The organism is Pseudomonas sp. UYIF39, assembly GCF_029963765.1.
Taxonomy (GTDB): Bacteria; Pseudomonadota; Gammaproteobacteria; order Pseudomonadales; family Pseudomonadaceae; genus Aquipseudomonas.
In genome coordinates this window covers 57,672-173,014 of record NZ_JALBYU010000006.1, presented here as the reverse complement: position 1 = coordinate 173,014, position 115,343 = coordinate 57,672, and the positions used below count along the sequence as shown (strand labels likewise).

The 115,343-nt window shown below is 59.6% G+C and carries 91 protein-coding genes, 1 tRNA gene, 8 pseudogenes and 2 riboswitches (2 of these 102 cut by a window edge); of the genes and pseudogenes, 52 read left to right on the top strand and 48 right to left on the bottom strand.

Features of this window, described 5'->3' with window-relative positions:
- The 5 genes in view from MO767_RS10545 to glcD are tightly spaced (at most 41 nt apart) and all read right to left on the bottom strand, a layout consistent with a single transcriptional unit that may run on beyond the window.
- Positions 1-1,273, bottom strand: the 5' portion of a protein-coding gene (locus tag MO767_RS10545) for a malate synthase G (RefSeq protein ID WP_282480419.1). Its footprint begins 908 nt before the window's first position; only the first 1,273 of its 2,181 coding nucleotides appear in the window; the start codon lies at positions 1,271-1,273; its stop codon lies beyond the left edge, outside the window.
- Positions 1,274-1,314: 41 nt separating this feature from the next.
- Entirely contained in the window at positions 1,315-1,716 is a 402-nt protein-coding gene (locus MO767_RS10540) for a heme-binding protein (protein ID WP_282480418.1), read from the bottom strand.
- Positions 1,713-2,954 carry a glycolate oxidase subunit GlcF gene (glcF, locus tag MO767_RS10535; RefSeq protein ID WP_282480417.1) on the bottom strand — a complete coding sequence of 414 codons (1,242 nt, stop codon included), beginning with the start codon at positions 2,952-2,954 and terminating at the stop codon, positions 1,713-1,715. The genes MO767_RS10540 and glcF overlap by 4 nt, the downstream gene beginning before the upstream one ends.
- Before the next feature lie 3 nt (positions 2,955-2,957).
- A complete protein-coding gene (gene glcE, locus MO767_RS10530; protein WP_282480416.1) occupies positions 2,958-4,022 on the bottom strand; it encodes a glycolate oxidase subunit GlcE in 1,065 nt (354 codons plus the stop codon).
- Positions 4,022-5,521 carry a glycolate oxidase subunit GlcD gene (glcD, locus tag MO767_RS10525; RefSeq protein WP_282480415.1) on the bottom strand — a complete coding sequence of 500 codons (1,500 nt, stop codon included), beginning with the start codon at positions 5,519-5,521 and terminating at the stop codon, positions 4,022-4,024. The genes glcE and glcD overlap by 1 nt, the downstream gene beginning before the upstream one ends.
- A 234-nt stretch (positions 5,522-5,755) precedes the next feature.
- On the opposite strand from glcD, the gene glcC reads away from it, so the two are divergent.
- The gene (glcC, locus tag MO767_RS10520; protein WP_282480414.1) at positions 5,756-6,523 is read left to right on the top strand and encodes a transcriptional regulator GlcC; all 768 of its coding nucleotides are present in this window, start codon (positions 5,756-5,758) and stop codon (positions 6,521-6,523) included.
- Positions 6,524-6,553: 30 nt separating this feature from the next.
- Here glcC and MO767_RS10515 read toward each other — a convergent pair whose 3' ends face one another.
- The gene (locus tag MO767_RS10515; protein ID WP_282480413.1) at positions 6,554-8,317 is read right to left on the bottom strand and encodes an L-lactate permease; all 1,764 of its coding nucleotides are present in this window, start codon (positions 8,315-8,317) and stop codon (positions 6,554-6,556) included.
- A 172-nt stretch (positions 8,318-8,489) separates the two neighbouring features.
- On the opposite strand from MO767_RS10515, the gene MO767_RS10510 reads away from it, so the two are divergent.
- Complete coding sequence (locus tag MO767_RS10510; protein WP_282480412.1) at positions 8,490-8,726, top strand: hypothetical protein; 237 nt, start codon at positions 8,490-8,492, stop codon at positions 8,724-8,726.
- On the opposite strand, the gene MO767_RS10505 is transcribed toward MO767_RS10510, so the two are convergent.
- The gene (locus tag MO767_RS10505; RefSeq protein WP_282480411.1) at positions 8,711-8,947 is read right to left on the bottom strand and encodes a hypothetical protein; all 237 of its coding nucleotides are present in this window, start codon (positions 8,945-8,947) and stop codon (positions 8,711-8,713) included. The genes MO767_RS10510 and MO767_RS10505 overlap by 16 nt on opposite strands.
- A gap of 464 nt (positions 8,948-9,411) precedes the next feature.
- Here MO767_RS10505 and MO767_RS10500 point away from each other — a divergent pair, with 464 nt between their 5' ends.
- Positions 9,412-10,815, top strand: coding sequence for an MFS transporter (locus tag MO767_RS10500; protein ID WP_282480410.1), 1,404 nt, complete (start codon positions 9,412-9,414; stop codon positions 10,813-10,815).
- Between the two features lie 571 nt (positions 10,816-11,386).
- The gene (locus MO767_RS10495) at positions 11,387-11,827 is read left to right on the top strand and encodes a cupin domain-containing protein (RefSeq protein WP_282480409.1); all 441 of its coding nucleotides are present in this window, start codon (positions 11,387-11,389) and stop codon (positions 11,825-11,827) included.
- 9 nt (positions 11,828-11,836) lie between these two features.
- Here MO767_RS10495 and MO767_RS10490 read toward each other — a convergent pair whose 3' ends face one another.
- On the bottom strand, positions 11,837-13,267 hold the full coding sequence (locus MO767_RS10490) for an MFS transporter (protein ID WP_282480408.1): 1,431 nt from the start codon (positions 13,265-13,267) through the stop codon (positions 11,837-11,839).
- 134 nt (positions 13,268-13,401) lie between these two features.
- Here MO767_RS10490 and MO767_RS10485 point away from each other — a divergent pair, with 134 nt between their 5' ends.
- The 6 genes from MO767_RS10485 to MO767_RS10460 all read left to right on the top strand — a co-directional run bounded on the left by MO767_RS10485 (position 13,402) and on the right by MO767_RS10460 (position 20,422).
- Positions 13,402-14,292, top strand: coding sequence for a LysR family transcriptional regulator (locus MO767_RS10485; protein ID WP_282480407.1), 891 nt, complete (start codon positions 13,402-13,404; stop codon positions 14,290-14,292).
- Between the two features lie 484 nt (positions 14,293-14,776).
- Positions 14,777-16,165: a diguanylate cyclase gene (locus tag MO767_RS10480; RefSeq protein WP_282480406.1), complete on the top strand. Its 1,389-nt coding sequence runs from the start codon at positions 14,777-14,779 to the stop codon at positions 16,163-16,165.
- 5 nt (positions 16,166-16,170) lie between these two features.
- On the top strand, positions 16,171-17,499 hold the full coding sequence (locus MO767_RS10475) for a glycosyltransferase (RefSeq protein ID WP_282480405.1): 1,329 nt from the start codon (positions 16,171-16,173) through the stop codon (positions 17,497-17,499).
- Between the two features lies 1 nt (position 17,500).
- A complete protein-coding gene (locus MO767_RS10470; protein WP_282480404.1) occupies positions 17,501-18,349 on the top strand; it encodes a hypothetical protein in 849 nt (282 codons plus the stop codon).
- Positions 18,350-18,355: 6 nt separating this feature from the next.
- Positions 18,356-19,471, top strand: a complete 1,116-nt coding sequence (locus MO767_RS10465) for an efflux RND transporter periplasmic adaptor subunit (RefSeq protein WP_282480403.1) — start codon at positions 18,356-18,358, stop codon at positions 19,469-19,471.
- A gap of 3 nt (positions 19,472-19,474) precedes the next feature.
- On the top strand, positions 19,475-20,422 hold the full coding sequence (locus MO767_RS10460) for an NAD-dependent epimerase/dehydratase family protein (RefSeq protein WP_129444970.1): 948 nt from the start codon (positions 19,475-19,477) through the stop codon (positions 20,420-20,422).
- On the opposite strand, the gene MO767_RS10455 is transcribed toward MO767_RS10460, so the two are convergent.
- The gene (locus tag MO767_RS10455; RefSeq protein ID WP_046049286.1) at positions 20,394-20,654 is read right to left on the bottom strand and encodes a hypothetical protein; all 261 of its coding nucleotides are present in this window, start codon (positions 20,652-20,654) and stop codon (positions 20,394-20,396) included. The two genes, MO767_RS10460 and MO767_RS10455, sit on opposite strands and share 29 nt — an antisense overlap.
- Positions 20,655-20,949: 295 nt before the next feature.
- Here MO767_RS10455 and MO767_RS10450 point away from each other — a divergent pair, with 295 nt between their 5' ends.
- The gene (locus MO767_RS10450) at positions 20,950-22,017 is read left to right on the top strand and encodes a hypothetical protein (protein ID WP_282480402.1); all 1,068 of its coding nucleotides are present in this window, start codon (positions 20,950-20,952) and stop codon (positions 22,015-22,017) included.
- Positions 22,018-22,032: 15 nt separating this feature from the next.
- Complete coding sequence (locus tag MO767_RS10445; RefSeq protein WP_282480401.1) at positions 22,033-22,386, top strand: DUF1428 domain-containing protein; 354 nt, start codon at positions 22,033-22,035, stop codon at positions 22,384-22,386.
- Positions 22,387-22,400: 14 nt separating this feature from the next.
- On the opposite strand, the gene MO767_RS10440 is transcribed toward MO767_RS10445, so the two are convergent.
- Positions 22,401-22,595 carry a hypothetical protein gene (locus tag MO767_RS10440; protein WP_033056474.1) on the bottom strand — a complete coding sequence of 65 codons (195 nt, stop codon included), beginning with the start codon at positions 22,593-22,595 and terminating at the stop codon, positions 22,401-22,403.
- A gap of 60 nt (positions 22,596-22,655) precedes the next feature.
- Between MO767_RS10440 and thpR the strand changes: the two genes are divergently transcribed.
- Entirely contained in the window at positions 22,656-23,195 is a 540-nt protein-coding gene (gene thpR / locus MO767_RS10435; RefSeq protein ID WP_282480400.1) for an RNA 2',3'-cyclic phosphodiesterase, read from the top strand.
- Positions 23,196-23,311: 116 nt separating this feature from the next.
- On the opposite strand, the gene MO767_RS10430 is transcribed toward thpR, so the two are convergent.
- From MO767_RS10430 to MO767_RS10410, 5 genes are all read right to left on the bottom strand, one after another.
- On the bottom strand, positions 23,312-24,409 hold the full coding sequence (locus MO767_RS10430) for a polyamine ABC transporter substrate-binding protein (RefSeq protein ID WP_282480399.1): 1,098 nt from the start codon (positions 24,407-24,409) through the stop codon (positions 23,312-23,314).
- Between the two features lie 269 nt (positions 24,410-24,678).
- Positions 24,679-25,563, bottom strand: coding sequence for an ABC transporter permease subunit (locus tag MO767_RS10425; RefSeq protein ID WP_282480398.1), 885 nt, complete (start codon positions 25,561-25,563; stop codon positions 24,679-24,681).
- Entirely contained in the window at positions 25,560-26,441 is an 882-nt protein-coding gene (locus MO767_RS10420; RefSeq protein WP_282480528.1) for an ABC transporter permease subunit, read from the bottom strand. Before MO767_RS10420 ends, MO767_RS10425 begins: the two co-directional genes overlap by 4 nt.
- Before the next feature lie 29 nt (positions 26,442-26,470).
- Positions 26,471-27,613, bottom strand: a complete 1,143-nt coding sequence (potA, locus tag MO767_RS10415) for a polyamine ABC transporter ATP-binding protein (RefSeq protein WP_056745152.1) — start codon at positions 27,611-27,613, stop codon at positions 26,471-26,473.
- A gap of 213 nt (positions 27,614-27,826) precedes the next feature.
- Positions 27,827-28,588 (bottom strand): gamma-glutamyl-gamma-aminobutyrate hydrolase family protein, encoded by a 762-nt coding sequence (locus MO767_RS10410; RefSeq protein ID WP_282480397.1) that lies wholly within the window; start codon positions 28,586-28,588, stop codon positions 27,827-27,829.
- A gap of 280 nt (positions 28,589-28,868) precedes the next feature.
- Here MO767_RS10410 and MO767_RS10405 point away from each other — a divergent pair, with 280 nt between their 5' ends.
- The 4 genes from MO767_RS10405 to MO767_RS10390 all read left to right on the top strand — a co-directional run bounded on the left by MO767_RS10405 (position 28,869) and on the right by MO767_RS10390 (position 34,243).
- A complete protein-coding gene (locus MO767_RS10405) occupies positions 28,869-30,245 on the top strand; it encodes a glutamine synthetase family protein (protein WP_282480396.1) in 1,377 nt (458 codons plus the stop codon).
- 173 nt (positions 30,246-30,418) lie between these two features.
- Positions 30,419-31,909 (top strand): aldehyde dehydrogenase, encoded by a 1,491-nt coding sequence (locus MO767_RS10400; protein WP_282480395.1) that lies wholly within the window; start codon positions 30,419-30,421, stop codon positions 31,907-31,909.
- Positions 31,910-31,965: 56 nt separating this feature from the next.
- Complete coding sequence (locus tag MO767_RS10395) at positions 31,966-33,264, top strand: FAD-binding oxidoreductase (protein ID WP_282480394.1); 1,299 nt, start codon at positions 31,966-31,968, stop codon at positions 33,262-33,264.
- Positions 33,265-33,694: 430 nt separating this feature from the next.
- Positions 33,695-34,243 (top strand): cupin domain-containing protein, encoded by a 549-nt coding sequence (locus MO767_RS10390; protein ID WP_007895886.1) that lies wholly within the window; start codon positions 33,695-33,697, stop codon positions 34,241-34,243.
- Positions 34,244-34,367: 124 nt separating this feature from the next.
- Here the strand turns inward: MO767_RS10390 and MO767_RS10385 are convergent.
- A pseudogene (locus MO767_RS10385) lies at positions 34,368-34,561 on the bottom strand (hypothetical protein); the annotation flags it as partial.
- A 221-nt stretch (positions 34,562-34,782) separates the two neighbouring features.
- On the opposite strand from MO767_RS10385, the gene MO767_RS10380 reads away from it, so the two are divergent.
- Positions 34,783-35,097, top strand: coding sequence for a hypothetical protein (locus MO767_RS10380; protein WP_282480393.1), 315 nt, complete (start codon positions 34,783-34,785; stop codon positions 35,095-35,097).
- A 143-nt stretch (positions 35,098-35,240) separates the two neighbouring features.
- Here the strand turns inward: MO767_RS10380 and MO767_RS10375 are convergent, their stop codons facing one another.
- The 3 genes and pseudogenes from MO767_RS10375 to MO767_RS10365 form a co-directional block, all read right to left on the bottom strand.
- On the bottom strand, positions 35,241-35,414 hold the full coding sequence (locus MO767_RS10375; RefSeq protein ID WP_349016917.1) for a hypothetical protein: 174 nt from the start codon (positions 35,412-35,414) through the stop codon (positions 35,241-35,243).
- A gap of 221 nt (positions 35,415-35,635) precedes the next feature.
- Positions 35,636-37,007, bottom strand: a pseudogene (locus tag MO767_RS10370) (IS1182 family transposase).
- A 316-nt stretch (positions 37,008-37,323) separates the two neighbouring features.
- Positions 37,324-37,411, bottom strand: a tRNA-Ser gene (locus MO767_RS10365).
- A 123-nt stretch (positions 37,412-37,534) separates the two neighbouring features.
- Between MO767_RS10365 and MO767_RS10360 the strand changes: the two genes are divergently transcribed.
- Positions 37,535-38,206 (top strand): Bax inhibitor-1/YccA family protein, encoded by a 672-nt coding sequence (locus MO767_RS10360; RefSeq protein ID WP_008155030.1) that lies wholly within the window; start codon positions 37,535-37,537, stop codon positions 38,204-38,206.
- 65 nt (positions 38,207-38,271) lie between these two features.
- Here the strand turns inward: MO767_RS10360 and MO767_RS10355 are convergent.
- Positions 38,272-38,704: pseudogene (locus MO767_RS10355) on the bottom strand (Lrp/AsnC family transcriptional regulator).
- A 135-nt stretch (positions 38,705-38,839) separates the two neighbouring features.
- Here MO767_RS10355 and MO767_RS10350 point away from each other — a divergent pair.
- Positions 38,840-39,736, top strand: coding sequence for a DMT family transporter (locus MO767_RS10350; protein WP_282480392.1), 897 nt, complete (start codon positions 38,840-38,842; stop codon positions 39,734-39,736).
- 14 nt (positions 39,737-39,750) lie between these two features.
- On the opposite strand, the gene MO767_RS10345 is transcribed toward MO767_RS10350, so the two are convergent.
- Positions 39,751-40,791 (bottom strand): FUSC family protein, encoded by a 1,041-nt coding sequence (locus MO767_RS10345; RefSeq protein WP_282480391.1) that lies wholly within the window; start codon positions 40,789-40,791, stop codon positions 39,751-39,753.
- A gap of 47 nt (positions 40,792-40,838) precedes the next feature.
- Entirely contained in the window at positions 40,839-42,464 is a 1,626-nt protein-coding gene (locus tag MO767_RS10340; protein ID WP_282480390.1) for an NADP-dependent glyceraldehyde-3-phosphate dehydrogenase, read from the bottom strand.
- Between the two features lie 185 nt (positions 42,465-42,649).
- Between MO767_RS10340 and MO767_RS10335 the strand changes: the two genes are divergently transcribed.
- The 14 genes and pseudogenes from MO767_RS10335 to MO767_RS10270 all read left to right on the top strand — a co-directional run bounded on the left by MO767_RS10335 (position 42,650) and on the right by MO767_RS10270 (position 57,830).
- Complete coding sequence (locus MO767_RS10335) at positions 42,650-43,537, top strand: Dyp-type peroxidase (protein WP_282480389.1); 888 nt, start codon at positions 42,650-42,652, stop codon at positions 43,535-43,537.
- Between the two features lie 16 nt (positions 43,538-43,553).
- The gene (locus MO767_RS10330) at positions 43,554-44,519 is read left to right on the top strand and encodes a Gfo/Idh/MocA family oxidoreductase (protein ID WP_282480388.1); all 966 of its coding nucleotides are present in this window, start codon (positions 43,554-43,556) and stop codon (positions 44,517-44,519) included.
- 94 nt (positions 44,520-44,613) lie between these two features.
- Entirely contained in the window at positions 44,614-45,366 is a 753-nt protein-coding gene (locus MO767_RS10325) for a GntR family transcriptional regulator (protein WP_282480387.1), read from the top strand.
- 11 nt (positions 45,367-45,377) lie between these two features.
- Positions 45,378-47,108 carry a fumarate reductase/succinate dehydrogenase flavoprotein subunit gene (locus tag MO767_RS10320; RefSeq protein ID WP_282480386.1) on the top strand — a complete coding sequence of 577 codons (1,731 nt, stop codon included), beginning with the start codon at positions 45,378-45,380 and terminating at the stop codon, positions 47,106-47,108.
- 25 nt (positions 47,109-47,133) lie between these two features.
- On the top strand, positions 47,134-47,379 hold the full coding sequence (locus MO767_RS10315; RefSeq protein ID WP_007946457.1) for a ferredoxin family protein: 246 nt from the start codon (positions 47,134-47,136) through the stop codon (positions 47,377-47,379).
- A gap of 263 nt (positions 47,380-47,642) precedes the next feature.
- Positions 47,643-49,049: pseudogene (locus MO767_RS10310) on the top strand (ABC transporter substrate-binding protein).
- Between the two features lie 159 nt (positions 49,050-49,208).
- Entirely contained in the window at positions 49,209-49,991 is a 783-nt protein-coding gene (locus MO767_RS10305; RefSeq protein WP_282480385.1) for an ABC transporter permease, read from the top strand.
- Complete coding sequence (locus MO767_RS10300) at positions 49,991-50,797, top strand: ABC transporter ATP-binding protein (protein WP_282480384.1); 807 nt, start codon at positions 49,991-49,993, stop codon at positions 50,795-50,797. The genes MO767_RS10305 and MO767_RS10300 overlap by 1 nt, the downstream gene beginning before the upstream one ends.
- Complete coding sequence (locus MO767_RS10295) at positions 50,794-51,756, top strand: HEAT repeat domain-containing protein (RefSeq protein WP_282480383.1); 963 nt, start codon at positions 50,794-50,796, stop codon at positions 51,754-51,756. The genes MO767_RS10300 and MO767_RS10295 overlap by 4 nt, the downstream gene beginning before the upstream one ends.
- Positions 51,753-52,055, top strand: a complete 303-nt coding sequence (locus MO767_RS10290; protein WP_282480382.1) for a DUF971 domain-containing protein — start codon at positions 51,753-51,755, stop codon at positions 52,053-52,055. The genes MO767_RS10295 and MO767_RS10290 overlap by 4 nt, the downstream gene beginning before the upstream one ends.
- A 43-nt stretch (positions 52,056-52,098) precedes the next feature.
- Positions 52,099-52,716, top strand: coding sequence for a transcriptional repressor LexA (gene lexA, locus MO767_RS10285; RefSeq protein ID WP_282480381.1), 618 nt, complete (start codon positions 52,099-52,101; stop codon positions 52,714-52,716).
- Positions 52,716-53,333, top strand: coding sequence for a translesion DNA synthesis-associated protein ImuA (gene imuA / locus MO767_RS10280; RefSeq protein WP_282480380.1), 618 nt, complete (start codon positions 52,716-52,718; stop codon positions 53,331-53,333). The genes lexA and imuA overlap by 1 nt, the downstream gene beginning before the upstream one ends.
- A gap of 7 nt (positions 53,334-53,340) precedes the next feature.
- On the top strand, positions 53,341-54,756 hold the full coding sequence (locus MO767_RS10275; RefSeq protein WP_282480379.1) for a DNA polymerase Y family protein: 1,416 nt from the start codon (positions 53,341-53,343) through the stop codon (positions 54,754-54,756).
- On the top strand, positions 54,732-57,830 hold the full coding sequence (locus tag MO767_RS10270; RefSeq protein ID WP_282480378.1) for an error-prone DNA polymerase: 3,099 nt from the start codon (positions 54,732-54,734) through the stop codon (positions 57,828-57,830). Before MO767_RS10275 ends, MO767_RS10270 begins: the two co-directional genes overlap by 25 nt.
- A gap of 22 nt (positions 57,831-57,852) precedes the next feature.
- Here the strand turns inward: MO767_RS10270 and MO767_RS10265 are convergent, their stop codons facing one another.
- The 7 genes from MO767_RS10265 to MO767_RS10235 all read right to left on the bottom strand — a co-directional run bounded on the left by MO767_RS10265 (position 57,853) and on the right by MO767_RS10235 (position 65,273).
- On the bottom strand, positions 57,853-58,515 hold the full coding sequence (locus MO767_RS10265) for a flavin reductase family protein (RefSeq protein WP_282480377.1): 663 nt from the start codon (positions 58,513-58,515) through the stop codon (positions 57,853-57,855).
- A 12-nt stretch (positions 58,516-58,527) separates the two neighbouring features.
- On the bottom strand, positions 58,528-60,015 hold the full coding sequence (locus MO767_RS10260; protein WP_282480376.1) for an amidohydrolase family protein: 1,488 nt from the start codon (positions 60,013-60,015) through the stop codon (positions 58,528-58,530).
- The gene (locus MO767_RS10255) at positions 60,012-61,208 is read right to left on the bottom strand and encodes an amidohydrolase family protein (RefSeq protein ID WP_282480375.1); all 1,197 of its coding nucleotides are present in this window, start codon (positions 61,206-61,208) and stop codon (positions 60,012-60,014) included. The genes MO767_RS10260 and MO767_RS10255 overlap by 4 nt, the downstream gene beginning before the upstream one ends.
- A 171-nt stretch (positions 61,209-61,379) precedes the next feature.
- Entirely contained in the window at positions 61,380-62,447 is a 1,068-nt protein-coding gene (locus MO767_RS10250) for an extracellular solute-binding protein (RefSeq protein WP_282480374.1), read from the bottom strand.
- A gap of 36 nt (positions 62,448-62,483) precedes the next feature.
- Positions 62,484-63,272 carry an ABC transporter permease gene (locus tag MO767_RS10245; RefSeq protein WP_046052934.1) on the bottom strand — a complete coding sequence of 263 codons (789 nt, stop codon included), beginning with the start codon at positions 63,270-63,272 and terminating at the stop codon, positions 62,484-62,486.
- Positions 63,269-64,186 carry an ABC transporter permease gene (locus MO767_RS10240; protein ID WP_282480373.1) on the bottom strand — a complete coding sequence of 306 codons (918 nt, stop codon included), beginning with the start codon at positions 64,184-64,186 and terminating at the stop codon, positions 63,269-63,271. The genes MO767_RS10245 and MO767_RS10240 overlap by 4 nt, the downstream gene beginning before the upstream one ends.
- Before the next feature lies 1 nt (position 64,187).
- Positions 64,188-65,273: an ABC transporter ATP-binding protein gene (locus MO767_RS10235; RefSeq protein ID WP_282480372.1), complete on the bottom strand. Its 1,086-nt coding sequence runs from the start codon at positions 65,271-65,273 to the stop codon at positions 64,188-64,190.
- Positions 65,274-65,413: 140 nt separating this feature from the next.
- On the opposite strand from MO767_RS10235, the gene MO767_RS10230 reads away from it, so the two are divergent.
- From MO767_RS10230 to MO767_RS10220, 3 genes are all read left to right on the top strand, one after another.
- On the top strand, positions 65,414-66,103 hold the full coding sequence (locus tag MO767_RS10230; protein WP_008154995.1) for a GntR family transcriptional regulator: 690 nt from the start codon (positions 65,414-65,416) through the stop codon (positions 66,101-66,103).
- Positions 66,104-66,428: 325 nt separating this feature from the next.
- Entirely contained in the window at positions 66,429-68,540 is a 2,112-nt protein-coding gene (locus MO767_RS10225) for an ATP-binding protein (RefSeq protein ID WP_282480371.1), read from the top strand.
- 48 nt (positions 68,541-68,588) lie between these two features.
- On the top strand, positions 68,589-71,213 hold the full coding sequence (locus MO767_RS10220; protein ID WP_282480370.1) for an excinuclease ABC subunit UvrA: 2,625 nt from the start codon (positions 68,589-68,591) through the stop codon (positions 71,211-71,213).
- A gap of 127 nt (positions 71,214-71,340) precedes the next feature.
- On the opposite strand, the pseudogene MO767_RS10215 reads toward MO767_RS10220, so the two are convergent.
- Positions 71,341-72,444: pseudogene (locus MO767_RS10215) on the bottom strand (response regulator); the annotation flags it as partial.
- 1 nt (position 72,445) lies between these two features.
- Positions 72,446-72,583: pseudogene (locus MO767_RS10210) on the bottom strand (RsbRD N-terminal domain-containing protein); the annotation flags it as partial.
- Between the two features lie 353 nt (positions 72,584-72,936).
- Between MO767_RS10210 and MO767_RS10205 the strand changes: the two are divergent.
- Positions 72,937-73,125, top strand: a complete 189-nt coding sequence (locus MO767_RS10205; RefSeq protein ID WP_282480369.1) for a hypothetical protein — start codon at positions 72,937-72,939, stop codon at positions 73,123-73,125.
- Positions 73,126-73,176: 51 nt separating this feature from the next.
- Here the strand turns inward: MO767_RS10205 and MO767_RS10200 are convergent, their stop codons facing one another.
- The gene (locus MO767_RS10200) at positions 73,177-73,698 is read right to left on the bottom strand and encodes a DUF4142 domain-containing protein (RefSeq protein ID WP_282480368.1); all 522 of its coding nucleotides are present in this window, start codon (positions 73,696-73,698) and stop codon (positions 73,177-73,179) included.
- A 217-nt stretch (positions 73,699-73,915) separates the two neighbouring features.
- Between MO767_RS10200 and MO767_RS10195 the strand changes: the two genes are divergently transcribed.
- Both MO767_RS10195 and MO767_RS10190 read left to right on the top strand, forming a co-directional pair.
- A complete protein-coding gene (locus MO767_RS10195; RefSeq protein WP_282480367.1) occupies positions 73,916-74,158 on the top strand; it encodes a DUF465 domain-containing protein in 243 nt (80 codons plus the stop codon).
- A 110-nt stretch (positions 74,159-74,268) separates the two neighbouring features.
- On the top strand, positions 74,269-74,508 hold the full coding sequence (locus MO767_RS10190) for a hypothetical protein (RefSeq protein ID WP_282480366.1): 240 nt from the start codon (positions 74,269-74,271) through the stop codon (positions 74,506-74,508).
- Positions 74,509-74,519: 11 nt separating this feature from the next.
- Here MO767_RS10190 and MO767_RS10185 read toward each other — a convergent pair whose 3' ends face one another.
- The 3 genes and pseudogenes from MO767_RS10185 to MO767_RS10175 all read right to left on the bottom strand — a co-directional run bounded on the left by MO767_RS10185 (position 74,520) and on the right by MO767_RS10175 (position 77,724).
- Positions 74,520-75,611 carry an SMP-30/gluconolactonase/LRE family protein gene (locus MO767_RS10185; protein ID WP_282480365.1) on the bottom strand — a complete coding sequence of 364 codons (1,092 nt, stop codon included), beginning with the start codon at positions 75,609-75,611 and terminating at the stop codon, positions 74,520-74,522.
- Positions 75,608-76,753, bottom strand: a complete 1,146-nt coding sequence (locus MO767_RS10180) for an SRPBCC family protein (protein ID WP_282480364.1) — start codon at positions 76,751-76,753, stop codon at positions 75,608-75,610. The genes MO767_RS10185 and MO767_RS10180 overlap by 4 nt, the downstream gene beginning before the upstream one ends.
- Positions 76,754-76,859: 106 nt before the next feature.
- Positions 76,860-77,724, bottom strand: a pseudogene (locus MO767_RS10175) (LysR family transcriptional regulator).
- A gap of 424 nt (positions 77,725-78,148) precedes the next feature.
- Here MO767_RS10175 and MO767_RS10170 point away from each other — a divergent pair.
- Positions 78,149-79,120: a zeta toxin family protein gene (locus tag MO767_RS10170; protein ID WP_282480362.1), complete on the top strand. Its 972-nt coding sequence runs from the start codon at positions 78,149-78,151 to the stop codon at positions 79,118-79,120.
- Positions 79,121-79,245: 125 nt separating this feature from the next.
- Here MO767_RS10170 and MO767_RS10165 read toward each other — a convergent pair whose 3' ends face one another.
- The 3 genes from MO767_RS10165 to MO767_RS10155 form a co-directional block, all read right to left on the bottom strand.
- The gene (locus tag MO767_RS10165; RefSeq protein ID WP_282480527.1) at positions 79,246-81,093 is read right to left on the bottom strand and encodes an amidohydrolase; all 1,848 of its coding nucleotides are present in this window, start codon (positions 81,091-81,093) and stop codon (positions 79,246-79,248) included.
- Positions 81,094-81,399: 306 nt separating this feature from the next.
- Positions 81,400-81,714, bottom strand: a complete 315-nt coding sequence (locus MO767_RS10160; protein WP_008015934.1) for an SCP2 sterol-binding domain-containing protein — start codon at positions 81,712-81,714, stop codon at positions 81,400-81,402.
- Positions 81,715-81,778: 64 nt separating this feature from the next.
- Entirely contained in the window at positions 81,779-82,489 is a 711-nt protein-coding gene (locus MO767_RS10155) for a histidine phosphatase family protein (protein WP_282480361.1), read from the bottom strand.
- A 203-nt stretch (positions 82,490-82,692) separates the two neighbouring features.
- Here MO767_RS10155 and sohB point away from each other — a divergent pair, with 203 nt between their 5' ends.
- Entirely contained in the window at positions 82,693-83,715 is a 1,023-nt protein-coding gene (gene sohB / locus MO767_RS10150) for a protease SohB (RefSeq protein ID WP_282480360.1), read from the top strand.
- Positions 83,716-83,798: 83 nt separating this feature from the next.
- Here sohB and MO767_RS10145 read toward each other — a convergent pair whose 3' ends face one another.
- Together MO767_RS10145 and MO767_RS10140 are read right to left on the bottom strand one after the other, a co-directional pair.
- On the bottom strand, positions 83,799-84,293 hold the full coding sequence (locus MO767_RS10145) for a DUF934 domain-containing protein (protein WP_038982933.1): 495 nt from the start codon (positions 84,291-84,293) through the stop codon (positions 83,799-83,801).
- Entirely contained in the window at positions 84,277-85,935 is a 1,659-nt protein-coding gene (locus MO767_RS10140; protein ID WP_282480359.1) for a nitrite/sulfite reductase, read from the bottom strand. Before MO767_RS10140 ends, MO767_RS10145 begins: the two co-directional genes overlap by 17 nt.
- 523 nt (positions 85,936-86,458) lie before the next feature.
- On the opposite strand from MO767_RS10140, the gene MO767_RS10135 reads away from it, so the two are divergent.
- Positions 86,459-87,532, top strand: a complete 1,074-nt coding sequence (locus tag MO767_RS10135; protein ID WP_282480358.1) for an ABC transporter substrate-binding protein — start codon at positions 86,459-86,461, stop codon at positions 87,530-87,532.
- Here MO767_RS10135 and MO767_RS10130 read toward each other — a convergent pair.
- A complete protein-coding gene (locus tag MO767_RS10130) occupies positions 87,529-87,747 on the bottom strand; it encodes a DUF2970 domain-containing protein (protein WP_282480357.1) in 219 nt (72 codons plus the stop codon). The two genes, MO767_RS10135 and MO767_RS10130, sit on opposite strands and share 4 nt — an antisense overlap.
- Before the next feature lie 151 nt (positions 87,748-87,898).
- On the opposite strand from MO767_RS10130, the gene MO767_RS10125 reads away from it, so the two are divergent.
- Positions 87,899-94,972 carry an NEL-type E3 ubiquitin ligase domain-containing protein gene (locus MO767_RS10125; RefSeq protein WP_282480356.1) on the top strand — a complete coding sequence of 2,358 codons (7,074 nt, stop codon included), beginning with the start codon at positions 87,899-87,901 and terminating at the stop codon, positions 94,970-94,972.
- A gap of 62 nt (positions 94,973-95,034) precedes the next feature.
- On the opposite strand, the gene metH is transcribed toward MO767_RS10125, so the two are convergent.
- Positions 95,035-98,745 carry a methionine synthase gene (gene metH, locus MO767_RS10120; RefSeq protein ID WP_282480355.1) on the bottom strand — a complete coding sequence of 1,237 codons (3,711 nt, stop codon included), beginning with the start codon at positions 98,743-98,745 and terminating at the stop codon, positions 95,035-95,037.
- Between the two features lie 155 nt (positions 98,746-98,900).
- Between metH and MO767_RS10115 the strand changes: the two genes are divergently transcribed.
- The 3 genes from MO767_RS10115 (at position 98,901) to nfuA (ending at position 103,055) form a co-directional block, all read left to right on the top strand.
- On the top strand, positions 98,901-101,195 hold the full coding sequence (locus tag MO767_RS10115) for a fatty acid cis/trans isomerase (protein WP_282480354.1): 2,295 nt from the start codon (positions 98,901-98,903) through the stop codon (positions 101,193-101,195).
- Positions 101,196-101,378: 183 nt separating this feature from the next.
- Positions 101,379-102,413, top strand: coding sequence for an acyltransferase (locus tag MO767_RS10110; protein ID WP_282480353.1), 1,035 nt, complete (start codon positions 101,379-101,381; stop codon positions 102,411-102,413).
- Positions 102,414-102,470: 57 nt separating this feature from the next.
- Positions 102,471-103,055, top strand: coding sequence for a Fe-S biogenesis protein NfuA (gene nfuA, locus MO767_RS10105; RefSeq protein WP_046048486.1), 585 nt, complete (start codon positions 102,471-102,473; stop codon positions 103,053-103,055).
- Positions 103,056-103,284: 229 nt separating this feature from the next.
- On the opposite strand, the gene cobM is transcribed toward nfuA, so the two are convergent.
- From cobM to MO767_RS10085, 4 genes are all read right to left on the bottom strand, one after another.
- Positions 103,285-104,031 carry a precorrin-4 C(11)-methyltransferase gene (gene cobM / locus MO767_RS10100; RefSeq protein ID WP_282480352.1) on the bottom strand — a complete coding sequence of 249 codons (747 nt, stop codon included), beginning with the start codon at positions 104,029-104,031 and terminating at the stop codon, positions 103,285-103,287.
- A gap of 83 nt (positions 104,032-104,114) precedes the next feature.
- A complete protein-coding gene (locus tag MO767_RS10095; RefSeq protein ID WP_282480351.1) occupies positions 104,115-104,528 on the bottom strand; it encodes a cobalamin biosynthesis protein in 414 nt (137 codons plus the stop codon).
- Positions 104,525-105,232 carry a CbtA family protein gene (locus tag MO767_RS10090; protein WP_282480350.1) on the bottom strand — a complete coding sequence of 236 codons (708 nt, stop codon included), beginning with the start codon at positions 105,230-105,232 and terminating at the stop codon, positions 104,525-104,527. The genes MO767_RS10095 and MO767_RS10090 overlap by 4 nt, the downstream gene beginning before the upstream one ends.
- 11 nt (positions 105,233-105,243) lie before the next feature.
- The gene (locus MO767_RS10085; protein ID WP_282480349.1) at positions 105,244-105,447 is read right to left on the bottom strand and encodes a CbtB domain-containing protein; all 204 of its coding nucleotides are present in this window, start codon (positions 105,445-105,447) and stop codon (positions 105,244-105,246) included.
- Positions 105,448-105,566: 119 nt separating this feature from the next.
- A riboswitch (cobalamin riboswitch) is annotated at positions 105,567-105,796 on the bottom strand.
- 251 nt (positions 105,797-106,047) lie between these two features.
- Positions 106,048-106,263: riboswitch (cobalamin riboswitch) on the top strand.
- Positions 106,264-106,360: 97 nt separating this feature from the next.
- On the opposite strand from MO767_RS10085, the gene cobW reads away from it, so the two are divergent.
- The 5 genes from cobW (at position 106,361) to MO767_RS10060 (ending at position 114,593) form a co-directional block, all read left to right on the top strand.
- The gene (gene cobW, locus MO767_RS10080) at positions 106,361-107,422 is read left to right on the top strand and encodes a cobalamin biosynthesis protein CobW (protein WP_149630175.1); all 1,062 of its coding nucleotides are present in this window, start codon (positions 106,361-106,363) and stop codon (positions 107,420-107,422) included.
- A gap of 3 nt (positions 107,423-107,425) precedes the next feature.
- Positions 107,426-111,199 (top strand): cobaltochelatase subunit CobN, encoded by a 3,774-nt coding sequence (gene cobN, locus MO767_RS10075; protein WP_282480348.1) that lies wholly within the window; start codon positions 107,426-107,428, stop codon positions 111,197-111,199.
- Between the two features lie 64 nt (positions 111,200-111,263).
- The gene (locus MO767_RS10070; protein ID WP_282480347.1) at positions 111,264-112,262 is read left to right on the top strand and encodes an AAA family ATPase; all 999 of its coding nucleotides are present in this window, start codon (positions 111,264-111,266) and stop codon (positions 112,260-112,262) included.
- A gap of 119 nt (positions 112,263-112,381) precedes the next feature.
- Positions 112,382-112,921 carry a VWA domain-containing protein gene (locus MO767_RS10065; protein ID WP_349016916.1) on the top strand — a complete coding sequence of 180 codons (540 nt, stop codon included), beginning with the start codon at positions 112,382-112,384 and terminating at the stop codon, positions 112,919-112,921.
- A 25-nt stretch (positions 112,922-112,946) separates the two neighbouring features.
- Positions 112,947-114,593, top strand: coding sequence for a phospholipase D-like domain-containing protein (locus tag MO767_RS10060; protein WP_282480346.1), 1,647 nt, complete (start codon positions 112,947-112,949; stop codon positions 114,591-114,593).
- Positions 114,594-114,731: 138 nt separating this feature from the next.
- Here the strand turns inward: MO767_RS10060 and MO767_RS10055 are convergent.
- Positions 114,732-114,950: pseudogene (locus MO767_RS10055) on the bottom strand (2,4-dienoyl-CoA reductase); the annotation flags it as partial.
- Between the two features lie 57 nt (positions 114,951-115,007).
- Positions 115,008-115,343, bottom strand: the end of a protein-coding gene (locus MO767_RS10050; RefSeq protein ID WP_282480345.1) for an MFS transporter. The gene runs 1,215 nt beyond the window's last position; 336 of the gene's 1,551 nt are visible here — the last part of the coding sequence; its start codon lies beyond the right edge, outside the window; it ends in the stop codon at positions 115,008-115,010.

Genomic DNA, 115,343 nt, shown 5'->3' with positions numbered 1-115,343 from the left:
CCATTTTCAGGGTATGACGTTCGAGCTGGAGCAGGTCTTCGATGCAGCTGAACAATTGCTCGGTGAAGGCCACTTCGGCGGGGCCATGCATTTTCGGTTTGACGATGTAGACGCTACCGGTGCGGGAATTGCCGCGGCGTTGCAGGTCATGCAGGGCAATCAGGCTGGTGATGACGCCGTCGAGAATGCCCTCCGGGATTTCCACCCCGCCATTGTCGAGAATCGCCGGGCAGGTCATCAGGTGCCCGACGTTACGAATGAACAGCAGCGAACGCCCGTGCAGCGACAGTGAGTTGCCATCGGCTGCGGTGTACTCGCGGTCCGGGTTCAGCCGTCGAGTGATGGTTTTACCGTTTTTCTCCAGGTCCTCTTTCAGGTCGCCCTTCATCAAACCCAGCCAGTTGCGGTACACCTGCACCTTGTCATCGGCGTCGACTGCCGCCACCGAATCTTCACAATCAATGATGGTTGAGAGTGCCGCCTCAATCAGCAGGTCCTTTACCCCAGCGGCGTCGGCCTGACCGATGACACTCTGGCGATCGATCTGAATCTCGACGTGCAGATCGTTGTTTTTCAGCAGGATGGCTGTGGGGTCAGCGAGGGAACCCTGGTAGCCGATGTACTGCGCGGCGTTCGATAAACTGGCTTGGCTGCCGTCTTTTAAGGTGTTTTTCAGTGTGCCGTTTTCGATCCGGTAACGCGCCACCGCGGCATGTGAGCCGCTGCTCAAGGGGAATGCCTGATCCAGGAAGCCACGGGCAAACGCGATGACCTTCGCCCCACGCACCGGATTGTATGTCCGGCCCGGTTCGGCGCTGCCGTCATTGGAAATCACATCGGTGCCGTACAACGCGTCGTACAGCGAGCCCCAGCGCGCATTCGCGGCATTCAACGCATAACGCGCGTTGACGGCGGGAACGACCAGTTGCGGTCCTGCCTGCACACTGATTTCCGTATCGACGTTGGTGGTGCTGACCTTGACGTCTGGGGGTTGCGGTTGCAGGTAACCGATACCGCTCAGGAAGCTGCGATAAGCCGCCATGTCCGTCACCGGTCCCGGGTGAGCGCGGTGCCAGGTGTCCAGTTCGGTTTGCAGCCGATCACGTTCAGTCAGCAGTGCGCGGTTGATCGGCGCCAGTTCGTGCACCAGCGCGGCGAAACCGCCCCAGAATGTTTGCGAATCCAGGCCGGTTCCCGGCAACACGTCCGAATCAACGAAACGTTGCAGGACTGGCGCCACCTTGAGGCCTTGGCAATTAACGAAATCGGTCACTTTTTTGCATCTCCATCACACAGTTTTATCGGGCGTATGGCTCAGTTCAGGCATTGCGCCCCGGCCTTGGCCACCTGCGCATCCTGCTCGGCTTTGACGCCGGACACCCCGACCGCGCCGATCACCTGGCCGTCGACGATGATCGGCACGCCGCCCTCAAGAGACGTCAGCAATGGCGCGGACAAAAAGGCGTGGCGCCCGCCATTGACCATCTCTTCATAACCTTTGGATTCGCGCCGACCGAGGGCCGAGGTGCGGGCCTTTTCGGTGGCGATGTAGGCGCCAATCGGAGCACAACCATCTAGGCGCTCGAGGGCCAGAGGATGGCCGCCGTCATCGACAATCACGATGGTCACGGCCCATTGGTTGTTCTGCGCTTCGGCGCGTGCCGCCGCGAGGATTTGGCTGACTTCGGTCTGGCTCAGTACGGCTTTGCTTTTCATGGGGATTCTCCAGTACTCGGTTGGGGCAAGGCGGCTTCGACCAGTTCGATCCAGTGCCTGACAGGGGTTCGGCCCGCACCGTCGAGGTGGGACTGACAGCCGATATTGGCCGTGACAATGACTTCGGGATGTCCGCTTTCCAGCGCATTGAGCTTGTTGTCGCGCAGTTGCCGGGACAGTTCGGGTTGGGTCAGCGAATAGGTGCCCGCCGAGCCGCAGCACAGGTGGCTGTCGGCGACAGGCGTGAGGTTAAAGCCCAGACAGGTCAGAATTGCTTCAACCGCACCGCCCAGTTTCTGCGCGTGCTGCAAGGTGCAGGGGCAATGGAACGCCAGGCGCTGGTCGCTGTGGATACCGAGCTTTTCCAGCGGCTCGTCGCGCAGCACTTCGACCAGATCCTTGGCGAGCGCACTGACCTTTTTCGCCTTCTCGGCATAGGCCGGATCGGTGCTGAGCAGGTGACCATAATCTTTGATGAAAGCACCGCAACCGCTGGCGGTTTGCACGATGGCTTCGGCGCCGTTTTCAATGCTCGGCCACCACGCATCGATATTGCGGCGGGCGCGATCCAGGCCAGCCGCCTGAGCGTCGAGGTGATAATCCACGGCGCCGCAGCAACCGGCTTCGCGAGCTGCCGTCACGCTGATCCCCAGTCGATCCAGTACCCGCGCGGCTGCTGCGTTGGTATTGGGCGACAGGCTCTGTTGCACGCAGCCTTCGAGCATCAGCACCTGCCGGGCGTGGCGAGTGACCGGGCGCGGCTTGGCCGGATAAACGCGGCGAGGCAACTTGATCTGCAAGGTGTTGGGCAACAGCGCCCGGAACACTTGGCCGCTGCTGACCAGCCCTTTGAACAGCGCCGGATTGGGTACGACGCTGCGCAATCCCTCGCGCAACAAGCGCTGACCGAGCGGGCGCGGCACTGCCGCATCGACCACCGCCCGGCCAATGTCCAGCAGGTTGTGGTAGTCGACGCCGGAAGGGCAGGTGGTTTCGCAGTTACGGCACGACAGGCAGCGATCCAGGTGTTGTTGGGTCTTTTGCGTGACTTCGTTGCCCTCCAGAACCTGCTTGATCAGGTAGATGCGGCCCCGTGGTCCATCCAGTTCATCGCCCAGCAATTGATAGGTCGGGCAGGTGGCATTGCAGAAACCGCAGTGCACGCACGTACGCAGGATGCTTTCGGCTTCTTCGGCGCGGGGCAGTTGGCGGGCCTGTTCGCTCAAGGTGGTCTGCATGGGTCAAAGCTCCGCGTACAGGCGCCCGGGGTTGAAGATGCCCCGGGGATCGAGTTGTTGCTTCAAGTTCCGGTGGTAGCGCATCAATGCGTCAGGCAACGGTTGGAACGGGCTGTCGATCAGGCCATGGCTGTAGCAGGTCACATGCCCGCCGACTTCTTCCACGATAGAGCGAATGAACGCTGCCTCTGCGTCAGATTTGAGCCAGCGCTGCGCACCACCCCAATCGAGCAGCTGACGGCCAGGCAGGGAAAGCCGAGGCGTGTTGTGAGGGACGGACAGGCGCCAGAGTGCCTGGTCCTCATCGAAGAAACTCAATCGATGTTCGTTGAGATCATCCCAGTACGAGGCGTCGAGCAACTCGCCGCCCAGTCGGTCATGAGCCGCCGCCACCGAGCCTTCGCCCCCCTCAAGCCGCAGGTGCAGGCGCTGCCCGTCGTGGCACGCGGCGCTGATCGGCAGCGGCTGTTGCCCCCATTCGGCGAGGCGCAGCAAGGCGCGATCGCTGTCCATGTCCAGGCTGATGCTTAACGATTGACGCGGCTTGGGCAGGACCTTGAGCGAGACTTCGGTGACCACACCCAACGAGCCATAACTGCCGGCCATCAAGCGCGACAGGTCGTAGCCGGCGACGTTTTTCATGACTTCGCCACCGAAGCGTAAATGCTTGCCATGACCGGTGATGACCCGTGTCCCGAGGACGAAGTCCCTGACGGATCCTGACCAGGGGCGCCGTGGTCCCGACAACCCGCTGGCGATCATGCCGCCGACGGTGGCGCCATCGCCGAAGGAGGGCGGTTCGCAGGGCAACATCTGCTGCGCTGCATCCAGCACTTCAGCCAGTTCTGCCAACGGGGTGCCGCAGCGGGCGGTGATCACCAGTTCAGTCGGGTCGTAGCTGACGATGCCTCGGTGGGTGCGCGTGTCGAGTACTTCGCCCGCCACGATGCGCCCCAGAAACGCCTTGCTGTTGGAGCCTTGAATGCGCAACGGCGTGGCGTTTTGCAGCGCCTGGTTGACCTGTTCCAGCAGCGAGGCGCTGTCGTCGAAATCGTGTTCGCTGCGCATCAGAAACGCTCCAGTTCAGGGAAGGGCAGCTGACCCATGTGAACGTGCATGGCACCGAACTCGGCGCAGCGGCGCAGCGTCGGAATGTTCTTGCCGGGGTTGAGCAAACCACTCGGATCGAAGGCGGCTTTGACGGCATGGAACACGGTCAGCTCATCGCTATTGAACTGCGCACACATCTGATTGATTTTCTCCCGGCCCACGCCGTGTTCACCGGTAATGCTGCCGCCGACCTTCACGCACAATTCGAGGATCTTGCCGCCCAGGGCTTCAGCGCGATCGAGTTCGCCCGGTTGGTTGGCATCGAACAGAATCAGTGGGTGCATGTTGCCGTCACCGGCGTGAAAAACGTTGGCCACCCGCAGGTCGTATTCGGCCGATAACGCGGCAATCGCGTGCAGCACGCCGGGCAACTCGCGGCGAGGGATCGTCCCGTCCATGCAGTAATAATCCGGTGAGAGACGGCCCACCGCCGGAAAGGCATTCTTGCGCCCGGCCCAAAAACGTACGCGTTCGGCTTCATCGCGGGCCTGGCGCACTTCGGTGGCGCCGGCCTGTTCCAGCACCTGGCGCACGCGGTCGCAGTCATCGTGAACGTCGGCTTCAACGCCATCGAGCTCGCACAGCAGAATGGCTTCGGCGTCGACCGGATAACCAGCGTGGATGAAGTCTTCGGCGGCGCGAATGGCCAGGTTGTCCATCATCTCCAGACCGCCCGGGATGATGCCGGCGGCAATAATGTCACCCACCGCGCGGCCCGCCTTTTCGACGGAATCGAACGCCGCCAGCAGCACTTTGGCGGTCTGGGGTTTGGGCAACAGTTTGACCGTGACCTCGGTGATGACACCGAGCATGCCTTCGGAACCGGTGAACAACGCCAACAGGTCGAAGCCCGGAGAGTCGAGCGCCTGCGAACCCAGGCTCAGATGTTCGCCGTCGACGGTGAGGATGTCGACCTTGAGCAGGTTGTGCACGGTCAGCCCGTACTTCAGGCAATGCACGCCACCGGCGTTTTCCGCCACATTGCCGCCGATTGAACAAGCGATCTGCGAGGAAGGATCCGGCGCGTAGTACAAACCAAACGGCGCGGCTGCCTGGGAAATTGCCAGATTGCGCACCCCCGGCTGAACCCGAGCCGTGCGGGCGGCGGGGTCGATGTGCAGAATAGAGTTGAAGCGCGCCATTACCAGCAGCACACCTTTTTCCAACGGTAAGGCACCGCCGGACAAACCCGTGCCGGCACCGCGAGCAACCACCGCGACCTGCCGCTCATGGCAGAGCCGAAGCACGCCTTGTACCTCGTCGATGTGGCGCGGCAGCACCACCAGCATGGGCGTGGTGCGGTAAGCAGACAGTCCGTCGCATTCGTACGGTTTGAGCTCTTCCTGTTGATGCAGGACTTCCAGATCCGGCCACTGCGTGTGCAGGGCCTGCAGCAAGGCAGCCCTGTCGACATCAGGCAGGACGCCGTCGACGCGTTCATCGTAAAGAATGTTCATAGTCGGTTGACGACCCTCAGTTGTTTTTATAGGAGGTCTGTGTCCGTTTACCACTGACTTGCATCATTGGCCTGAGGCGTTCTACTGTCCATGTGTTGTTTGGCTGGTCGAACCAGTTCTGTATTCGACGGTTTTTTATTTACGTAAAAAAATGTTTATAAAACATTGGCTTATGTGTGTGTTTGAACATTTGTGGTTTTGTTAGTGAGACTGGTCATACCAGTCGGAGAGTCAATGGAAAGGGCAGAAACGAGCCGTAATCCACAAGTCGCAGATGTGGTCTGTGAACGCATAGAACGGCTGATCGTGGACGGGGTGCTCAAGACCGGTCAGCTGTTGCCGTCGGAGCGTCGTCTGACCGAAAAGCTGGGTGTTTCCCGTACGGCACTTCGCGAAGGCCTGAAGCTGTTGCGCGCTCGCGGGATTATCAAGACAGAGCAGGGCAAAGGTTCATTTGTAGCCGATCTTTCGGGGAACGGTGCCGCGTCACCGCTGATGCACTTATTCAGCTCTCAGCCACGCACGCTCTACGATCTGTTCGAAGTCCGTAGCCTGCTTGAGGGCGAGTCGGCACGTCTGGCGGCGCTGCGCGGAACCGACGCCGACTTCGTTCTCATCACCCGCAGCTACGAGGCGTTGCTCAATGCCCGTAGCCGTTCGCTGGAGGCGTCCGAACACGCTCGGCTCGATCATGCGTTTCACCTGGCGATTTGCGAGGCCTCGCACAACCCGGTGCTGGTGCAGACCTTGCGCTCGCTGACGGACTTACTGCTGAACACGGTGTTTGCCTCGGTCAACAACCTTTATCACCGCGAACCGCAAAAGCGTCAGATCGACCGTCAACATGCGCGGCTCTACAACGCCGTCACTGGCCGTATGCCGGAACAGGCGCGCAAGGCGGCCATCGCGCACATCCAGAGCATCTGCGAGAACCTCAAGGAAATCGAAAGCGAGGAACAACGTCTGGTTCGGGCCACGCTGCGACTTGAGGGGTGGGCGTAATGCCCGGGCGGTGAGCCCGGGCTATGTCAATCAATGCCCACCAACCACCATATGACTGAACGGCGCCACATACGCCTGCAACGTCACCAAACCACCGACCAGAATCGCCAGGATGATCGAGTGGAAAAATACATAACGCAGGATTTCCCCTTCATGCCCGTACCAGCGGGTGGCGGTGGAGGCCACCACGATCGACTGCGCGTCGACCATCTTGCCCATGACCCCGCCGGAACTGTTGGCGGCCGCCATCAACACCGGGCTGAGGCCTAATTGCTCGGCGGTCACTCGTTGCAAGCCGCCGAACAGCACGTTTGACGCCGTATCCGAGCCGGTCAACGCCACGCCGAGCCAGCCGAGCAGGGTGCCGAACATGGGGTAGAAGATGCCCGTCGCGGCGAAGGCCAGGCCCATGGTCGCGTCCAGGCCCGAGTAGCGGGTGAGGAAACCGAGGGCAAGCATGGCGGTAATGGTGATCAGTGAATAGCGCACCACCCACAGCGTTCGTAGGTATTGGTGGATCAGTTGTGGGATGGAATAACCCATCAGCAACCCGCCGAGGATCGCCGACAGCAGGATGCCGCTACCGGTGCTGGTGAACCAGGTGAACTTGTAGACCGCGTCCTCGGTTTTAGGCGCGGGCACCACGGGCGGGACCTTCTCGATCTGCTGGTGGATCGTGGTGAACGTCACGATTGGAGCGAAGATCGGGTTCGCTTCGCGCATCGGTTTGCCTTGAGGGTCGAGCTTGGCCGAATGGGTGGCCGGATCAATTGCCGGACGGGTATCGAACATGTTTTTGAAGCCTTGGGTGCCCCAGGCGAACACGAATACGGTAAGGATGATCCACGGCATCCACGCGCGCATCACCGCAGGCTTGGCATCGCTGGCAAAGGCCGCGCTGGCGACGGGTTTTTCGTCATGCTCTTCGGCTATTTTGGAGTTGTCGACGCGCCCGGACAGCGCGGCGGAGGTATGCACCGTGGCCGGTTTCCAGACCCTGAGGAAACCGGTCAGGCAGGCCATGGAAATCAGTGCGGCAATAACGTCCACCAGCATCGGCCCGTGGTAGTTGGAAACGATGAACTGCGGCACGGCGAAAGTGACGCCGGCCACCAGAATCGGCGGCCAGATTTCCAGCATTTTGCGCCAGCCGGCGAAGGCCCAGATCAACCAGAACGGCACGATCACCGAGAAGAACGGCAATTGCCGGCCGACCATCATCGACAGCTCCATTTCATCCAGCCCGGTCACCTTGGCCAGGGTGATGATCGGCGTGCCCAGCGCACCGAACGCCACGGGCGCGGTGTTGGCGATCAACGCCAGGCCAGAAGCGGCCAGTGGTGAGAAGCCCAACCCGATCAGAATCGCCCCGGTCACAGCCACCGGCGTGCCGAAACCGGCGGCCCCTTCGAAGAACGCACCGAAGCAGAAGGCAATCAGCAGCAGTTGCAGGCGTCGATCATCAGTGATGCGCGCCAGGGAATCCTGCAGCACTTTGAACGAGCCGTTCTCGGTGGTCAGCCGATGCAGGAAGATGATGTTGAGCACAATCCAGCCAATGGGCAGCAAGCCGTTGGCGGCGCCGTACAGTGCGGCCGAGCCGGCCATGTTCGCCGGCATGCCGAAGGCGAAAATCGCGATCACCAACGCCGAGGCCAGGGCCATCAATGCGGCCAGATGCGCCTTGATATGGAAAAAAGCCAGGGCTGCCAGCATCACCACGACCGGCACTGCGGCCATGATGGTTGAAAGTATCGGGTTGCCGAACGGATCGTAGATTTGCTGCCAGACCATGTTCCACCTCTGCTTTTTATTGTTGGGCGTGCAGACCCCGTGGGGGCGGTGGCTTCTAGTATAGGTGGCATTACGCCGCTGTCCTGGCAGGCCTTTTGGTGGGCCGCACTGAGCTAACATGGCCAATGGGTAAACGCGCTACTCGGCCTTCAACGACGAGAGGAATGCAGCCATGACTGAACGCCATATGCACCACAAGGAAACGCTGTCGAACGGATGCAAGATCGAGGTCAAAGCCGAGATATTGAGGGACGGCTCGCTGAAGATGTTCATCGGTGTTTACCGGCCGGACGGCACGGTCATCGAGGAAGACAACAAACCATCCCCGCATCTGCTGGACATGGAAGACGCTTTTGACTGGGGAATCAAAATCGCAAGGGACGTCGGGAACGGTCAAAGAACCCTGTAAGGCCAGGCTTTGGAGACCGTCATGAAGAAGGCGACAACCACGATGAAGATGCGCTTGATGATAATGCCTTGAAGGCGATCATTCTCGCCGCAGTGGCGCTCAACACATCGGCACGCGCGACCGCTCGCACCAAACCGGCGGCGAAATCCTGATTCGTCTTCGCCGATCTGCCAGCCGAAAAGCACGCTGACGAGATGACCGCAATTGATGTCTCTCGTCATGGCGTGTGAATCGCGTTGTCGTACAACAATGCTCAATCATCAAATCACCCATACCCTGCGTTCAACACCCGAAACGTCAAAAGGCTAACGGCCCCACAACCAGCAGTTAGCGTACGAAATCACACTGTTAACGGGCGGTCCTTGTCGAGACGAACGGCTGTTTTTTCAGATTGACAGCCAGGTAGTGAACTCGATATAAAAGACACGGTTGTACGACGACAGACGATCATCGACTGTTAAACCCTAAAAATAAAAAAGAGTGTCGGCCCCATCATGAATTCAACCCCCCCGCGCGCCTCTCTGAATGCCGCTTCTTATGATTCCAGTGTCCGAGCAGTGCCCACGCTAATGAGCTGAACCGGGCTGTGGCGCGGATTCATCGCGTTTTGCCGATGCTCTACGACACAATTGATCTCGCTTGAAACCGAGAGATCATCACCATAATCCAACAATAAAGTGATGCCATGAATCTGAACGAGCCCATTAATCCGCAACGAATCGGCCAGGCCGTCGGCAAGTACCGCTGGACGATTTGCGCGCTGTTGTTTTTTGCCACCACCGTCAATTACCTGGACCGCCAGGTACTGAGTCTGTTGGCGCCGGATCTGTCGACGCAATTTGGCTGGAGTAACACCGATTACGCGAACATCGCCTCTGTCTTTCAGTTTGTGTACGCGATTTCCATGCTGTTCGCCGGCCGCTTCGTTGACAAGATCGGCACCAAGACCGCCTATGTGGTAGCGATCGGCATCTGGTCGACCGGCGCAATCATGCACGCCTTTGCGGAGCCGATGGGCGAGGGTATTGCCGGCATCAGCAGCGCCTTGGGCATTGCCGTCATCCCGGTTTCGATCGCCGGCTTCATGCTGGCGCGCGCCGTGCTGGCGATCGGCGAAGCGGGTAACTTCCCGATTGCGATCAAGGCCACCGCCGAATATTTCCCGAAGAAGGAGCGTTCCTTCGCTACCGGTATCTTCAACTCCGGCGCCAATGTGGGCGCGGTTCTGGCACCGATCAGCGTGCCGCTGATTGCCGGCCTTTGGGGCTGGGAAGCGGCGTTCATCGTGATCGGTGCGTTGGGCTTCGTTTGGGTGGCGGTATGGATTGCGCTGTACGAAAAACCGGAGCAGCAAAAACGTCTGTCGGTGCAGGAACTGGCCTACATCCGCAGCGATCAGGGCGCGCAAGCACTCACCGGCACAGACTCGGGTGCTGCTGCCAAAAAAGTATCGTGGTTCAAGTTGCTGACCTACCGCCAGACCTGGGCCTTTGCCTTTGGCAAATTCATGACCGACGGCGTGTGGTGGTTCTTCCTGTTCTGGCTTCCGACCTATCTGTCGGCGCAATACGGCATGAAGGGCCAGGCCATCGTGTTGCCGCTGGCCGTGCTGTACAGCATGACCATGGTGGGCAGCATCGGCGGTGGCTGGTTCCCGAGCTATTTCATGTCGCGCGGCGATGCGCCGTATGACGGTCGTATGAAAGCCATGCTGGTGATCGCTTTCTTCCCGCTGCTGGTACTGCTGGCGCAGCCATTCGGCTACATCAGCTTCTGGGTGCCGGTGCTGCTGATCGGCGTGGGCGCATCGGCGCATCAGGCGTGGTCGTGCAACATCTTCACCACCGTGTCCGACATGTTTCCGCAAAAATCCATCGCGTCGGTGGTCGGCATTGGTGGTTTGGCCGGCGGTTTGGGCGGGGTAGTGATGACCAAGACTGGCGGTTGGGTGATCGACCATTACAAACTGATCGGCGATATCCATACCGGCTACATGATCATGTTTGCCATCTGTGCGGTGGCCTACCTGGTGGCGTGGAGCGTGATGAAGGCGCTGGTTCCACGTCATAAGGAAATCACCGATCTGTAAACGGCTGGCACGACCCAGTGAGCCGAAAAGCGGGGTACACGACGACTATTTTTGTCGGCGTGTACCCCAGGTGACTGGCGATAGCATTTTTCCATCCTGCCACGCCTGCGACAGGACAAAATCGTTCTAAAAAGCCCGCCTTGCGCTTTGGAGTTTGTACTATTCTTGAAGTTGTAGGTGAAGACGCAGACTGATGCGCAAGCGGATGGCGAGGAAACGTGGGGCGCGTTCCGAAGGGTACACGGTTAGAAAGATCTCCGCGCTGAGATCCAGCCCTTATGCCGTGTGAAGCAGGACAGCACAAAACTGTTCTGTGGGAGGCCTGATAAACCTTGTAAGCCGGAGACCAGCGCCGGCCACCTACTCGATTTACAAAGCCCGCCTTGTGCGGGCTTTTTCGTGTCCGCGGGATTCGTTTGTATCGGAACGTATCCCGCGCGCCTGCAGCTACCTTCGCATACAAAACCAGGGCCTTGGCGACACTTGCGCGATACACGGCGGCCTCTGAATAGAGCCACCGCATTCGCGGCAACCTCCGCGCTACTTTCCGCGCATCCATTGGAGAAATGCCATGTCCCGTTTCAACCACCGTATTTCCGCTGGAGTGCTCGGCGTCGCCGTGGCTGCGGCACTTACCGCCTTCGCGGGCCTCTCTCAAGCTGAAGAGGCGCCTGCGGTAAAAAGCTGGCAGGCGGGCCTTCACCGCACCGATCTGCTGCGCAAGGACCTCGACGTCTCCGGGCGTGAGGTGATCCAGGTCCTCGTAGATTTCGAGCCAGGTGTGGTGTCCCCCAAGCATTCCCATCCCGGGGTGGAAGTGGCCCACGTCATTGAAGGCACGTTTGAATATCAACTCGAGGGTCAGCCTCCTGTAACGCTCAAGGCTGGCGATTCCTTGTACATCCCCGCAGGCACCGCGCACGTCGCGAAGAACGTCGGCGCGAACAAAGCGTCTGAACTGGCGACGTACATTGTGAAGAAAGACACGCCACTGGTCGTGCTGGAAAAGTAAACGACCGGCTTACCGGCGGTTACGACGCACTGCCAGCGCGCGGCTTCCCAGCGCGATGGCCAGTGCGACAGCAATCAACACCAGCGCCACGGCGAAGGTGATCCGCAGACCGCTGGCAACCGCTTCGGGTCGCGCCGTTGCAATGTCGACCGAGGCCGATGCGAGCGCGAACACCGCGCCCAGGGCGGACGCCCCCGTGATGAGCCCCAGATTGCGCGACAGGTTGAGCATGCCGGAGATGACCCCCCGTTGGTCCGGCTGAACATCCGCCATGACCGCCGTGTTGTTGGCTGTCTGGAACAGGGCATAGCCGAGGGTTATCACGACCATGGGCAAGAGGTAGCCGCCGATGCCGAACGTCTCAGGCAGTACCGACAGCGTGAGGCATCCAGTCGCCATTGCCGCGAGCCCGGCGAGAGTCATGCGTTGGGCGCCAAAGCGGTCGGCAATACGGCCAGCGGGCACACCCGTCAGTGCCGCGACAAACGGCCCGACCGACAAAACCAGTCCAACCAGAACGGCATCAAGCCCCAGCCCATGCGCGAGGTAGAAGGGCCCGACCACGAGCGTCGCCATGATCACTGTCGCGACGAGCAGGCTCATGGCGAGGCTGCCACTGAGCACGGGATCACGGAACATCGCCAATCGAATCAGCGGTGAGGTGACTCGAGCCTCGGTGAATACAAAGAGGCCGCCGCCGACGCCCGCCGCCAACAGCAAGGCGATATTGAACGGGCCGAAACTGCCTCGCCCAAGGGTCATGGCCAGCGCATAAGCGGCGAGCGTCAACGCCAGCAGCAGTGTGCCCAGCGGGTCGAAGCCGGCGCGATCGGTCTTGGGCTTCTGGCGATCGGCGGGCAAGTAACGATGCGCGAGCACCAGCGTCAGCAAGCCCAGCGGTACGGTGATGAGGAAGATCGCTTGCCAGCCAAACGCGTCAATCAGCAGGCCACCGAGCGACGGCCCCATCGCGGTGCCAATCGCCGACATTGTCCCGAGCAAGCCCATGGCGCTGCCGGTTTTCGCCTTCGTCACCGTTTCGCCAACAAAGGCCATGGTCAGCGCCATCATGATTGCCGCACCGATTCCCTGCAGCGCCCGGGCGCCAATCAGCATCCAGAGCGTGGGCGCAAAGCCGCAAAGGGCCGACGCCAGCGTGAACAAGCCGATTCCGGCCAAGAGCAGCCGACGTCTGCCTGTGATGTCACCGAGCCGACCGACGCTGACAATCAGGGTGGTGATCGCCAGAAGGTAGGCGAGGACGATCCACTGCACGTGCTGGAAGGAAGCGTTGAACACCTGCGCCAGGGTCGGCAAACCCACATTGGCGATGCTGGTGCCGAGCGAGGACAGCAGCATCGACAGTGAAAGACTGGCCAGCGCCCACCGAACCGACGGTGCCTGTTGCGCACGCTCTACGATTGCACTGATTGACTTCATTGTGTCCCTCTTTTCTGGCCACTCCCGAAGTGGAGCTACCAGAAAGCTACGCCCCGGCCTAACATGGCGGAAGGCGCACCGTTTGCACTTGATACATGCGTTCAACGCCATACCACTCTGCCGCGGGGCGCTACATGTCCACTCCCGATTTCAACTTGCTGATCACCCTTGATGTGCTGCTCGCCGAAGGCAGCGTGGCGCGTGCCGCCAAACGCTTGCGGCTGAGCCCGTCGGCCATGAGTCGGGCGCTGGCGCGATTGCGTGAAACCACTGGCGATCCGCTGTTGGTCAGGGCCGGGCGGGGTCTGGTGCCCACCCCGCGAGCGCTCGAATTGCGCGAGCGGGTCAGTCAACTGGTGCAGGACACAGAAGCGGTCCTTCGGCCGGCCGAGCAACCCGACCTCAGCCAGCTGAACCGCACGTTCACGCTGCGCACCAGTGAAGGCTTTGCCGAGAATTTTGGCGCGGACCTGATTGCCCGCATCGCCGAGCAAGCCCCTGGCGTGCGGCTGCGCTTCATGCACAAACCCGACAAAGACAGCACGTCACTGCGCGACGGCACGGTCGATCTGGAAACGGGTGTGGTTGGGACAGCCGCTGGCCCGGAGTTGCGTACTCAGGGCTTGTTTCGGGATCGTTTTATTGGCGTCGTGCGAATGGGGCATCCGCTGAGCGAAGGCGAGATAACCCCCGCGCGTTATGCGGCAGGCAGCCACATCAGCGTCTCTCGGCGTGGGCTCGACAAGGGACCTATTGATGAGGCGCTTGAGCCCCTGAAACTGGAGCGACAGATTGCAACCATCGTCGCAGGCTTCTCCACAGCGCTGGCACTCGCCCGGGCCACCGACCTGATCGCCAGCGTTCCCGAACGGCACACCGCCAACCTGCGCGCCGGCATGCACAGCTTTGCACTGCCGTTGTCTGTTCCGGCGTTCACCGTCGCTATGCTCTGGCATCCGCGGATGGATGCCGATCCTGTACATCGCTGGTTGCGGGGTTGTCTTCGAGAGGTTTGTTCTGAGTAAAAAGTTGTCAGATTTGATCTATGGTTCATTATTGAAACTATGATGTTTCACTCATGTAACTGTTGCATGATTATTCTGGTTCTATAAGTGAGTATGTTTTGGTATAAAAATGCTTTGAACTTATTGATGTATGTGCGGTAGCTGAAAGACTTTGTCGCAAATGGGAATTAACTGCTGATACCATTAAATAGCGCGACGCTATCAATGATGGCCATTAACCAGTAGTGAGTATGGTTGTAACGCTTGAGTTACTTGTTGTGTATAAACTGATGAAATATAAATGATTATTTTTTGTGATGATCAGGTTGTTGGTCGAGCCATAACACGGCGAGTAAGGCGGGATCCAATTAACATTGATGGCAAAATATTGGCGGCCGACATGTCGATAAAATAACTTCATAATAATACTGACGATTTTCTGATGCGGTGCTAGTGTTTCTAACTCCTATTAACCGTACTTGTCTGTCTGCAGAGGCCATGCGTCATGCCGACTCCAACTCCACGGATTGCGATACTGGGTAATAGAGTTCCAAGCTTGAATCTTCCGGAGCTTGAGCACTTCGTCGATCTGGGCAGCTTGTTGGCTGCACCCGCATTTGATGTGGTGCTGCTGGACCTGCCAGCGGTTTATTCCGGGCGGGTGCTTCGAAAGTTGCGCTCCACTCACCCTTATCGCTACAGCCTCATTTACTGTTGCCGTGATCAGAACGGCTGGTGTGAAGCCTTGGGTGATGGCGCGTGCCCTGTCGAATCCAGCGAAATAAGAACCCTCTGGGGGGTGTGGCAAGAACGCTACAGGTTGTTCAAACGGGGTTCTGCCCCCGAGCGTTTTGAAAGTCGGGTGCTTTCATGGCTGTGGTTGCGCGACAACGCCCACATCTATGCCCTTCGAGACCCTGAGGTGCCTCAGCATTATCGCTATCCGTTGCTGGACGCCCTGGCTGATAACGAGCAGGTCAACTCGTTTGTCTGGCTCAGTTTGATGGTGCAACAGGACTGGTTGGAAGAGGGGGTCCTGGTCGATCGCGTTCGCCTGTGTTCGGAGTGTGGCTCGGGCCGGCTCAATTACATTGATGTGTGTGCCGAATGCCAGGCCCTGGACATCTCACGGCAGCCTTCATTGCACTGTTTTACCTGTGGGCATGTAGGGCCACAGGAGTCCTTTCTCAAAGACGGGGTGTTGTTGTGCCCCAACTGCTTGAACCGGTTGCGCCATATCGGCAGTGATTACGATCGCCCGATGGAGAACTATCGCTGTCGGTCATGTCAGGCGTTTTTTGTCGATGCCGAAGTGCAGGCGCGCTGCTTGGATTGCGGCCTGTCACACACACCCGACAAGTTGCGAGTACGCGAGGTCAGAGATTTCCGCCTGGCCGAGGCCGGCCGTTTCCGCTGCCGCCAGGAGTTCAGCGATCAAACGGTCCATCACTTCGGTCGACTCAATCTGTTAGGCGGCAAGGATTTCTATGACCTGCTGACCTGGCAGATGCAGGTCGTACGCCGCTACCAGTCGCCTGCCTTTTCACTGCTCGGTCTGCGCTTCGTCAACCTGACCGGTACGTTGACTCGCCTGGGTGAACACCACGGCCATGCCTTCATCGATAGTGTGGCTGAACGATTGAAGGAAACCGTCAGGGATACAGACCGCTGCTCTCGAAGTACAGAAGAGTACTTCTGGATCATGCTTCCCCATACCGATGGCAACGGCCTGGAAACCGTCAAACAACGCTTGAGCCGGGTCGCCGAGTTGTTTTCAGCACCGGAGGTCAGCGACATTTCCTTGCGTGTCGTCAGCATCACGGCGCCCCAGGATCTGCTCGAGCAGGAAGATGGCGAACTACTACTGGCCCGTCTAGCCAGTGAGTTGGCGTGACCGCCATGAGTCCTTTCCTGGAGCAACTCCTCAACGCACTCAGCGGGATCATGGGGCCGGATGGTTTGAGCCGAGTGTTTTTCATGCTTTTCCCTTTGTTTCTGATCTTTGAATTGCCCCTGATGATCATGGTGATGCTGGGTGTTTTGCGCTGGTTCACACGTCGGCGCACCCGTGTACCGAAGATCAGTCTCTATCGGCCCAAGGTCTCTTGCATCATTACCTGCTACAGCGAAGGGATGGACGTTCAGACCACGTTGTTAAGCCTGTGCGAGCAGACGTACCCCGGCCACATCGAGATGATTCCGGTGGTGGACGGGGCCACGGTGAACCAGCCGACGCTCAGCGCCGTACGCAGTTTTAACGTGGATCCGCAGTTGTACCCCAGGCGTCATTTGCGCCCGATCGCCAAATGGCAGAGGGGCGGGCGGGTGTCGTCATTGAACGCCGGCCTGTCGCTAGCCAGCGGTGAAATCGTGATGGCGCTTGATGGAGATACGTCCTTTGACAACAACATGGTCAGCTCCATCGTGCGCCATTTCGAGGACCCGTCGGTACCTGCGGTCGCCGGTAGCCTGCGAGTACGCAATGTCTGGGCGTCCTGGGTGACCGCAATGCAGGCGCTGGAATACCTGTTATCCATCCACATGTCGAAAATCGGTCTGTCCGAATGGAACCTGGTCAATAACGTCTCGGGCGCCTTCGGGGCATTCCGGCGCAGCTTTCTGGTGAAAATCGGTGGCTGGAACACGCACACCGCGGAGGATCTGGACCTGACGTTGCGCATCAAAAGTTACTTCAAGCGACACGACTTGAGGATTCCCTTCGAGCCGGAAGCGATTGGACATACCGATGCACCGTCGACGCTCAGTCAGTTTCTGATGCAGCGCTTGCGCTGGGATGGTGACCTGTTTTTTCTGTACATCAGAAAGCATAACCACAACATCAACCCCAGCTTGTTGGGCTGGCCGACCTTTCTGATGATCCTGCTCAGCGGCTTCTTTTTTCAGCTGGTGCTGCCGTTCCTCATCTTCAGCTACACCTTGCTGGCGTTATTTGTTCTGCCGGGCAAGACGCTGTTGTTTCTGTTTGTACTGATTTATGCGCTGTACCTGACGATCACCGCGCTGTTGTTCGGCGCCATGTTGTTGATGGTGTCCGACCGACCTGGAAAGGACATGACCCTGGGGTTGTTGGTGCCTTTCTTCCCGCTGTTCATGCTACTCCTGCGGTGCTGGAGCGCAGTGGCGATGCTCAACGAGATCTTTCGCCGGGGCCACGAAGAAAGCTCGATGGCGCCGTGGTGGGTGCTTAAACGAGCCACGAGGTTTTGATATGCGATCGATACTTCTGCTGCTGACGCTGTCGTTGCCCCCGACGATACTGGCTGCACAACCCCTTTCGGCTCAAGCTGTGGGGGCGCCGTCGAGCCAATGGTCCCAGGCCAGTTATGTCTGGGACAGCGAAGCGTTGCTCGATCCCGATCAGCGCAAGGCGGAGCTCGACCAACTGCGTAAAGCCGGGATGGACAAGATCTACCTTGGCCTCAAGTCCGCCCAGTTGAAAGACTTTGCCAAGACGCGCCAACGGTTGGAACAATTGCTGCAGGACGCGGCCGGCAAGGGGGTGCAAGTCAGTCTGTTGCTCGGCGATCCGGCCTGGATCGAGCCGCAGGAACGCCATCAGCTCACCGATTTACTGGCGAAGCTGAAGGGGCTTTCATTCACCAGCCTGCACTTGGACCTGGAACTCGAACAACTGGGCGTGCCGGTCCCGGATCAGCGCTTGAAGGACTTGCTCGATACCTTGCGCGCAGCCTCCGCAGCCAGCCCATGGCCGGTAGAAATCTCCAGCCATCATCGTTGGTTTGCAGAGGCAAAACCCGGAAAAACCTGTCTGCCGTGCGCGCTTCCCGAGGCGGGCGTGCGTCAGGTCAGCCTGATGATCTATACCCGCAACCCGAAAAACAGCGCACGAATGGCAGAGCAGATCGCCCAACGTTGGCCTGATCTGCAGTTTCGCCTGGCGCAAAGCACGGAGCCGCAACTGGATTCCACAGAATCCTGGGCCGGCGCGTCGACTGAGCAGTTGCAGCACCAGACCAATGTCTGGCGCGAACAGCTGCAACCACGGGGAATTGCCGGCATTGACTGGCAAGCCTGGCGAGACTTTCCAAAACGGTGAGCCGTCATGAAGATTCGATTCGATAGTCGCAAAGAACTGAACCCCACCCAGGAACAGGGTTTGACTGTGCTGTACGCACCGGGCAAACGCATGGCGTTTCGCGTGCGTTGGTATTTGATCCTGTTCCTGGTGGCGAGTCCCTTGATTTGGCTGGGAGGGAAGCTGGCTTACGGCATGTTGATGATCGACGCACCGGCGCAATTGCGCCTGCCGATTCTTGAGGTGCGCGCGCGGGATGCCGGTCGGGTCGATCAGCTGTTCGTGATGGCCGGGGAGCAGGTCCAGATCGATCAGCCGTTGGTCAGTCTCGACAATCCCGAATGGCGTGCGCGGCTATTGCAGCTCGCCGCGATGCCGACGAAAACGGTGCCCACCAACAACACCAAACTGGACACCAGGGAGCGTCAGTTGCTCAGAACCCGAGTGAGCAGGACGGAGGAGCGCGTGCAGGTGCTTGAGGACCTCGTTGTATCAGGCGCAGTCTCTCGTGGAGAAGTGCTGGCCGCCCAGTCCGAACTCGACGCTTTTAAAGCCGACCTGTTGGCGTTCGAGCGCCGCGAACAACTGGCTCGTCAGTCGCCGCTGAGCGTTGAGCGCGAAATTATTCAACAGACCGCCGAGCAACAGTGGTTGAAAACGCGACTCGCCGCGTTGTCGGTCAAAGCTACCCAGAGCGGTCGAATTGCGGAGGTGTTGGTCACGCCCGGCGAAAACGTCGGCGCCGGAACGTTGTTGATGCGCCTTGAGCGGCTGGAAGAGCCCCTGCTGTGGATTTATCTGGAACCGCTGAACATCAGCTACGCCGCGATTGGCCAGCCGCTACGCGTTCGCATGCCCGATGGCGAGTGGTTGGCAGCCCATGTTGTTCAGGCCGTCGACAGCGCCGGTCGCACGCCGACGGTGTTGCGTGGGCCGTTCGCTGCCAGCGAGATGGGTTTGCAGGTCGCCGCCCGGTTTGATCGCCCCCTGTCGCCGCGCTGGAGAATCGATCAACTGCCGTTGAATGTTCGTTTTCCGACCGACTGGCAACAAATGCTCAGTAACAGCCGTGAATTCATCGAGCAATTAGGCGACTTCATTGCAATGGATCGAACACCCACCACTGCGCCGGGGAGTAAATAAATCATGACTGCTGATCGAATTCTTGTGACGGGCGGTGCCGGTTTTATCGGTTCGCACCTGGTCGAAGCACTGCTTGAAAGCGGTTATAGCGTTCGGGTTCTGGACGATCTTTCCAGTGGAAAATTGTCGAACTTGCCGATTGATCGCTGCCATTTGACCCTGGTGGTGGGGGATGTCGCCGACGCGCCGACGGTGGAGCGGGCGATGAAAGACTGCAGCGCGGTGGTGCATCTGGCGGCGGTGGCCTCGGTGCAGGCGTCGGTCGATGACCCGATCGCGACTCACCAAAGCAACTTCATCGGTACGCTGAATATCTGCGAAGCCATGCGCGAGGCTGGCGTTAGACGGGTGGTTTACGCGTCCAGTGCGGCGATCTATGGCAACAATGGCGAGGGCATGGCGATTACCGAGGACACGCCCAAGAATCCGCTGACGCCGTATGCCGCCGACAAGCTGGCCAGCGAACATTTCCTCGATTTCTACCGACGCCAACATGGTCTCGAACCGGTCATTCTGCGGTTCTTCAATATTTACGGACCCCGTCAGGACCCTTCATCGCCTTATTCCGGTGTCATCAGCATTTTCAGCGAGAGGGCGCAAAAAAAACTCCCCATCACGGTTTACGGTGATGGGGAGCAAACAAGGGATTTTGTATACGTCGATGACCTCGTAAAGGTCCTGGTACAGGCGGTCGGTGAGTCAGAGCCGATTATCGAACCGGTCAATGTCGGGTTTAACCGATCCACTAGCGTTAACGAATTGGCGGCGACGTTAAGCGAGCTTTTGGGACGGTCCCTGACGTTGAATTACGACGCGCCACGTTCCGGGGATATCAAACATTCGCGAGCGGACAACAGTCGCCTGCTTGAGCGTTTTTCCTTGAAATCACCGACCTGTTTTGCCGAGGGCCTGGGGCAGCTGCTCAGAAGTATTGATTCCGGGGGGCGGTAGCGGCGAGCTCAGTCGCCAGCAGGTGCTCCTCCAGCACATCGCTCAAGAATCGGAACTGATCATTTAGCCCAATCACTTCATTGTTGAAGTGATTGGCGGCGGACGGCATCAGTAACGCCTCGAAGTTTTTGTCGAACACCAGTTCGAACGTTTTGCGCGAAACGAAGGACTGGGAATAGTAGTTATTGCCGAACACCGCAAAGCTTACAGCCAGGGTTACGGAGTGAATCATGACGTGCGCTCCTCCGACAGGACATACCAGGAAAAAACGCTCAGGGTGACGGCCGTCAGGGCCAGGCAGGTCAGGAGATGGATAATCATGATTCGCCCCTCCGATGCGGGGTTTATGTTGGGTTAAGGCTGATCCTACGCTGACGGTTTTTACGCGGAAGGCATTCGTGGCGATGATGAATATCGACATAAGTGATGGTGGGGTCATCGCTGACTGTTCCGGCCTCTGGGTGGGCCGCCACCTATACTCAGGCATATAGCCCTTGATCTGATTTCAAACCGAGAGAACCGCGATCTTGAACCTACGTTCGCTGATCGTCGCCGTGTTAGTGGTGCTGGCGGGATGCGTCACGACTGCGCGTGCACCGGTGGAAGTGGTACCTGTGATTATTTCCCAAAGCACTTGGCAGATGGTGGACCAAGAGATTGTTGCGGCGTCGCAATCGGCCACCGAGCAGACCAAAATCTACGCGCGCGGTGCCATGGATTACTGGCGAACGCGGGTCTATCAACTGACCGAAGAGAACTTCATCCCCTGGTTCAGCAGTTACTGGACCCAGGAATGGCTATCGATGAAGGTCAGCTGGTACACGCTCAGCGCCAAAGGCGAGCAGGATGCCTCGGCCAAGCGCCTGGCGGCCTATCTGCTGGAGCAATACCAAGAGCGTGTGCTGGCGCCGGTTGCGGTGGAGATTGATCCCGACGCGATTCTCGGCCTGGCAACGGCGTTCTACGTTGACATTGTTCAGGAAGAACTGCAGAAAATCTCCCAGCGCCACGGTGTACCGATGGCTCAGCTCAATGGGCGAATCCAGAAAATCCCCGCCATCGCCCTGGGACCGCCACCCGCCAGGGACGCCTCGCTTTATCAGGTCATGCACACCCAGCCTCTGAATACGTTGCCGGCCTATGCGGCGCTGATCGAGAAAATCCACAAGGCAGGCGGCGACAAGGGGGTGGCTTCGACAGACACCGCCATGGCGCCGGTGGCCAAGCGCGCCAGCCAACGGATGGAAGCCGAAATGGTCCCGCGAGGTGCGGCCAGTGCAGTGGCCGCTGCAGCGGGCAAATTGGCCGGGGGCCTGATTTCTGTAGGTGTGGCGGGGATTCGCGCGATTATCCAGGCCAATGACCGGCCTGACAGCGAGGCCCTGATTCGCAGCAGTCTGGGTAACACGTTCGACAAGGCCTGGCTGAAGCTGGTGCAAAACCCGACCACCGGCGTGATGGCCGGTACGTTGTACATGGCGGGGCAGATCGAGGGCAATCTGGCGGGCAGCGCCGAAGTACCGTCGGTCAGTTCGGGCAGCGGATCTGTCGATTGGGGGCCGGCGGAATCGACTAACCAGCAGATCGCCCCATAACCCTGGAGAATGACCATGTCCTACGTTGATGGCTTTATCGCTGCCGTACCCACCGCCAACCGCGAAAAATTCAAGAAGCACGCCGAAACCGCCGCTGTCATTTTCAAGGAAAGCGGCGCCCTCAGCGTCGCCGAATGCTGGGGCGACGACGTCCCTGACGGCAAAGTGACCTCGTTTCCGATGGCAGTAAAACTCAAGGAAGACGAAACCGTGGTGTTTTCCTGGATCATCTGGCCAGACAAGACCACTCGCGATGCAGGAATGGAAAAACTCATGACCGATCCGCGCATGCAGCAGGACGTCAACCCGATGCCGTTCGATGGCCAGAGGCTGATCTTTGGCGGGTTCGAAATGATCGTAAAAGCCTGAAACCTACGACAGGATCACTCCGGCGTCGGGGTGATCCTGCAACTCTTGCGATTACGAATTTCGCTGTCCGTCGGCCGCTCTTTGATGAACTCGAAGCGCGGCTCACCTTCGTTGTAATGAACCAGCCAGCCCCATTCCAGCTCGGACTCATCCTGACCGGGTTTCGGTGGCACGGCCCACCATGGTTCCTTGCTGATGATCTCTCGCATGGCCCCCTCCAGTTGAATCGTTTGCATGAACTATAACTTGGATGTCAGGAGGTGCCAGATATGAGCGACGAATCCCATGAGCCGTTAAAACGACTGTTTTTTGCCCTGAACTGCGCACCCGAGCAACGTCGGGCCATTGCCCAATGGCGCAGCGCTCTTGAGCTCAGGAGCGGACGTCCCGTGCCGGTGGAAAACTTTCATCTGACGTTGATGTTTTTGGGCGCTGTCGAGGTGGCGCAGATTACCGATATCTGCACGGCCGCTGCCAATATTCGAACGCCGGGTGTGCCTTTGAGGGTGGCGCTTGATCGTCTGGATGTCTGGCGCAGGGCAGGGGTGTTGGTGCTCGCGCCGGAACAGGCATCACCGGAGTTGCTTCGGCTGGTGTATGCGCTTGAGCAGGCAATGCTGCCGTTCGGGTTTGAGGATTCACCGAAGGAGTTTCGGCCGCATCTGACGCTGATGCGTGATTACCGAGTGCCGGTGCCAGAGTCCGCGACGCCGCCCGAGTTCTATCTGCGGGCCGATCACTTCTCCCTGCTCGAATCCCATAAGGGCCGCTACCGAGCGCTGGCGGAATGGCCGCTCGTTCCATCATAAAAAAAGGCGCCCGAGGAGGGCGCCCAAATTCACCTAAACCGAGGAAGCCAGGTGAGGCCGTTCTACAGGTAGGAGTGCAGCGGTGGTAAGGCGCTGCGTGAACGGAAATCTTTGAATTACTTACCGAGTTTCACCCGCGTCCACCCGCGGGTCATCACCCGCTGAACGCCAATCGGCATGTCCGGAATCGCATACAACGTCGCCATCACCTCCTGCGGCGGATACGAGCCCGGATCATCGCGAATCGCTTCATCCACCAAAGGCGTGGCCGCCGAGTTGGCGTTGCTGTAGCCGATGTTGTTGGTGATCTCGGCGATGATGTCCGGGCGCATCAGGAAGTTCATGAACAGGTAAGCGTTCTCGACGTTCGCTGCGTCCCGAGGAATCGCGACCATGTCGTAGAAACTGCCCGCGCCTTCCTTGGGAATGCTGTAATCGACCTTCACCTTATCGCCAGCTTCCTGGGCGCGCGCCTTGGCTTGCAGCACGTCGCCGGAGTAACCGACCGCCACGCAGATGTTGCCGTTGGCCAGGTCCGAGATGTATTTCGACGAATGGAAGTACGCCACCGAAGGGCGAATCTTCATGAACAAGGCTTCAGCTTCAGCGATCTGATCTTTGTCCTGGGAGTTCACCGGATAGCCCAGATAGTGCAGGGCAGCCGGGAGCATTTCCGTAGGCGAATCAAGGAAACTGATGCCGCAGGCTTTCAGTTTTTCAGCGTTTTCCGGTTTGAACAGCAAGTCCCAGGAGTTGGTCGGTGCATTGCTGCCGAGCACTTCCTTGACCTTGTCCGGGTTGAAGCCGATGCCGATGGAGCCCCACATGTACGGGAAGGCGTGGCCGTTATCCGGGTCGCTGGCGGAAGCATTTTTCAGCAGGACCGGGTTGAGGTTCTTCCAGTTCGGCAGCTTGGATTTGTCCAGTTCCTGATAGACGCCCGCCTTGATCTGCTTGGCCAGGAAACTGTTGGACGGCACGACGATGTCGTAGCCGGATTTGCCGGCGAGCAGCCGTGCTTCAAGGGTTTCATTGCTGTCGAACACATCGTAGGTCACGCGGATGCCGGTCTCGTCTTCGAACTTTTTGACGGTGTCCGGGGCGATGTAATCCGACCAGTTGTAGACGCGCAGTACCTTGTCATTGGCCTGGGCGCCAGTAGCCATTGCGCCCAATAAGGACAGTGTCAGCAGAGTCCTGCCAAACATTTTCATCGGTACAACTCCATTCTTTTTTATTCAAAAACACACAGCAAAAATGCAGTGAACACAAAACCTATGCAGTAAACACAAAACCTGTGGTGAGGGGATTTATCCCCGTTGGGCTGCGAAGCAGCCCCAAAACCTGCAACCGCGGAGTATCGTGTACACCGCATTCACTGGGTTGACGACTGCTGCGCAGCCGAACGGGGATAAATCCCCTCGCCACAGGTTCTGGGTTTACTCCACAGGGTTTGTGCTCACTTAACCCATCAGCAATGGCACTAGGCCGTCGCTTCTACCATTTGCTTTTTAGGTTGCTGCCAGGATTCGCTGGCGGTCTGGTCCATCGCTTCCTGGATCGCACGTTTACGGGTCGCTTCAGCGCGGCGGCTGAAGAACCAGACCATGAAGGTCACAATCGACACCGCCAACAGAATCAGGCTGGCCACGGCATTGATCTCAGGCTTCACGCCCAGTCGTACCGCCGAGAACACTTCCATCGGCAGGGTCGTCGAACCCGGGCCGGACACGAAACTCGCCAGCACCAGGTCATCCAGCGACAGGGCAAACGACATCATGCCGCCGGCCGCCAGTGACGGCGCGATCATCGGAATGGTGATCAAGAAAAACACCTTGAACGGCTTCGCCCCGAGGTCCATGGCCGCTTCTTCGATGGACAGGTCCAGCTCACGCAAGCGCGCCGAGACCACCACCGCCACATACGCCGCACAGAACGTGGTGTGCGCGATCCAGATCGTCACCAGACCGCGTTCCTGCGGCCAACCGATCAACTGCGCCATCGCCACGAACAGCAGCAACAGCGATAGACCGGTGATCACTTCCGGCATTACCAACGGCGCCGTCACCAAACCACCGAACAGGGTGCGGCCCTTGAAGCGAGTGACGCGAGTCAGCACGAATGCTGCCAACGTCCCCAGCGCTACGGCAGCAATCGCGGTGTAGCAGGCGATTTCCAGCGAGCGCACCACCGAGCCCATCAGTTGCGAGTTATCGAGCAGGCCGGCGTACCACTTGAACGACCAGCCGCCCCATACCGTCACCAGTTTGGAGGCGTTGAACGAGTAGATCACCAGAATCAACATCGGCAGGTAGATAAACGACAGGCCGAAAATCAGCATGAACTTTGAAAATCCGAAGCGTTTCATCCCCGTGCCTCCATCTCTTTGGCCTGGCTGCGGTTGAACAGCAGAATCGGCACAATCAGGATCAACAGCATCACCACCGCCAGGGCAGACGCCACCGGCCAGTCGCGGTTATTGAAGAACTCTTGCCACAGCACGCGACCGATCATCAGGGTCTCTGGGCCACCCAACAGCTCCGGAATCACGAACTCACCCACCACCGGAATGAACACCAGCATGCAACCGGCGATGATGCCGTTCTTGGCCAGCGGCACGGTGATTTTCCAGAAGTTGTTGAAGTTGCTCGACCCCAGGTCCGAAGCGGCTTCCAGCAGACTTTGATCGTGCTTGACCAGGTTGGCGTACAACGGCAACACCATGAACGGCAAGTAGGCGTAAACCACGCCTATATACACGGCCGTGTTGGTGTTGAGGATCTCGATCGGGTGATCGGTCAGCCCGGTCCACATCAGGAACGCGTTGAGTAGACCGTTGTTGCTGAGGATGCCCATCCACGCATAAACGCGGATCAGGATCGCGGTCCAGGTCGGCATCATGATCAACAGCAGCAGAACGTTTTGTGTTTCCTTGCTCGCTTTGGTGATCGCGTAGGCCATCGGAAAACCGATCCCCAGGCACATCAGCGTGCTTAAAAACGCGACCTTCAACGAGCCGAAGTAAGCCGAGATGTACAACTCATCCTGGGTCAGCAATGAGTAGTTACCAAGGTTCAGCAGCAGCTGGAATTTCTGCTCGGCGAAGGTGTAGATCTCTGAGTAAGGAGGAATGGCCAGGGCCGCTTCCGAGAAACTGATCTTCATCACCAGGAAGAACGGCAGCATGAAGAACAGGAACAGCCACAGGAAAGGAATCCCGATGACGAGCTTTCGACCACTCGGCATCAGCCGCATAAACTGCTGATTGAGTGTTTTCATGAGCGCAGCACCACGCCGCTATCGTCTTCCCACCACACGTAGACTTTGTCGTCCCAGGTCGGACGTGAACCACGGCGTTCGGCGTTGGCCATGAACGACTGCACAACCTTGCCGCCAGGCAGTTCCACGTAAAATACCGAGTGGCCGCCGAGGTACGCGATGTCATGCACCTTGCCGCTGGACCAGTTGTAGCGGGTATCGGGTTTGGTGGTGCTGACCAGCAGTTTTTCCGGGCGGATGGCGTAGGTGATCGACTTGTCCTGCACCGAGGTGCTGACGCCGTGACCGACGTAAATCTTCTGCTCCAGGTCCGGGCTGTGAATGATTGCGTGACCTTCAAGGTCTTCCACAACCGTGCCGTCAAAGGCGTTCACGTTGCCGATGAATTCGCAGACCATGCGGCTGACCGGCGCTTCATAGATGTCCACCGGACTGCCGATCTGCGCGATCCAGCCCAGGTGCATGATCGCGATGCGTTGGGCCATGGTCATGGCCTCTTCCTGGTCGTGGGTCACCATCACGCAGGTCACGCCGACGCGCTCGATGATCTCCACCAACTCCAGTTGCATCTGCGAACGCAGCTTCTTATCCAGCGCACCCATCGGTTCGTCGAGCAGCAACAGCTTCGGGCGTTTGGCCAGGGAGCGAGCCAGTGCCACACGCTGACGCTGACCGCCGGACAACTGATGGGGTTTGCGCTTGGCGTACTGGGTCATGTGCACCAGGCGCAGCATCTCTTCAACGCGGGCGTCGATTTCGCTGGCAGACAGACGATCCTGCTTCAGGCCGAAGGCGATGTTCTGCGCCACCGTCATGTGCGGGAACAGCGCGTAGGACTGGAACATCATGTTGATCGGCCGTTCGTACGGCGGCATGTCGGTGATGTCGACACCGTCGAGCAAAATCCGGCCTTCGGTCGGGCGCTCGAAACCTGCAAGCATGCGCAGCAGGGTCGATTTACCGGAGCCGGAACCGCCGAGCAGGGCGAAGATTTCCCCTTGATGGATCTCAAGCGAGACATCGTCCACCGCGGTGGTTTCGTCGAATTTCTTGGTGACGCGGTCGATTTTCACCAGCACCTTTTTCGGTGACTGGTGACCTTCAAGAGCCTTCCTGTAAATGCTGGAGGCGTTTGCCATGTGAAACTCCCAACAGGTTTCAGTCGTCGGGCCAACGCGGCCTGACTTAATAGTTGATTGCAAGCCAGCACTGAGCGGGCTTATTCGGCGCCGCCGTCCTGGCTGCCTGGTGGTACTTGTTGTTATCGCGTTTGTTGTTGTCGTGAGGGACCGGCGCGCAAAGGCACGCCCGCCTGACTCACGGGGGCAGTAAATTGAATATCGAGTGTTAAGTCAGCGCTTGTTACGTAGCGCCGCCCGTCGCCGGCATGCATCACCGAACGCCTGGAAAATACTCAAGTAGGGCGGATTCGAAAGCACCTGCCATTCCGGGTGCCATTGCACACCGACGGCAAAGGTCGGGCTGTGTTCCACCGAGATCGCTTCGATCAGCCCATCCGGCGCGACGGCTTCCGCACGCAGGCCGGGCGCCAGTCGGTCGATGCCCTGGCTGTGAATCGAATTGACCTGGAACACCGGCGGCAAATCCAGCGCCTCGAACACACCGCCCGGTCGCACGTTGACCGCATGTGCCGGTGCGTATTGCACCGCCAGGTCCGGATGATTCGCTTCTCGGTGATCAAGCATGCCCGGGAGTTCGTGGACCTTCTGATGCAGGCTGCCACCGAACGCCACGTTCATTTCCTGAAAGCCCCGGCAGATGCCGAGCACCGGAACGCCCGCCGCAATGGCCGCACGCAATAAGGGAAGGGTGGTGGCGTCCCGTTGCGGATCGTGATCCGTGCCGGGGGCGCTGTCGGGGCCTTGATAGTGGAAGGGTTCCACATTCGAGGGTGAGCCGGTCAGCAGCAGACCGTCGAGCTGCGCGAGCAGGTCATCGATTTCGGTCAGATCGCCTAAAGAAGGAATGACGACCGGCAGCCCCAAAGCCGCGACGCTGACAGCACGCAAGTACTTGTCGCCGCTGACATGGTAGGGGTGCAGGCCAATCTGTTTGACGCACGCAGTAACGCCGATCAATGGCTTGAGTGCCATTTTTATCACCTCGAAGTTTCACACTTGAACGAGCTTTTCCGGAGCTTAGCCTTGTTGATTTTAATTAACAACTCTCATGTAAAAAATTCTAAACGCCGTACGTCCGATCTTCAGGGTTTACGCGGTGCGCAAGACTGATCTGGCACTCTCGTGCCCAAGAAAGGCCAGAAAATAAAGGTTGAGAGGCCAAGTGTTCGCTATTGACTTCACTTTGCCGTTCGGGTTGACTGAGCTCGCAACAAGGTAGTGAACATAATAATTAACAGCTAATAGGTGCATCATGTCGGTCCCTCTGCGTACCGTTCAACTCAACGAAGCAAACGCATTCCTTAAGAAATATCCTGAGGTTTTGTACGTCGACCTTCTGATTGCGGATATGAACGGTGTGGTGCGCGGCAAGCGCATCGAACGCACCAGTCTTCATAAGGTTTACGAAAAAGGCATTAACCTCCCGGCGTCACTGTTTGCCCTGGACATCAACGGTTCTACGGTGGAAAGCACCGGCCTGGGTCTGGACATCGGTGACTCAGACCGAATCTGCTTTCCCATCCCAGATACGCTCAGCATCGAGCCTTGGCAGAAGCGCCCGACCGCGCAACTGTTAATGACCATGCACGAACTCGAAGGCCAGCCGTTCTTCGCTGACCCTCGCGAAGTGCTGCGTCAGGTTGTGAGCAAGTTCGATGACATGGGCCTGACCATTTGCGCCGCGTTCGAACTCGAGTTCTATCTGATCGACCAGGACAACGTGAACGGTCGTCCGCAATCGCCACGCTCGCCGGTTTCGGGCAAGCGTCCGATGTCGACTCAGGTGTACTTGATCGACGACCTGGACGAATACGTCGATTGCCTGCAAGACATCCTCGAAGGCGCGAAAGAGCAGGGCATCCCTGCCGACGCCATCGTCAAGGAAAGCGCCCCGGCGCAATTCGAAGTGAACCTGCATCACGTCAATGACCCGATCAAGGCCTGCGACTACGCGGTGTTGCTCAAGCGTCTGGTGAAAAACATCGCCTATGACCACGAGATGGACACCACGTTTATGGCCAAGCCGTATCCGGGCCAAGCGGGCAACGGTTTGCACGTGCACATTTCGATTCTCGACAAAGAAGGCAACAACATCTTCGCCAGCGAGGATCCCGAGCAGAACGCCGCACTGCGTCACGCGATCGGCGGTGTGCTCGAGACCCTGCCGGCGCAGATGGCGTTCCTCTGCCCGAACGTCAACTCGTACCGTCGTTTCGGCGCGCAGTTCTATGTGCCGAACTCGCCGAGCTGGGGCATCGACAACCGTACCGTTGCAGTGCGTGTGCCGACCGGTTCGCCGGACTCCGTGCGCATCGAGCATCGTGTAGCCGGCGCCGACGCTAACCCGTACTTGCTGATGGCGTCGGTCCTGGCCGGTATTCACCACGGCCTGACCAATGAAATCGAGCCGGGCGCCCCGGTGGAAGGCAACAGCTACGAGCAGAACGAGCAGAGCCTGCCGAACAACCTGCGCGATGCACTGCGCGAACTGGACGACAGCGAAGTCATGTCGCGCTACATCGACCCGCTGTACATCGACGTGTTCGTGGCGTGCAAGGAAAGCGAGCTGGCCGAGTTCGAAAACTCCATCTCGGACCTTGAGTACAACTGGTACTTGCACACGGTTTGACGGGTAACACCGGATCCAGGCTGAAAATCCGATCAACTGTGGGAGCGAGCCTGCTCGCGAAGGCGGCGGCACAGTCAACATTGATGTTGTCTGATACACCGCTTTCGCGAGCAGGCTCGCTCCCACAGGGGATTGCAGTTCCACTACTTATTCCTCTGCGTCGAGTCACAACCATGACAAACACTCGCAGCGACTGGGAACAACGCTTCCAGTCCTTAACACTCGAAGGCCGCGCATTCATCGACGGCCAATACTGCCCGGCACTCAGCGGCGACACCTTTGAATGCATGAGCCCGGTCGACGGCCGCTTCCTGGCGAACGTCGCCAGCACCGACGAAGCCGACGCCAATGCGGCGGTGGCCGTTGCACGCCGCACCTTCGAATCCGGCATCTGGGCGCGGTTGGCACCTGCTGAACGCAAGCGCATCCTGATCCGCTTCGCCGATCTCATCCTGGCCAACCAGGAGGAACTCGCCCTGCTCGAAACCCTCGACATGGGCAAACCGATCAACGACTCGATGAACATCGACATTCCAGCGACCGCCAACGCGATCCGCTGGAGCGCCGAAGCCATCGATAAGATCTACGACGAAGTCGCCGCCACGCCGCACGATCAACTCGGCCTCATCACCCGCGAACCTGCCGGTGTTGTCGCCGCCATCGTGCCGTGGAACTTCCCGCTGATCATGGCCAGCTGGAAGTTCGCCCCAGCCCTCGCGGCCGGCAACTCGTTCATCCTCAAGCCTTCGGAAAAGTCGCCACTGACCGCCATCCGCATCGCGCAATTGGCGCTGGATGCCGGCATCCCGAAAGGCGTGTTCAACGTCCTGCCGGGCTACGGTCACACCGTCGGCAAGGCACTGGCGTTGCACATGGACGTCGACGTGTTGGCCTTCACCGGCTCGACCGCGATTGCCAAACAACTGCTGATCTATTCCGGCCAAAGCAACATGAAACGCGTCTGGCTCGAAGCAGGGGGGAAGAGCCCGAACGTGGTGTTCGCCGACGCGCCGGATTTGCGCGCGGCAGCACAAGCGGCGGCCGGTGCGATTGCCTTCAACCAGGGCGAAGTCTGCACCGCCGGTTCACGCTTGCTGGTGGAGCGTTCGATCCGCGAGCAGTTCATTCCGCTGCTGGTGGAAGCGCTGCAAGCCTGGAAACCAGGGCACGCTTTGGACCCGGAAACCACCGTCGGCGCGGTCGTCGATCAGCGTCAACTGGACAACGTGCTGCGCTACATCCAGGTCGGCAAAGACCAGGGCGCGCAACTGATCGCCGGCGGCAGCCGCACCCTCGAAGCCACCGGTGGCCTGTACGTGGAACCGGCGATTTTCGACGGCGTGACCAACGCCATGACCATCGCCCGGGAAGAAATCTTCGGCCCGGTGCTGTCGCTGATCACCTTCGACACCGAGGAAGAAGCGCTGGCCATCGCCAACGACAGCATCTTCGGCCTGGCCGCAGGTGTGTGGACCAGCAACCTCAGCAAGGCTCATACCTTCGCGCGCGGTTTGCGCGCCGGCAGCGTCTGGGTCAACCAGTACGACGGCGGCGACATGACCGCGCCGTTCGGCGGGTACAAGCAGTCGGGTAACGGTCGGGACAAATCGCTGCATGCGTTCGACAAATACACCGAACTCAAAGCGACCTGGATCAAGCTCTAACACCTATAAAAAAAGCGACGGTCGCCGGCAGGTGCCAGCGGCCATCGGAGAAACCTATGAAACACAGCTCTGTTAATCAAAAGCATGTAAACAGCTACTACGCCGCCACCCGCAACTTCACCGGCGACTTTCCGGTGCTCGAACAAGCGGTGGACTGCGACGTCTGCGTGATCGGCGCCGGCTACACCGGTTTGTCCTCGGCCCTGTTCCTCGCGGAAGCGGGCTACAGCGTCACCGTACTCGAAGCCGCCAAAGTCGGTTTCGGCGCCAGCGGTCGCAACGGTGGCCAACTGGTCAACTCCTACAGCCGCGACGTCGACGTCATCGAAGAACGCTACGGCGACAAAACCGCTGAAGTCCTCGGCAGCATGATCTTTGAAGGCGCCGACATCATCCGTCAGCGCATACAACACTACGACATCCAGTGCGACTACAAGCCGGGCGGCATCTTCGCTGCGCTGAACAAAAAGCAGCTCAAAGGCCTGGCCGAGCAGAAAAGCAGCTGGGAACGCTACGGCAACAAGAACCTGAAAATGCTCGACGCGGCTGATATCAAGCGCGAAGTCGGTTGCGACAACTACGTCGGCGGCCTGCTCGACATGCAGGGCGGCCACATCCACCCGCTGAACCTGGCCCTTGGCGAAGCCTCGGCCATCATCGGCCTGGGCGGCAAAATCTACGAACAATCCGCCGCAGTGGAAATCACCTACGGCGAACCGATCACCGTGCGCACCGCCAAAGGCGTGGTCCGCGCCAAGTACCTGCTGATTGCCGGCAATGCCTACCTGCCGCAAGACCTCGACAACCGAGTCACGCGCAAAAGCATGCCGTGCGGCTCGCAAATCGTCGTCACCGAACCGTTGTCCGAAAAGGTTGCGCGCAGCCTGATCAAAAACAACTACTGCGTCGAAGACTGCAACTACCTGCTCGACTACTACCGCCTCACCGCTGACAACCGCTTACTGTACGGCGGCGGCGTGGTCTACGGTGCCCGCGAACCGGACGACATCGAGCAACTGATCAAGCCGAAAATCCTCAAAACCTTCCCGCAACTGAAGGACGTGAAAATCGACTACCGCTGGACCGGCAACTTCCTGCTGACCATGTCACGCATGCCGCAATTCGGCCGCATCGAAAAAAACGCCTACTACATGCAAGGCTACAGCGGCCACGGCGTCACCTGCTCGCACCTGGCCGGCAAACTGATCTCGGAAATGATCCGCGGCGACGCCGAACGCTTCGATGCTTTCGCCTCTCTACCGCACATGCCCATGCTCGGCGGCCGCACCTTCCAGGCCCCACTCACCGCCATGGGCGCCGCGTACTACGCGCTGCGGGATCGTTTCGGCATCTAACCCCACCGCAATCCCTGTAGGAGCCAAGCTTGCTGGCGAAGACGGCCGCACAGTCAATATTGATATCGACTGGCACACCACCATCGCGAGCAGGCTCACTCCCACAGAGATCTTTGGCATACACAAAATGTGTATACGACGAGGAACAAACTGTGGGAGCGAGCTTGCTCGCGATGAGGCCATACCAGTCACTATCAATCCCAACTGACACACAGCAATGGCATCCACAGTTTGCACAACCAAACCACCCGACTTCAGGCCAAAACAACCTTTTTACCCAACCATTTATCGAACCTGCTGAGCAACACCACCAAACGTGATTTAATACCCGCCTTTCAAATTTCCGGGACAGGGAAGCGGTATCTTCGCGGCCAAAAGTCGCCCGCCATCCACCCCCATAACCCTTAAGTATTCTTCGCATAAGGCTGTCATGGACACGGGCTCACGACTCAAACTAGTACGCGAAAGCTACAAACTGTCCCAGCGCGAGCTGGCCCGGCGTAGCGGCGTCACCAATGCCACCATCTCCCTGATCGAACAAAATCGCGTCAGTCCCTCCGTCAGCTCCCTGAAAAAACTGCTCGAAGGCATTCCTATGTCTTTGGCGGACTTCTTTACCTTTGATCAGCCGCCGCGTGAGCATCAATACGTGTTCCGCGCCAATGAACAGCCGGATCTTGGGCGTCATGGGTTGCGGTTGCTGCTGATTGGCGCTTCGGTGCCGAGCCGGCAGATGCGCTTGTTGCGCGAGCAGTACGCGCCTGGGGCGAGTTCGGGGGAAGAGCCGATTGTGCATTCGGAAGGGGAGGAGTGTGGGCTCGTCACTCGTGGCACGGTTGAATTGACTGTTGATGGGCAGATTAGTGTGCTGAATGCCGGGGATGGGTATTACTTTCCGACGACGCTGCCGCATCGGTTTCGGAATATTGGGGCGGATGAGGCGGAGATTATTAGTGCGAATACGCCGGCTAACTTTTGATGGGGCCCAACGCGTAAATCGGACGCTTTTCAAACTCAGTGTAGGTTGAGTCAATCCGCTCGGACTTTTTCAACAGAATCGACCCCAAGCTGCCGTTGGCCAAAGGCCGGAAACGGCTGTGGATTCAACCGGTCGATGCAACAGATTGGCTGGATGGCATGTTGTTTGAAATCGAGGCAGTGGCTGCGCTGCCAAGTATTACTTTCGCGCGTGCTGCGGCCGTTGTGAACGCTGCCGCATTCCCTGGTGGGGTGTTGGACCATGGGTATGACTCGCCAGTTGTATATTCATTTGTTCGACGAGATCAAGGAAATCGCAGCTGGGCGGCCTCGCTGTGTTGCCACACCTGATCGCCTTTCTTGCCCACCGTGACGTTGTGCTTCTGCCCCGCCCAGGACCCGCATTACGATGATTTCGCGCACGGAATATCACTTACAACAAAACACTATATAGCGTCATTGAAAGCAATATAAGCTTTATTGGTTAACTGACTATATTGATGAGCAGCTGTACGTCATCAATATTCTGAGGGAACCAGAATGAGTACTTTTGCAGATGATCTAGTTGCTACCCCTATCGGCACATATCTTCGAATTTGGGGCCAATTTCCAGGTGCGACTAGCCAGCAGTGCTTGCAGGGAAAGTTGACACGTGTAGATGTGGCGAGTGGAGTAGCTTTTCTTGAGTCCACTACCTATGCCAACAGAACGCATGAAGTCCGAATTGATCAAATCGACTCTATTGAAGGAGGTCATACAGGATCGGGGGCGGCGGGACCTGTACAAACACCAGACAAGGTATTTAACCCAGTCAGTGGTGAGTACCAGGATAAAACGTTTAAGGATTACAGTTAACGTAGATAGCACCATGGCCGGCGATATTCAACAGCAAAACCTTGCTTCTTAGCCGATAGTCGCCGGTTTCAAATAGAACAATCTCAGCCTACAAAGTTGGCGCTGAGATTGTTATATACGTATCCAAATAAAATTATTAAATGCTAACCGGTAATCGGTTTGACTTTTCCTGCAAGCCCCAAGGCCGTGGCCGCGTGGGTCGTAAATTCCCCCGCATTGTCAGGTGGCGGTGTCGCACCATGCTTATGGCTGGCGATCGCCGTGTTCATTTGATCTACCAGATCCAGCAGTTCGCACAGCACCTGCAACACATTCACCCCGCTCGATCCGATCCAAGTCTTGGCCGGATTCTGCCTGTCGCCACCGTCAGCTTTGGGTCGATTCTGTTGAAAAAGTCGGATTTTCAGTTCGCTTGAACTCAGGCACGACCACCACCGGAGAACCTACTCACCACGTTGAGTGGTTTCTCGGCTCTTCGTTGACCTTTGCTGCTCTGTTATTGGGTTGGTTTGAGGTTTTTTGCTTAGTGCAGGTGTAGCTATCCCGTGACCGGTGGCCCTTGAGAGGTAAATTTGGCCAGCCGTCGCAGGTTCAGCACTGCGGCGGCCAGCGTGAATTCGTCGGCCGCACCACTCATGCCCCGTAGTCGCAAGCGATCCAGTTTCAGGATGCGTTTGAGGTGGGCAAACAACATTTCGACCTTCTTGCGTTCGTGGCGAGAGCGCACGTACTCCGGCGTTGCTGCGATGCGTCGAGCCACATCACGAGCGGCTTCATGGACGCTGCGAGCGATCTTGCGAATGGATGTGTTCGGGCAGCACTTGGCTTTCATCGGACATGTCGCGCAGTCGGTCTGTCTGGATCGGAAGAGGATGGTGTTGGCTTTTGTGACATGCGAACGCTCGTTTTTGAAGGCTCGCCATTCGCTGCGCAATGCTTTGCCGGCTGGGCAGCGATATTCCTCAGCTTCTTCATTCCAGTGGAAATCGGTGCTCGATAAACTGTCGTTCTTGCGCTCGGTTTTGTCCCACACCGGCGCATGCGGTTCGATGTCTTTTTCCTCCACCATCCAGGCCAGCATCGGCGCTGTACCGTAAGCGGTGTCGCCAATGAGGCGCTCTGGCTTGATGTCGAACTGCGCTTCGACCCGATCGACATTGTCTTGGTGCTCTCGACTTCTGCGGTTCGATGAGCCGGTGTGGGTTCCACATCCATGATCACGCCGTGCTCGGTATCGATCAGATAATTCGTAGAGTAAGCGTAGAAAGCTGGGCCGCCTGGAGCAGCGGTCCAACGGGCTTGAGGATCCGTCAGCGACAGGCGCTTCGGTAGCGTTTCAGCCAAAGCCTCTTCATCGAGGGCTTCAAGGTACTCACGCACGGCGCGGGTGCTCAGGGCCGGATCGCTCCAGTTGACCGGTTCATCACCCGGTACGCCGCGCTGCCGACTCGCATCCGCTTTGATAATGCTGGCGTCCACGGCAAAGCCTTCCCCTTGACCAGGCCGGCGTCCATGCAGCGACGTAGCACTTCATTAAACAACCAGCGAAACAGATCACTGTCCCGAAAACGGCCGTGTCGATTTTTGGAGAAGGTCGAGTGGCTGGGGACTTCATCTTCAAGGCTCAACCGGCAGAACCAGCGATACGCCAGGTTCAAATGGGCCTCTTCGCACAACCGCCGCTCGGAGCGAATGCCGTAGCAATAGCCCACGATCAGCATGCGGATCATCAGTTCAGGATCAATCGAGGGACGCCCAATCGGGCTATAGAAATCGGCGAGGTACTGGCGCAGGTCGCTCAGATCGAGACATTGATCAATGCTGCGCAGAAGGTGATTGGCTGGGATGTGATCTTCAAGGTTGAACGAGTAAAACAGTCGATCCTGCCCACTCGATAACTGCCCCATCATGCTGTGTAATCCCCCGCCGGCCGTTGAAGCAATTTTGCCGCAAGCCCGACAAGGGAGCTACTTTTTCAACAGAATCGGTCGAAAGCTGCCGTACGTGACTAGCTACTTCGGCCGAAGCTGTCTGTCGAGCCCGGCCCAATACCCCAACACATTTTGCTTTTAGCAAATGACTTGAGCGGGGCGCGGTGGAGTCAGAAGGGTAGGGTTGCGGAAATGACTGAAAAGATGCGGAAACGATTCGGAAATGGCGCTACAAGAATTGCGTACCGCAGAAACGACAAAGCCCTGAATAATCAGGGCTTTGTCGGTACAAATATGGCGGAGGCGATGGGATTCGAACTCATGGACCTGTTACAGTCGACGGTTTTCAAGACCGTTGCCTTAAACCACTCGGCCACACCTCCGTTTGCGTTGCGGGCGCCATAATACCTGAATGAAACACACTGTCAAACTCTCTGCATAGCTTGTTACAGAGCGTCTGTTATGATCTTTGCGACTGAACGTTTCAAACCAACAGGAGTGTCGCCATGCGCGAACAGGATTACGCAGTTAATAACAGCGTGCAGGCTGAGCAGCTAGAGGTTAGCCGCGTCCTGCGCAACACTTACGGCTTACTCGCTCTCACCCTCGCATTCAGCGGCGTGATGGCGTTTGTCGCTCAGCAGATGCGTGTCGGCTACCCGAACGTTTTCGTGGTGCTGATCGGTTTCTACGGCCTTTTCTTCCTCACCAACAAACTCCGTGATTCGGCCTGGGGCCTGGTGTCGGCATTTGCCCTGACCGGTTTCATGGGGTTCCTGCTCGGCCCGATCCTCAATCGTTACCTGGGCATGCAGGGCGGCGCTGAAGTGGTCAGTTCCGCGTTTGCGATGACTGCGCTGGTATTCGGCGGTCTGTCGGCCTACGTGCTGATTACCCGCAAGGACATGAGCTTCCTGGGTGGTTTCATCACCGCTGGGTTCTTCGTGCTGCTGGGTGCGACGCTGGCGAGCCTGTTCTTCCAGATCAGTGGTCTGCAACTGGCGATCAGCGCAGGTTTCGTGCTGTTTTCCTCGGTCTGCATTCTGTTCCAGACCAGCGCCATCATTCACGGCGGCGAGCGCAACTACATCATGGCGACCATCAGCCTGTATGTATCGATCTACAACCTGTTCATCAGCTTGTTGCAGCTGTTCGGCATCATGAGCCGCGATGACTAATCGTCAGCCTTGAGGAAAAAACCCGCTTCGGCGGGTTTTTTCTTGCCTGCGATCTGAGTAAAGGGTCACGCCATCGGTGGCAAGCGACGCTTGACCGGGGTTTTCTTGACGATTGCAGTGTTGGTTTCGGCGTGGGTGTTTAGACGGTCGAGCAGGGTGTCCAGTTGTTCCATCGAACGCACGTGCAGGCGGGCGATGAAACAGTCGTCGCCGGTGACTTTGTCGCACTCCGTGAACTCCGGGATGGCCTGGATCTGCCGCTCTACTTCCTGCAACTGGCCTGGCAGCGGGCGAATACGGACGATGGCTTGTAGTTGATAGCCGAAGCATTTGGGGTCGATCTCGACGGTGTAACCCTTGAGCACGCCACGCTCTTCGAGGCGGCGCAAACGCTCGGCGACGCTGGGCGAAGACAGGCCGCTGATCTGCGCCAGAGCCTTGAGCGAGCGGCGTGAGTCTTCCAGCCGTAATCAGCACTTGGTCGATATCGTCGGTCATGGCGAATCTCCTATTAGGCAGTTAATTCAAACCGCCTTGATAAAAAAGGCAGAAAGCGAGTTTAGCCTGCTTTTTGCGCTGGAGTAGCCCCTCGGCGGATTGGCATACTTTGTGCTCAAACACAGGAGTCTGATGATGGACAAAACAATACGTCACGGGTCATTCGAAATGACCGCCGCCATGCTGATTTCCGGGACCATCGGCTGGTTCGTGCTGGTGTCCGGGCAACCGGTGCTGGACGTAGTGTTCTGGCGCTGTGTGTTCGGCGCCGGCACGTTGTTGCTGATCTGCGCGGCATTCGGCTTCCTGCGCCCCGGCATTCTGACCCGCACCACGTTCTTGCTGGCCGTGCTGAGCGGCGTGGCGATTGTCGGCAACTGGGTGCTGTTGTTCGCTTCTTACTCCCGCGCCTCGATTGCCATAGGCACAGCGGTTTACAACGTTCAGCCGTTCATGCTGGTGGGGTTGGCCGCGTTGTTCCTCAACGAGAAAATCACCCTGCAGAAACTGTTCTGGCTGGGCATTTCGTTTCTCGGGATGCTGGCGATTGTCAGTGCACATGGCGGGCAGGGCGAGAGCGGCAATGATTACCTGATAGGCATCGCTCTGGCGCTGGGGGCGGCATTCCTTTACGCGATTGCCGCGTTGATCATCAAACGCCTGACCGGCACACCGCCGCATCTGATCGCGTTGGTCCAGGTCACCACCGGCGTGCTGTTACTCGCGCCATTCGCGCACTTTTCGGCGCTGCCGCAAGCGCCGAGCGCGTGGGCTAGTCTGGTCACCCTGGGCATTGTCCACACCGGAGTGATGTACGTGTTGCTCTACGGCGCCATTCAAAAACTGCCGACGGCATTGACCGGTGCGCTGTCGTTCATTTATCCGATTGCAGCGATTTTCGTTGACTGGTTCGCCTTCGGCCATCGCCTGGAGCCGCTGCAATGGGTCGGTGTCGCCGCAATTCTGTTGGCCGCTGCCGGCATGCAACAGGGCTGGAGCCTTAAGCTTCGTCGGACGGTGACGACGCAGTAAACCATCAAGAAACGTCAGATGTTCCAGCGCGGTGCCGTCTTGGCCAAGCGCTGGCGCATCTCGCCGATGTTGGCGGCTAATTGCCGGACCAATAACCGGTAGCCGTCCAGCGGATTGTAAACCGGTGCGGTCAGGCTTGAATCCGACGGCAATTCGACGGGCCGACTGAGCCGCTGGGACGCACCGGATTTCAGTGCTCGGGCCATACCGATCAGTTGCACCCGAATCAGCCGATGTTCGGCTTTCAAGGTCGATTGCAGATGGGCCATGGCATCGGGGTCACTGGCGTCAGGTCGGGTGTTGCTGAGGATTTCCAGGGTGCTGACACACATCCGCAGATGGCGCTGGATAGCATCGAGTTCGGTCATGGAGATCCGCACTTCCTTGGACACCGACGGCATCAACGAGCGCAGTTGCACCATCACCGTGTTCAGGCGGCCCACCAGTTTATGGTGTTCGTCATCAGTGACCGATTGGCCATTGATGATGCGCCCATAGATCGTCGCGCAGTCGCGCAAGGCATCTGCCAGGTTGTAGCGCCAGGAATAAACCGCGTAGAGCGGCAAGGCGAAAGAAAATGCCAGGGCCAAGGCGATGCCGATCAGGATGTCCACCCCACGCCACAACCCGTCGGTGATCGGATTGTCGCCATGTCCCGCGACGATAAACACGGTAATCGCCGAGAGCAACGCGGTGTAACCGCCCTTGCCGATGGCGTGGTACGAGAAGAACCCGCAGACCACGGCCATCGCGAAATAGGTCAGCCACGGCATCCCCAGCCACGCCTGTTGCGCCACCAGCAGCAAGCCGACGCCGGCTCCGATCAAGGTGCCGATGGCGCGTTCGGCGGCTTTTTTGCCGATGTTGCCGTGATGCTGCAAGCCGCCGATCACCACCAGCATCGTCACCGACGCCCACTCACCGTGGGGCAGATGGATGCCGGTGGTCAGCAGGATCGTTGCCAGCAATCCCAGCGACACACGCACCGCGTGGATCACTCTGGCGTGGCGATAGCGCCGATACGGGTCCAGCAACGGACGCAGCAGTCGGCGCATTAGCGGTGGTAGTCGGCTGTCTCTGAATGTACTCAGACTCGGTCTCCTCAGAAGATGTAATCGGTGGTCAGGAAACTCGAACTGCGTCCGCTGATGATCTCGCTGATGAGTTCTTTGTTGGTTTCCTGGAACTTGGTTGCCACAAGCGTGCGAATCGAAAACACCCGCAACGCATCATGCACCGACAGCGTGCCTTCGGCGGAGTTCTTGCGGCCGTTGAACGGGAAGGTGTCCGGGCCGCGCTGGCACTGGGCGTTGAGGTTGATCCGGCCGACCTGGTTGGCGAAGGTGTCCACCAGCCGGCCGACGGCTACCGGGTTGGTGCCGAAGATACTCAGCTGCTGGCCGAAGTCCGATTCCAGGACGTAATCGATCACCGTGTCCAGATGCCGGTAAGGCACGATCGGCACGACCGGGCCGAACTGTTCTTCCTGATAGACGCGCATCTGCGGCGTCACCGGGTACAGCACGGCAGGGTAGAAGAATGAAGCGCGGGCTTCACCGCCATTGGGGTTCACCACGGTGGCGCCTTTGCTCACGGCATCCGCCACCAATGAGTGCAGGTAATCGACCTTGCTCGCTTCCGGCAACGGCGTCAGCGCCACGCCGCTGTCCCACGGCATGCCGGGTTTGAGGTTGGCGAGTTTGGCGTTGAATTTCTCGATGAACGCCTCGACCACGTCTTCATGGACGAAGAGGATTTTCAGCGCGGTGCATCGCTGGCCATTGAACGACAGCGAGCCGGTAAGCGCTTCGCTGACCGCGTTGTCCAGATCTACCTCAGGCAGCACGATGCCGGGGTTTTTCGCGTCCAGGCCCAACGCCGCGCGCAAGCGGTGCGGTTTTGGATGCAGTTTTTTCAGGTCGCTGGCGGCTTTGTTGGTGCCGATAAACGCGAAGATGTCGATCTTGCCGCTGGCCATCAGCGCGCTGACGGTCTCGCGGCCGCTGCCGTAGATCACGTTGATCACCCCGGCCGGGAAGCTGTCGCGGAACGCTTCCAGCAACGGACGAATCAGCAGCACACCGAGCTTGGCCGGTTTGAATACCACGGTATTGCCCATGATCAGCGCCGGAATCAGCGTGGTGAAGGTTTCGTTCAGCGGGTAGTTGTAAGGTCCCATGCACAACGCCACACCCAGCGGTACGCGGCGGATCTGGCCGAGGGTGTCCTGTTCCAGTTCGAAGCGACTGGAGCGGCGGTCGAGCTCCTTCAGCGCGTTGATGGTGTCGACGATGTAGTCGCAGGTGCGGTCGAACTCTTTCTCCGAGTCCTTGAGGTTCTTGCCTATTTCCCACATCAGCAACTTGACCACGGCTTCGCGCTGTTCACGCATGCGTGCGAGGAAGGCTTCGACGTGCTGGATGCGTTCTGCCACCCGCATCGTCGGCCATAGGCCCTGACCCCGGTCATAGGCACGGACGGCGGCGTCGAGGGCGGTCAACGCGGTGTCGGCATCGAGCAGAGGCGTGCTGCCGAGGATCACTTGTTCGTCGCCATTTTCGCCGGTCAGGTACACCGGGCTGCGGACCTGGGCGAGGGGCCCGGACCAGGTTTTCAGTTCGCCGTCGACAAGGTATTCACGCTGCTCGGTCTGGCCGTCGAGACGGTATTTTTCCGGGATGTCGGTGGCGTCGGGAAACAGGTTGCCGAGGATATGTGCTGTGGTCATGTCGCTACTCCATGTGATGTAAGCCATGCGCTGGCGGCTTGCCGTTCAGATTCACTTCAAAGGTTATACGCCTTATTGGCACGACTTTTTAAGTGCCGATCTCATGATCCCGCGATCTTTTGACCTGAAAACACACAACGGCCGATGCTGCGGTTAAACTTCGCGCTCTTTCTGAAGGAGTTCATATGAGTTACTACCAGCCGGGCATTCTCGCCACCCCAGTTCCGCCTCAAGCCCGTCATATGTTCTTCGCACTCGAATCCGCCGCTGCATTGCCGGCCGCGCTGGAGAATCTAAAGGGACTGGTGGACGGGAAGTCGGCAGTGGTCGGTTTCGGTGAATCCCTGGTCAAGGCCCTCAAAGGGCAAATCGAAGGCCTGCGCGCCTTTCCAGCGTTGACCGGTGTCGGCGTCGATAACCCGTCGACCCAGCACGCGCTCTGGTGCTGGTTGCACGGTGTCGACCGTGGCGAATTGCTCAATCGCAGCAACGCCATCGAAGCCGCACTGGCTCCGGCCCTGCGCCTGGTGCAGATGAACGAAACCTTCCGCCACCTCACCGGCCACGACCTGACCGGTTACGAAGATGGCACCGAAAACCCTCACGACGAAGCCGCCGTTGCCGCTGCGCTGGTGAGTGACGGCACTAACGGAATGGTCGGCGGCAGTTTCGCCGCGATCCAGCAGTGGCAGCACGACCTGAAGGGCTTCCACGCGATGCCGTCCCATGAGAAGGACAACATCATGGGCCGTCGTTTGAGCGACAACGAAGAGCTGGACGACGCGCCGATCTCCGCTCACGTCAAACGCACCGCCCAGGAAAGTTTTGCCCCTGAGGCCTTCGTGGTGCGCCGTTCCATGCCCTGGATCGAAGGCGATCGCGCCGGCCTGATGTTCCTGGCCTTCGGTTTCTCCCTCGACGCCTTCGAAGCCCAACTGCGCCGCATGAGCGGTCTGGAAGATGGCATCACCGACGGTTTGTACCGCATCAGCCGGCCGATCACCGGCGGTTACTACTGGTGCCCGCCGCTCAAGGACGGTCATCTGGACCTGCGCGCACTGCGCATCGGCTAAACATCAGGGAGTGAGTATGAGCGTGGTGCGCTGGGGCATGATCGGGTGTGGCAGCGTCGCCGAACGCAAGAGCGGGCCGGCCTTCTACAAGGCGCCTGGCTCGGCGTTGGTGGCGGTGATGGGCCGGCGTCTGGAGGCGGTGACGGATTACGCCGCGCGCCACGGCATCGCTCGGGTCTACACCGACGTCGACGCGCTGATCAATGATCCCGAGGTCGACGCGGTATACATCGCCACGCCACCTGACAGTCATCACGCGTACGCTTTGAGGGTGGCCGCCGCCGGCAAACATTGCTGCGTCGAAAAGCCGATGTCGTTGAATGCCGGGCAAAGCCGTGAGATGCAAAAGGTCTTTGCCGATGCCGGGCTGCACCTGTTTGTTTCCTACTACCGGCGTTCGCTGCCACGCTTCCAGCAGGTGCGGCAATGGCTGGAAGAAGGGCGGATCGGCGAGGTCCGGCACCTGACCTGGACCCTGACCAAAGCCCCATCTCCGACCGATCTTGGCGGTACAGATAACTGGCGCACCGACCCGGCCATTGCTGGCGGTGGTTATTTCGCCGACCTGGCCAGTCATGGCTTTGACCTGTTCCAGTACCTGCTGGGTGACATCGTCGAAGTCGCAGGGTTTACGGCGCACCAGGCCGGTTTGTATGCCGCCGAGGATGCCGTCAGCGCCAGTTGGCGGTTTGCTTCGGGCGCCCTGGGCATGGGTTGCTGGAATTTCGTCGCGGACCGACGCGAAGATCGGGTCGAACTGATCGGCAGCAAAGGCCGGATCAGCTTTTCCGTATTCGATGAACATCCGGTTCAGCTTGAAGCCGATGAAAACCTCAGCCTGCACATCGATAATCACGAGCACATCCAGTGGCATCACGTGCTGGGCATGAACGCGCACATTCGGGGTGAGGCGCAGCATCCGGCCGTGGCTGAACAGGCACTGAAAACCGATTGGGTGATGGACCAGATCCTCGCTCGCTAATTCACGCATCTAGCCTTATGCCCAAACAGTATTTCTCAAGCCTCCCATTAGAACTTTAAGATCACGTCATAACTCGTTATAACAAGTGATCTTCATGACTGATAACGTTCTATCCCTGAGCAGTGTTCCGCTGCACACCCAACTACGGGATGTGCTGCGCGCCCGCATCCTCGACGGCGAATACCCGCAAGACAGCCAGATGCCTTCCGAAAGCGAACTCGGCGCGCTGTTCAAAGTCAGCCGCATCACCGTGCGCCAGGCCTTGGGGGATCTGCAGAAAGAAGGGCTGATCTTCAAGATCCACGGCAAGGGCACCTTCGTCGCCAAGCCGAAAACCTTCCAGAACGTCAGCACCCTGCAAGGCCTCGCCGAGTCCATGACCGGTCGCGGCTACGAGGTGATCAACCGCCTGCGCAGTTTCAAATTCATTCCCGCCGACAAACTCGTTGCCGAGCGCTTGCACGTCGCCGAAGGCGAGACGGTGGCGCAGATCAAACGCGTGCGGCTGATCAACCGCGAGCCGATTTCCCTGGAGATCACCTACCTGCCCAAGGCCATCGGCGAGCGCCTGGAGAAGGCCGATCTGGTCACTCGCGACATTTTCCTGATCCTGGAAAACGATTGCGGCCTGGCCCTCGGTCATGCCGATCTGGCCATCGACGCGGTGCTGGCCGACAGCGACCTGACCCAGGCGCTGAACGTCGAGCCCGGCTCGCCGATCATGCGCATCGAGCGCCTGACCCACGATGCCAGCGGCAAACCCGTGGACTTCGAACACCTTTACTACCGCGGCGATGCCTTCCAGTACCGTCTGCGGATCGACCGGCAAAAAGGGGCGCAGGCATGACTCACGGCTCAATGACTAGAAAGACGCTCGAACAGGAATACGACATCGTCGTGATTGGCGGTGGCACCGCAGGACCGATGGCGGCGATCAAGGCCAAGGAACGCAATCGCGATTTGCGCGTGCTGCTGATCGACAAGGCCAACGTCAAACGCAGCGGGGCGATCAGCATGGGCATGGACGGCCTGAACAACGCGATCATTCCCGGTCACTCGACGCCCGAGCAATACACCAAGGAAATCACCATCGCCAATGACGGCATCGTCAATCAGGCAGCGGTGTATGCCTACGCGACCCACAGCTTCGAAACCATCGAGCAGCTGGATCGCTGGGGCGTGAAGTTCGAGAAGGACGAGACCGGCGACTACGCGGTGAAAAAGGTCCACCACATGGGCGCCTACGTGCTGCCGATGCCGGAAGGACACGACATCAAAAAAGTCCTGTATCGCCAGTTGAAACGGGCGCGGGTCAGCATCACCAATCGGTTGGTCTGCACACGCTTGCTGATGGACGAAGAGGGCGCGGTCAACGGTGTGATGGGTTTTGACTGCCGCACCGCCGACTTCCATGTGATCAAGGCCAAAGCCGTGATCCTCTGCTGCGGCGCCGCCGGACGGCTGGGTTTGCCGTCCTCGGGTTACCTGATGGGCACCTACGAAAACCCGACCAATGCTGGCGACGGTTACGCCATGGCTTATCACGCCGGGGCTGAACTGGCGAACCTCGAATGCTTCCAGATCAACCCTCTGATCAAGGATTACAACGGCCCAGCCTGCGCTTACGTCACCGGTCCGTTGGGCGGCTACACCGCGAACAACAAGGGCGAACGCTTTATCGAGTGCGATTACTGGAGCGGCCAGATGATGTGGGAGTTCCACCAGGAGCTCGAAAGCGGCAACGGTCCGGTGTTCCTCAAACTCGATCACCTGGCCGAGGAAACCATCCAGAACATCGAAGAGATCCTGCACAGCAACGAACGCCCGAGTCGCGGCCAGTTCCACACCAATCGCGGCACCGACTACCGCACGCAAATGGTCGAGATGCACATCTCGGAAATCGGTTTTTGCAGCGGTCACTCGGCGTCTGGCGTGTGGGTCAACGAGAAGGCGGAAACCTCGGTCAAGGGTTTGTACTCGGCGGGTGACATGGCCGCGGTGCCGCACAACTACATGCTCGGCGCGTTCACCTACGGCTGGTTTGCCGGCACCAACGCGGCGGATTTTGTCGCCGGACGTGAGTTTTCGACGGTCGATGCCCAGCAGATCGAAACGGAAAAGGCTCGGGTCTACGCACCGCTGGACCGCGAACACGGCCTGCCGCCGGCTCAGGTCGAATACAAGCTGCGACGTTTTGTGAACGATTACCTGCAACCGCCGAAAGTGACCAAGAAGATGCAAATCGGCTTGCAGCGCTTCAGCGATATTCAGCGCGATCTCGATCAGATCAAGGCCCACAACGCCCACGAACTGATGCGCGCCATGGAAGTCAGCATGATTCGCGACTGCGCCGAAATGGCCGCCCGCGCTTCGCTGTTCCGCGCCGAAAGTCGCTGGGGTCTCTACCACTATCGGGTCGACCACCCGCAACGCAACGACAGCGACTGGTTCTGCCATTGCCACCTGAAGAAGGATGAAAACGGCCTGATGACCAGTTTCAAAAAAGCCGTCGAGCCTTACATCATCCCGCTGGACGCCGATGAAATGCAGGCCTACGACCGGCTGCGGGTCGGTGCCTTTGCTGCCTGAGCCTCACAAAAAGAGAGACCGCGAAATGGCCTATCAACCCCAGGAAATCTTCTTCCGCTCCAACGCGCCCGTCACGGTCGATGAGGACCTTTGCATCGCCCACAAAGGCTGCACCGTGTGCGTCGACGTTTGCCCGATGGACCTGCTGGCGATCAACCCGGCCACGCAAAAAGCCTACATGGCGTTCGACGAATGCTGGTACTGCATGCCGTGTGAAAAGGACTGCCCGACTGGCGCAGTGAAAGTCGAAATCCCGTACCTCCTGCGCTGATCTGAAAGGACGCTATCGTCGGAACGCCGCCCGGAGCAAGCTCGCTCCCACAGTGGATCGAAGCCAGCCGCAAATCCTGCCTACACCACGAAACCTGTGGGAGCGAGCTTGCTCCGGGCGGCGTTCCGACGATGAGGCCGGCCCTGACAACAAAAAAGCCATCCGGCCACCACCGGACGCCTGATTCAAACACCCCTCGTTTCCCACCGCGCCCTGATCGTGGCGGAGACGAACATCCTATAAATGATTCGAGGGGATTCACCATGTTATTGCGTGCAGCAATCGCCAGTCTGGTACTGGCTTCATTCACCCTGTCGGCTTCGGCCGAAACCATCCGCATTGCCATCGGCACCCAGGACACCACGATCAACTGCGCCGCCGGCGGTCTGTTGATTCGCGAGTTGGGCTTGCTGGACAAATACCTGCCTCACGACGGCCCCTACAAAGACGCCAAGTACGACGTCGAGTGGAAGAACTTCACCAGCGGCGCGCCCCTGACCAACGAGATGGTCGCCGGTAAACTCGACTTCGGCGCCATGGCCGATTTCCCCGGTTCGTTCAACGGTGTGGCGTTCGAAACCGCGGGCAAGCACAGCCTGTTCATCAGCGTGCTGTCGGGCAGCATCAAGGGCAGTGGCAACGGCATCGTGGTGCCTAGCGCCTCGAGCGTGCAGTCCCTGGCCGAGCTCAAGGGCAAGACCATTTCCGTGCCGTTCGCCTCGACGGCGCACGGCATGTTGCTGCGGGCGGTCGCGGCCCAAGGTTGGGATCCGCTCAAAGACGTGAACATCATCGCCCAACCGCCGGAAGTCGCCGGCTCGGCCTTGCAGGCCGGGAAGATCGACGCCCACGCCGACTTCGTACCGTTTGCTGAGCTGTTCCCGAGCCGTGGTTTCGCTCGCAAGATTTATGACGGCGCCCAGGCCAATGCGCCGACCTTCCACGGTGCGCTGGTGGATCGGGCCTATGCGAAAAAGTACCCGGAAATCGTTGTGGCTTACCTGCGCGCAAGCCTTGAAGCCAACCAGTTACTCGCGGCTGAGCCGGAGAAATACAGTGAGTTGATCGCCAAGGTCACTGGCGTCGATGCCGAGGTCAATTACCTGTTCCACGGTCCACTGGGCGTGCAAACCCGCGACCTGAGCTGGAAGCCGGAATACCGTCAGGCCGTCGGGACCGCCATCGATACCCTCAAGCTGTTGAAGAAGGCTGATCGCGGGTTGGACCTCAATACCTTCATCGACGACCAATACATCCGCGCTGCATTCAAGGCCTCGAACCTGGATTACACCGCGTAACTGGCCAACTACGGGCAGGCGCCGCTCAAGGCGGTGGATGCGTCGAGCGGTAAAGCCATCACCGATTTCAGCCATGTGGCGGAGATCTGGGTGCGGGGTGAGCCGAAGGTTCGGCAGTACGCCTCGGCGGAGTCGGCGTTCACCGCGTTGGCCAGCCTGAAGCAGGAAGGCAAAAACATCCGCGCGGTATATGCCCAGGCGAGCGACAGCGGGATCAAGTTGCTGGCGGATCAGGCGTGGTTTGCCAGTGATGCGAAAGGGCGCCTCAGCGCGTTTTTGCTCAAAGGCCAGGCCCAACAATTCGCCACGGCACAGGGCGGAAAAGTCTTCGACTTCACCGACGCCACTACCCAGGCCGTCGCTGTCCGCTAACCACCAAAGCACCGCAAATCCCCTGTGGGAGCGAGCTTGCTCCGGGCGGCGTTCCGACGATGGGGCCAGATCAGTCGGCATCAAAGTTGACTGACCCACCTCAATCGCGAGCAAGCTCGCTCCCACAGGGTTCAGGGTTCAGGGTTGAGAGGTAGTATTGTGTCCCGATCATTTTCACGCTGGATCTCCCGAGCCGCTTCACTGCTGCTCTGCCTCCTATTCTGGCAACTCGCCGCCAGCCACCACTGGAACCTCGGCCTGGTCACCTTCGCCAATGTCCCGACGCCACTGGCGGTCATCGAAGCCGCCCTCGGCCTCGGCGACTCCGGCAAGCTCGCGCAACACCTGGGCAGCAGCCTCAGTCGAGTCTTCGCCGGTTATCTCACCGCACTGATCATCGGCATCGCGTTGGGCCTGGCCATCGGTCGCTCGAAATGGGCCGAAGACCTGCTGCTGCCACCGCTGGAAGTCCTGCGCCCGATCCCCGCCGTGGCCTGGATTCCGCTGGCGATCCTGATGTTCCCATCGTCAGAGCTGTCGATGGTCTTCATCACCTTTACCGGCGCGTTGTTCCCGATTCTGCTCAACACCGTGCACGGCGTCGAAGGCGTCGACCCGCGATTGATCGCCTCGGCGAAAAGCCTCGGAGCAGGGCGCCGGGCGATTCTGCTGGAGGTGATCCTGCCCGGCGCTGCGCCGAGCATCATCACCGGCCTTGCGATCGGCATGGGCACCTCATGGTTCTGCCTGGTGACCGCCGAAATGATCTCCGGCCAATACGGCATCGGCTATTACACCTGGGAGTCCTACACCATCCAGAACTACGCCGACATCGTGGTCGGCATGTTGCTGATCGGCGTACTGGGGATGGGCAGCAGCCTGCTGATCAAACGTCTGGGCGGGCTGTTCACGCCTTGGCACCGACCACGAGGAAAAGCCTGATGAGCGTGATGCAAACCCCTGAAGGGCGGATCGACATCCGCCAACTGTCCATCGTCCTCGGCGAAGACAAGCAAGCCTTCGAAGCCGTGCAAGGCCTGGACTGCCAGATCGAGCCGGGGCAATTCGTGTGCATTCTCGGGCCGTCCGGTTGCGGTAAATCGACCCTGCTCGGTGCGCTGGCCGGTCACCTGCAACCGCGAACCGGCACCCTGAAAGTCGACGGTGCGCCGGTCTCGGGCCCGTCCCCGCAGCGCGGCATGGTGTTCCAGCACCACATGCTGTTCCCTTGGCGCACCGTGCGCGACAACGTCGCTTTTGGCTTGAAAATGCGCGGCATCGGCAAAGCCGAGCGCCACCAGGCCGCCGACGAAATCCTTGCCCTGGTGGGCCTCGAAGGGTTTGCCGAGCGCTGGCCCGATCAGCTTTCCGGCGGCATGCAGCAACGGGTAGAAATCGCCCGGGTGCTGATCAACCGCCCGCGTCTGTTGCTGATGGACGAACCCTTCGGCGCCCTCGACGCGCTGACCCGGTTGTACATGCAGGAGCTGCTGCTGGACATCTGGACGCGCATTCGCACCACCGTGGTGTTCGTCACCCATGACATCGATGAAGCGCTGTTCCTCGCCGATCGGCTGCTGGTCATGAGTTCGCGCCCGGGCCGGATCATCGAAGACCTGCGCCTCGATTTCCCCCGCTTGAAGCGTCATTGCCTCGAGTTGCTGCGTCACGAAGACGGTCGGCAGTTACCGCGCCTGAACCCTCTCGGACTTCCCCTTGAAAACAAACTGTCGCGATTTGCCCTATGACCTCTCTATTCGATGTAACCGATAACGACGACATTCTCGCCCTGCAACCGCGCCTGACGGATGAAGATTCCGGCGTGCGCAGAATTGCCCTGATTGAACTGGCCGATCTTGAAGAGCCGGACGGTTTGCTTTGGCTGGTCAATCGGCTTGCGCAAGACCCGACCGAAGAAGTCCGCGCCGAAGCCGCACGATTGCTCGAAGCCTGGGAGGACGAACCCGTGGTCGAAGCGCTGTGCCAGGGGCTGACCGATCCTTCTCAAACCGTGCAAACGGCCGCCGCGCAAAGCCTTAGCCTGCTCAAGACCGAGGCGGCGGGCAGGGTGATTCTGCCGTGGACCGGGCATGCCGACATCAACGTGCGCATCGCCGCTTTCCGGGCCTTGCGTGAGTTGCGCTTTCCCGATGCCGCCGCTGCCGCTTTAGGGGCATTGACCGACGAAGACCCCAGTGTTCGCCGCGAAGCCGTCGGCGTACTCGGCTGGCTCAAGCAACTCGATGCCTTGCCAGACTTGGCCAGATTGGCCAGCGCTGACCCGGACACCGAAGTCCGCCGCGCCGCTACCGGTGCCCTGGGCCTGGCCTCCGACGCGGACGTGCTGCCGGCGCTGCGCCACGCCTTGCAGGACGAGGCCTGGCAAGTGCGCGAAGAAGCCGCCACCACGCTGGGCAAGGTCGGTCACGTCGACGCAGGCCCGGCCTTGGTCGAAGCCTTGAGCGACGATTACTGGCAAGTGCGCCTGCGCGCCACCCGCAGCCTCGGCCGTTTGCGGTACGCCCCGGCCCTTGAAGCGTTGATCGAAACCCTCGGCCACCGCATCAGCAACCTGCGCAAGGAAGCTGCCTTGGCGCTCGGAGAACTGAACGATCGGGGCGCCATCGCACCTTTGCAGGCTGCGCAGGACGACGGCGACCCGGAAGTGCGCAAAGCCGTGCGCATCGCCCTGAGTCAGCTGCAATGAACCCGGTGGCGATTGGCAATTCCCAGAGCAAACAACAGTTGCGGTTGAACTGGCCGAATGGTCGCGAGCATTTGCTGGATCACGCTGAGTTGCGCCGCCAATGCCCGTGCTCGCAATGCCGGGCGTTTCGGTTGCAAGGGTTGAGGGTGAAAGTCGATCCTCGCATTCGAGTGACCGAACTGAACGCCCAGGGCTACGGCCTTCAGCTCATCTTCAGCGACGGCCACGAACGCGGTATCTACCCATGGCCCTACCTGGCACAACTCGCCCCCACAGGGGAAACAAGGTCTGGGAAGTGAGCTGACTGGCGGTCCTTGCCAGAAAAAAGCCAAAAGAGTACAAATGTACTCCATGACGACTTTAACTCCCCGCCGTACCGCCATCCTGACCTTTATCCGCGATCGAATTGCCGAGCACGGTCAGTCCCCGAGCCTCGCTGAAATCAGCGAGGCGTTCGGTTTCGCCTCCCGTAGCGTGGCGCGCAAGCATGTGCTGGCGCTGACCGAGGCTGGCTTCATCGAGGTCAATGCGCATCAGGCCCGAGGCATTCGTTTGCTCGGGCAACCGGCGCGGCCCGAATTGCTGGACATTCCGGTACTCGGCCGGGTGGCGGCGGGTGCGCCGATCGGTGCCGATGCCGAGGTTCACAGCCGTTTGCTGCTCGACCCATCGATTTTCTCGCGGGTGCCGGATTACATGCTGCGGGTCCAGGGTGACTCGATGATCGAGGACGGCATTCTCGACGGTGACCTGGTGGGCGTTCATCGCAATCCCGAGGCGGTCAACGGCCAGATCGTCGTCGCGCGACTCGACGGGGAAGTCACCATCAAACGTTTCGAACGGGTCGGCGAGGTTGTCCGATTGCTGCCACGCAATCCGGCCTATAAGCCGATCATCGTCGAAGCCAATCAGGACCTGGCCATCGAAGGGGTGTTCTGCGGTCTGGTGAGGCAAGGGTGATGGGCGCCGTCGTTGCGCTGGATACGCTGTTCAATGGCGGCCAGGTCTGGAAGGGCCGGCCTGCGCCACCGGCTGTCAGCCCGCAACCCACCGGGCATGCCGCGCTGGATGCGGCGTTGCCTACGGGGGGGTGGCCGGAAGCGGCGCTGACCGAAATCCTGTTGGCCGGGCAGGGCGTCGGTGAGCTGCAACTGGTGTGGCCGGCGCTGGCGCGGTTGTCCGCCGCAGGCGAGCGCATCGTGCTGGTGGCGCCGCCTTACGTGCCATACCCCCAGGCCTGGCAGAATGCCGGGGTCGATCTGCGTCAGTTGTCGATCATCCAGGCCCGCGAGCGCGATGCCTTGTGGGCAGCGGAACAATGCCTGCGTTCGGGCAGTTGCGGCGCAGTGCTGTGCTGGCCGCACAAGGCCGATGACCGGGCGTTGCGGCGCTTACAGGTGGCGGCGGAAACCGGCTCGACCCTGGCGTTTGCCTACCGCTCGATCAATGAGGCAATCAACCCTTCGCCCGCGGCGCTACGCATCGCCATCGATGCCAAACCTGCGCAATTGCGCGTGCTCAAGTGCCGGGGCGGGTTGGCGCGTTCGGCGCCGATTGCCTTCCCTGTGGGACATTGAGGTTGCCATGCGCTGGGTGTGCATTCTCTTCCCGCAATTGGCGCTGGACGCGGTACTGCGTCAGCGCACCGATCCCGATGAGCCGCTGGCGCTGCTGACCGGCCCGGCCCAGCGTCGGGTGTTGCAAGCGGTCAACGCTTCGGCCCGGGCGCTGGGCTTGCGTCCGGGCCAGTCGATGACCGCCGCCCAGGCCTTGAGCAAAGGGTTTGTCACAGCTGAATACGATGCTGCCGAGATCGAGCACTGGCAGCAGTTTTTGGCCGCCTGGGCTTATCGATTCAGTTCACAAGTCAGCGTGCATTACCCGCGTGCGGTGGTGTTTGAAATCGAGTCCAGCCTGGGGTTGTTCGGCGCCTGGCCTCAATTCGAGGCGCGGTTGCGGACCGAACTCGGCGAGCTGGGGTTTCGCCATCGGATTGTTGCCGCGCCCAACCCGGTGGCAGCGCGGGTGCTGGCCAACGCTTATGACGGTCTGGTGGTGCCCGACGACCAAGCCTTGCAACATCATCTTGGGCAGTTGCCCATCGACCGGATCGGGCTGGAAACCAGCGTTGCCACCGCGTTGTCGCGCATGGGGTTGCGCACCTTGAGTCAGGTTCAGGCGTTGCCTCGCCATAGTCTGGCCCGGCGTTTCGAGGCCCAGGTGCTCAAGCATCTGGACGCCTTGCTCGGGTTACGGCAGCTGGCGCTGGCGTTCTACTTGCCGCCGGACCGGTTCGATGTGCGCATCGAGCTCAACTTCGACGTGCAGTCCCATCAGGCGCTGCTGTTTCCATTACGCCGGCTGACTGGTGACCTGTCGGCGTTTCTTTGCGGTCGGGACAGCGGCGTGCAGCGTTTCGACCTGCACCTGGAACACGCCGGGTTGCCGGACACCGTCATCAAGGTCGGCCTGCTCAGCGCCGAACGTGATCCGGCGATGCTCTTTGAACTGGCCCGGGGCCGGTTGGAGCACGTTCAGGTCGAGGCCCCGGTGCGCGGTTTTCGCCTGCGCGCCGAAGACTTGCCGGCCTTCGTCCCCCAGTATCAGGAGCTGTTCGACGACCGCCCGCAGCAGTCCTTACCCTGGGAGCAACTGCGCGAACGCTTGCGCGCGCGGTTGGGGGATGACGCGGTGCAGGGCTTGCGATTCCAGGCCGATCACCGGCCGGAATGCGCGTGGCAGGCCAGTGTCGACAGACAGCGCTGTGCAGGGCTGCCTGGCGTGCAACGTCCGGGCTGGCTGCTGACTGAACCGCTGGCGGTGCACGAAGGTTCGGCGCGCATCCTGATGGGGCCGGAACGCATTGAGTCCGGTTGGTGGGACGGTGCCGATGTGCGCCGGGATTACTTCCTGATCGAAACCCGTTCCGGCCAGCAGGGCTGGGCCTATCGTGCGGTTGGTGAGGACGGCCCGTTGTGGCTGCAGGGCTGGTTCGCATGAGCGTCGACTATGCCGAGCTGCACTGCCTGTCGAACTTCAGTTTCCAGCGCGGTGCTTCCAGTGCCCTCGAACTCTTTCAGCGGGCGAAAAAGCAGGGCTATCAGGCCTTGGCGATCACCGATGAATGCACCCTGGCCGGTATCGTCCGCGCCTGGCAAGCGGCCAAATCCGTGGAGCTGCCGCTGATTATCGGCAGCGAAGTGCGCATCGAGAACGGTCCGAAACTGGTGTTGCTGGTGGAAAACCTCGAGGGTTACCAGGCACTGTGCCGACTGATTACCCGAGCGCGGCGCCGCACGCAGAAAGGCCAGTATCAGGTGCTGCGGGAAGACTTCAGCGAACCCTTGCCGGGGTTGTTGGCGTTGTGGGTGCCGGACGCTGTCGATGATTTTGAAAATGGCCACTGGTTGAAACAGACCTTCGCCGAACGCCTGTGGCTGGCCGTCCAGCTGCATCGCGGCCAGGACGATACCCGGCGACTGGGCGCACTGCTGGCTCTGGCGGGCGAACTGCGAATTCCGGCAGTGGCCAGCGGTGATGTGCACATGCACGCTCGTGGGCGACGCGCCTTGCAGGACACCATGACTGCGATCCGTCATCACCTGCCCGTGGCGGAGGCCGGGTTGCGTCTTCATCCCAATGGCGAGCGGCATGTGCGCAGTCTCGAGGCTCTGCAATCGATCTACCCGCAAACACTGCTCGACGAAACGCTGAACATCGCCCGGCGCTGCACCTTCGACCTCGGTCAGCTGCGTTATCAGTATCCCCGGGAGTTGGTCCCTGAAGGCCAGACAGCCACGTCCTGGCTGCGTCATTTGACCGAGGAGGGCATCGCGTGGCGCTGGCCAAAAGGCCCGCAGGCCCAGGTGCTGACGCAGATCGACAAGGAACTGGAGCTGATCGCCGAGCTGGGCTACGAAAGCTATTTCCTGACGGTTCACGACATTGTGCGATTCGCCCGTGAGCAAGAAATCCTGTGTCAGGGCCGTGGTTCGGCGGCCAACTCGGCGGTGTGCTTTGCCTTGGGCATCACGGAAATCGATCCGGATCGCACCACGCTGTTGTTCGAGCGCTTTCTCTCCAAAGAGCGCAACGAACCGCCGGACATCGATGTCGATTTCGAACATGAACGCCGCGAAGAAGTCTTGCAGTACGTGTTCCAGCGTTATGGCCGGACCCGCGCGGCGCTGACGGCGGTGGTCAGCACGTATCACGCGGCCGGCGCGGTGCGTGATGTGGCCAAGGCCCTGGGTTTGCCGCCGGATCAGATCAACGCCCTGGCCGATTGCTGTGGCCACTGGAGTGATGAAACACCGCCGGTGGAGCGCCTGCTTGAAGGCGGGTTTTATCCCGAGAGCCCGGTGCTGCGTCGGGTGCTGAGCCTGACGGGGCAGCTGATCGGTTTCCCCCGACACCTGTCCCAGCACCCCGGTGGTTTCGTGATTTCCGAGCAGCCTCTGGACAGCCTGGTTCCAGTGGAAAATGCCGCCATGGCCGAGCGCACCATCATCCAGTGGGACAAGGACGACCTCGATGCCGTCGGGCTGCTCAAGGTGGATATCCTGGCGTTGGGCATGCTCAGTGCGATCCGCCGCTGTTTCGATCTGTTGCGCCGTCATCGCCATCGGGACCTGAGCCTGGCGACGATCCCGTCCGAAGACCCGCAGACCTACGACATGATCGGCCGTGCCGACACCATCGGCGTGTTCCAGATCGAGTCCCGGGCGCAGATGTCGATGCTGCCGAGGCTCAAACCCCGGACCTTCTACGATCTGGTGATTGAAGTGGCGATTGTCCGTCCGGGGCCGATCCAGGGTGGCATGGTGCATCCGTACCTGCGCCGCCGAAACAAGGAAGAACCCGAGGTCTATCCGTCCCCGGCGCTGGAAACCGTGCTCAAGCGCACCCTGGGCGTGCCGCTGTTCCAGGAACAAGTGATGCAGATTGCGATTGTCGCCGCCGATTACAGCCCCGGCGAGGCCGATCAGTTGCGCCGCTCCATGGCTGCCTGGAAACGCCACGGCGGGCTGGAGCCGCACAAGGATCGTCTGGCCGCCGGGATGAAGAAAAACGGCTACACGGCCGAGTTTGCCGCGCAGATTTTCGAGCAGATCAAAGGCTTCGGCAGTTATGGTTTTCCCGAGTCCCACGCCGCCAGTTTCGCCTTGCTGACCTACGCCAGTTGCTGGTTGAAATGCCACGAGCCGGCGGCCTTCGCCTGTGCGCTGATCAACAGCTGGCCCATGGGTTTCTACAGCCCGGACCAGATTCTGCAGGACGCGCGCCGGCATCATTTGCAGATTCGCCCGGTGGATGTGCGCGCCAGTGACTGGGATTGCAGTCTCGAACCGATCACCGGTGCCCAGCCGGCGATCCGCATGGGGTTGCGGATGATCAAAGGCTTTCGCAAGGACGATGCCCGGCGCATCGAATCCGCACGGTCGAAGGGGGCGTTTATCGACATTGCCGACCTCGGCGAGCGGGCGCGACTCGATGCCCGCGCCCAGGAGCAACTGGCCGATGCCGGTGCGCTACGTGGACTGGCGGGTGACCGTCATCGGGCGCGCTGGGAAGTGGCAGGAGTGCAGAAACAGCTCGGCTTGTTTGCCGGTCTGCCGAGTCAGGAGGAGGGCGCGGTGTCGTTGCCCAAACCCACCGTTGGCGAGGACCTGCTGGCCGATTACAACAGTGTCGGCACCACGCTCGGCCCGCATCCGCTGGCTTTATTGCGCGGTGAATTGAAAGCCCGGCGCTGCCGCAGTTCGAAGGAATTGCTGGAGGTCGAGCATGGACGACCGGTCAGCGTCGCCGGGCTGGTGACCGGTCGACAACGCCCGGGCACCGCCAGTGGCGTGACCTTTGTCACCCTTGAAGATGAGTTCGGCAACGTCAACGTCATTGTCTGGCGCGACCTGGCCGACCGGCAGCGCCAGGTGTTGGTGGGCTCGCAATTGCTCAAGGTCGACGGGCGCTGGGAAAAGGAAGGCGAAGTGCGGCATTTGATTGCCGGACGGTTGAGCGATTTGAGCCCATTGCTCGACGGCATCAGCGTACGCAGCCGGGACTTTCGTTGACCTGTGGCGAGTGAGATGCCTTTTATTTACCCAAAGGCCAAAACCGCTCCCCACCCCCCGGTGCCTCCGTCCACGCCTGCAATGACCGTGTCGGCAAATCAAAATAATCCCGCGTGCGCGCATACCCATGCCCACCCATCCGGCCAATCGCATCGAGCCCGAGCTGATCGATATACAAGGTTTTCGGGTCGATCAATTCATCCCGCACATGGGCCATCAACACCTCGCCAAAGATAATCTCCCGTGACTGCCCGATGGACAGCGCCATCATCCGCCGACACTCCAACGCCACCGGGGCTTCGCCGATCCGTGGGCATTTGACTGTGGTGCCGGGAATGGCAGTGAGGCCGGCAGCCGTCAGTTCGTCGAAACCGGGGGCGAACGGCACTGCGCAGACGTTCATGGCTTCCACCAGGGCATCGTTGACGATGTTTACGGTGAATTCCTGGTTGAGCTGGATATTGCGTGTGGTGTCCTTGGGGCTTTGGTCACCGTAGTTTTCCACGCCTAACGCGAGGATCGGCGGGTCGGCCGAGAGGGCGTTGAAGAAGCTGAAGGGCGCGGCGTTGATCCGGCCTTCGCCGTCGATGGTGGTGACCAGGGCAATCGGCCGTGGCACCACGCTGCCGATCAGAATCTTGTATTTGTCTCGTGGGCTCAATTGGCTGAAGTCGAAGCTTTGCATGGGCAGAACTCTCTAAAGAAGGGGATCAATCGCGCTCAGCGGCGCGTGTGCGCTGTAGTCGTCAGCGAACGGGATGGCCGGTTTGAACAGGCCTTTCCAGTCAGGTCGGCCGAAGGCCCGGTCGCTGTGGCTGCGCATCAGTTTTCCGAATTGTTGTTGGGCCTGGCGTTGCAGGGCAGGGTAGTCGACGCCTTGAACCTGACCGTCCTGCATCACGCAGCGGCCGTTGATGTAGCTGGCGATGCAGTCGTCACCACGCCCGGCCAATACCAGGTTTTTCAGTGGGTCGAACAGCGGCCCCAAATGCAGACCGTGAAGGCTGAACACCGTGATGTCGGCCTTGGCGCCCGGTGCCAAGCGGCCCAGATCATCGCGACCCAGTGCTTTGGCACCGCCGAGGGTGGCGGCGTTGTAAAAATCCAGCGTACTTGTCAAAGAACCACTGCCCTCCATCAATCGCGCGATGTTCAGACCCTGACGCATGTTTTCCAGCAAATCCGCCGGCCAGGTGTCGGTGCCCAAGGCGAAGTTGATGCCCTTGGCCCGATAGCGACCGAAAGAGTTCAGCGCCTCGCCGTCACGGGCAAACACCACCGGGCAATGCACCAGACTCGCGCCGCCATCCACCACGCGTTGCAGATCGTCATCGCCTGATGTGTAGATGCCATGGGGCAGCAAACTGCGCGGGGTCAGCAGATTCAATTGCTGCAACCAACCCAGCGGCGAAGTGCCGCGCAGTTGCTCGACCATAGCCACCTCACCGAGCCCCTGGCAGCAATGCAAACGCATCGGCGCGTTCAGTTCCCGACTCAGCGCGGCAGTGCGTTGCAGCAGGGCCGGGGTGCACGTCTGGATGCGATCCGGTAGCAGCGCGCCGCGTATCAAACCCTCGTGCGCACCGTCGAAATCATGAAAAAACCGAGCAGCCGCATCGAGGCCAGTCATTCCTCGCGCTTCATCCCAGTGATGCCCGAGGCTTCCATTGGCACGCCAGTAACTCATGCCGCTCATGTAGCAGGGACCGAGGTAAGTCCGCAGCCCCAACTCGGCCGCCACACCGGCCACCGCAGAAAACTCGTCGTACGTCTCGGCCCACTCGCGGTAATACATCGAGGTGATCGGCATGGCGGTGGTGATGCCGTTGCGGATCAGCTGAGTGAAGGCGTAGCGGTATTTGAAGACTTCTTCATCGTGGCTGTAACTCTCTCGAGGACCGCTCGCCAGATAGTCCTCGGACCACATCCGGCCCATGTCGCGCTCATCGCCGTTGTCCAGCGTCAGCACCGTCGAATCAAGATCCCCGAGTGCATCCAGATCAATGAAGCCCGGGCCGATCAACGCGTTGCCGTAATCAATCCACTGACCAACCGGCCCCGGATAATCACGCCCGACAAACACGATGCGCGAATCTTCGAACACCACTTCGCCGTCGCGCCACAGCACATGCTGCGTGCCGTCGAACCCGACCACGCAACTGGCTTTCAATCCAATCCTTTTCACAAGCGACTTTCCAGCAGTCGGCCACCGGAGGCAATCAACTCACCGCCGCGATAAACCTGCCGCACCGGCCGCGACACCACCGCTTCACCCAGCGTCTGCACCGGCATCAGCAAAAAGTTCGCCGGTTGCCCGATCTCCACCCCATAACCTTCACAACCCAACGCCCGGGCGCCATTCACCGTCGCGGCTTCAAACGCCGCCGCCAGTTCATCGTCCTTGTTCAAGTCGAAACGAAAGGCCAGCAGCATCGCCCGTTCCAGCATGTCGCCATTGCCCATGGGCGACCAGGCATCGCGAATGCCGTCCGAACCCAGGCACACGTTCACCCCGGTCTCGCGCAACGCTAGGAACGGCGGCACCGCGCAATCGGCCGGCGCCGAACTCATCAATGAAATGCCCAGTGCCGCCAGACGTTCGGACACCGGTTTGACCTGGCTCCACGGCAACATACCCAGGCAGTAGGCGTGGCTGATCATCACCCGACCCTGACGCCCGAAGCGTTCGGTGTAGTCGGCGATCAGTGCGATCTGCCACAGGCCCAGTTCGCCTTTGTCGTGCAGGTGAATGTCGACACCACGCTCGAATTCGCTGGCCAGCTTAAACACGAAGTCGAGCTGGGCGATCGGGTCGTTGTCGATGCCGCACGGGTCGAGGCCGCCGACGTTCTCCACGCCCAGAGCTATGGCTTCGCGCATCAGTTCGGCGGTGCCGGGGCGGCTGATCAGGCCGGTTTGCGGGAACACCACCAGTTGCAGGTCGATCAGGTCGCGGTAACTTTCGCGCAGCTGTTGCATGGCCTCGACATGGCGCAGGCCGAATTCCGGGTCGATGTCGACGTGACAACGCATCGTCAGCGAGCCACGGCCGATGCAGTTTTCCAGCAGGGCGCCAGCACGCTGGACAATGGGTGCCTGGACGTCACGCAGCACGCGGCGTTCGTTGGCGATGTAGTCCTTGAGCGTCGGGCCGGCGCTGTTCGGGCGCCAGGGTTGGCCCCAGAGGGTTTTGTCCAGGTGGACGTGGCTTTCAACCAGGGCAGGGGTGAGGAGCTGGTGTTGGCCGTCGATGTCGGTGGTGGCCAACGGCGCGTTGGACGCCGGGCGGCGTTGTTTGAACAGGCCGTTCTCCAGAAGCAGGTCTTCGGCGGGGGAGCCGTAAGGGCGGACGTTACGTAGCCAGCGGGGTTGGGTCATTTCAAACCTCAAATTTTGTGGTGTTTGGGCAGGCCTCATCGTCGGAACGCCGCCCGGAGCAAGCTCGCTCCCACAGGGGTTTTGTGTTGAACATGGCATGTGTGAACAACCCAATACCCAGTGGGAGCGAGCTTGCTCGCGATGGCCGCGCCTCGGTTTAAAGCCAGGCAATCAACCCTTGAGCTTCGACCAGATCCGGTCCTGCAGCTCCCGCGCCTTGTTGCTGCACTCTTTCTCCGGGCGCAGGCGCGAGGCGAACTCGTCGGGCATGTTGATCGCGTCCATGACCCGCCATTTGGCGTCGATCAGTTTTTCGCTTTGAATACCGTTGTCGTAGGCGATGGCGTTGGACACGGCGGCGGCGTTTTCCGGCTTCATCATCCAGTCGATAAAGATCTTCGCGTTGCCAGGGTGCGGGGCGCTTTTCGGTACGGCGAAGTTGTCCTGGAACATCGCCAGGCCTTCGCGCGGGTACACGTACTTGATGGTGCTTTTTTGCAACGTGGCCCGGGCGGTGGAACCGTTCCAGTTCTGCATCATGATCACTTCACCGGAGGCCATGCGGTCGACGGTGTTGTCCGAGCTGTACATCTTCAAGTGCGGTTTCTGTTTTTGCAGCAGCTCCAGAATGCGCTTGGCGTCCTGCGGGTTTTCGCTGCATTCGTCGACGTTCAGGTAATGGCTGGCCGCGTTGATCACACTGCTGGAGGTGTCGAGGGCGGCGAGTTGGCCTTCCAGTTCCTTGCGCGGTTCGAAGAACTCTTTCCAGGAGTCATCGAGTTTGCCGCCGGGCACCCGCGCGCTGTCATAGGAAAACCCGGTGGTGCCCCACAGGTACGGGGCGGAGAACTTGCGGCCGGGGTCGAAACTCGGGTCGCGGAACGCCGGTTTGACGTACTGGAAGTTGGGCAAGGTCGACGCATCGATTTGCAGTAGCAGGTTCTGGTTGATCAACGTGCGCATGATCGACTGCGACGGCACGATCACGTCATACGCCGCGCCACCGGCCTGCAACTTGGCCAGCAAGGTTTCGTTGCTGTCGTAGCCGTCCATGGTGACCTTGATCCCGGTCTCTTTTTCGAACTTGGCCAGCAATTCAACCGGGTAGTAATCGGTCCAGTTATAGAAGAACAGTTCCTTGGGTTCGGTGGCCTGCGCGGTGAAAACGCTGAAGCAACTGAGGGCCAGACCGGCGACGCCGTAACGCATGCTTTTGATGATCGTGTTTTTCAACATCATGGTTTTACGCTCCGAAAGTACCGCGAAGGAAAGGGCTCATTGGTTTTTGCCGCGCTGTCCCAGCCAGAAGGCCAGCACCACCAGCACGATGGAAATCACCAGCATCAGGGTCGAAATCGCATTGATCTCCGGTGTTACCCCGGACTTGATCGCCGAGAAGATGTACACCGGCAACGTCGTCGAACCGGGGCCGGCGACGAAGAAGGTCATGATGAAATCGTCGAGGCTGACCACGAACGCCAACACCGAACCGGACAACACCGCCGGCCACAGCAGTGGCAGCGTCACTCGCCGAAATACTTGCCACGGGTTGGCGTACAAATCGTTCGCCGCCTCCAGCAAGCTCTTGTCCAGGTCATTGAGCCGCGCACGGATCGGCAGGTAGGCGAAAGGAATGCAGAAGCCGATGTGCGCGACGATCACCGTCAGCAAACCGAGTTTGATCCCCAGGGCCATGAACAGCAGCAGGGTGGCGACGGCGGTGACAATCTCCGGCAGGATCAGCGGCAGGTTGATCCCGCCCTCGACCATCTTCTGTCCATAGAACGGCCGGTACGTCGCCAACGCCGCGAGCAACGCAATCGCCGTGGCACACACCGTGGCGATGCTGGCGACGATGATCGAGTTCAGCGCCGCCGTCTGGATCGACGGGTTGGCCAGAATCCTTGCGTACCAGGCAAAGGAAAACTCTGTCCACACCGTGGCGGAACGGTTGGCGTTGAAGCTGTAGGCGATCAGCACGAAGATCGGCACGTACAGATACGCCAGGATCAACAGGCTGACTTCCCGGGTCAGGGGCAGTTTTTTCAGGTGCAGGGCGATCATGCGGTGGCTCCCCGACGCAGGGTTTTAGCGGTGCTGCGGCTATAAAGGGCGTAAAGCACCAGGGACAGCAGCAGAATCCCCAGCAACAGGAACGACAGCGAACTGCCCAGCGGCCAGTTACGCGCGGTGCCGAACTGTTGCTGGATCAGATTGCCGATCATCAGCGTCTTGCCGCCGCCGAGAATCGCCGGGGTGATGAAGGCACCCAGGCTCGGCACGAACACCAGCAGCGCGCCGGCAATCACGCCGGGCATCGACAGCGGCAGGATGATCCGCCGCAACGCATGCCAGCGATTGGCGCCAAGGTCGTAAGCCGCTTCCACCAGACGCCAGTCGAGTTTTTCCAGGGTCGAATAGATCGGCAAAATCATGAACGGCAGGAAGCTGTAGACCAGCCCGACGCTGACGGCGAAGTCGTTGTAGAGCAGGGTGATGCCGCCTGCCTGCGGGAACAGCGCGTTAAGGCTCTGAGCAACCCAGCCTTGCTCGCGCAGGATGATCAGCCACGCGTAGTTGCGGATCAGCAGGTTGGTCCAGAACGGAATGGTGATCAGCAAGACCATGAGGTTGCGCCGACGCGGCGTCAGGCTCGACATCCACAACGCCACCGGGAAGCCGAACAGGAAACACAGCAACGTGGTGCCACCGGCCTGGAACACCGAGCGCAACAGCGCCTGGGCGTAGACCCAGTTCAGTTCCAGTTCGCCGTCGAAACCTTCCTGGAAAAACAGCTGCACGTAGCTTTGCAATTGCCAGTTGGCCTGCCAGTCGACGCCGCCGTACACGTTGCGCGGCAACAGGCTGATGTAGCCCATGATGCCGAGCGGAATGGCGATCAGCGCCAGCAAAGTCAGAACCACCGGGCTGAGCAACAGCGCACGGTTGAGGGCGGGAGAAGTGCTGCTGACGCTCATCTCAGGCCTCCATCAACAGGCAGGCGTGGGGCGGCAGGTTGACCGCGACGCGATCGCCGACCACCCGGCCACGATTCAGGCCTTCGTTGTTCTCGCGCAGCATGACCTTGATGTCGTTGTTCAACCGGCACTGGTAAAGGGTCGCGGTGCCGACATACAACACCGCTTCAATCACGCCGCGCAGGTGATGCGGTTGCGCCGGGTCGACCAATTGCGAGCGTTCCGGGCGGAACGCCAGTTGCACTTTGGCACCGTCGAAACCTTGAGCCGGGCAAGGGATTTCCACCGGCATGCCGCTCGGTACGAACAGTTTTTCGTTTTGCTGGCCGCGCTTGAGGTGGCCAGGGAGGAAGTTGATGTCGCCGATGAATTGAGCAACGAAGCGGTGCTGCGGCCGTTCGTAGATATCGTTCGGCGTGCCGATTTGCAGGATCTTGCCGGCGGACATCACGGCGATTCGGTCGGACAGGGTCAGCGCTTCTTCCTGATCGTGGGTGACGAAAATGAAGGTGATCCCGGCTTCCTTCTGTACGCGCTTGAGTTCGACCTGCATTTCCTTGCGCAGCTTCAAGTCCAGCGCTGACAGCGGTTCGTCGAGCAACAGCACTTTGGGTTTCGGCGCCAGAGCCCGGGCCAGGGCCACGCGCTGCTGTTGGCCACCGGACAACTCGGCCGGTTTGCGCTGGGCCAGGTGTTGCATTTGCACCAGCACCAGCATCTCATCGACCCGTCGCGGGATGAGCTTACGATCAAGACCCTGCATCTCGAGGCCGAAGGCGATATTCTGCGCGACACTCATGTGTGGAAACAGCGCGTAGCTCTGGAATACGGTGTTGACCCGGCGCTTGAACGGTGGCAAATCATTGACCGGTTCGCCTGCCAGACGGATCTCGCCGTCACTGACGTGTTCGAAGCCGGCGATGGTGCGCAGCAGGGTGGTCTTGCCGCAGCCGGAAGGGCCGAGCAGGGTGAAGAATTCGTTGTCGGCAATGTCGACTGAAACGTTGTCGAGGGCTGGAGCCAGCCCCGGATCGTCGGAATACCGCTTGGAGACGTTACGCACTTCAATCGCTGTTGGATGACCCATATTGGTGCATTCCTCTAATTATTGTATGCAATATCTGGATGCAATCTAGAAATAACCGGATTAATCTGCTCGTGCAACCCCCTTTTTCAAAGGCTGTTCATCGCTTGGGGCCGGTTGTTTAGCGCTAAAGGAGTGTTCAGATGACCGAGAAAAAACTCGAGACCACGGTCGACCGCGTCTACCAAGGGGTTTACGAGGCGATCAGCAAACGTTCATTGCGTCCCGGTATGAAGCTCGGCGAAGCGTCATTGGCCGAACTTTTTAATGTCAGCCGGACGTCGGTTCGTGCCGCGCTCAAACAGTTGGAGGCCGATGGCCTGGTCACCACCGAGCCCAACAAAGGGGCGTCGGTGTCGTTGCCCAGTGATGAGGAGATTCGCTCGCTGTTCGAAACGAGGCGCCTGATCGAGATCGGCATCGTCACCGAGCTCTGTCGTCGTCGTGATACTGCCGTGACCCAGGACCTGCGCGATCACCTGTTGCTGGAGGACGAAGCGCACCGCAGTGGCGACCATGAACGGCTGATTCATTTGCTTGGCGAGTTCCACATCAAACTCGCGCAAAGCCTGAACAACCCGGTGTTGCTGGACTGGTTCCGCAAGCTGATTTCCCGCGCCTCGCTTTACGCTGCCGCGCTGGATGACGACAGTCACGAAGCTTGCCGCGACGACGAACACCTGCGGTTGATCGAGTACATCGAAGCCGGCAACCAGAGCGCCGCGATCGAACTGACCTGCATGCATTTGAATGGCATCGAGAAGGCCATTCTCGACGTCGCCGCCACGCTGAAAACCGGCTACCACCCGCTCAAGCACCTGATCGAGGTTTAACCACGCTCAAACCGTGTAGCAGCTGCCGAGCTGCGCGAGGCTGCGTTCGGCTGCGGAGCAGTCGTGAAATCAAACACCTCGGTGTGTCAGGACAAACTCGCATGCAGGGTTTACGACTGCTTCGCAGCCGAACGCAGCCTCGCGCTGCTCGGCAGCTGCTACAGGGGTCTTCCTCAGGCAAGTCCACAAAAATCTGCCGGTGAAGAATCAGCTAACCTCTATGAAACCATTGGCGACTGCGATGCTCGAAACAAACGGGCACGCACCGTCCTCATGCCGTTGCGATCCCTTAAGCCAGTCCTCTACAGGGATACAGAGTCAGTCGATGCAGTTTCTAAACGATAGCCATGGGTGTGCAGGCTGGAACGGTGAAATGGCCGGGCGCATCCGCGCGTTCGACTGGAGCCTGACCGAGCTTGGGAACATGGACACCTGGCCCAGAAGCCTGTGCAGTGTGGTGCAGTTGATGCTCGCGTCCCCGCTGCCGATGGTGATGCTGTGGGGACGACCCGGTTACATGATCTATAACGATGCGTACTCGAAGTTCGCCGGTGGCCGCCATCCTTACCTGTTGGGTTCCCCGGTGGAACTGGGCTGGCCGGAAGTCGCCGAGTTCAATCGGCATGTGGTCGACACCTGCCTGGCCGGCGGCACATTGTCCTATCGCAATAAAGAACTTGTGCTTTTGAGGGACGGCATACCCGAAGACGTCTGGCTGGACCTCTATTACAGCCCGGTGGCGGATGATGACGGGAGACCGGCCGGGGTCATGGCGATGGTGGTCGAGACCACCGAACATGTGATTTCCGAGCGCCGCCGTCAGGCCGCCGAAGATGCTTATCACGCCGACAACGAACGGGTGCGACTGGCGCTCAATGCCGGGGCTTTGCTCGGCTCGTTCGTCTGGGACATCAAGGGCAATGCGCTCTCCGGCGATGAGCGTTTCGCACGAACCTTTTCCTACCCTCCAGAGCAAAACCTGGCCGATCTGCCAACGGACATCGCCGAAGCACGGATCCATCCCGATGACCGCAGCTGGGTACAGGAGCAGATCAATCAATCAGTGGACACCGGCGAACCCTTTAACGCCGAGTATCGGGTCCTGCGTCCGGATGGCAGTTATCTGTGGGTGCAGGCGAGTGGTGGCTGCGAGTTCAATGAGCAGGGCGAACCGTTCCGTTTTCCCGGGGTGTTGATCGACATTCACGAACGCAAGACCGCCGAAGAATCCCTGCTCAAGTTCACCCGCAATCTGGAGCAACGCGTTGCCGACGAAGTCGAGGCGCGGCTGGCCGCTGAAGAACAACTGCGTCAATCGCAGAAACTCGAAGCCATCGGCGGCCTCACCGGCGGCGTGGCCCATGACTTCAACAACCTGTTGCAGGTGATCGCCGGCAACCTGCACTTGCTGGCGCGGCATGAGCCTGACAACGCCAACGTGCAACGCCGGGTCAGTGCGTCGATTGCCGCGGTCGAACGTGGCGCCAAGCTCTCTTCGCAATTACTCGCGTTCGCCCGTCGTCAGCCCCTGTCGCCTGCGGTCTGCGATCTGCGCCAGGTCTTCGAGGGACTCGGGGAATTGTTGCAGCGGGCGCTAGGGGAAACCATTCAGATCAATGTCAGCACGGCCGAAGCCCTTTGGCACATCTACGTGGACCGCAATCAACTGGAAAACGCCATCCTCAATCTGGCGATCAATGCCCGGGACGCCATGAACGGCGAGGGGACCATTGACCTGAGCGCCGAGCACATTGCCCTTGATAGCAAGTTTTGTGCAGGCAAGGGCATCGTTGCCGGCGACTATGTCTGCGTAGCGGTGGCTGACAAGGGTATCGGCATGTCGCCGCAGGTACTCGCACAGGCTTTCGAACCGTTTTTTACCACCAAGGCCGATGGCCAGGGCACGGGGCTGGGCCTGAGCATGGTGTTCGGTTTCGTCAAGCAAAGTGGTGGGCATATCGAGATTTCCAGCGTGGTCGGGCAGGGCACTCGGGTGCAGCTGTATTTCCCTCGCAGCTTGCGCCCGATGCTCAACGAAACGACACGTCATGACCCGCAACAGGGAGGTGGGCACGAAACCATTCTGGTGGTCGAGGACAACGAGGCGGTGCGCAGCTCAGCAGTGGAGTTGCTGAGCGAAGAAGGTTATCAAGTGCTGACGGCGGCCAACGGCGACGTCGCGATGCAGATGTTGCTGGAGGGCGCGGCGGTGGACCTGATTTTTACCGACGTGGTCATGCCCGGCCTGATCAAAAGCTCGGACCTGGCCGCCTGGGCCAAGGTGCAGATGCCGCCGGTGGCCGTGCTGTTCACCTCGGGCCACACCCGTGACATTATTTCGCGCAATCACCAACTCAGTCCCGACACGTACTTGCTGAGCAAACCCTATGGTCCCGAGGCGCTGACCCAAATGGTGCGCACCGTCCTCAACGGCTAACCCTCTACGCGCTGATCATTCCTTTGAACCTTCCAATCAAGGCTGCTCATGACTTCCAATCCTCCTTCCGGCATGGTCAGGGTGCGCGGCGCCCGGGAACACAATCTCAAAAACGTCGATGTCGACATCCCCCGGGATGCCCTGGTGGTGTTCACTGGTGTGTCCGGTTCGGGGAAATCGTCGCTGGCGTTCTCGACCCTCTACGCCGAAGCGCAACGCCGCTATTTCGAATCCGTGGCGCCTTATGCGCGGCGTCTGATCGATCAGGTCGGCGTGCCGGACGTCGACTCCATCGAAGGCTTGCCGCCCGCGGTGGCGCTCCAGCAACAACGTGGCACGCCGAGCACGCGCTCTTCGGTGGGCAGCGTGACGACGTTGTCGAGCCTGATCCGCATGCTGTACTCCCGGGCCGGCAGTTATCCGCCGGGGCAAGCGATGCTCTATGCGGAAGATTTTTCGCCCAACACGCCCCAGGGTGCGTGCCTCGAATGTCATGGGTTGGGGCGGGTGTATGAAGTCACAGAAGCGTTGATGGTGCCGGACCCGAGCCTGACCATTCGCCAGCGCGCGGTCGCCTCCTGGCCCACCGCCTGGCAGGGACAGAACCTGCGCGACATTCTTGTGACGATGGGCTACGACGTCGATAAACCCTGGCGCGATCTGCCGAAAAAACTGCGCGACTGGATTCTCTTCACCGAAGAAACACCCACGGTGCCGGTGTATGCCGGGCTCACCCCCGAAGAAACCAGAGTCGCGCTCCAACGCAACATGGAGCCGAGTTACCAGGGCACGTTCACCGGCGCCCGGCGCTACATCCTGCACACCTTCAGCCATTCCCAAAGCGCGCTGATGAAGAAGCGCGTCGCGCAATTCATGCTCGGCAGCCCGTGCCCGTTGTGCGATGGCAAACGGCTCAAGCGCGAGGCGTTGTCGGTGACCTTTGCCGGTTACGACATCGGCGAGTTGTCGCAGATGCCTTTGCTGCAAGTGGCCGAAGTCTTGAAACCAGTGGCCGCTCACAGCTACCTCGAACAGACCGAGGCGGCGGGTGAGGTATTGACGCACGACCAGACCCGCGAAGCCCGCGAGCAACGTGTGGCCCACGGTGCCAGTGGTCACGCCAACGCGCCGGATGTACGCCACACACCGAACCTGTCAGTGGAGAAACGCCTGGCCGCGCAGCGGATCGCACAGGATTTGCTGGAACGGGTCAGCACGTTGACCGATCTGGGGCTCGGTTACCTGGCGCTGGAACGCAGCACGCCGACGCTGTCGTCCGGTGAGTTGCAGCGTCTGCGTCTGGCGACGCAATTGGGCTCGCAGTTGTTCGGCGTGATTTACGTATTGGATGAGCCGTCGGCCGGTCTGCACCCGGCGGATGGCGAAGCGCTGTTCGAAGCGCTGCAACGCCTGAAAGCCGCCGGCAACACCTTGTTCGTGGTTGAGCATGACCTGGAAACCATGCGTCGCGCTGACTGGTTGATCGACGTAGGCCCGGCGGCCGGCGAGCATGGCGGCCAAGTCCTGTACAGCGGACCACCGCCAGGGTTGGCGCAGGTGACGAACTCGCAGACGCGCGCTTATCTGTTCGCCGAGCAGGTCACTCAGCCCCAAGCCGGCCGTAAGGCGAACGATTGGCTACGGCTGGAAGGCATCACTCGCAATAACCTGAACAACCTCAGCGTCGAGTTTCCGCTGGGCTGTTTTACCGCGGTGACCGGCGTCTCCGGCTCCGGTAAATCGAGCCTGGTCAGTCAGGCGCTGCTGGAACTGGTGGGCGCGCATCTCGGGCGCGCGGCAAGTGACAGCGAACCCGAAGCGTTGAGCCTTGAGGACGACGCACCGCAAGTCAGCGGCGGTCAGGTCACGGCGGGGCTGGAGTCGATCAAGCGTCTGGTGCAAGTCGATCAGAAACCCATCGGCCGCACGCCGCGCTCGAACCTGGCGACTTACACCGGGCTGTTCGACAACGTGCGCAAACTGTACGCCGCCACACCCGAGGCACAGGCCGAGGGTTACGACGCGGGCCAGTTTTCCTTCAACGTCGCCAAGGGCCGTTGCCCGACGTGCGAAGGTGAAGGCTTTGTCAGCGTCGAGTTGCTGTTCATGCCCAGCGTCTATGCACCGTGCTCGACCTGCCACGGCGCACGCTACAACCCCGAGACGCTGGCAATCATCTGGCAAGGGTTGAACATCGCCCAGGTGTTGCAACTGACGGTGGACGAGGCGGTCACGGTGTTTGCCGAGCAACCGGGTATTCGCCGCTCGCTGGAGGTGCTGCGCGATATCGGCCTGGGTTACCTGCGTCTCGGTCAGCCGGCGACCGAACTGTCAGGCGGCGAAGCCCAGCGGATCAAACTGGCCACCGAACTGCAACGCAACCAGCGCGGGGCCACGTTGTATGTGCTCGACGAGCCCACCACCGGTTTGCACCCAAGGGATGTCGATCGCTTGCTCGAGCAGTTGAATACGCTGGTGACGGCGGGGCATACGGTGATCGTCGTCGAACATGAAATGCGCGTGGTGGCGCAGAGTGACTGGGTGATCGACATCGGCCCGGGGGCGGGGGATCAGGGCGGGAAGATTGTTGTCAGTGGGACTCCGCAGAAAGTTGCCAAGAGCAAAAAGAGCCGGACGGCACCGTTTTTGGCGAGAACCCTCGGTACGGCTTGAGTTGGGTGGTGTTACAAACTGCGTCATCGCGAGCAAGCTCGCTCCCACATTTGATCGGTGTCATGCACAAAATTTGCGTACGCCAGCGATTCACTGTGGGAGCGAGCTTGCTCGCGATTTCGGTGTGTCAGGCGCTGTCCAGCGTGCGCCGCACCTTGTCCAGCAGTTCATTGATCTGGAACGGCTTGATCAGCATCTCCATGCCATCGCCGAGGAACACCTGACGGTTGATCGCGGTCTCGGCGTGACCGGTCATGAACAGGATCGGCAGTTTTTCGCGCCAGCCCCGTGCCACATCGGCCAGCTCGCGGCCGCTCATGCGCGGTAGTCCGACGTCCGTCAGCAGCAGGTCGATGGACTCATCGTTTTGCAGGCGCTCGAGGGCACCGTCGATGTCGCCTACCTGCGTGCAACGGTAACCGGCATCCACCAACACTTCGGCCACGAACATGCGCACCGACGGCATGTCCTCGACGATCAACACATGTTCGCCGGCACCCTGATGATCGACGGTGGCTGACTCGGCTTCGCCGGCCGTGGGGTCGGAGCTGGCGGGCAGCATGATGGTGACTTCGGTGCCGCACCGGGCGACGCTGCGGATGTGTGCATCGCCACCCGATTGCCGGGCGAAACCGTAGATCGTCGACAATCCCAGCCCGGTGCCCTGGCCCAGCGGCTTGGTGGTGAAAAACGGGTCGAACACCTTGTCGATCACACTGTGTTCGATACCGGTGCCGTCATCGCGCACCGACAACGCGACATACGCACCATCGGCCAGATTGGGATCGCCATGGGAATAGGCGGCATAGGTGCTGACCCAAATGTTGCCACCCTGGGGCAAGGCATCGCGAGCGTTGATCACCATGTTGAGCATCGCGCTTTCGAGCTGAATGGGGTCGACCAGGGCGATGGCGGCTTTAGAGGTCAATTCGAGTTTCAGCGCGATGTGCTCGCCGATGGTACGCACCAGCAATTCTTCAAGGGAGCGCACGTGTTCGTTGATGTCCACGGGCCGGGTATCGAGAGGCTGTTGGCGCGCGAAGGCGAGCAGGCGATGGGTCAGGGACGCGGCACTCATGGCCGAGTTCAAGGCGGCTTCGGCGTAAAACTGAACCTTGTCGGTGCGTGAGGCGGCAACCCTTTTCTGGATCAGTTCCAAGCTGGTGATGATGCCGGTCAGCAAGTTATTGAAGTCGTGGGCGATGCCCCCGGTCAGCTTGCCCAGTGCATCGTTCAAGGCCGGAGACGATCAGTTGCAGGAAATCCGACGTCTGTTGCCGTAAGTCCTGCTCTTTGAGGTTGCGCGCGGCACCGCTGGCTTCAAGGCTGTTGGTCCATTCGGCCAACAGTTGCGTCTGGTTTTTTGTCATCGCATCGAGTGTGCTGGTTTGCTATGCCGCCATGTGCCTTGACTCGCTGGAAGTGTTTGCCGGTTTCCCGAATATTGACCGGCGTAAAGTCAGTGACATTTGCCGAATGGGATAGTTGTTCGCTCCGGCAGGATTTTTCGATCCGGTGCACCTGGACTCGAGTAGGAGCTGCCGAAGGCTGCGATCTTTTGACTTTGATCTTCGACAATCCCCGAAACCGCCAAAAGATCGCAGCCTTCGGCAGCTCCTACAGGTCTGCGATCCATTCGATGGAACGTTGCTTGCCGGGCGGCTTCGAATCTTCAAGGCCCGACTGTTTCAGCCGCGCACGTGCAGTGATGAACGAGGTACTTATGAAAGATGACAGTGGTCTTGAGGAAAACGCGAAAACCGCCGAACCGGAAAGCGCAGACAAGGCGGTCGACCAGAAGCAACTCCACACCGATAACGACAATGAGTTCAGCCCGGGTTTCAAGCCGAACCCCGACCGGCCCAAACCCGGGGATGACACCGATGCCGACATCGACACCGATGGCGGCTAGTCAGGCATTGAAAATGGCCGCCTCAAACGGTGCGGCCTTTTTGTGGGAGGGTTATTTGCCCGGATGGGCCGCCTGGAGTTTTTTCGCCATATCCAGATGCTTCTCCAGCGCCGGCAGCATTTTTTGCGCGAACCCTTTCAGGTCCGTGGCGCCTTTGACTTTGTCGTCCGTCACGGTGTTGGCTTCCTTCTTGAACAGCGCAATGGTGTCTTCATGGGCCTTTACCTGATTGTTGGCGTAGGCCGCATCGAAAGATTCATCGCGCAAGTCGAGGATTTTCTCTTTCGCCTGTTTGACCAGCGTCGTGCTGTCCGGCACCTCGATGTCATTCTTTTTCGCCAGCGCCGCCAGTTCATCGTTAGCCTTGGAGTGATCGGTGATCATCATGTTGGCGAATGCCTTGATGTCCGCCGATGAACTTTTTTCCAGGGCCAATCGGCTCGTTTCGACTTCCGCGATACCGCCCGCGGCCGCGCTGTCGACGAAATCATTGGAAGTGGCGGCGAATGCCGTGCCCATGCTGGTGCTCAAGGCAACGGCCAACGTGAGGTGGCGCAGGGTAAATCCGTCCATTGGTTATTCTCCACACAGGTTTTCATGGGCGATCGAATGATCGTTAACGTGTGGAGGTCGACAAGCGGATAAAGGTTTTATTGCGTTTGAGGCAGGGCGACGAACGGGCACCGCTGGTCTGATAGGCGGTCGACAGAACCGGCTAACCGAGGCCATTCTGATAGTTGGTGAACGCCATTGATCGCGTTTGCCTCCGATCAACAAACGGAGGTGTTCCATGCCGGTGCCACACGACCTTTATCAGGATCTCAAACTTTCAAAGGAAGATATCCAGCAAAAACGCACCAAGGATCCGTTATTGGATTCACTGATCAACAAGTATTCGCAGGCGGACGCCGAGGTCGTAAAGGCCGAAACCGCCCAATCGGATGCGCCCAGCGATGACGCATTGAAGAAACTCAAGGAGAAGCGCGTGCAGGTTAAGCAAAAGATCGTTGATCGGCTCCAGACGCAGTCCTGACACGCCCTATGTGGTCACCGACGATCGGTGACTGGAAAATTGGAACGGCGATAAATACCGGCACCTCGAATGAATAGAGTCCGAATTTACGGCTCCATGCGAGGTGCCTCATGAATCCAAAATTCCCCAGCGAAGAGCAGGGTGGCTACGACCCCATCCCGACACATCCCGAACCCCTGAGTCCAGGACGCACCACCCTCAATCCCGAAGACGAGCCGGGCATCGACGAACTGCCAGACAATGAAGGCGCGCGCCCGCTGGACGAGGATGAAACCACCGCCATGGACCCGGAAAGGGTGCTTGAGGAAACGGATAATGCGGTGCGCGATGGTGAGGTGGATCTGCGTTGAGTCAGGCACGTTTACTGTTGCAATGCTTTGCTCAACGGCAATCGCACCATGTTTTTCGCCTTTAACGACCCGAAATACAACCAATCTCCATACTCGCGAACGGTAGTGATCGGCGAATAGTTGTCGCGGCTACCGTCCTGCAAGTTGGCGATCACTTTGCCGTCCAGGTCCAGGCCCAGCGCGAAGGCGCGTTTCTCCACCGGTTTCGGCAGGAAAGTCATGGCTCGCACGATCATCTTGCGCACGAAGGGATGCGGCGCGGTGGCATCGAGTAGTGCGTTGCGCGGTGCATAAAGCGCCACCCAGAAGCGGTCGCGACCATTGAACGCGAGGTTGTCCGGCAACCCTGGCAGGTTGTCGATGAATAGATCACGGGTGCCGGCTTTCGGCCCGCTCAACCAGTAACGACTGATGCGATAGGCGCCCGTTTCGTTGACCAACACAAAGGCATCGTCCGGTCCCAGCGTCACGCCGTTGGCGAATTCCAGCTTATCCAACAGGACCGCGGTCTTGCCGGTCTGGAAGTCATAACGCAGCAAGCGGCCATCGCCGCCGTGCTCGATGATCGCTTCGCCGTCACTGCCGTAGCCAAAGCGACTGGAGGCATCACTGAAATAGGCGTAGTGCCCGGATTTGTCGATCGCCACGTCGTCGGTGAAACCGAAGGGCACGCCGTTGGCCGCCGTGGTCAATGGAATCAATCGGCCCTGGGCATCCAGTGACAGCAAGCCCTTGACCCCGTCGGCAATCACCAGCAGACCGTTGGGATGACGGGCCAGGCCCAAGGGTCTGCCGCCTGTATCGGCCAGAACCTTGGTGACCTTGCCGTCGAGGCTGGTACGGATCAATCGGCCGTCATTCAAACCCGTGATGAGGACGTCTCCCTCCAGCAGCAACGCTTCCGGTCCATCGATATCAGCGGCACCGACGCGCTCCACGCCTTTGAGGCGCTGATTGTCGGCGTAGATGCCGCTGGTGAGGGAGGGCACCGGTGGCGGTGTCCAGGCCACCGGTTGAACCTTGGTCGGCATCAGCAGCAGAAAGGCGCCGATGGCGACGATCACCAGCAACAGCACATGGCGAAACTTGACGGTTCGACTCACGCGCTGACTCCTGCCGGGGCCAACTGTTTTTGCGCCATCTCGCGCAATGCCAACATCGAAGCTGCCGACTCACGATCGATGCGGCGCTTGAGCAGCAGTCGATTGGCAATGCGCATCGCCAGGCCGCTGAACTGGTACTCCAGAGTGCGCACAAAGCGTGTGCCTTGGCTCAGGGCCTCACACTCGTAAGTCACCACTAAAGACAACCCGTGATCGTCATGGGCCCAGGCACTCCAGCGACGTCCTGGCAGGTATTCGTTAACCTCCCAGTGCAAGTGTCCCTCACGCCCGCCCGCCTTGATATCTTCCTCAAACCGCCCCCCGGCATACAGCGGACCGCCCTGGCCATCGACCTTGAGCGACGAAGGATGCCACTCCGGCCAACGGGTCACGGTGCTGGCATAGGCGAGCACGTCAATCGGGTCTCCAGCAATGTCGATCTGATGCTGCATGCGGGTCATGGACGTTCTCGTCGGGTGCAGGTCGGTCGGCTCCGGTTCCCAATAGAGGGTGCCGAACAGGTAGTCCATCAGCGGGAAAACGATGTTGAAATTGCGTTCCTGCATCAGCTCACGACGGTGATGCAGTTCATGCAGGCGGCGCATCTGGCGGATCCACGGCAACCGTGTGACGGGGTTCTCCGGGGGCAAGTGTTCGCAGGCATGGAACACTTCATAGGTCAGGTAGCCGAGGATCAGGCAGCCGCCGAACAACCCGGCGACATTGGCATCGAACTGCTCAAGCAGCCACCAGACGGGCAGGGTGATGACGACCGTGTGCAACACGATCAGCCAGGCTGGAAACAGAATCACCCGCCAGTCCCGGGCACTGGCGTAAGTCATGTGACCGGGGGCGAAGAAGCTGTGATGGTCACCGGCATGGCGTGCGTAGAACATTCGCGCAAAGTTTTTTTTATGATGCCCCAAGTGCCGATGGACCATGTACACGCCGAAGTTGAAGAACAACAACGTCAACGGCATCGCCAGCCATTCCAGTGGCTGAACCTGGTGCACGGTGCTCCAGAATCCACCGATGGCCAGCCCCCCGAACAGCAGCACAAAAGCGCCGTGCAGCCATGGGTTGTAGAGCGGATGAATAGCGGCGCGGTAGCGGGCGCGGAAAGCTTCGGTGGTCTGCCTCACTGCAATCACCTGTAATTATTGTTATCTCCAGCAGATTAGACGATCCCGGCGTTTTGGCTGGCCCAACCTTGAGGACGCAACCGCCATGCTTCGGTGCAAACCGGACTCAGGTCAGCGGGTTCCAGCGTTGCGACCAGTCATCATCGGATCTGATCACTTCGCGCAGCAGGTCGAAGGCGCGTTGCAAGGTCGCGGAGTCGCGGTCGCGGGAGTAAACCAGATAAGTCGGGTAGCTGAATTCCGGGGGCTTTGGGCACTTGCTCCAGCACGCCGCTTTGCAGATAACTCTGGACCACCCGAGTGCGGAAGTAGCCGCTGCCGCCGTTTTTCAGAATGTACTGCAAGCCCAGTGGGCCGAGGTTGAAGCTCAGCGCGGCTTTGGCTTTTTCCGGCAGGGCCGCATCGTGCTGACGGCGGAAGTCCGGGCCCCAGTCAATGTACACGTAGGGATCGGGTCTTGCGGCCAGGCGGATGAGGACCAGTTTTTCTTCCAGCACCTGTTCGACTTGCAGGCGTGGCCAATACTCGGGCTGGTAGACCAGCGCCGCATCCAGAACCCCCAGTTCCAGTTGGCGCAGCAGGTTTTCACCGTCACGGATTTCCATGCGCAGGGCGTGGCTGGGAATCTTCTCGCGCAGCGCGCCAGCCCAGCTGAGCATCAGCGGGTTGCACAGACTGACCTCGCCACCGATGTGCAACACGTCGCGGTAACCCTCGGGCAACGGCAAGTCCCGTCGCGCCGCTTCCCAGGTTTCGACCAGTTGATTGGCATAGACCACGAAGGCTTCACCGTTCGGCGTCAGGCGCGCACCGGCGCGATTGCGCACGAACAGGGTGCAGCCCAGTTGACTCTCGAGTTTCTGCACGCGCGCGGTGATCGCGGTCTGGGTAACGTGGAGTTTTTCGGCGGCTGCAGCAAGGCTGCCGTGGCGGACGATTTCCAGAAAGGTGCGGGCGAGATCGATATCCATGGGGCGGCCGGTGTCGGAGGTGCAGGCATTGTAAGAGCAGGGGCTGGCAACGGATACCTCGCAGACCGGTCTTCGAGTTTGAAATGGCGTCATTGATTTATAAGAAACAGGGTGTTTCTGGAAGTGATTCTGACAAGTTGAGCATAGGGGTATTCGTTGATAGGTCGATGAAGTTTCGCTGAGCGCGATACTTAATGATGTGTGTTAGGTAGTCCATTGCTGCTTGCTCTGTAGGGGTTTTTCCGGAGTTGCGGTTGACGTTTTTCTGAAATGTTTTGCAAGATCTTCTTGGTTGTTCGATGTAACAAAATGGCTTTAGCTTGAGTTGTCTTTTGAGCGGCTTCGATGATTGTCAATAACGTTTGTTGTATCGAAATCCGGATTATTTAAAGGACTTATTTCAACTGAAAAGGAATTTCAGAAAGTGTCGAATAAATATGCTTATACGAAACAAGATGTAGAAAAAGTTTTCCATGAAATGGAAGAAGAGTTGTTCGCGTCCAGAACGCCAGGTGCAGACGACGAATCTGTGCCAAAGATGCTGGTGGTCGTTGGCGTGAAGGGAGCGGGTAAAACGCATTTGCTCAATGAGCTGCTCAAAACCTCCCGCTATTCAAATTACGTCCCGCTGTACGAGCCTGAATATCGCACCCGTCATCCGCACTACGACGAGATCGAGAAGCATGGCGTGGTGTATGCCTACAAGCAGACCGAAGCGTTTATCAGGGATCTGGGAGCGATGATCTTTGAGAAGTCCCTTGAAGACAAGTACAGCATCATCATGGAGACGGGCCTTGAAACCCGTGAGTTTGCCGGTTTTCAAACGGGTGAGCATGCTTGTCTCTATGAATATGAAGTTCATGTCATCGCGAGCAAAAAAGATTTTGCGCACGTGTCGACCATCGTGCGGGCACTGGACAGCGTGAAGGGGAACAAGCTGGAACGCTTCGTTTCGCTTCGGGACATAGACGCGGGCATGGCGAATGCCAAAGCGGTATTGACTGCCTTCGAAGAAGCCTGTTCCAGGGTGCAAGGTTCGGAAATTACGTTGTATGAACGTAACTTTGCTACAGATAAAAGAAGCAGGATGATTTGCCGCAGTCAGTGCGTAGAAGTCGGGGACTTGACGCCGCAGCCGATAAGCAACGGAAGTGTTTCAGTTCCGGTGGCCATGAATCAGGTGCGTATTGAATACAACTCCGGTGCTGTTCTGTTCGGGGTGTACAAGGCATTTTCCGATATTGCCGATGGGGCGATCTTTCACCGTTATGGTCGTGAAAAGATGGTGCTTGAATGTCACGCGGCTCTGGCGGGTACTCTTCAGCTGGATCGGAAGGATGCGGAGTCGGCAGTGAACCACCTTTATTCTTATATTCTTAAATACGCCATTCGCTAATACACAGGAATGCCGTCGTATAAAAATAAACGGTTCGTTTTGAACACCGTATTCGTTGATCATTGAACTGTCGAACGTGATTGCCGGAACTGCAAATGAGTTCCGGCTTTTTTTATGCGTTTTTTCTAAAAGGCGAAACACGAACAGCCAAATGCCCCCCAAAAACCTTGAAAGTCACTGACCGGCGCGGACGACAGTCTCGCTCTCTCGTGACTGTGCGCATGCACCGCGCAAGCCCCGACACATTGATGAACCTGAGCCGTCAGCGGCGCCAGGGGTTTCCAATGGCCTGGTACTTTGGCGACTGGCGACCACTCGGGCACCACCGGGACGGGAGGCGGCCCGAGTTTTTCAAACTCGACGCTGCCATAGACGATCTTGCCGTCGACGATGGTCAGTACCGATTCGATCCATTTGACCGCTTCATCCTCGATGTGGAAGTAGTCCGCCGACAGCGCAATCAGGTCCGCTAGTTGCCCGACCTTGATCTGGCCTTTTTTGCCTTGCTCAGAGGAAAACCAGGCGCTGCCGTGGGTGAAAAGTTCCAGCGCGGTATCGCGGCTCAAGCCTTGCGGGTACAGCGCCAGACCACCGACGGTGCGACCGCTGACCAGCCAATACAGCGAAGTCCAGGGGTTGTAGCTGGACACGCGCGTGGCATCGGTGCCAGCGCCGACTGGAATGCCTTCGGCCAGCATACGAGCGATGGGCGGCGTGGCTTCGGCAGCCTTGGCGCCGTAACGGTCGACGAAGTATTCGCCCTGGAATGCCATGCGGTCCTGGATCGCGATGCCGCCACCGAGGGCTTTGACCCGTTCGATGTTCTGCGGGGTGATGGTTTCGGCGTGGTCGAAAAACCACGGCAAACCGTCGAACGGAATGTCGCGATTGACCTTCTCGAATACGTCGAGCATGCGGCTGATGGATTCGTTGTACGTGGCGTGCAAACGGAACGGCCAGCGCTGCTCCACCAGATGGCGGACCACCGGTTCCAGTTCCTGCTCCATGGTTTGCGGCAGGTCGGGGCGGGGCTCGAGGAAGTCTTCGAAGTCGGCCGCCGAGAACACCAGCATTTCCCCGGCACCGTTGTGCCGTAGAAAGTCATCGCCCTGACCGTAGTGGGAGGTGCTGGTCCAGTTTTTGAAGTCGGTCAGTTCTTCCTTGGGTTTTTGCGTGAACAGGTTGTAGGCAATGCGCACCGTGAGCTGTTGGTCCTTGGCCAATTGCTGGATGACTTGATAGTCGTCCGGATAATTCTGATAACCGCCGCCGGCGTCGATGGCGCTGGTGACACCCAGGCGATTGAGTTCGCGCATGAATTGGCGGGTGGAGTTGACCTGGTATTCCAGCGGCAGTTTCGGCCCCTTGGCCAGGGTTGAGTAGAGAATCATCGCGTTGGGACGGGCGATCAGCATACCCGTCGGATCGCCATTGGCATCGCGCTGGATTTCGCCACCCGGTGGGTTCGGCGTGTCGCGGGTATAACCGACCACCTTCAACGCGGCGCGGTTGAGCAGGGCACGGTCGTAGAGGTGCAGGACGAACACCGGGGTGTCCGGCGCGGCCTTGTTCAATTCATCAATCGTCGGCAGGCGTTTTTCGGCGAACTGAAATTCGTTCCAGCCACCGACCACTCGCACCCATTGCGGCGTGGGTGTGCGGTCCGCCTGATCCTTGAGCATGCGCAGCGCGTCGACCAGTGAGGGGACGCCTTCCCAGCGCAATTCGAGGTTGTAGTTGAGGCCACCACGGATCAGGTGCAGGTGCGAGTCGTTGAGACCGGGAATCACCGTGCGACCGTGCAGGTCGATAATTTGTGTGCCGGGGCCTTGCAGGGCCATGGCCTGGGCATCGCTGCCGACCACCACGAAGCGTCCGTCCTTGATCGCGACGGCGCTGGCTTGAGGTTTTTTGCGGTCGACGGTGTGCAGGCGTCCGTTGTACAGGATGAGGTCGGCGAGGGTGTCGGGCATGGTTTTACTCCCTGCGATTAACGGGCTGATCCAGGCACCGACGGCGCCTGCCGAAAGGCCTTGCAGTACACGGCGGCGGTTAAATCCGTCGTGGTCGTCAGGTGGGCTCATGGCAGTGCTCCGCGCAAAGGCTCTTTATAAAAAAGCGAGGGCAAACAGCCGATGTCTGACGCATGCGGCCAGAAGGAATATAGACGGCAAATCCACAGGTAGCCGTTTTCCGATGGCGAAAAACGACGAATCCCGCCTCGAAGGGCGGGATTCGTTTGCAGCCAGACGTGCTCCCGAAGACCGGGAGCCGCTGTCTTAGCTCGGGAACAACTCGGACAGTTTCATGGCCAGCATCATGTCGCCTTCGGCGCGCAGTTTGCCGCCCATGAAGGCTTGCATGCCGTCGGTCGAACCGTCGACGATGCCTTCCAGGGTTTCGCCGTCCATGACCAGAGTCACCTGGGCGTCCGGGTTTTCGCCTTCCTGGAGCTCGCAGGTGCTGTCCTTGACGATCAGCGAGAAGTTCTTGGTGTCGTCGATGCGGAAACCGAATACCAGGTCCAGACCGGCAGCAGCGGCTGGGTTGAACTTGGCTTTCATTGCTTGTACGGCATCAGCTACGGAGGTCATGGTTCGATCCTTTCTTGGGTAATTAGAGCTGGGTGAATACAGCCAGGGTCACAATAGTCCGGACTCAGCGAAACGTGATGAGTTCCGGGGTCTTCAACAGTTGCAGGTGCGCATGACTGTTGAAAGAAGACAGAGCCACCTCGCGACCGCGAAACTTCAGCAGGTTGAGCGAGGTGTTGACGATTTGCCAGTTCAGTTCAAACGCCTGCCTGGCAGGCATTTGCGTAATGAGATGGAGCAGGGCCGTGATCGTGCCACCGGAGGTGAACACGGCGATTTTCTGGGTGTTGTCGGCGCTGTCGAGGATTCGCTGCAGACCGGCCTGCACCCGTTCGACAAACCCCAGCCAGCTTTCCAGGCCCGGTGTGTCATAGGTGCCAGCGAGCCAGCGTTCGATAATCAGGGCGAAGATTCGCTGGAACTCACCGCGGTTCTGCGCGGCGTTACGCAGGATGTGCAGCGCTTCGGGTTCGTCCGGTAACATCGCTGGCAGCAGCGCGCGGATCACCGCGTCGGCGTCGAACTCATTGAAAGCGGAATCGATTTCCAGGACCGGTACCGGCAGGCCTGCCGCAGCGAACTGTTCCAGTGCGCTGTTGGCCGTGTGCTGCTGGCGGCGCAGATCGCCCGAGAGGCAGCGATCGAAGCTGATACCCAACTCGGCGAGGTGCTGTCCGAGGACTTCTGCCTGGCGAATACCGGTTGGCGACAGGACGTCATAGTCGTCTGCACCAAAGGAGGCCTGGCCATGTCGAATCAAATAGATACTGCCCACGTCCGCGTCATCCCGGTACGTTGAAGGTTCGGCGAGGTTATGAGGATGAGGGTGAGCTGTCAATGAAAAAACATACGCTTGTTTGAAATGCCCGTTACAGGGCTGTTGCCAGAGGTTTCACGGCTGGCCGCCAGGGCGGTGCATGGGTATGCTGGAGGTATCCCGCGCGCGTTTTTGCAGCGCATCGTATTAAAGGAGTCCCTGTGGAGTTTTTTGCCGAGTACGCAGTTTTTCTGGCTAAGACCGTGACACTGGTGATCGCCATTCTGGTGGTCCTGGCCAGTTTCGCGGCGTTGCGCAGCAAAGGTCGACGCAAATCGGTCGGCCAGTTGCAAGTCAGCAAACTCAATGATTTCTACAAAGGGCTGCGCGAACGCCTGGAGCAAACCTTGCTCGACAAGGACCAACTCAAGGCCTTGCGCAAGGTCGAAGCTAAAACCGAGAAAAAGCAAAAGAAGAAAACCGAGGCTAAGCCACGGGTGTTCGTGCTGGATTTCGATGGCGACATCAAGGCGTCGGCCACTGAAAGCCTGCGCCATGAAATCACCGCGCTGCTGACCCTCGCCACACCAAAGGATGAAGTGGTGCTGCGTCTCGAAAGCGGCGGTGGCATGGTTCACAGCTACGGCCTGGCGTCCTCGCAACTGGCGCGTATCCGTGATGCCGGTGTGCCGTTGACCGTGTGCATCGACAAGGTCGCGGCCAGCGGCGGCTACATGATGGCGTGCATCGGTGAGAAGATCATCAGCGCTCCGTTCGCGATCCTCGGCTCGATCGGTGTCGTAGCGCAGTTGCCTAACGTCAACCGCCTGCTGAAAAAGCACGACATCGACTTCGAAGTGCTGACCGCGGGCGAGTACAAGCGCACCCTGACGGTGTTTGGCGAAAATACCGAGAAGGGCCGCGAGAAGTTCCAGGAAGACCTGGACATCACTCACCAGTTGTTCAAGAACTTCGTTTCCCGCTATCGCCCGCAACTGGCCATCGACGAAGTGGCCACCGGTGAAATCTGGCTCGGCGTCGCGGCGCTGGACAAGCAACTGGTGGACGAACTCAAGACCAGCGATGAATACCTCGCCGAGCGCGCCAGGAAGTCCGAGCTGTACCACTTGCACTACGCCGAACGCAAAAGCCTGCAGGAGCGCATTGGCATGGCGGCCAGCGGCTCGGTCGATCGTGTGTTGCTGAGCTGGTGGAGCCGGTTGACCCAGCAACGCTTCTGGTAAGCACCGTCGCGTAATCGTTTACGCCGGACACAAAAAAGCCCTGAACCGGATTTCCGATTCAGGGCTTTTTGTTTTACGCGTACTTAGCGGCGACGGAACAGCGGCAGCGGTTCGTCGGTAGCAGCCTGATAGGTCACCGAGAAGTCCTTGAGACCTTCAAGGGCTTCGTACGGGTCTTTATCGGCACGAATGGCAAATGCGTCGAAGCCGCAGCGATGCAGATAGAACAGCTGGTCACGCAACACATCGCCAATCGCTCGCAGTTCGCCTTTGAACCCGTAACGGTCACGCAGCAGGCGGGCGTTGGAGTAGTTGCGACCATCAGTGAAGGCTGGGAAATTCAGGGCGATGACCTGGAAATTTTCCACGTCGTCACCGATTTCTTCCGCTTCTTCATCGGCATCCAGCCACACGCCCAGGCCGCCATCGCGGGCCTTGAGCATACGGCTGTGTTCGCGCCACAGCTGCAACGGGACGATCAGGTCGTCGCAGTTGCTGATCTCGTCGATGTTAAAGTCCTTGGGCAGCAAGTGCCAGGTTTCGTCGACGACCTCGTTGTTCTTAATTATTCGCTGCATAGACGCGCTCCTTGAAGAGGTCGATGCCAATACGCTGATAGGTGTCGATGAAACGCTCGTCTTCGGTACGTTGTTCGATGTACACGTCGATCAGCTTTTCAATCACATCAGGCATGGCGTCCTGGGCGAAGGACGGGCCGAGGATTTTGCCCAGGCTGGCATCGCGACTGGCGCTGCCACCCAGGGACACCTGGTAGAACTCTTCGCCTTTTTTGTCCACCCCGAGGATGCCGATGTGGCCGACGTGGTGGTGACCACAGGCGTTCATGCAGCCGGAGATGTTCAGATCCAGTTCGCCGATATCGAACAGGTAATCCAGGTCTTCGAAGCGACGCTGGATCGACTCGGCTATCGGGATCGACTTGGCGTTGGCCAGGGAGCAGAAGTCGCCGCCCGGGCAGCAGATGATGTCGGTCAGCAAGCCGATGTTCGGCGTGGCGAAACCCTGTTCGCGCAACTCGCCCCACATCGCGAACAGTTGAGTCTGCTCAACGTCGGCCAGAATGATGTTCTGCTCGTGGGAGGTGCGCAGCTGACCGAAGCTGTAACGATCGGCCAGGTCGGCGACGGCATCGAGCTGCTTGTCGGTGATGTCGCCCGGTGCAACACCGGTCGGCTTCAGGGACAGGGTCACGGCTACATAACCGGGCTTTTTGTGGGCCAGGGTATTGCGAGTGCGCCAGCGCGCGAAGCCCGGGTGTTCTTTATCGAGTTCGGCCAACGCCAGGGTCTGGTTTTCCAGAGCCTTGTACTCCGGATCAACGAAGTGTTTGGCGACGCGATGCACTTCGGCGTCGGTCAGCGTGGTCTGGCCACCGCGAAGGTGCTCCATTTCCGCATCGACTTTTTGCGCGAAGACTTCAGGGGTCAAGGCCTTGACCAGAATCTTGATCCGCGCCTTGTACTTGTTGTCACGACGGCCGTAGCGGTTGTAGACCCGCAAAATGGCATCGAGGTAGCTCAACAAGTCTTGCCACGGCAGGAATTCATTGATGAACGCGCCGACCACCGGGGTACGGCCGAGACCGCCACCCACCAGCACACGGAAGCCCAGCTCGCCAGCGGCGTTGTGCACCGGCTCAAGGCCGATGTCATGGACTTCGATGGCCGCACGGTCGGAAGTCGAACCGTTGATGGCGATCTTGAACTTGCGCGGCAAGTAAGCGAATTCAGGGTGGAACGTGGTCCATTGGCGGACGATCTCGCACCACGGGCGCGGATCGATCAGCTCGTCGGCAGCGACACCGGCGAACTGGTCGGTGGTGACGTTGCGCAAGCAGTTGCCGCTGGTCTGGATCGCGTGCATCTGCACGGTCGCCAGTTCGGCAAGGATTTCCGGGATGTCTTCCAGCGCCGGCCAGTTGAACTGTACGTTCTGCCGGGTGCTGATGTGGGCATAGCCCTTGTCGAAGTCACGGGCAATCCTGGCCATCATTCGCGTCTGGCGCGAAGTCAGTTGGCCGTAAGGCACCGCCACCCGCAACATCGGCGCGAAGCGCTGGATGTAAAGGCCATTTTGCAGGCGCAGGGGGCGGAATTCTTCTTCGCTCAGCTCGCCTGCCAGATAGCGTCGGGTCTGATCACGGAACTGCTTGACGCGGTCCTCGATGATCCGCTGATCGTACTCGTCGTATACGTACATATAAGTCCTGTTCTCAGGCTTGGGCCGGTCGGATCCAGTTGCGTTTTTCGCTTGGAAGTCTCCGATACTGCCTCGGCAATTCTGCGCGCACGGCCGCGCACTCCCAACGGAGCCGGGGCAAGATACCAGTTTGCAGTTATGCGCAAAAGTGATGTTTGAGTATATGTAAAGAACCAAAACGACTAATGAAGACTAATGAGGTAAAACCCACATTTGTGGTGCGGGCAATCATCGTCTTAACTGTGCTCGAGTCTTTATGCAATCACCGATAAAACCGACAAGAGGCGATGCAATGAGCAACCCTACCAAAACGTCAAAGCCCGATAGCACGATCGATGCTTGGGCCATCCTGTTCCTGATCATCCTGGTCGTGAGCACTGCGGTATTTTGGGTCAGCCATCAATAACCGACCCCGTCCGGGCCCCATTCCGACGATTGTCGGACAATAACCCGAATAAACGCCGTTTTCCGGGACTTCGCTGGCTATAATGCGCGGCGAATTGCCGGGGGGCTCGGACGATCAATGTTGAAGTTTTTCTACTCATTCCTGCTGATGTGCGGCGCGGTTTACGGACCTGGTGCGCGCGCGGAATCGGTGTTGTTCCTGAATCCCGGGAAGACTGACGAAGCCTTCTGGATCAGCTATTCGCAATTCATGCAGGCGGCAGCCACGGATCTGGGCATTGATCTGCGAATTCTCTATTCCGGGCGCATGCCGGAGCTCACCCTGGCGCAAGCCCGCCTGGCGCTGCAAGGCCCCGAGCGTCCGGACTATCTGGTGTTCGTCAACGAACAGTACGTCGCCCCGCAGATTATTCGCCTGGCCCAGGGCAGCGGGGTGAAGTTGTTCATGGTCAACGCGTCCCTGACGGCCAATCAAATGAGCCTGCTGGGTGAGCGCCCTGAGCGCTTGGGCAGCCTGGTGCCCAACGACGAGGAGGGTGGCTACCTGATGCTCAAGGAACTGATTCGCCAGCATCCGCCCGTGGCGCCCGGTCAGTTCATCGAGTTGCTGGCGTTTTCCGGTCTGAAGATCACCCCCTCGGCGCAACTGCGCGAGCAAGGCATGATGCGGGCCTTGGCCGAGCACCCTGAAGTGCGCTTGCGCCAACTGGTTTACAGCGGCTGGACCCGGGAACGAGCCTATGAACAGGCCAAACTGCTGTTCCGACGTTACCCGAAGGTCTCGCTGGTGTGGTCAGCCAATGACGAAATGGCGTTTGGCGCCATGCAGGCGTATTCGGAGGCGGGCGGGATACCCGGCAAGGATGCGTTGTTCAGTGCGGTCAACACCTCGCCGGTGGCGTTGCAGGCGAAGGTTGACGGACGCATCAGCGTGCTGTTGGGCGGCCACTTCACGTTGGGCGGCTGGGCGCTGGTGGAGTTGCATGATCTTGAGCAGGGGGTGGATCTCACCCATTACGGCGGCCGAGACCGGCGAATCCCGTTGTTGCAACTGATCGACAAGGCCCAGGCCCAGCGATTGCTGGTCATGGGAGAATCACCGGACTACGGCGTGAACTTCCGTCGACTTTCAGCCAAGGGCCGGCCGACGTCGTATCGCTATCCGTTCAGTCTGCAAACCTTGATGCGCTAAACCCCGGCCAGATGCACCACCAGTTGCACGATGCCATACAGCGTCAATGCGAACACCGCGGTGAACAAAATCCCCAGAAACACGAAATGACTGGGCTTGCCGTGAGTGAAGTCCCGCGCCCGGTTCTTCCCGCTCTGCACCCCGAACGCTGCCGCCAAGACGCTGTGCAGCATCTGCCAGAAAGTGGGCGGCTTGTTGTCGGCTGGATCGTCCATAAACCCCTCGTCTCCCGTTTGAGTAAGACAAGCATAGACAACCCACGGAAAGAAGATCGCCCCCGGCGCTACCCGGTATAAATATGTACCGCCCTGGACGACAAACCTGCTGATTGACTGGTGCTTCATTTACAGCATCAGGTGTTGCCCCATGAGTGAAGTCCCATCGGCCCAGGAAAAGGGCCTTCACAACCATTTCATTAAAAAAAAACTGCACCATCGGATACGCCACCTGACCCCGGCAAACATCCGGGCTCTGGATCGGGCGAGAACACCGGGAGGCCTGGCCGAAAATGCCATGCCGGACTGGTTTCAGAAGGCCTCCAGCGACCAACGAAAAACTGTACGGGACGACCAGAAGCGCAGTCGAACCTCCAACGAAACCCTGGCAAAAACACTCGCCGGGCTCAAAGGGGTCACCGAATTCGCGCAACCGTTGCTCGAAGCGGCGTTGCAAAAAAAGTTCGGGTTGAACGTTAATGTTGCGCAGACCTGGCTCTACGAGCCCTTTGCAGGCTCGCTGATCACTCACCAGACACTGCTGCAACTGGCACTGCGCAACTTTGAAGAAGACCAGGCGTTTGATGAACGTGACGTCATTGCTGAACGAGGTAAACGGGCTGCCAATCTGGAAACTCAAGGTGGACCTTACGGTTGGGACTATCCGGAAAAGGGCCCTTCAACGCGCTACAGGATCAAGAAGCTACCGATAAAGCCCGCCGATTTCGCCTCGCTATGCCGTGAACTGGATATCGGCAAGCAGTATCAGGAACACCTGACGGCGATGTTTGGCGCCGCGGACAGGGCGGCCGCCGTGCGCACTCAAACGGTCGACGGGTGGAAGGACAGTCTGCGGGTGCATGCCCATATCGCCCACCTCAAATCGCTGATCACGCCATCGGCCTACAGCACATTGCTGGCCGTGCTCAACGGCGACCAATCGGCAACACTGGATGGTGAGCGAGTCACTTTCAGTCAGTTACATGTGCTGGGGTCGCCTGTCAGTGAGCTGTTTGTCATTGGCGCAAGTCGGCGCAAAGGTAAAAAGGTCAACTTCAGCTGGACCAATCCCGGTGTAAACCTGTTTGACGTACTGAGTTACCAGGACTCGCGGATCATCGTCTGCATTCCGGGTGATCCGGTGGCGCCGGTCATGGAATATGCCTCGCTCAAGGCCTTTGAAAATGACCTGAGCTACAGGCTGCGCGATGTGAATTACCAGCGCTCTTTCCTCAGGCTCATCCCCCACGGTGATGCGGGCAAGTTCCTCGGCAAGATCAAGAATGCTCTGCAAACACTCAAATGGAACCCGGATTTCCCTTACCGTAAACAGACCCTCTTGGGGCACATAGACGGAATCTACGAAAATGTTTACCGGGACGAGCCGGCTCTTGATATCAGTGAAGAATTTTTTGAAACGGAGCTGTTCGGCGAGCTGTACACGCGGCACCAGACGCGCCTGAAGGAGACTGCCGAGCAACTGGCGGTGCCGACGGCCAAGGTCGACCATGACGCCTGGTATGAACGACTCGCCCGCTATGCCGAGTGGGGACTGAACATACTCAACGTGGCCGCATTTTTTGTGCCTGGCCTGGGCGAGGTAATGATGGCTGTGATGGCTGTGCAACTGACCACAGACATTTATCACGGGGTTGAAGCCTGGAGCATCGGTGACACGGATCAGGCCTGGAGTTATTTGAAGTCAGTGGCCGCGAACGTGGCATTCATGGCGGCTGTAGGCGCGGTTGTCAGTAAAGCGCCGAAAGTGCTGTCCACACCCATCGCCGATGGCCTGGTCAAGGTCAAATTGCCGTTTGGCAGCGAACAGCTGTGGCGTCCTGGCTTGACGCCTTACCTGAGCGACAGGATCTTGCCGGCGGGGCTCAAGCCCAACAAGCTTGGGCAGTATGAAGTGGACGGCAAGACCTATATCAGCCTCGACGGTAACGTCTACGAAAAAACCTTCGACCCCAAGCTGAACAAGTGGCGTCTCAAACACCCGACGGACCCGAACGCTTACTCCCCCGTACTTGAACACAACGGTGAGGGCGCGTGGCACCATCGTTTCGAGCGCCCGCTGGAGTGGGATCGTGCCACCTTGTTACGACGTCTTGGCCCGGTCACCGACGGTATTGACGCGGCGACGCTGGAGAAAATCGCTGATATCAGCGGCGTTAACGACGGCGAGCTGCGCAAGATCCATACGGATAACCTGCGCTTGCCATCAGCGTTATCCGACACGTTGCGGCAGTTTCAAATCGACCGTCAGCTCAATGAAATGATTGAACAGATTCGTCTCGATCAGCCGGTGCCGGACAGCCGCTACAACGACGTCTTGCCGCAAGTGATCAAAATGCCGCGTTGGCCACAGGGGCGGGTGATCGACGTGTTCGACAATGCAAGCCTGAGCGGTGCTTCGTCCCGCTACGGTGAGGCGTCGACACCCGTGAAGCCAAGCATCAGGATTTCCCGTGAGGATGTGTCTGCCGGGAAATTGCCCCAACGAGTGCTTGCGGCGCTGGATGAGAAAGAAATCGTTCGCTTGCTGGGGGACGAAGGTGCGAGGGTCGAGGCAGAGCGTGAAACGGTTTTTCGACAACAGCTTGGCGACCGGCTTTCGGGCAACAAAACCTCTTTGTTCGACAAACTAAGCCAGGACCCCAAGGCAGCAACGGGTGAAACTCAGGCGCTGCAACGTACTTTCCCCAGTCTATCGGCGGACGCGGCGCAAGAAGTCCTGGCCAATGCCACAGCCAAGGAGCGGCTGCACATCAATCAAACCGGCCGACTCCCGAGCAGTCTGTTGCTCAAGGGGCGTGCTCGCGCCCGGGTTACTCGGCTGAACAAGGCCCTGGCCGGATTGCAGCTGGAGAGCATGGCGTCATCCGACAGCCAGCGCCTGGCGCTGCACAGCCTGGAAAAACTCCCCGGCTGGCCGAAAAAACTGCGCCTGGAAGTTCGTCAGGGCGATTGCGCTGGAAAACTGCTCGACAGCATCGGTAGCGAGACGGCCGAGCAAGTCAAATACCTGGTCAAGGACGACTATCAGCATCATCAAGCCAACCAGTTCCAGGCCTTCGACCAGCAAACAAACTCGTTGAACAGCGTGCCCAAAGAAGGCGACAACTTTTTCTCTTCGGTCATGCATGCGTTGCCGGACGACGTCCGCACTCAGTTGGGCATGCCAAATGTGGCGCAGGGTGCCAAGTTACAAAAGACATTGACCACCTATGCCATGGGCCACCGTGACCAGATGATGGAAACCCTCGTGCCCAACTCCACCACGTCACGATTCCGTCCGCTGGTGCGACTGGCTGACGGCAGGGTCGGCTACCCAATGAGCGGGCGAGGTGCCGGAGCAATGGTGAATCCCTCGTTGGTCTCCAGGTTGCGGGATGTCTATCCGAACTTCACCGACGAGTTGGCGGAATCGATGGTCATCCAGCTTGCGCTTGATGGCATGACCGAAACGCAGATCGCCCATTTTCTGAACATGCGGGGTCGGGAATACGAGGCGTTGACGGCGCAGCTCGAACAATGGGTACACAGCGGCGGCCAGAATACTGTCCGCCATCAAGTCGCACGAAACATTAAAGACGTCTGGCAGCAGAGGGGTATTTACGATGGCGATGCCAGTGTTTACCTGGATGTGGGCGCTGTAGACAGCTTGCCGGAACTGGCCGGCAACTTTCCTCACGTAAGTCATCTGAACATGAGCGTTGGTGGAGTATTGAGTCAGACACCGGAAGCCTTTGTGCGCCAGTTCCCCAACGCCCGGTCGCTAAGGTTGGGGATCCAGGATGGCGTCGATAGGGTTCAACTGGCCGAGAGGCTGAAGGCACTGCCGAGTATTCGTGAACTGCGGATGGCAGGGCCGTTGGGTCCGCAATTCACCGAAGCTGCCCAATCGGTGATAGACGCCATGCCACAACTGCAACGATTGGACGTGATCGGCATGGCGGACGAGCTGGATGTCAGTCGCCTGACTCAACTGCATTCGTTGAGTGTGCACGGAACGACAGAGCTGTGGCCGAACGGCGCTCTGCAATTGCCGCAGCTCAGGTCGCTGGATCTCACTCACTCAAGGGTCAAGACACTTCCCTCTGAATGGCTATCCGGTCATGAATCACTGTGGCCTGGCATGAAACTCAACTGGGCCAGGCTGAGCACTGAGGACTTCGTGAAGGCATACGAGTATGTGCACGACAATCCTGCCCATTTGCAGGATGCCGGGCAAATGCTGGATCGTTATTGCCAAGGCACGCTACACAGCGCCCTGGAGACAAGCGACGAGCTTTCGAAGATTGCCCTTGGGCGAATGAAGGCTGAGGGGTTGGCAGGGCGGGCGTTGCTGGCACGGATCAATGCACTGCGCCAGGATGGACAGGCATTGCGACAGCAACTGGAGGCGTGGCAACAGCGAACACCAAGAGCCAATGGCCGGCAAGTCAACATTCAGGAACGAGAATTCGTTGCCCGGCGAATCCGTGAGTGTTGGCGTGATGGCCTGCGTAAACGCTATGGCGGTACGGAGGAGGCACAGTCTTCGCAACCTCAGGTCGGCCCTTCAGCGGTGCGGCCATGGCCTGTCCTGCCGAGACAAATCATTTCATCGCATCTTGATTTGTCCGGCTGGGTGCTGGGCGATCTGCCTGAACTTCCAGCGCTGTCAGCAACGAATTTTGCCCATGTGCAAACCCTGCAAATGTCGGGTGTGGTGGCCTCATCCGAGGATTTCAGTCTTTTTTTGAGCGGCTTCACCGACATTCGCGGGTTGGATCTGAGTGGCAATCAACTGCAGGATCTTCCGTCGGCATTGGGCAACCTCGGAAAACTCAGTGATCTGCAGTTGAGCCGAAATCACCTGACAATTACCCCGAGTCTGCAGCAACGCTTGAACCGGTTGTCCGCCCTTGAAAGCCTGGACTTGCGCTATAACCGGGTCGGTTCGCTGGATGTCAGCGCCATGACCTGCTTGAAGACCCTGCGTGTGGGTCATACCGCCATCAAAGACTGGCCAAAAGGTGCGTTGGACTTGTCCGGCCTCGGCAGGCTCGAGTTGAACAACAGCGCGATCACGACAATTCCCGAGGCTGCCCTGACCGGCCATGACGCTCTAAGGATCGATATGATTGGCTGTCGGTTGACGGCCAAGGCACGCACCGATTTGCTGGCGAGTACTTCTTCCGAAACACCCATGGGTATCCCCAGAGCCAGCTTGCAGGCGGGCTTTATCATGGGTGAACCACAGTATTTTCCGGTTTTGGTCGCGCAAAATCCGGACTTGTTACTGCCGCTGCCCGTTGTACCTGGCAATGACCTGACACGCTTGACCCCGCAAGCCCGCTTGAAAAGGCTTGACCCGGATCTGCCAGGCGCCGAGGCGATACAGATGATTGATGAACTGACGTTACGCCATGGCGGCGCTGGCCCCCTGTATGAGCAACTGGCCAAATGGGACAGACAACATCAGGCATTGACGAAGACCCTGAACACATGGATCGAAACCCCACCACAGCAGATGGGTGAATCCTCTGTGTGGATTGCAGCCACCGAGCGTCGTCAGGCGGCTGACCGGATAATGGCGTGCTGGAGGCAGAACCTCCGCGGGGCGCAGGCCGTGGAGAGCGCATCGGGAGGTTATATCCTTGATCTGTCCGATAACCCCTTGGGCAATCTCCCGGCTCTACCCGCCGACTTCGCTCATGTCGGTGCGTTGAACCTGAACAACGTGTATCTGAGAGAAGAGGGGCTAAGCGATTTCCTCGGCGCGTTTACTCATGTTCATACCCTGGCGCTGAATGCCAACGCATTGAGTGCCTTGCCAGAGTCCGTGACCTCATTGAACAGCCTCAAGCGACTTTCTGCGGTCAATAACCGTTTTTCCGATGCGCCACAGCTCCAGCGTCAGCTTGCAGGATTGAGCAACCTGGAGTCATTGAACCTGTCGGAAAACTGGCTTGAGTCGCTGGATGTCAGCCCTCTTACCCGTTTGCAGGCCCTCGATCTGAGTGGCAATCGCCTGATCATCTGGCCGCAGGGAGCGCTTCAGCTCCCCTCGCTCAGCGCACTGGATTTGCGCGACAACATGATCGAGTCCATTCCGCCGCTCCTGATGGCCGACGAGCGCAGGGTATTGCGTGCGGGCACGAATCTGGCGAGCAACGAAACTCTGGATGGCGCGAGCCTGCTAATGCTGCGTAATCAGGTGCAGGCGGGCGAGCAGATAGTGGGATGGACGCCTGAAGAGATTGACGAGGCGCTGGAGCGGTTTAATGGCAGTAGTGACAGCGACCGCTTTAACGACAGCGATAGCGATGACTCGATCGCAAGTGACGTAGAAGTGGATATGGATGAAGTGACAGGTACCGAAGCCCGTGAGCGATGGATCGCTCCGTCAGCAGCCGACTCAGAGGAATTGATACGGATATGGAATGACTTCGAGCAAGCGCACAACAGTAAGTTCTTCTTCAATCTGCTGACCAAAATGGAAGGTACAGCAGACTTTCTGACGGGACGTACTGATCTTGTGCGGCGGGTCCATACCGTACTGAGGGTGGCCGATAGCGACGCAGGTCTGAGGGATACGATATTCGAAATGGCAAGGTCTGGCGCAACTTGCGTTGATGGTCAAATCCTGTTGTTCAGCGATATAGAAGTAAAGGCTTTCGAATTTGAGCCGTCGAAGTCAATTTCCCCGGGCCAACAAGGCAACGTCTTGTTCACGCTTGGCAGGAACCTGTTTCGTCTTGGGAAAGTCGAGGAAATCGCTAACCGCGACATTGTCCAGCGACAGGCACAGCGCCGCTCAATCGATCCGGCGGAAGTGCGGTTGGCCTATCGTATCGGCCTTGCCGAGCGACTTGACTTGCCGGGGCAACCAAGAGGCATGCGCTACAGCGGCAACGTTTCGCCTGCCATGCTGGATGCGGCCCATGCTGAAGTGATCGCGGCAGAACAATCATCGGCATTTATTGATGATTTGGTCGGCCGCAAGTACTGGAGCGACTATTTGAAGGACAAATACCCTGAGCGGTTCGCCCAGGTACGAGAGGGTTTCGCAGGCAGAGAGCATGATGTAGACGAGGCGTATCCAAATTACGGCGAAGGCGCGCAGGAGCAGTACAAAACCGCCATGCAGGCGATAGAGGCAGACCTTCTCTTCGAGCAAGGGAAGTTGGTGCGCGAATTGACTGAAAAAGAACGGACGCTGGTGGGGTTGTAGCGTTTACCTGCAGCTTTCATAAGAACCCCGGGAGTCGCTCCAGTCGACTCCCGGGACCACCATCAGTTGTCGTAACCCAGGTTCGGCGCCAACCACCGCTCGGTCACGCTCAACTCCTGACCCTTGCGTGACGTGTAGCTCTGCACCTGATCCTTGTCGATCTTGCCCACGGCAAAATACTGCGCCTGCGGGTGAGCAAAGTACCAACCGCTGACCGCTGCTGCCGGGAACATGGCGTAGTGCTCGGTGAGGAACACGCCGCTGCGGCCGGCTTTCATTTCCGAGGCCTCAGGGTCCAGCAACTTGAACAGCGTGGATTTCTCGGTGTGATCCGGGCAGGCCGGGTAGCCCGGGGCAGGGCGGATACCGGTGTATAGCTCTTTGATCAGCGCCTCGTTGTCGAGCGTCTCGTCCTTGGCATAACCCCAGTAGTCTTTACGGACCTGCTGGTGCAGCCACTCGGCGCAAGCCTCGGCCAAACGGTCGGCCAGTGCCTTGACCATGATCGAGTTGTAGTCGTCGCCGGCATCCTGATAGGCCTTGGCCACTTCTTCGGCACCGATACCGGCGGTGGTGATGAAACCACCCACGTAGTCGGTCACTTCGCTGTCCTTCGGTGCAACGAAGTCAGCCAGGGAGAAGTTCGGTTTGCCGTCGGTCTTGATGATCTGCTGACGCAGGTGATGCAGCTTTGCAATCGGCTTGCCGTCATTGCCGTAGACTTCAATGTCATCCTCACGCACCTGGTTGGCCGGCCAGAAGCCGAACACCGCACGGGCGCTGATGAGTTTCTCGTCGATCAGCTTGGCGAGCATTTCCTGGGCATCGGCGAACAGCGAGGTGGCGGCTTCACCGACCACTTCGTCCGTGAGGATGCGCGGGAATTTGCCGGCCAGGTCCCAGGAGATAAAGAACGGCGTCCAGTCGATGTATTCGGCCAAAACCTTCAGGTCGATGTTGTCCAGCACCTTGGCACCGGTAAACGTCGGTTTGACCGGCTCGTAAGTGGTCCAGTCAAACTGCGGCTTCTTGGCAATGGCCGCTGGATAGCTCAGGCGTTCGGTACGGGCGCTGCGGTTGGCGGTGCGCTCGCGGACTTCGATGTATTCCAGGCGAGTCTTCTCGATGAACGCCGGCTTCAACTCCTTGGACAGCAACTGCGTCGCCACGCCCACGGCGCGGGAAGCGTCGGTGACGTAGATCACTGCGTCGTTGCTGTATTTCGGCTCGATCTTCACCGCTGTGTGCGCCTTGGAAGTGGTCGCGCCACCGATCATCAGCGGCAGATAGAAGTCCTGACGCTGCATCTCGCGGGCCACGTGGACCATTTCATCCAGCGAAGGCGTGATCAGGCCGGACAGGCCGATGATGTCGCACTTCTGCTCCTTGGCCACTTGCAGGATCTTCTCCGCCGGGACCATCACGCCGAGATCGACGATGTCGTAGCCGTTACAACCCAGCACTACGCCAACGATGTTCTTGCCGATGTCGTGCACGTCGCCTTTTACCGTGGCCATGAGGATTTTGCCCTTGGCCTCCGGTTTGTCGCCTTTTTCCAGTTCGATGAACGGGATCAAGTGGGCCACGGCCTGCTTCATCACGCGGGCGGATTTCACCACCTGCGGCAAGAACATTTTGCCGGCACCGAACAGGTCGCCAACGATGTTCATGCCGGACATCAGCGGGCCTTCGATCACTTCGATCGGGCGAGCGAACGACTGACGCGATTCTTCAGTGTCTTCAACAATGTGGGTAGTGATGCCTTTGACCAGCGCATGCTCCAGACGCTTGTTGACGGGCCAGCCGCGCCATTCTTCGGTCTCGGCTTCCTTGACGCTGCCGTCGCCCTTGTACTTGTCGGCAATGGCGAGGAGGGCGTCAGTGCCTTCCGGGGTGCGGTTGAGCACTACGTCTTCAACGGCGTCACGCAGTTCGGCCGGGATCTGGTCGTAGATCTCCAACTGGCCGGCGTTGACGATACCCATGGTCAGGCCGTTGCGGATCGCATACAGCAGGAACACCGAGTGAATCGCCTCGCGCACCGGGTTGTTGCCACGGAACGAGAACGACACGTTGGACACACCACCGGAGGTCAGCGCGTACGGCAGTTCGTCACGGATGTAGGCACAGGCGTTGATGAAGTCCACAGCGTAGTTGTTGTGTTCTTCGATGCCGGTGGCGATGGCGAAGATGTTCGGGTCGAAGATGATGTCTTCCGGCGGGAAGCCGACTTCGTTGACCAGAATGTCATAGGAGCGTTTGCAGATTTCTTTCTTGCGCGCTTCGGTGTCGGCCTGGCCGGCTTCGTCGAAGGCCATCACGACGACTGCGGCACCGTAGCGTTTGCACAGTTTGGCGTGATGAATGAACTGCTCGACGCCTTCCTTCATGCTGATGGAGTTGACGATGCCCTTGCCCTGGATGCACTTGAGGCCGGCTTCGATCACTTCCCATTTTGAAGAGTCGATCATGATCGGTACGCGGGAGATGTCCGGCTCACCGGCAATCAGGTTGAGGAAGGTCACCATGGCCTTCTTCGAATCGAGCATCCCTTCGTCCATGTTGATGTCGATCACCTGGGCGCCGGCTTCGACCTGTTGCAGGGCGACTTCCAGGGCTTCGGTGTAGTTGTCTTCACGGATCAGGCGGGCGAACTTGGCTGAACCGGTGATGTTGGTCCGCTCGCCGACGTTGATGAACAACGAGTTGCGATCGATGGTGAACGGTTCCAGGCCCGAAAGGCGGCAGGCCTTTGGAATTTCCGGGATTTCACGCGGCGCATAACCCGCCACGGCCTTGGCGATGGCTTCGATGTGGCCCGGCGTGGTACCGCAGCAACCGCCGACGATGTTGAGGAAGCCGCTTTGGGCGAATTCCTCGATGACTTTTGCGGTTTCCGCCGGCAGTTCGTCGTACTCGCCGAATTCGTTCGGCAGGCCGGCGTTCGGGTGCGCGGAAACGTGGGTGCTGGCCTTGTTCGACAGCTCTTCCAGGTAGGGACGCAACTCGCTGGCGCCGAGGGCGCAGTTCAGGCCGACCGAGATCGGCTTGGCGTGGGCCACGGAGTTCCAGAAGGCTTCGGTGGTCTGGCCGGAAAGCGTACGGCCGGAAGCATCGGTGATGGTGCCGGAGATCATGATCGGCAACTCGACGCCGAGTTCTTCGTACACACCTTGCACCGCAAAGATCGCCGCTTTGGCGTTCAGGGTGTCGAAAATGGTCTCGATCAGGATCAGGTCGGCACCGCCTTCGATCAGGCCTTTGGTGGCCTCGGTGTAGTTTTCCACCAGTTCATCGAAGGTCACGTTGCGGTAGCCTGGGTTGTTCACATCAGGCGACAGCGAGCAGGTGCGGCTTGTAGGGCCGAGCACGCCAGCGACGAAGCGCGGCTTGTCCGGGGTTTCCAGGGTCTTGGCGTCTGCAACCTTGCGCGCCAGACGTGCGCCTTCTACGTTTAGCTCGTACGCCAGGTCTTGCATGCCGTAGTCGGCCTGGGACACCTGGGTGGCGTTGAAGGTGTTGGTTTCCAGAATGTCGGCGCCGGCATCCAGGTAGGCTTTCTCGATGGCGCCAATCACGTCCGGGCGCGTCAGGATCAACAGGTCGTTGTTGCCCTTGACGTCACTTGGCCAGTCGGCGAAGCGTTTGCCGCGGTAATCCTGCTCCTCAAGCTTGTAGCTCTGGATCATCGTGCCCATGCCGCCATCGAGAATCAGGATGCGCTCTTTGAGGGCGTGCTTGAGAGCTTGAAGGCGAACACTGCGATCGGACATTTGGACTACTCGGAAAGACCATGACGAAGGGGCGGGATAATAGCAAACCTGCGTGGTTTTAGAGCATGTCCCGGTTTTGCATGAATATCGCTCATGTTGGTGCGGGGGTGAGACCGTTAGAATCGCGGCGTTTTTTCATGATCGGGACCAGGGATATGTCTTTTCGCGTCATCAGCATGGTTTTGCTGTTTTTAAGCTGGGGCGCCGCCGCGCAGGATTCGGCTATTTCCTCTGCCATTTCCTACAGCCGCGACATCCAACCGATCTTCACCGAAAAGTGCGTGGCCTGCCATGCCTGCTATGACGCCGCCTGTCAGCTCAATCTAGGTAGCGGTGAAGGGGCGGTGCGCGGTGGGAGCAAGCTTTCAGTCTACGACGGCGAACGCAGACAGGCTGCCGCGCCGACCCGGCTGTTTTATGACGCTTTCGGTAAACGCGCCTGGCAGCAAAAGGACTTCTATTCGGTGCTCGACGCCCAGGGCAGTCAGGCCGCGTTGATGGCGCGGATGCTTGAGTTGGGCCACAAAACCCCGTTGCAACCCAATGCCAAGCTGCCGGAGGACATCGTCCTTGGCCTGGACCGGGAAAACATGTGCGCCCTGCCGGCCGAGTTCGACGGCTACGCCAAATCACATCCCCAAGAGGGCATGCCTCTGGCGGTTACCGGCCTGACCGATCAGCAGTACCAGACGCTGCAACGTTGGCTCGCGTCCGGCGCGTCGATTGACGAGCAAGGCCTTGTGCCGAGCGCCAAAGAAGCCTTGCAGGTGGTGCAATGGGAAAACCTGCTCAACGCACCGGGCGCACGGCAAAGCCTGGTAGGGCGCTGGTTGTTCGAGCATTGGTTTCTCGCTCACCTCTATTTCAAGGATGGCGAGCCGGGGCATTTCTTTAAGTGGGTACGTTCGCGCACGCCGACCGGCCAGCCTATCGATCTGATCAACACACGCCGCCCGAATGACGATCCGGGCACTCAGGTGTATTACCGCTTGTGGCCGGTGCAAGGCGTGATTGTGCAGAAGACCCACATCACCTACCCGTTGAGTGCGGCGAAGATGGCACGGATCAAAAGCCTCTTCTATAACGGCAAATGGCAGGTCAACGCCTTGCCTGGCTACGGGCCGGAGCGTCGGGCCAATCCGTTCACCACGTTCGAGGCGATCCCGGCCCAGACGCGTTATCAATTCATGCTCGATAATGCCGAATACTTTGTGCGCACCTTCATTCGCGGCCCGGTGTGTCGCGGCCAGATCGCCACCGACGTGATCCGCGATAATTTCTGGGCAATGTTCGAGGCGCCTGAGCACGACCTCTACATCATCGATCCGAAGTATCGCGGCCAAGCGACGCCGTTGCTGGCGATGCCGGGGCAGAACGACGATGTCGGCAGTGTCCTGAGCCTGTGGCATGACTACCGCAACAAGCGTAATGAGTACGAGGCGCTGCGCCGTGACAGTTACGCCGATGCGCCGGCGCCGAGCTGGTCGACCTTGTGGGCCGGTAACGATAACGCCTTGCTGACGATCTTCCGGCATTTCGACAGTGCTTCGGTGAACAAAGGCCTGATCGGTGACGTGCCGCAAACGATGTGGCTGTTCGACTTTCCGCTGCTGGAGCGCACGTATTACCAGTTGGCGGTCAACTACGACGTATTCGGCAATGTCTCCCACCAGGCGCAAACCCGGCTGTACTTCGACCTGATCCGCAACGGTGCCGAGCAAAACTTCCTGCGCCTGATGCCGGCCAATTCGCGGGACGATTACCTCGACGACTGGTACCAGAGCGGCGGCAAATTCAAGATGTGGCTGGACTATGAGGCTATCAACAACGACAAAGAGACAGCGCTGGTACTGGACGAAAAAGACCCGAAACGCGATTTCGCCATGCAGTTGCTGGCCCGTTACGGCGACCTCAACGCCAAGCCTGATCCGATCAACCGCTGTGATGGCGCTTATTGCTCGCGGCCGAACATCGACCCGGCCTTGCAGAGCGCCGAGCAGGCCTTGAGTCGCCTGACTTCGCGTCCAGCGGCCGGGCTGAAGGTTATCGATCAGTTGCCGGAAGCGACCCTGCTGCGCATCGAAACACAAAGCGGCAAGCGCGAGGTCTACAGCCTGCTGCGCAATCGCGCACACAGTAACGTCGCGTTCCTGCTTGGTGAATCCCTGCGGTATCAGCCAGGGCTCGACACATTGACTATTTATCCGGGCGTGCTCAGCAGCTATCCGAACTTCATGTTCAACATTCCGGCCGAGCAATTGCCTGAGTTCGTGGACGAGATGGAAAACGCCAGGGACGCCAATCGGTTTGAAAAAATCGTCGAGCGCTGGGGGATTCGTCGCAGCCATCCGCAGTTCTGGTTCTACTTCCATGACCTGAGTCGGTACGTCCATGAGACCGAACCGGTGGAAGAAGGCGTGCTGGACATGAACCGGTACGAGAATCTTTGATCGACCTTTGATTCGCGGCTGCTGTCCCAATCCAGAGGCACCACCGAACCCCTGTGGGAGCGAGCTTGCTCGCGATAGCTATCTGACAGTCGACATATCAGGTGACTGTCAGGCCCCCATCGCGAGCAAGCTCGCTCCCACAGGGGTTCGGTGGTTTGTGGAATGCGATCGGGAGGGTGGTCGATGTTGATTTCAATACAGGCACTGCGCGCGCTCGCGGCCTGGGCGGTGGTCTGCCACCATTTCATGCAGATTTTCTTCGACTTCCGGGCCCATGGGCCGATCGGTCAGATGTTCATCGATAAGGGCGCGGTGGGTGTCGACATATTCTTCGTCATCAGTGGTCTGGTGATTTTCCTGTCCACCGAGGGCAAATCACTGCCGCCGGGGCGCTTTCTGATGTATCGCTTGTTCCGCATCGTTCCGGCGTATTGGCTGTATACGGTGCTGATGGCGCTGCTGGTGGTGTTCGCTCAGCCCGTGTTGCCGGATCAGACAGTCGACTGGTCGCATTTCCTGCTGTCGCTGTTGTTCATTCCTACTGAAAACCCCGGTGGCTACGGGATTTATCCGACGCTCAACGTCGGCTGGACCCTCAACTACGAAATGCTCTTCTACGTGCTGTTTGCCTGGGCGCTGCTGTTCCGCTTGCAGGTTCGGCTGCTGATCGTCGCCGCGCTACTGTTTGCCGTGTGTCAGGCCTGGACCGGCTACGGCTGGATCAGCGAGTTCTACCGCTCGGACATTGTTTATGAATTCTTGCTGGGGATTGCCATCGGCATGATTTACCGTCGCGGCTGGATCAGGCCCGGGTTCTGGCTGCCGTTGCTGGGCATTGGCGGCGCGTTGCTGGCGATTTATCACCTGGCGCCGCAGCCACGGTTGCTGGCCTGGGGCCTGCCGAGCGCGGTGCTGGTGATGGCTTGCATAGCGCTGGAGCGCTATTTCGAGCGCAGCCGGGTGCTCAAACTGCTGGGCGATTGCTCCTACTCGGTGTACCTGATGCACGTGTTGGTGCTGTCTGCGGGTGGTTTTGTCGCACAGCGTTATGGCATCAATCCCTACGTGATGTTCGCCGTTTGCGCCGCGACAATCGGCGTGGCGTCCTGGCTCAGCTATGAATGGGTGGAAAAACGCAGCTATCGGTGGCTTAAAGAGTGGATCGACGGGGAATCGATGGGTGAGCCGGCCCCGGCTCTTTCCCGACAAAAATACTAGGACTTTGTACGGCGCGATGATTGGCGTAAACTGCGCCCAAGCCTGCGAGGAGTTTCCATGACCGCTATTACCATTACCGACGCCGCCCACGATTATCTGGCTGATCTGCTCTCCAAGCAGAACACCCCAGGCATCGGCATCCGCGTCTTTATCACCCAGCCTGGCACCCAGTACGCCGAAACCTGCATTGCTTATTGCAAGCCGGGCGAAGAAAAACCTGAAGACACGGCGCTGGGGCTCAAAAGCTTCACCGCTTACATCGACTCGTTCAGCGAAGCTTTCCTGGACGATGCGGTAGTCGATTACGCCACCGACCGTATGGGCGGCCAGCTCACCATCAAGGCGCCAAACGCCAAAGTACCGATGGTCAATGCCGACAGCCCGATCAACGAGCGTATCAACTATTACCTGCAAACCGAGATCAACCCGGGGCTGGCCAGCCACGGCGGTCAGGTCAGCCTGATCGATGTGGTCGAAGACGGCATCGCCGTGCTGAAGTTCGGCGGCGGTTGCCAGGGCTGCGGCCAGGCAGACGTCACCCTTCGCGAAGGCATCGAGCGCACCTTGCTCGAGCGCATTCCCGAGCTCAAGGGTGTTCGTGACGTCACCGACCACACGCAGAAAGAAAACGCCTACTACTAAGTAAGGTGTTCGCTGCAGACATAAAAAAACGGCGCCCCGTGAGCGCCGTTTTTTTATGGGTGATAGATAACCTGTGAGTGAAGGGGTTTACCTGTGGCGAGGGGATTTATCCCCGTTCGGCGGCGAAGCCGTCGTTAAACCTGCTTGCTGGGTATGCCTGAAAGAATGCAGAGGGTCCGCTTCGCGGCCCAACGGGGATAAATCCCCTCGCCACAGGGTTGTGCCTGGCTTAGGGCCGGAAGAGATGCGCATGCCCCGCGCGATACAGCGATGATTCACTGAAGTGATCACTGCCCAAAACCCGACCCACCAAAATCAACGCCGTGCGCCGAAACCCCTTGGCTTCAACCTTCGCGGCAATGTCTTCAAGCGTCCCCACCACCCAATCCTGATCCGGCCAGGTCGCCCGGTGAATTACCGCGATCGGGCAATCCGCGCCGTAATGCGGCAGCAATTCGTCCAGGATCTTCTTCAGATGATTGACCCCCAGATGAATCGCCATGGTCGCCCCGTGCTGCGCCAGGCTGCCAAGCTCTTCGCCGGCAGGCATCGCGGTCTTGTCGGCGTAGCGGGTCAGGATCACGCTTTGCGACACGTCGGGTAACGTCAGTTCCGCGCCCAGCAGTGCCGCGCAGGCCGCCGTGGCCGTGACGCCGGGAATGATTTCAAACGGGATGTCGAGTTCGCGCAGGTAGCGGATCTGCTCGCCAATCGCACCGTAAAGACTCGGATCGCCAGAGTGCACCCGGGCTACATCCTGGCCATTGGCATGGGCGGATTTGATCAGTTCGACGATCTGTTCCAGGTGCAGTTCGGCGCTGTTGACCACCTGTTCGGCGCGATGGCCTTCCAGCACGGCGGCGGGCACCAGGGAGCCGGCATAGATGATCACCGGGCAGCTGCGAATCAGCCGTTGGCCTTTGACGGTGATCAGTTCCGGGTCGCCGGGACCTGCGCCAATGAAGTAGACGGTCATCGTCGGTTCCTGTGAGAAAAAGGGGCTGGGCAAGGCTTCAGATGAAGATTGCTCATGATCGATGGCAGGGATTATCGAGGATTTTATGCCGCGCCGGCCAACGCCAAGGTGGCCTGGGCATATTTTTGTCGTGAAATCAGCAATTTTGCCGGTGCCTGGGCCAGGTGTTCGGCCAGGGCCAGGGCGGCACTTTCCGCTACGCCGTAGCAGCCGGTGCGTTCGAACGCGATGTCCGAGCGGTGGCTGAGTTGCGGTTGATAGCCGGCCAGTTGTTCGCTGCTGAAATACATCAGTGGCAACGCTAATTGCTCGGCCAGTTCGATCAAGCCAGGTTCTTCGCGCTTCAGGTCAATGCTGGCCAGGCCCTTGATCTGGTGAAGTTCGATTTTATGAGCCTGTAACGCCTGATCGAGCAACGCCCGCAGCGTGCTGACGGGGCAGCCGCGCTGGCAGCCCAGGCCGACCACTAAAGTCGGCGCTGTGCTGATCTCAGTCATGCGTGGTATTGACCATCGATTTTGCGGCGGAACAACCAGGCACTGATCAGGCCCAGGGCCAGCCAGAATGCCACGTTGGTCAGCTGCGAAGCGATTTTGAACTGAGCTTCCAGGGCTTCTGGAGCCAGCATCGAGTGGACTTCCGGTTGTGGTGCGCCGACCACATGAGGAACAGCCAGAATGGCCACGCCGAGCACTTTCATCAGCCAGTGACGGCTGAACACGATCAATGCGATGCCGACCGCGGTGGAGGCCGCCGTGCCGATCCACCAGATCTGCCGTTGCGCCAAATCAGCTGCGGCAGTGCCCGGCAGCTCAGGCGGCAGACCGAGGGTCGGTGCCAGCACGAACGTGGCGTAACCGGCCAGGCCCCAAAGCAGGCCTTGGGAGGTTTTGGTCGGAGCGCGCAAGGTGTAGAGACCGGCGAGCATCAGAGCGAAACCGACAGCGACCACCAGGTTGCCACCTGTGGTGGACAGCACACGCTGCCAGCCGTCTTCCGGTTCCCAGGCTTCGGCATCGTGGGTATGTGCGGCGACCGCGCCTGCGGCGTGTTCGTGAATTGCAACAGCGGCGGGCTCGGATTTTTCGTAAGTCTCGGCCTGCAGAATCAGCGGAGCCACCCAGAAGCTTTGCAGCAGGGTCAGCAGTAACGCGGCCAGCAGCCCGGTGAACCCTGCGGTTTGCGCAATACGCTTGATCATATCGGCAGATCTCAATGGCACGGGAATGCAGAGCTGTGGCGGGTATCGTGCGCGGCGTTGTGCACCGCTTCGATGTGCGAGAAACCGGCGAAATACACAAGGCTAGCACCCAGGATCGACGCGCACACGGCGGCGGTCAGGCGTTGAGTCAGGGTATTGGTGGTGCTGGCGGTGCTCTTATTGGTGTTGCTGGCGGTGCTGCTGATGATCGACATGGCGCTTCCCTCTGGTCTGTCAGCGGGTGAATAGAGCGCATGGAAGACCCCGGCGAGTCGCGCACGCAGAGGTTCAAACAGCGCCCGCCCACCGCGGGTTTGTTATTGAGTGATCGTAATGGTCACTTTGTTTTGCGGGCCGGTCTCCGGGCTCACGAGGGACGCTGGCTTTCGCCTTGACCTGCAAGCATCACCTTCCCATGCCGAACTGCTGGCACAGTGGATCTGACGCTTCGCTCGCTTACCGTTGCGGGGGCAGCACCGGACTGACATGACTTTAGAGTAAAGCACATGATTCACCGGTTTCCCGTTTCACCCTGTGAAGGGCACCCGTAACAAGGCGTGTAGGAGAGCATGGGCGGGGGCTGGGCGTCAATTGGCAAGGGTTCTCATCTCGATACCCAGGTGGATACCTGTGGTAAGGGGATTATCTGTGGCGAGGGGATTTATCCCCGTTCGGCGGCGAAGCCGTCGCAAGATCTGTTTACGGGGTATGCCTGAAGAATGTAGGGGGCCGCTTCGCAGCCCAACGGGGATAAATCCCCTCGCCACATGGATCGCAATCAACCCTATGGACATTGACCCGCCCCCACACGATGCGTAGCCTTGCGCTTTCGAGGTTCTTCGGCGTCTGCCGAAGCTAAGAAGGGAACGCGGTCGATGCCGCGGCTGCCCCCGCAACTGTGAACGGTGATGTTCGCTGCCACGCCACTGCAAACCCTGTGCAACGGGTTCGCGGGAAGGCGCAGCGAATGCCAGGCCCACAAGCCCGGCACACCGTCAGCCAGGAGACCTGCCTCGACACAGATTCTCACTACAACCGGGCGGGGTGATCCGGTGGCGAACTCTTCCGCGCGCATCCGTCGCAGCGATTGTCGTCCCGTATGCCCGCCACCTTGCCAAAGGGCATCCGATGAAAACACTGGCCAAACTCCCCGTCACCATCGTTACCGGCTTCCTCGGCTCGGGTAAAACCACGTTGCTGCGGCACATGCTCGACAACGCTCAGGGCCGTCGCATTGCGGTGATCGTCAACGAGTTCGGCGAACTGGGCATCGACGGCGAAATCCTCAAGCAGTGCTCCATCGGCTGCACTGAAGAAGAAGCCAACGGCCGCGTTTACGAGCTGGCCAACGGCTGCCTGTGCTGCACCGTTCAAGAAGAATTCTTCCCGGTGATGCGCGAATTGGTCGCCCGTCGCGGCGACCTCGACCACATCCTCATCGAAACCTCGGGCCTGGCCCTGCCAAAACCGCTGGTACAAGCCTTCCAGTGGCCGGAAATCCGCAGCGCCTGCACCGTTGATGCGGTGATCACCGTGGTCGACAGCCCAGCGGTTGCCGCCGGCACCTTCGCGGCTTTCCCGGACCAGGTCGATGCCCAGCGCAAACTCGACCCGAACCTGGACCACGAATCGCCGCTGCACGAACTGTTCGCCGACCAACTGGCCAGCGCCGACCTGGTGATCCTCAACAAGGCCGACCTGATCAGCCCTGAAGACCTGGCCCGTGTACGCCTGGAAGTCGCTGAAGAACTGCCGCCCGCGGTGAAAGTCATCGAAGCCAGCAGCGGTCGTCTGCCACTGGACGTGTTGATCGGCCTCGGCGCCGGTTCTGAAGAACACATCGACAGCCGTCACAGCCATCACGATCACCACCATGAAGGTGAAGACGATCACGACCACGATGCCTTCGACTCCATCTCCATCGAGCTGCCGCAAGCCGACGAAAGCCTGCTGCTGGACGCGTTGACTCAACTGGTGGTCCAGCACGGCATCCTGCGCGTCAAAGGCTTCGCGGCGATTCCGAACAAGCCGATGCGCTTGCTGATTCAGGGCGTGGGCACACGTTTTGACAAGCACTTCGACCGTCAGTGGGGCGCCGACGAAGCGCGCACCACGCGCCTGGTATTGATCGGTCAGGAGCTGGACGCCACGCTGCTTGAAGCGCAATTGCGCGCTGCCCTCAGCGTTTAAGCCATGCACCTGCTCAGGACCCAGCCCGGCGGTTTCGTGTCGGATGACAACATTGCCGACCTTGGACAAACCCCCGCCGAGCTGGTGATCCTGTGCAGCGGCGACTCCAGCCTGGCGCTGCTCGCCGAAGCGGCGCAGCAGTTGCCCGACGATTACCCCAGCGTGCGTCTGGCCAATCCGATGCAGGTGCAGAATCACGCCTCGGTCGACCTGTATGTCGACGAAGTGCTGCGCCATGCCAAGGTGATTCTGATCTCGCTGCACGGTGGCATCGCCTATTGGCGTTACGGCGTCGAGCGTCTGGTGGAATTGTCACAGCGCGGCGTGCAACTGATTCTGGTGCCGGGCGATGATCGCCCGGACCCGGAACTCAGCGATCTAAGCACGGTGGGCGCGCAAGACCGCGACCGGCTCTGGCAGTTTCTGCGTCAGGGCGGCATGAGCAATGCCCTGGATTTTTTCCGCTGCCTTGCCAATCGTTGGCTGGATCGCGACTACGTCTGGGCCGAGCCGCAAACCCTGCCGCGCACAGCGATCTACCACCCGCAAAAAAGCCCCGCTGAACTGAAGGATTGGCAAGCCGACTGGCAGGCCGGTCAACCGGTTGCGGCAGTGCTGTTCTACCGCTCGCATTTACAGGCGGCGAACACAGGTTTCATCGATGTGTTCTGCCAGCGTTTGCAGGCGGCAGGGTTGAACCCGTTGCCGATTGCCGTGGCCAGTTTGAAAGAGCCCGGCTGCCTGACGGTGGTCGAGGACTGGCTGGATGAAGTCGAGGCCGGCGTAATTCTCAACACCACCGGTTTCGCGCAATCGAGCCCCGAAGCGCCGCACTTGCGACCGTTTCGCCGCAACATTCCCGTGATCCAGGCGATCTGCGCCCAGGACAACGAACCGGGTTGGCGCGCCAGCGAACAAGGCCTCGGTCCGCGTGATCTGGCGATGCACATCGCGCTGCCGGAACTGGATGGGCGGATCATCAGCCGACCGATCAGCTTCAAGGACCTGGCCTGGCGCAGCGAGCGCAGTCAATCCGATGTGGTCTGCTATCGGCCACAACCGGAGCGCATGGATTTTGTCGCTGAACTGGCGCGGCGCTGGATTGATCTGGCGCGTGTCCCGAACAGTGAAAAACGCATTGCCCTGATCCTCGCCAACTACCCGACCCGCGACGGTCGCATCGGCAATGGTGTCGGCCTCGACACTCCGGCCGCGGCGCTGAACATCCTGCGTGCGCTGCATAAAGAAGGTTATCCGCTACCCGCCGAATTGCCCGACACTGGCACCGCGTTGATCCAGCAATTACTCGGCGGCGTCAGCAACGACCTCGACACCCTCGACCAGCGTCCGTGTCATCAAAGCCTGTCGATGGACGACTACAACCTGATGTTCAACGCCTTGCCCGAGGCCAACCGCCAGGCGGTGCTGGAGCGTTGGGGCTCGCCGCAAAGCGATCCAATGTGCCGTGACGGACGAATGATGATCGCCGGGCTGCGCTTTGCCCTGACCTTCGTCGGCATTCAACCGGCGCGGGGTTATCAGGTGGACCCGAGCGCGGTGTATCACGACCCCGACCTGGTGCCGCCTCACGGCTATCTGGCGTTCTATTTCTGGTTGCGCAACACCTACGGCGCCCACGGTGTGATCCACGTTGGCAAGCACGGCAACCTCGAATGGTTGCCGGGCAAAGGCGTCGGGCTGTCGGAGCATTGCTGGCCGGATGCGCTGCTCGGGCCGTTGCCGAACATCTATCCGTTTATCGTCAACGATCCGGGCGAGGGCGCCCAGGCCAAGCGCCGTACGCAGGCGGTGATCATCGATCACCTGATGCCGCCGCTGACCCGCGCTGAAACGTACGGCCCGTTGCGCAACCTCGAATTGCTCGCCGACGAGTATTACGAAGCGCAATTGCTAGATCCGCGCCGAGCCCGGGAATTGCAGCGCGACATCCTGCAACTGGTGCGCGAGACGCACATCGACCGCGAACTGCAACTGGACGAAAAACTCGACAGTGATGCCGATGCGGCGATCTGGTTGCCACGTCTGGACACGTACTTGTGCGACTTGAAAGAGTCACAGATCCGCGACGGCTTGCACATCTTTGGCGAATCACCGACCGGGCGTTTGCGCATCGACACCTTGCTGGCGTTGTTGCGTATTCCGCGTGGCGATGGGCGCGGTGCCCAATCGAGTCTGCTGCGGGCCTTGGCCAAGGCGTTCACGTTGGGCTTCGATCCGCTGGATTGTGCGCTCGCCGACCCTTGGGTCGGGCCGCGTCCGATCGAACTGCAATCCCTCACCGATGAAGTCTGGCGCACAGCAGGTGACACCCGCGAACGTCTGGAACTGTTTGCAGCTCAACTGATAGAGCAAGCCTTGATCACCGAGGTTGAGCAACTGAACGCGCCAGGCTGGTCAGAGGTGAAAGCCATCATCGACAGCCTGCGCGAAGTCGTCGCGCCACGGCTGGACGCCTGCGGCCCGGCGGAAATGCGCGGTCTGCTTGACGCCCTAAGTGGTCGCTTCGTGCCGGCCGGCCCCAGCGGTGCACCGAGTCGCGGTCGGCTCGACGTGCTGCCGACCGGTCGCAATTTCTACTCGGTGGACGTGCGTAACCTGCCGACCACCACCGCGTGGCGTATCGGTTTCCAGTCGGCCACCCTGATTCTTGAACGACACCTGCAAGACCACGGCGATCACCTGCGTCAGCTCGGCCTGTCGGTGTGGGGCACCGCGACCATGCGCACCGGTGGCGACGACATCGCCCAGGCCATGGCGCTGATGGGCGTGCGCCCGGTTTGGGCCACGGGCAGTCAGCGGGTCGACGACTTCGAGATTCTGCCGCTGAGTCTGCTGGACCGTCCGCGCGTGGACGTGACGTTGCGCGTCTCTGGATTCTTCCGCGATGCCTTTGCCAACCTGATCCGCCTGTTCGACGCTGCCGTGCAAGCGGTCGCCGCCCTCGACGAGCCGGACGACCTCAACCCCTTGGCCGCCAAGGTGCGTGCCGAGCGCGAAGCATTGATGCAATCGGGGCTGGATGAAGACGCAGCCAGGCGTCAGGCCGGTTGGCGCATCTTTGGCGCCAAACCCGGTGCTTACGGCGCGGGCGTGCAGGGCGCCATCGATGGTCGTCTGTGGCAAAGCCGCGACGACCTAGCCGAGGTTTATCTGAACTGGGGCGGCTACGCTTACGGCGGTTCTGACGAAGGCACCGCAGCGCGAGCGCAGTTCGCCCAGCGCCTGAGCCAGGTTCAGGCTGTGCTGCAAAACCAGGACAATCGTGAGCACGACTTGCTCGATTCCAACGACTATTACCAGTTCCAGGGCGGCATGCTCGCGGCGGTGGAAAGCCTCAGCGGTGAAGCCGCGGCCAGTTACCATGGCGATCACAGTCAGCCGGATCTGCCGAAGATCCGCACGTTGAAGGAAGAGCTGAACCGGGTGATTCGCTCGCGGGCAGCCAATCCGAAGTGGATCGACGGCGTGAAGCGCCACGGTTATAAAGGCGCGTTTGAACTGGCGGCGACGGTCGATAACTTGTTTGCCTTCGACGCTACAACGCAGCTGATCGACGATCACCAGTATGCGTTGCTGGCGGATGCGTATTTGCTGGATCCGGCAACCCGGGATTTTGTTCGCGAACATAATCCGCATGCATTGCGCGACATGACCGAGCGGATGCTGGAGGCGCAGCAGCGAGGAATGTGGAAGGAGCCGGGCGAGTATCGCGAGGCGCTGGAGAATTTGTTGCTGGATATAGAAGAAGATGGCTGACTCTGCGGCACCGCTCCCACAGGTACAAGGTGTGCCTGCTACCGACCATGACCGAGTATTAAAGATGACCGACACCCCGCATTTCCCTCTCTCCGCCGTGGTCGGCGCCGACGATCTGAAACTCGCCCTGTACTTGACCGCCATCGACCCGAAAATCGGCGGCGTACTCATCGAAGGCCCCCGCGGGATGGCCAAATCGACCCTGGCTCGTGGCTTGGCCGATCTGCTCGCCAGCGGCCAGTTCGTAACGTTGCCGCTCGGCGCCACCGAAGAACGGCTGGTGGGCACCCTCGACCTGGACGCAGCCTTGAGCGAGGGTCGCGCGCAGTTTTCCCCCGGTGTACTGGCCAAGGCTGACGGCGGCGTGCTCTACGTTGATGAGGTCAATTTATTGCCCGATCACCTGGTGGACCTGCTGCTGGATGTGGCCGCCAGTGGCACCAACCTGATCGAGCGCGACGGCATTTCCCATCGGCATTCGGCGAAGTTCGTGCTGATCGGCACCATGAACCCGGAAGAGGGTGAACTGCGTCCGCAACTGCTCGACCGCTTTGGCTTGAACGTCGCCCTCAGTGGCCACACAGCGCCGACCGAGCGCGGTCAGATCATCCGGCGACGGCTGGATTTCGACAGCGATCCCCAGCGCTTCTGCGCCGAATGGGAAAGCCAACAACAGTCGCTGCGCGAACGTTGCCAGAAAGCGCGCAGCGTGCTGGCAAGCATCCCGCTCGACGATCATGCGCTGGCGCAGATTACCGAGCGCTGCTTTGCCGCCGGTGTCGACGGCTTGCGGGCCGACCTGGTCTGGTTGCGCGCGGCGCGTGCCCACGCAGCATGGCGCGGGGCGAGCGCCATCGCCGAGGAAGACATCGACGCGGTCGCCGAGTTTGCCTTGCGCCATCGCCGCCGCGAGCCATCGCCACCGGCGCCGCAACAAAGTCAGCCACCTTCTACCCAACAATCCAACCCGAGCGAAGGCCAGGGCCAATGGGGGGAAATGCCCGCCCAGGCGTTACCGGTCGGAGCACGCCGTGACGTGCCGAGCTGGCCAAAAAAGCCCTAGGCATTCGCCCTCGATCTGACGCGGGGGCGAATGCCAGACCCCGTGCCGGGCGGCTGGACAATGGCAAGCAGGGTAAACGTCACGCGGCGCGCAGCGGCTCGATCAACTGGCCGGGCACCTTGCTGAACGGCCGCCCGCGTCAACGCGCCGATGTCTTGTTTCACCTGCGCACCCGTTCACCCCACGAACTGTGGCTGGTGATCGTCGACGCCTCGGCCTCGACTCGTCGCCAACAGGCGTTGAGCGATGCCAAGGGCTTGCTGGCGCAACTGTTCGACGATGCCTATCGCCAGCGTGCGCGCCTGGCATTGCTGACTGCCAGTGGTCATGTGCCGAAGTGGCACGTGCAAGGGTTGAAAGCCTCCGCGGGTTTGCGCAACTGGCTTGATGGGCTGGGAGCCGGCGGTGGTACGCCATTGCTGGCGGCGCTGGGTGAGGCAGGGCGCTGGCTGGCGGCTCGGCAGAAGCGTTTTCCGGCGGAACAGCAGCGCTTGTTGCTGGTCACCGATGGACGGTTGAAGGACTGGTCGATGTTGCCGGCGCTTGATTGTCCGGGGCTGCTGATCGACATCGAACGGGGGCCGATTCGGCTTGGGCGGGCTAAGGTAATGGCTACCGAGTTGCAGGCCGAATATCGACATATCGATGATATGGAGTGAGCCGAAAAGATCACAGGAGTGAGTCATGCGCGTTCTAGCCGTCAATAATCAGGACGATTTCCGCGTCAAGGCCTACGCGGGCACCAATGGCGTGCTGTTGGCCATGGACCTGGCCGAACCCCGCCGCAAAGGCCTGTTGGGTTTCGCCATCGAAAAACAGCAAGGCCCCAAGCCCTGGCTGTTCCTGTTCAACAGCCTGACCTTCCCCGGCAAGGTGCATACCTTCCCCCAGTTTCACGCCACCCCCAGCGATATCGCGCCGTTGCAGAAATTTCGCTGGGCCGATTACGCGGTCAATCCGGGGATGACGATCCATTACCGAATCCACTTGGCCTACGGCAGCGTTGATGCGCCGCAACTGGGTGAATTCCTTGAAGTGACGGTCACCTCCGACAATGGTCAGCCGAATAACCAAAGCGTGATCTTCAATCGCGCAGTGGCCGCCAGCCAGGCGTTCCAGCGCAAGTTTCCCGAACTTGACGCGCTGATCAGCGCCAACAAGAACCTGCCCATCGAAGCTTGGCCGGATGTCCCACGGCAATGGCTGGAAAACGGTTTGCTCGGGCGTTTGCTGGGGTTTATCGAGCGTGCGGTGGATGACCAGTGGGCGCTGGACATTGCCATCTACGAGTATGAATTGCAGGCCATTGTCGATGCCGTGAATGCGGCGTTCGAACGAGGGGTAAACATTCGCGTGCTGTATCACGCCCAGCCGGGCGATGAAGACACCACCATGAACGAGGCCAGCCTGGAAAAGATTCCGGCAGAGAACAAGCGCGGGCGGGTCACGCACAATATCTTCCACAACAAATTCATGGTGCTGAGCCGGCTCGACACAGCGGGGCAGCGTCAGCCCGAAGCAGTGCTTTGCGGCAGCACCAATTTCACCCCCAACGGCGTTTACCGACAGGCCAACGTGGTGCATATGCTGGACGACACACGCGTCAGCGCCAGCTATCTGCACACCTTCGAGCAGGTCTGGGCTAACCCTGCGGATGTCGGCGCCACCCGAAACTGGCTCACGCAAAACAACCCGATGGATCCGCTGCAACCGTTGTTCGCCGGGTTCTCACCGCGCTCGGGCGAAGGGGATCTGGATGAGTTTGTCGAGATCATCAACGCCGCGAAAAAGGACGTGCTGTTCGTCACCGCGTTCGCCTTGCCCGACGATATCCTGAAAGGTTTGCTCGGCCAGCCCCACGACGACATTTTGCGTTACGGCCTGCAAAACACCGCCAGCCGCATCACCGGTTTCCACGCCGACCGCACCGCCGAATTCGCCGCCACCGCGCTGCTTAACACCGGGCTGGAAGGCTGGCTCAAAGAAAACATGAAAGGCCAGAAGGGCAACCTGCTGGTGCACACCAAAGCCGTGGTGACGGACTTCACCAGCGATGCGCCGACGATCATCAGCGGCAGCCATAACCTCAGTGCCGCGGCCAGCAATGGCAATGACGAAAACTACCTGATCATTCGCGGTGATACCGATCTGGCAGACCGTTATGGCCTGGAACTGCTGCGGTTCTACGAGCATTACCGCTTTCGCTACTTCGCCAGGAAACTCGCGCTCAAGCAGGTCCAGCCGTTGGCGGCGGATGACAACTGGACCGATGACTATTACCTCGACGGGGATTTGCGTCAGCTCTCCAGATTGCGTTTTTCCGGTCGGTAAACACGCTTGCGGGGCAAACGCCGCCCCTTTGTGGGAGCGAGCTTGCTCGCGATAGCGGTGTGTCAGCCGACATCAATATTGACTGGTCGGGGGCTATCGTCGGAACGCCGCCCGGAGCAAGCTCGCGCCCACATTGGATTACTTCAGTGTCATCGCCTGCCGGTACTGACGAGTACGCCGGGCGATGTACACGCGGTCGATAATCAACGCCCATAACGCCGAAACATCGGGACGAGTCTTGCTCCCACGGCTCAGGCAATTGAGCTGGAACTTTACGACGGCCATACTCGCCAGTGCGGCCAGGGGTTTGCGTTTCCAGTGAATCGGCGGCAGTTGCGGATGACTGTTCTGACATTCAGTCGCGGCCCGAGGGCATGGGCTGCGAAGCGAATGCCCAGCGGGTATTGGCGTCGTTCAAGCCTTAGCGCCGAGGGCTGCAATCGAGGGGGCGGGGATCGGATTGCGCATCAGCGTGCCTACCACCAGCGCACCTAATAATGCCAACAACCCCGCGACCCACAGCAACAGACTGAAACCACCGACGAAGGCTTGCCGGGCCAACGGTTCGACCATCGGGCGAGCGGCTTCGGGCAACAGGCTCATCGCCGCCGACATGTCACCGGCCACCACCCGCGAGGCGATGCTTTGGGTTTGACCGAGCCATTGCGCGCCTTGGTCCGACAGGCTGGTGCGCAACAACAGTTCGGTATGACTGGACAGCAACGCGCCGAACACGCCGATGGCCAGCAC

What these genes read in the sequence shown, in the direction of transcription:
- MO767_RS10380 (WP_282480393.1), top strand. Translation starts at nt 34,783, where the DNA reads ATGAGTACTTTTGCAGATGATCTAGTTGCTACCCCTATCGGCACATAT.
- MO767_RS10475 (WP_282480405.1), top strand. Translation starts at nt 16,171, where the DNA reads ATGAGTCCTTTCCTGGAGCAACTCCTCAACGCACTCAGCGGGATCATG.
- MO767_RS10410 (WP_282480397.1), bottom strand. Translation starts at nt 28,588, where the DNA reads ATGGCACTCAAGCCATTGATCGGCGTTACTGCGTGCGTCAAACAGATT.
- potA (WP_056745152.1), bottom strand. Translation starts at nt 27,613, where the DNA reads ATGGCAAACGCCTCCAGCATTTACAGGAAGGCTCTTGAAGGTCACCAG.
- MO767_RS10335 (WP_282480389.1), top strand. Translation starts at nt 42,650, where the DNA reads ATGAGTTACTACCAGCCGGGCATTCTCGCCACCCCAGTTCCGCCTCAA.
- MO767_RS10515 (WP_282480413.1), bottom strand. Translation starts at nt 8,317, where the DNA reads ATGGTCTGGCAGCAAATCTACGATCCGTTCGGCAACCCGATACTTTCA.
- MO767_RS10085 (WP_282480349.1), bottom strand. Translation starts at nt 105,447, where the DNA reads ATGTCGATCATCAGCAGCACCGCCAGCAACACCAATAAGAGCACCGCC.
- MO767_RS10220 (WP_282480370.1), top strand. Translation starts at nt 68,589, where the DNA reads ATGACTTCCAATCCTCCTTCCGGCATGGTCAGGGTGCGCGGCGCCCGG.
- MO767_RS10455 (WP_046049286.1), bottom strand. Translation starts at nt 20,654, where the DNA reads ATGATTCACTCCGTAACCCTGGCTGTAAGCTTTGCGGTGTTCGGCAAT.
- MO767_RS10340 (WP_282480390.1), bottom strand. Translation starts at nt 42,464, where the DNA reads ATGACCACAGCACATATCCTCGGCAACCTGTTTCCCGACGCCACCGAC.
- MO767_RS10225 (WP_282480371.1), top strand. Translation starts at nt 66,429, where the DNA reads ATGCAGTTTCTAAACGATAGCCATGGGTGTGCAGGCTGGAACGGTGAA.
- MO767_RS10505 (WP_282480411.1), bottom strand. Translation starts at nt 8,947, where the DNA reads ATGACGAGAGACATCAATTGCGGTCATCTCGTCAGCGTGCTTTTCGGC.
- glcD (WP_282480415.1), bottom strand. Translation starts at nt 5,521, where the DNA reads ATGAACATTCTTTACGATGAACGCGTCGACGGCGTCCTGCCTGATGTC.
- MO767_RS10230 (WP_008154995.1), top strand. Translation starts at nt 65,414, where the DNA reads ATGACCGAGAAAAAACTCGAGACCACGGTCGACCGCGTCTACCAAGGG.
- MO767_RS10425 (WP_282480398.1), bottom strand. Translation starts at nt 25,563, where the DNA reads ATGAAACGCTTCGGATTTTCAAAGTTCATGCTGATTTTCGGCCTGTCG.
- MO767_RS10395 (WP_282480394.1), top strand. Translation starts at nt 31,966, where the DNA reads ATGAAACACAGCTCTGTTAATCAAAAGCATGTAAACAGCTACTACGCC.
- MO767_RS10245 (WP_046052934.1), bottom strand. Translation starts at nt 63,272, where the DNA reads ATGATCGCCCTGCACCTGAAAAAACTGCCCCTGACCCGGGAAGTCAGC.
- cobN (WP_282480348.1), top strand. Translation starts at nt 107,426, where the DNA reads ATGCACCTGCTCAGGACCCAGCCCGGCGGTTTCGTGTCGGATGACAAC.
- MO767_RS10070 (WP_282480347.1), top strand. Translation starts at nt 111,264, where the DNA reads ATGACCGACACCCCGCATTTCCCTCTCTCCGCCGTGGTCGGCGCCGAC.
- MO767_RS10320 (WP_282480386.1), top strand. Translation starts at nt 45,378, where the DNA reads ATGACTAGAAAGACGCTCGAACAGGAATACGACATCGTCGTGATTGGC.
- MO767_RS10145 (WP_038982933.1), bottom strand. Translation starts at nt 84,293, where the DNA reads ATGCAGCGAATAATTAAGAACAACGAGGTCGTCGACGAAACCTGGCAC.
- MO767_RS10115 (WP_282480354.1), top strand. Translation starts at nt 98,901, where the DNA reads ATGTCTTTTCGCGTCATCAGCATGGTTTTGCTGTTTTTAAGCTGGGGC.
- MO767_RS10360 (WP_008155030.1), top strand. Translation starts at nt 37,535, where the DNA reads ATGCGCGAACAGGATTACGCAGTTAATAACAGCGTGCAGGCTGAGCAG.
- glcF (WP_282480417.1), bottom strand. Translation starts at nt 2,954, where the DNA reads ATGCAGACCACCTTGAGCGAACAGGCCCGCCAACTGCCCCGCGCCGAA.
- MO767_RS10315 (WP_007946457.1), top strand. Translation starts at nt 47,134, where the DNA reads ATGGCCTATCAACCCCAGGAAATCTTCTTCCGCTCCAACGCGCCCGTC.
- MO767_RS10265 (WP_282480377.1), bottom strand. Translation starts at nt 58,515, where the DNA reads ATGCAAAGCTTCGACTTCAGCCAATTGAGCCCACGAGACAAATACAAG.
- MO767_RS10440 (WP_033056474.1), bottom strand. Translation starts at nt 22,595, where the DNA reads ATGCGAGAGATCATCAGCAAGGAACCATGGTGGGCCGTGCCACCGAAA.
- MO767_RS10235 (WP_282480372.1), bottom strand. Translation starts at nt 65,273, where the DNA reads ATGGGTCATCCAACAGCGATTGAAGTGCGTAACGTCTCCAAGCGGTAT.
- glcE (WP_282480416.1), bottom strand. Translation starts at nt 4,022, where the DNA reads ATGCGCAGCGAACACGATTTCGACGACAGCGCCTCGCTGCTGGAACAG.
- MO767_RS10345 (WP_282480391.1), bottom strand. Translation starts at nt 40,791, where the DNA reads ATGCGCCGACTGCTGCGTCCGTTGCTGGACCCGTATCGGCGCTATCGC.
- MO767_RS10200 (WP_282480368.1), bottom strand. Translation starts at nt 73,698, where the DNA reads ATGGACGGATTTACCCTGCGCCACCTCACGTTGGCCGTTGCCTTGAGC.
- lexA (WP_282480381.1), top strand. Translation starts at nt 52,099, where the DNA reads ATGTACTCCATGACGACTTTAACTCCCCGCCGTACCGCCATCCTGACC.
- MO767_RS10495 (WP_282480409.1), top strand. Translation starts at nt 11,387, where the DNA reads ATGTCCCGTTTCAACCACCGTATTTCCGCTGGAGTGCTCGGCGTCGCC.
- thpR (WP_282480400.1), top strand. Translation starts at nt 22,656, where the DNA reads ATGAGCGACGAATCCCATGAGCCGTTAAAACGACTGTTTTTTGCCCTG.
- MO767_RS10470 (WP_282480404.1), top strand. Translation starts at nt 17,501, where the DNA reads ATGCGATCGATACTTCTGCTGCTGACGCTGTCGTTGCCCCCGACGATA.
- MO767_RS10135 (WP_282480358.1), top strand. Translation starts at nt 86,459, where the DNA reads ATGTTGAAGTTTTTCTACTCATTCCTGCTGATGTGCGGCGCGGTTTAC.
- imuA (WP_282480380.1), top strand. Translation starts at nt 52,716, where the DNA reads ATGGGCGCCGTCGTTGCGCTGGATACGCTGTTCAATGGCGGCCAGGTC.
- MO767_RS10485 (WP_282480407.1), top strand. Translation starts at nt 13,402, where the DNA reads ATGTCCACTCCCGATTTCAACTTGCTGATCACCCTTGATGTGCTGCTC.
- MO767_RS10275 (WP_282480379.1), top strand. Translation starts at nt 53,341, where the DNA reads ATGCGCTGGGTGTGCATTCTCTTCCCGCAATTGGCGCTGGACGCGGTA.
- MO767_RS10540 (WP_282480418.1), bottom strand. Translation starts at nt 1,716, where the DNA reads ATGAAAAGCAAAGCCGTACTGAGCCAGACCGAAGTCAGCCAAATCCTC.
- nfuA (WP_046048486.1), top strand. Translation starts at nt 102,471, where the DNA reads ATGACCGCTATTACCATTACCGACGCCGCCCACGATTATCTGGCTGAT.
- MO767_RS10290 (WP_282480382.1), top strand. Translation starts at nt 51,753, where the DNA reads ATGAACCCGGTGGCGATTGGCAATTCCCAGAGCAAACAACAGTTGCGG.
- MO767_RS10160 (WP_008015934.1), bottom strand. Translation starts at nt 81,714, where the DNA reads ATGACCTCCGTAGCTGATGCCGTACAAGCAATGAAAGCCAAGTTCAAC.
- MO767_RS10090 (WP_282480350.1), bottom strand. Translation starts at nt 105,232, where the DNA reads ATGATCAAGCGTATTGCGCAAACCGCAGGGTTCACCGGGCTGCTGGCC.
- MO767_RS10130 (WP_282480357.1), bottom strand. Translation starts at nt 87,747, where the DNA reads ATGGACGATCCAGCCGACAACAAGCCGCCCACTTTCTGGCAGATGCTG.
- MO767_RS10500 (WP_282480410.1), top strand. Translation starts at nt 9,412, where the DNA reads ATGAATCTGAACGAGCCCATTAATCCGCAACGAATCGGCCAGGCCGTC.
- MO767_RS10490 (WP_282480408.1), bottom strand. Translation starts at nt 13,267, where the DNA reads ATGAAGTCAATCAGTGCAATCGTAGAGCGTGCGCAACAGGCACCGTCG.
- cobW (WP_149630175.1), top strand. Translation starts at nt 106,361, where the DNA reads ATGAAAACACTGGCCAAACTCCCCGTCACCATCGTTACCGGCTTCCTC.
- MO767_RS10400 (WP_282480395.1), top strand. Translation starts at nt 30,419, where the DNA reads ATGACAAACACTCGCAGCGACTGGGAACAACGCTTCCAGTCCTTAACA.
- MO767_RS10195 (WP_282480367.1), top strand. Translation starts at nt 73,916, where the DNA reads ATGCCGGTGCCACACGACCTTTATCAGGATCTCAAACTTTCAAAGGAA.
- MO767_RS10405 (WP_282480396.1), top strand. Translation starts at nt 28,869, where the DNA reads ATGTCGGTCCCTCTGCGTACCGTTCAACTCAACGAAGCAAACGCATTC.
- MO767_RS10140 (WP_282480359.1), bottom strand. Translation starts at nt 85,935, where the DNA reads ATGTACGTATACGACGAGTACGATCAGCGGATCATCGAGGACCGCGTC.
- MO767_RS10240 (WP_282480373.1), bottom strand. Translation starts at nt 64,186, where the DNA reads ATGAGCGTCAGCAGCACTTCTCCCGCCCTCAACCGTGCGCTGTTGCTC.
- MO767_RS10460 (WP_129444970.1), top strand. Translation starts at nt 19,475, where the DNA reads ATGACTGCTGATCGAATTCTTGTGACGGGCGGTGCCGGTTTTATCGGT.
- MO767_RS10095 (WP_282480351.1), bottom strand. Translation starts at nt 104,528, where the DNA reads ATGACTGAGATCAGCACAGCGCCGACTTTAGTGGTCGGCCTGGGCTGC.
- MO767_RS10430 (WP_282480399.1), bottom strand. Translation starts at nt 24,409, where the DNA reads ATGAAAATGTTTGGCAGGACTCTGCTGACACTGTCCTTATTGGGCGCA.
- cobM (WP_282480352.1), bottom strand. Translation starts at nt 104,031, where the DNA reads ATGACCGTCTACTTCATTGGCGCAGGTCCCGGCGACCCGGAACTGATC.
- MO767_RS10255 (WP_282480375.1), bottom strand. Translation starts at nt 61,208, where the DNA reads ATGACCCAACCCCGCTGGCTACGTAACGTCCGCCCTTACGGCTCCCCC.
- MO767_RS10510 (WP_282480412.1), top strand. Translation starts at nt 8,490, where the DNA reads ATGACTGAACGCCATATGCACCACAAGGAAACGCTGTCGAACGGATGC.
- MO767_RS10350 (WP_282480392.1), top strand. Translation starts at nt 38,840, where the DNA reads ATGGACAAAACAATACGTCACGGGTCATTCGAAATGACCGCCGCCATG.
- MO767_RS10390 (WP_007895886.1), top strand. Translation starts at nt 33,695, where the DNA reads ATGGACACGGGCTCACGACTCAAACTAGTACGCGAAAGCTACAAACTG.
- MO767_RS10250 (WP_282480374.1), bottom strand. Translation starts at nt 62,447, where the DNA reads ATGATGTTGAAAAACACGATCATCAAAAGCATGCGTTACGGCGTCGCC.
- MO767_RS10060 (WP_282480346.1), top strand. Translation starts at nt 112,947, where the DNA reads ATGCGCGTTCTAGCCGTCAATAATCAGGACGATTTCCGCGTCAAGGCC.
- MO767_RS10190 (WP_282480366.1), top strand. Translation starts at nt 74,269, where the DNA reads ATGAATCCAAAATTCCCCAGCGAAGAGCAGGGTGGCTACGACCCCATC.
- MO767_RS10325 (WP_282480387.1), top strand. Translation starts at nt 44,614, where the DNA reads ATGACTGATAACGTTCTATCCCTGAGCAGTGTTCCGCTGCACACCCAA.
- MO767_RS10165 (WP_282480527.1), bottom strand. Translation starts at nt 81,093, where the DNA reads ATGCCCGACACCCTCGCCGACCTCATCCTGTACAACGGACGCCTGCAC.
- MO767_RS10110 (WP_282480353.1), top strand. Translation starts at nt 101,379, where the DNA reads ATGTTGATTTCAATACAGGCACTGCGCGCGCTCGCGGCCTGGGCGGTG.
- MO767_RS10205 (WP_282480369.1), top strand. Translation starts at nt 72,937, where the DNA reads ATGAAAGATGACAGTGGTCTTGAGGAAAACGCGAAAACCGCCGAACCG.
- MO767_RS10295 (WP_282480383.1), top strand. Translation starts at nt 50,794, where the DNA reads ATGACCTCTCTATTCGATGTAACCGATAACGACGACATTCTCGCCCTG.
- MO767_RS10125 (WP_282480356.1), top strand. Translation starts at nt 87,899, where the DNA reads ATGAGTGAAGTCCCATCGGCCCAGGAAAAGGGCCTTCACAACCATTTC.
- glcC (WP_282480414.1), top strand. Translation starts at nt 5,756, where the DNA reads ATGGAAAGGGCAGAAACGAGCCGTAATCCACAAGTCGCAGATGTGGTC.
- MO767_RS10420 (WP_282480528.1), bottom strand. Translation starts at nt 26,441, where the DNA reads ATGCCGAGTGGTCGAAAGCTCGTCATCGGGATTCCTTTCCTGTGGCTG.
- MO767_RS10300 (WP_282480384.1), top strand. Translation starts at nt 49,991, where the DNA reads ATGAGCGTGATGCAAACCCCTGAAGGGCGGATCGACATCCGCCAACTG.
- MO767_RS10480 (WP_282480406.1), top strand. Translation starts at nt 14,777, where the DNA reads ATGCCGACTCCAACTCCACGGATTGCGATACTGGGTAATAGAGTTCCA.
- MO767_RS10330 (WP_282480388.1), top strand. Translation starts at nt 43,554, where the DNA reads ATGAGCGTGGTGCGCTGGGGCATGATCGGGTGTGGCAGCGTCGCCGAA.
- MO767_RS10445 (WP_282480401.1), top strand. Translation starts at nt 22,033, where the DNA reads ATGTCCTACGTTGATGGCTTTATCGCTGCCGTACCCACCGCCAACCGC.
- MO767_RS10465 (WP_282480403.1), top strand. Translation starts at nt 18,356, where the DNA reads ATGAAGATTCGATTCGATAGTCGCAAAGAACTGAACCCCACCCAGGAA.
- metH (WP_282480355.1), bottom strand. Translation starts at nt 98,745, where the DNA reads ATGTCCGATCGCAGTGTTCGCCTTCAAGCTCTCAAGCACGCCCTCAAA.